The organism is Streptomyces sp. NPDC005263, assembly GCF_042872365.1.
Taxonomy (GTDB): Bacteria; Actinomycetota; Actinomycetes; order Streptomycetales; family Streptomycetaceae; genus Streptomyces.
Map to the genome: position 1 here is coordinate 1 of NZ_JBIAKJ010000002.1, position 113,361 is coordinate 113,361.

The following is a 113,361-nucleotide window of genomic DNA, read 5'->3' on the forward strand; positions in this document are numbered from 1 at the left end:
GGAATCGGTTTGTTGGGGGGTGGGCGGTGTTGACGCGACAACCGCTGCGGGCGGACACCCCCGACCCGTCCCCTTCTCGCCGTGCGCGGGTGCGGGCGCCTCCTCCGGCCCGTTCCCTTCGCGCCGTGCGCGGGTGCGGGCGCTTTCTCCGGCCCGTTCCCTTCGCGCCGTGCGCGGGTGCGGGCGCTTTCTCCGGCCCGTTCCCTTCGCGCCGTGCGCGGGTGCGGGCGCCTCCTCCGGCCCGTTCCCTTCGCGCCGTGCGCGGGTGCGGGCGCCTCCTCCGGCCCGTTCCCTTCTCGCCGTGCGCGGGGTTGCGCGTCGTGGTGTGCGCGGGGGTTGGGGGTAGCGCGTACGCCGGGGTGGGGTGGGGTGGGACGGGGTGGTGTTTGGGGGGAGGGGAGTGAGGGTGCGCCCCCTGTTTTGGGGGCTGGTGGGGGTGGGGGAGGGGTGGGGAGTGGTTTTTGGGGTGGTGGATTTTCCGGCCAAGGGTGCGGGGGTGGCCTGGGTTTTGAGTGTGGTCGTTTCTTGGTCACTCGTGTCACTGGTGTGACGTAAGGGGCTCGTGCGTCCGGGGTTTTTCGCGCTTGGGCGGGCTTTGATCGAACTGGCGGGCTAGGGGCGCTGGTATGAGCGAGGCGTTGAGGGGTGAGTTTCAGCCATTGATGTGGGCCCTGTGGGCCCTCGTTATTGACACGATGCCAACACAGGACCTCCTCGTGCGCTACATTCAACGCCTGATCACAATGTGATAAACGGGGCGCTCGAACCGGGTGGGGGCTTGGTTCGACCGGCGAGTGCTGAGGTCGAACGCGCGCCCGGAACTGTCCCGTGGGGGGATGTGCGTGCACGTGAAGAAGTGGCAGGAAGAAGCGCAACCGGAATGGCCCAAGGCCGCTCCAGGAGGTCGTGTCCAGGCCTTTCCGGAGGCCAGAGGGGCCGAGTTGCCGATGCTGGGCGAAAACGGAATCCCGAGTCAGAGTGACCGGTCCGCCTCGGTGGCGGGTGGGGCGAGAAGGCTCGGGCGGCGTGCCCGGGGTTTCCCGGGTGCGGGCCGGACCGACGGTGCCGATGTTCTCGGGTCGCCGGGAGGGTCCGTGGGCCGTACCGGGTCGGCGGGTCTGACGGCTGGTGTGCGGGACCCGTGGGGGGAGTCCGACGGGTCGGGTTCCAGCCACGAGATGCTGGGCGGGAATCGGCGCGAGGACGGGGACAACGCCCATGATCCGCACGAGGTGACGGTCCAACTCGACGGCATGGGTCGGCAGCTGGATGACCTGCTCGTGGGGCCCGGCGCCGCCGACGAACCGGGCGGTGCTCAGGACGGCTCCGACGGCCCCGTCTTCGTGGACGAGTCGGGTCGCCGCAGCCGTCTGTACCGTCGGATGGGCATCGCCGTCGGCTTCGCCTGCGCGGTGTACGCCGTCGTCATCGTCGTCACCCTGCTGTCCGGCAACTCCAACGCGCCCTGGCTGCCGGTACCGGGGCAGGACGAGGGAAAGCCCGCCGGCAAGGTCGGCAGCTCGACGCCGCCCACCGACTCGGCGACGCGCGCGAGCACCGACGGCAGCTCACCCGGCTCCACCACCCCGACGGTCGGTCAGGGCACCGCCACCGCTCCGACACCCGGCGCCACCGCGTCCGGTGCCAGCGCGAGCCCCGCCAAGCCGGGCACCTCGGCCGCCCCGAAGGCGAGCCCGACCAGCACCGCCAAGGGGCCGGGCACCGGCCCGACCGCGTCCACCCCGACGCCGACGGCGACCCCGTCGGCCACGGGTCCGGCCACCCCGACGCCGACCGGATCGGCGACCACGCCCACGCCCACACCGACCGTGACCACGGGCACCAGCGACAGTCCGGCCCCCGGCAGCGGCCCGGTGGCCGACGGTCCGAACGCCCCGACGCCCGTCGCCACGGAGTCGACCACCGCCCACCCGGCTCCGTCGTCGTCCACCGTCCCCGTCACCTGATGAACCGACCGCTCACGGCGCCCTCCACCGGACGGCGCCCGGGCTCCGCTCGCCCGCCGCACGAACGTTCGTCGTCCGGTGGCACCCCAGTCCCCGGTGTCCATCGCCCGATGGCATCCCCGTTCAGGGAGCACACCCTCTGATGCCATCCCGCACCCGACGGTCCGAACGCCCCGACGGCTCCCGGCGCCGCCGCCTGCCCATGCGTCTGCTGCTGCCGCTGCTCGTCCTCGTCGCGCTGATGGCGATGCTGATGCTGCGCGGCTACGTCCACAGCGAGATCCTCGCCGACCACCGTGTCCGTCCCGAGGCCGCCACCGACAAGGTGCCCGAGAAGATACTCGACGGGGGCCCGGTCATCGACACCCGCTCGGGCCGCACCACCAGCCTGAACGTGCCCGACCACCGCATGGTCCTCACCTTCGACGACGGCCCCGACCCGACCTGGACCCCCAAGGTCCTGGACGTGCTCGAGAAGCACCACGCGCACGCCGTCTTCTTCGTCACCGGCACCATGACCTCGCGCTATCCGGACCTGGTCAAACGCATGGTCGACGAGGGCCACGAGGTCGGCCTGCACACCTTCAACCACCCCGACCTCTCCTACCAGTCGGAGAAGCGCATCGACTGGGAGCTGTCCCAGACCCAGCTCGCGATCACCGGCGCCGCCGGTATCCGCACCTCGCTCTTCCGGCCGCCGTACTCCTCCTTCGCCGACGCCATGGACGACAGGTCCTGGCCGGTCACCGAGTACATCGGCAGCCGCGGCTACATCACCGTCGTCAACAACACCGACAGCGAGGACTGGCGCAAGCCGGGCGTCGCGCAGATCATCCGCAACGCCACGCCCAAGGGCGGCAAGGGCGCCGTCGTCCTGATGCACGACTCCGGCGGCGATCGCCACCAGACCGTGCAGGCACTCGACCGCTTCCTGCCCGACATGCAGGCCAAGGGCTACGAGTTCGACAACCTCACCGAGGCCCTCGACGCGCCCAGCGCACTCACCCCGGTCGCCGGCGTCGACCTGTGGAAGGGCAAGGCCTGGACCTTCCTCGTGCAGGCCTCGGACAACGTCACCGCCGTCCTGGTGGTCGGCCTCGCCGTCATCGGGTTCCTGGTCATCTCGCGCTTCGGCCTGATGTTCCTGCTCTCCGCCATCCACGTCCGACGGGTCCGCCGTCGCGGCTTCCGCTGGGGAGAGCCCGTCACCGAACCGGTGTCGGTGCTGGTCCCGGCGTACAACGAGGCCAAGTGCATCGAGAGCACCGTGCGTTCACTGATGCAGAGCGACCATCCGATCGAGGTCATCGTCATCGACGACGGGTCCAGCGACGGGACCGCCCGGATCGTGGAGGACCTCGCCCTGCCGGGCGTCCGCGTGGTCCGCCAGCTCAACGCGGGCAAGCCCGCCGCCCTCAACCGGGGCGTGGCGAACGCCCGGTACGACCTCGTCGTGATGATGGACGGCGACACCGTCTTCGAACCGTCCACGGTCCGCGAACTCGTGCAGCCCTTCGGGGACCGCCGGGTCGGCGCGGTCGCCGGCAACGCGAAGGTCGGCAACAAGGACACCCTCATCGGCGCCTGGCAGCACATCGAATACGTGATGGGCTTCAACCTGGACCGCCGGATGTACGACGTCCTGCGGTGCATGCCCACCATCCCGGGCGCCGTCGGAGCCTTCCGGCGCACGGCCCTGGAACGGGTCGGCGGCATGAGCGACGACACGCTCGCCGAGGACACCGACATCACCATGGCCATCCACCGCGACGGCTGGCGCGTCGTCTACGCCGAGAACGCCCGCGCCTGGACCGAGGCCCCGGAGTCCGTCCAGCAGCTGTGGTCCCAGCGCTACCGCTGGTCCTACGGCACCATGCAGGCGATCTGGAAACACCGCGGCGCCCTCTTCGACCGGGGCCCCTCGGGCCGTTTCGGCCGGGTCGGGCTGCCGCTGGTGTCCCTCTTCATGGTCCTGGCACCGCTGCTGGCCCCGCTGATCGACGTGTTCCTCATCTACGGCCTGGTCTTCGGCCCCACCGAGAAGACGATCGGGGCCTGGTTCGGCGTCCTCGCCATCCAGGCGGCCTGCGCCGTGTACTCCTTCGTCCTGGACCGCGAGCGGCTGACCCCGCTCATCTCACTGCCCCTGCAACAGATCCTCTACCGCCAGTTGATGTACGTCGTCCTGCTCCAGTCCTGGATCACCGCCCTCACCGGCGGCCGGCTGCGCTGGCAGAAGCTGCGGCGCATGGGCGGGGTGTCGGCGCCGCCGAACGCACCCGCGCAGAGCGCGAAGGTCGCGGAAAGGAGGCCGGTGGGATGAGTACCGCACCCACAGAGCCCGTCACGAAGGAACAGCCGGATCAGCCGGATCAGCCCGGTGGCGTGCCCGAGCGGCGGTCGGGTGCCGCTCCCGGGCGTGACCGCTACTTCGATCTGCTGCGGGCCATCGCTCTCGGCCGGGTCGTCTTCTACCACCTGTTCGGCTGGGCCTGGCTCCCGGTGGTGTTCCCGTCCATGGGCGTGATGTTCGCCCTGGCCGGCAACCTCATGGCCCGTTCCCTCGGCAGTCGCCCCGCGGCGCAGGTCGTCCGCGGCCGTATGCGCCGGCTGCTGCCGCCGCTGTGGCTGCTGGGCGCCATCGGGGTGTCCGGCATGCTACTCGGCGGCTGGGGGCCGGACTCCGAGGGCCATCCGGGCTGGTGGTGGATCCACCTCTCCTTCTGGATCCTGCCGCTGAGCGACCCGCCGTACGGCGAGGGACTGCCCGGCATCCACGGGCTGATCGGCAGCGAATGGGCCGAACAGCTGGCCGTACCGCTCTGGTACATCCGCGCCTACCTGTGGTTCGTCCTGCTGTCGCCGTTCCTGCTGAAGGCGCTGCGCGCGCTGCCCTCGGCGACGATCCTGTCGCCGATCGCCCTGTCCGCGGCTCTGGAGTTCGGCTGGGTCACCGTGCCCAGCTGGCGGCTCGACTCCAACCTCGTCGACTTCGGCGCGTTCGGCGCCTGCTGGCTCCTCGGCATGGCCCACCAGGAAGGCATCCTGCAACGCCTGCCCCGCTACGTCGTGCCCTCGCTCGCTCCCGTCGTCGGCTGCCTGGGCCTGTGGTACATGCTCACGCACGGCTTCCGACCGGACCACGACCTCGACGACATCCCCTTCGCCCAGTCCCTGTGGTCCTTCGCCACCGTGCTGCTGCTCCTGCACTTCAGCCCCTCCTGGTCCGAGTGGCCGCGCCCGCTGCGCCGCTGGGACCGGCTGGTCACCCTGTTCAACTCCCGGGCGGTGACCATCTACTTGTGGCACAACGTCTGCATCGTGGTCGCGGAGTCGCTGTGGGACCACCTGTGGAACGTTCCGCTGCTGGAGGAGCACACCCCCTGGCTGCTGGAGAGTTCCTGGCCCCTGCTGGTCGTCGTCTGGGCCCTCACCGCCTGCTGCGTTCTCGCCTTCGGCTGGATGGAGGACGTGGCGGCCAAGAGGCGGCCGAGGCTGTGGCCGGACGGGTCCGGGGGCGGCCCTAACGGCAGGCACCGCTGACGGGGTGACCTGTGCGAGCGGCCATGGCGGCGGACACCGCCGGCGTCGTGGCCTCCGCGGGCCGGGGCACATAACGTTCCGAGACCTCTCATCCCCACTGCACGCTCGGTGAGAGCAAAGTTCCCTTCCGGTCACCCAGTGCCACAGACCGGAAACGCGCCCTCCCTACCGTCGGGACTCAGCCACTCCCTCGAACCACCCGAGCCCCGGTAGACCGTGGAGGCGTCATGACAGCCCCTAGCACAGCCCCCGCACCCCCGAGCAGGGGCGGCCGCTGGATCCAGCAGTGGGATCCGGAGGACGAGACCTTCTGGAAGGAGACCGGAGAGAAGGTCGCCCGCCGCAACCTGCTCTTCTCCGTTCTCTCCGAGCACATCGGGTTCTCGATCTGGACCATGTGGTCCGTGCTGGTGCTCTTCATGGGCCCCGAGTACGGGCTCACCCCGGCGGACAAGTTCCTGCTGACGTCGATGGTGACGCTGGTCGGAGCCGTCGTGCGGGTGCCGTACACCTTCGCGGTCGCGATCTTCGGCGGGCGGAACTGGACGATCATCTCGGCCGCCCTCCTCCTCGTCCCGACGGTCGCCGCGTTCGCGGTGATGAAGCCGGGCACCTCCTTCAACACCTTCCTGCTGGTCGGCCTGCTGGCCGGTATCGGCGGCGGCAACTTCGCCTCCTCCATGACCAACATCAACGCCTTCTTCCCGCTCCGCAAGAAGGGCTGGGCCCTCGGCCTGAACGCGGGCGGCGGCAACATCGGCGTGCCGGTCATCCAGCTCGTCGCGCTCGCGATCATCGGTGCCAGCGGCGGTCCGCGGGTGCTGCTGGGGATCTACATCCCGCTGATCGTGGTCGCCGCGGTCCTCGCCTCGCTGTTCATGGACAACCTCGCGTCCGTGAAGAACGACACCGGCGCCGCCAAGGACGCGGCGAAGGACGGGCACACCTGGATCATGTCCTTCCTCTACGTCGGGACGTTCGGGTCGTTCATCGGATACAGCTTCGCCTTCGGCCAGGTCCTGCAGAACCAGTTCGGCCGCACCCCGCTGGAGGCCGCGTACGTCACCTTCATCGGCCCGCTGCTCGGCTCGCTGATCCGGCCCGTGGGCGGTTCGCTGGCCGACAAGTACGGCGGCGCGAAGATCACGCTGTACAACTACGTCGGGATGGGCGTGGCGACCGCGGTTCTCATCGCCGCCAGCATGCAGAAGTCGCTGACCCTGTTCACCTGCGCCTTCGTGGTGCTGTTCGTCCTCAGCGGCCTCGGCAACGGCTCGACGTACAAGATGATCCCCGGCATCTTCCAGACGAAGGCCCTGGCCAAGGGGCTGGAGGGTGAAGCGGCCGCCGCTTACGGGCGCCGTCTCTCCGGTGCCTCCATGGGTCTGATCGGCGCGGTCGGCGCGCTCGGCGGTGTGGGCATCAACCTCGCCTTCCGGCAGTCCTTCCTCTCCTACGGCTCCGGCACCGGCGCCTTCGTCGCCTTCCTCGCCTTCTACGGCGCCTGCTTCGTGGTCACCTGGGCCGTATACCTTCGCCGTCCGGTCCGTCAGGTCACGACGGCGGCGGCCACAGACACGAAGCCGCAGCTCAACTACGCGGAAGTGTGACGTAACACTGCTGACATCATGCCGAACCGAGCCTGTCACGCACCGTTGACAGGCTCGATCGGCGTGCGGTGCCGGCACTCATCCTTGGGTGCGGCACCTCATACCTGGGTGCCACCACCTCACGCAGGTGCCGACTCGAGTGCGGGACGAGAGTTAGACGAGAGTTGATGGACGACGAACAGCAGGTACCGGACCACGGCCCCCTCGCGGGCTTCACCGTGGGGGTGACCGCCGCGCGCCGGGCCGACGAGCTGGGCGCACTGCTCCAACGCCGTGGAGCGGCCGTCCTGCACGCCCCCACCCTGCGCATCGTGCCTCTTGCCGACGACAGTGAGCTGCTCACGGCGACCAAGGAGGTCATCGACCAGGCGCCGGACGTCGTGGTCGCCACCACCGCGATCGGCTTCCGCGGCTGGATCGAGGCCGCCGACGGCTGGGGCCTCGGCGAGGAGTTGCTGGCCCGGCTGCGGGGAGTGGAACTGCTGGCACGCGGTCCCAAGGTCAAGGGCGCGGTACGGGCCGCCGGTCTGACCGAGGAGTGGTCGCCGTCGTCCGAGTCCATGGCCGAGGTGCTCGACCGGCTCCTTGAGGAGGGCGTGGACGGCCGCCGGGTCGCCGTACAACTGCACGGTGAGCCGCTGCCGGGGTTCGTGGAGTCGCTGCGGGCCGCGGGAGCGGAGGTGCTCGGGGTGCCGGTCTACCGGTGGATGCCGCCGGAGGACATCGGGCCGGTGGACCGGCTGCTGGACGCCACCGTGTCCCGCGGCCTGGACGCGCTCACCTTCACCAGCGCGCCGGCCGCCGCCTCGCTGCTGTCCCGGGCCGAGGAACGCGGCCTGCTGCCCGAACTGCTCGGCGCGCTCAACCACGACGTCCTGCCGGCCTGTGTCGGCCCGGTCACCGCGCTGCCGCTGCAGGCCCGGGGCGTCGACACCGTCTCGCCGGAGCGGTTCCGGCTCGGTCCGCTCGTCCAACTGCTGTGCCAGGAACTGCCGGGGCGGGCGCGGACGTTGCCGATCGCCGGGCACCGGGTGGCGATCCGCGGCCACGCGGTGCTGGTGGACGGGGAACTGAAGCCGGTGCCGCCGGCCGGGATGTCCCTCTTGCGGGCCCTGGCCCGGCAGCCGGGATGGGTGGTGGCCCGCTCGGAACTGCTGCGGGCGTTGCCCGGTTCCGGTCGCGACGAGCATGCCGTGGAGACGGCGATGGCTCGCCTGCGGACCTCGCTGGGGGCGCCGAAGCTGATTCAGACGGTGGTGAAGCGGGGGTACCGGCTGGCGTTGGACCCGGCCGCCGACGCGAAGTACTCGGACGGGGAGTAGGCGCCTGCCGGCGAGGTGATCGTCGGCACGATGATCGTCGTCTGGGGGCTGCCGCCCCCGGGCCCCCGCTGTCGGCCTGGACGGCCTCGTCCTCAAACGCCGGACGGGCTGGAGTGGCGCGGGTCAGTGCTGGAGTAGGTAGCCGGCGAGTTCGTGACCGTCGTCAGGCGGCCGCCGCTCACCGCCGGTACGAGGGGTTCCGGCGGCGGGATCGGGCAGGCACTGTTAGAGGGCACGGGTCGGCACGCTTCCCCCAACCCCCTCGCTGGCATCTCACCCACCCCTTCCCACCGGGGGTGACCTAGGCGGTGACAGGCACATGGCACTGGGTACGGCCACGGACGCGTACGAGCTGCGGTTCGACGCCGGGCGGATCTGTCTGGACCTCCTCGCGACCACCCACCCCGTCGAACGCCTCGGCTCCGTCTCGGTGCTGCGCGCCTGGATCGCCGGATCGGGACTCGTCCCGGCGGGCACCCAGCTGGCGCACGCCGACGCCTCCTGGCTGGCCGGATTCCGTGAACTGCGGTCCCGTATCGGGCAGTTGGTGCCGGGCGGTCTGGCTCCCGAGGGGCGGCCCTACGACCTCGCGCTCGCCCACGTCAACGAGATCGCCCGTGCCGCGCCCCCGGCTCCCCGAGCCGTGCCCGGTCCGGACGGCGCGCTCGTGCGCGAGTTGGGGGGACCGCCCGCGTGCACGGCGCTGCTCGGGGCCGTCGCCCGGGACGTGGTGGAGCTGCTCACCGATCCGCTCGCGCGGGCGGGGCTCAGACAGTGCGAAGGGGACAACTGCCCCATCGTCTACCTCGACACCTCACGTGGCCGCAGGAGGCGTTGGTGCTCCAGTGAGGTCTGCGGGAACCGCGAAAGAGTCGCCAGGCATCGTCGCCGGGCGGCACTCACCCGCGCCTGAGCGGCGATGTGCCCCTTATGTGAAGCCACTGTCGAAGTGATTTCGATTACACATCGTTTACCCGAGGAACCTCACGGGCAGGCGCCGCGACCTTTTGCGTGTGGCGGAAATGTGAAGATCGAGCGGTTGGAATGTGTGGTCATGTCCGTCCTCGTCACGACACCCACAAGAAAACTGTCGCCCCACTTTGAACACCCGACTGGTCGCACCCGTACTCGTCGGTGAGCGACCGACTGGGGGAACCCCGGGACATCGGAGGTGGGCGTGCGCAAGGATTCTGTCGTGGCCAATGAACATGGATCGAGGGCCCGACATCGCATGTCCCAGCCCTCGGAACCTGATGAGGAGCTGATGCGTGCCCTCTACAGGGAGCACGCCGGACCTCTCCTTGCGTACGTCCTCCGCCTGGTTGCCGGCGACCGGCAAAGAGCCGAGGACGTCGTGCAGGAGACACTCATCCGTGCCTGGAAGAACGCCGGCCAGCTCAATCGAGCGACCGGATCGGTACGCCCCTGGCTGGTGACGGTCGCCCGGCGCATCGTCATCGACGGCCACCGCAGCCGGCAAGCCCGGCCGCAGGAGGTCGATCCGTCGCCGCTGGAGGTCATCCCCGCGGAGGACGAGATCGACAAGGCGCTGTGGCTGATGACGTTGTCCGATGCGCTCGACGACCTGACCCCGGCCCACCGGGAGGTACTCGTCGAGACGTACTTCAAGGGGCGTACGGTCAATGAAGCGGCCGAAACCCTGGGCATACCCAGTGGCACCGTTCGCTCAAGGGTTTTCTATGCCCTGCGGTCGATGAAGCTGGCACTGGAGGAGCGGGGGGTGACGGCGTGATGAGTGTGTACGGGGGATCACAGGGATTCGGTACGGGTGGTACGGGTATGTCTGGCCCCATGATGGGATCTCCGGGCCCGAACGAGCACGAAACCGTCGGTGCCTACGCCCTCGGCCTTCTCGACGACGCCGAGGCGACCGCGTTCGAGGCCCATCTCGCCTCCTGCGAATGGTGCGCCCAGCAACTCGACGAACTCGCCGGCATGGAACCGATGCTGGCCGCGCTCGCGGACCTGCCCGGCTCCGGCACACCCGGCATCGGTGACTCGTTGTCCGCCAAGCCCAGCCCACGGCTGGTGAACAACCTCGTCGACGAGGTGGCCGAGCGCCGCGCGCAGAAGCGCCGCAAGAGCTTCTACATGATCGCGGCCGCGGCCGCGCTGATCATCGGCGGCCCGCTGGTCGCGGTGGCCGCGAACGGCGGCGACGCGGGCGGCGGCACCGAGGCGACCCCCTTGGCGAGCTCGGCCAAGACCACCTTCGAGGCCATGAACGACAAGGTCACGGCCACCGACCCCTCGACGGACGTCAGTGCGACCATCGGCACGCAGAAGAAGGACTGGGGCTCCGAGGTCGTCCTCGAGCTCAAGAACGTCAAGGGCCCCATCAAGTGCTCGCTGATCGCCGTCGGCAAGAACGGCGAGCGCGAGACGATCTCCTCCTGGTCCGTCCCCGACTGGGGCTACGGCCTTCCGGACGGCAAGACCGACAAGGCCAAGAACCCGCTCTACATCGGCGGCGGAGCGGCCTTCACCCCGAACGAGACCGACCACTACGAGGTCATGACCTTCGACGGCAAGAAGCTCGTGCAGGTCGACGCGTGAATCGCTGAACCGGATACATAGCTTCCCCGGGCCCCCTTCGCGTACGGTTGACGGCTGCCCAGCACGTCAGAAGGGGGCCCGGTGGCCGCTCAGGCTCAGCAGGAAACCGCCGTTCGCGTCGCCGCACAGGACACGGTCCAGGAATCCGCACAGGACTCCGTGCGGAAGCGCGAGATCAGCGTCGAACAGGAACACCTGGACCGGGTGTACCAGCGCCTCGAGGAGAAGATCCACGAGGCCGAGTTCCTCATGAACGACGCGGCACAGCGCGGTCAGGTCGGCACCCCCGGCGCGCTCGCCGAGCGGGACGCACAGGTCTTCCGGGCCGGCATCCACCTCAACCGCCTCAACAACGAGTTCGAGGACTTCCTCTTCGGCCGTATCGACCTGCTCCGCGGCAAGGACGGCAAGAAGGGGCCCGACGGCGCCTACACCGCCGTCGAACCCGCCGACGGCGCGGTACGGGACGACAACACCGCCGACATCGCCGAGACCCTGCACATCGGCCGCATCGGTGTCCTCGACCAGGACTACGCCCCGCTGGTCATCGACTGGCGGGCGCCCGCCGCCGCCCCCTTCTACCGCTCCACCCCGGTCGACCCGGGACGGGTGGTGCGCCGCCGGGTGATCCGCTCCAAGGGCCGCAGGGTGCTCGGCGTCGAGGACGACCTGATGCGCCCCGAGCTGAGGGCCCACCTCGACGGACAAGAGCTGGCCGTCATCGGCGACGGCGCCCTGATGGCCGCCCTCGGCCAGGCCCGCACCCACTCCATGCGGGACATCGTCGCCTCCATCCAGGCCGAACAGGACCTGGTGATCCGCGCCCCGGCCGCCTCCGTGACGTACGTCGAGGGCGGCCCGGGCACCGGCAAGACGGCGGTCGCCCTGCACCGGGCCGCGTACCTGCTCTACCAGGACCGGCGCCGGTACGCGGGCGGCATCCTGATCGTCTCCCCGACCCCGCTGCTCGTGGCGTACACCGAGGGCGTCCTCCCGTCCCTCGGCGAGGAGGGCCAGGTCGCCATCCGCGCGATCGGCTCACTCGCCGACGACGCGGCCGGCGCCGAGGCCACCCTGTACGACTCCCCGGCCACCGCCCGCGCCAAGGGCTCGTACCGCATGCTGAAGGTGCTGCGGAAGGCCGCCCGGGGCGCGCTGGAACGGGAGGGCGGCGGCACGGGACCCGGCACCGGCAGAGGCAGAGGTGCCTCCGGCGCGCCCGCGTCCCAGCAGCTCACCTTCGGTGACGAGCCCGACGCGACCGACGAGAAGCCGCAGGCTCCCGCCGGTCCGCCCACCCGGCTGCGGGTGGTCGCCTTCGGGCGGCGGCTGGAGCTGGAGGCCCCGGAGCTGAACAGCATCCGGCAGAGCGCCCTCAGCGGCACCGCGCCCGTGAACCTGCTGCGCCCGCGCGCCCGCAAACTGCTCCTGGACGCCCTGTGGGCGCGGTCCGGCGCGGCCGGCCGGCACAATGACCCGGAGTTGGCCGCCGAGCTGCGCTCCTCCTTCGACGAGGACGTCAGCTCCGAGGACAGCTTCCTGGAGTTCCTGGAGTCCTGGTGGCCGGAGCTGACCCCGGCGGCCGTCCTGGACGCCATGGCCGACGAGCGCCGGCTCGGCCGCTGGGCCCGCCGGATCCTCAACCCCGGCGAGGTCCGCAGGGTCGCCCGGTCCCTGCGCCGGGACGGTCTGTCCGTGCACGACATCGCCATGCTGGACGAGCTCCAGGCCATCCTCGGCACCCCGGCCCGCCCGCGCCGCAAGCGGGAGGCGGACCCGCTCGACCAGCTCACCGGCCTCGACGAACTGATGCCGGTGCGCGAGGAGACCCAGCGCGAACGGGCCGAGCGGCTCGCCCAGGAGCGCACCGAGTACGCCCACGTCATCGTCGACGAGGCGCAGGACGTCACGCCGATGCAGTGGCGGATGATCGGCCGCCGCGGCCGGCACGCCACCTGGACGGTCGTCGGCGACCCCGCCCAGTCCTCGTGGTCCGACCCGGACGAGGCCGCCCAGGCCCGCGACGAGGCCCTCGGCACCCGCCCCCGCCGCCGCTTCGAGCTGACGGTGAACTACCGCAACCCGGCGGAGATCGCCGAACTGGCCGCCAGGGTGCTGGCGCTGGCCATGCCGGGCTCGCCGTCCCCGTCGGCGGTCCGCTCCACCGGCGTCCAGCCCCGCTTCGCGGTCGTGGGGGACTCGCTCAAGGAGACGGTCCGGGCCGAGGCCGCCCGGCTCCTCGACCTCGTCGACGGCACCGTCGGCGTCGTCGTCGCCATGAACCGCCGCGACGAGGCGCGACGCTGGCTCGCCGGACTGGGCGACCGGGTCGTGGCCCTCGGCAGCCTGGAGGCCAAGGGCCTGGAGTACGACGCGACGGTGGTCGTCTCCCCGGCGGAGATCGCGGACGAGTCACCGGCCGGCCTGCGGGTGCTGTACGTGGCCCTGACCCGGGCGACGCAGCAGCTCACGGTGGTGTCGGCGGAGCGGGACACGCCGGACGACGACGGCGTGCCGGACCTGCTGCGGGACTGATTGCTGTGAACTCCCCGGACGGGAATGGCGTTCGGGCATCCGTTTGTTAGCCTGAGTGTGGCACCGGCCCGATCCAAGCCCCCGGGCCCAACCTTCGTCGCTACGAGCGACCACTTGCCGCGAGGCGAGCATGGCGGGTCGGTGTCACTGAACGGATGAGAGGCCCACGCCACCACGTGACGTGGGCCTCTTTTCCGTGCTCCTCCACGACTTCGCTGCGACTTCCCTGCGAATTCCCTGCGGCTTCGGCGCGACTTCTCTGCGGCCCGGCGAACAAAAAGTTCGCAATCCCACCCGGCTAACGCCTACTCGGCGGTAGGTGCGACCATCGGACGGATCCAGCGTCACAGGTGAAAGCAGAGGAAGTCGGCCATGGCAACGGCGCCCAGCGTCTCCTACTCGATTACGGTCCGGCTCGAGGTGCCCGCGGGCGGCACGGCGGTCTCCCAGATCACCACGGCCGTAGAGTCCCACGGAGGCTCGGTGACCGGCCTCGACGTGACCGCCTCCGGTCACGAGAGCCTGCGGATCGACGTCACCATCGCGGCGTCCTCCACCGCGCACGCCGACGAGATCGTCGAGCAGCTGCGCGGCATCGAGGGTGTCACGCTCGGCAAGGTCTCGGACCGTACGTTCCTGATGCACCTCGGCGGCAAGATCGAGATGGCGTCCAAGCATCCGATCCGCAACCGTGACGACCTGTCGATGATCTACACGCCGGGCGTCGCCCGCGTCTGCATGGCCATCGCCGAGAACCCCGAGGACGCTCGCCGTCTGACCATCAAGCGCAACTCCGTTGCGGTCGTGACGGACGGCTCGGCCGTGCTGGGCCTCGGCAACATCGGCCCGAAGGCCGCCCTGCCGGTCATGGAGGGCAAGGCGGCCCTCTTCAAGCGGTTCGCCGGTATCGACGCCTGGCCGCTGTGCCTGGACACCCAGGACACCGACGCCATCGTCGAGATCGTCAAGGCGATCGCCCCGGGCTTCGCCGGCATCAACCTGGAGGACATCTCCGCCCCGCGCTGCTTCGAGATCGAGGCGCGGCTGCGGGAGGCCCTCGACATCCCCGTCTTCCACGACGACCAGCACGGCACCGCGATCGTCGTCCTCGCCTCGCTCACCAACGCGCTGCGGGTGACGGGCAAGGCCATCGAGAACATCCGGGTCGTCATGTCCGGGGCCGGCGCGGCCGGTACGGCCATCCTCAAACTGCTGATCGCGGCGGGCGTCAAGAACGCCGTCGTCGCCGACATCCACGGTGTCGTGCACGCCGGCCGCGAGGACCTGGTCGACGCCGCCACGGACTCGCCGCTGCGCTGGATCGCCGACAACACCAACCCCGAGAACCTCACCGGCACGCTGAAGGAGGCCGTCCGTGGCGCGGACGTCTTCATCGGCGTCTCCGCCCCGAACGTCCTCGACGGGGACGACGTGGCCGCCATGGCCGACGGTGCGATCGTGTTCGCGCTCGCGAACCCGGACCCCGAGGTCGATCCGGCGATCGCCCGCCAGACGGCGGCGGTCGTGGCCACCGGCCGCTCCGACTTCCCGAACCAGATCAACAACGTGCTGGTCTTCCCGGGCGTCTTCCGCGGTCTGCTCGACGCGCAGTCCCGCACGGTCAACACCGAGATGATGATCGCCGCCGCGAAGGCGCTGGCGGACGTGGTGACCGAGGACGAGCTGAACCCGAACTACATCATCCCCAGCGTGTTCAACGACAAGGTCGCGGGCGCGGTCGCCGGGGCGGTGCGGGACGCGGCGAAGGCCGCGGGCGCGTCAGCTCTCACGGCGTCGTAGGCGCCCGTGGGGGTGTACTCGCTGTGAGGATTGCCACGGCAAGCCTGACATCGGCGCGTCGGGGAACCCGGGGTCCATGGCCGACGTTTATCGTGTCGGCCAGGCTCAGGCCCTCTTCGGGTGACCCCCAAGGGTGTTCTCAGGACTCCTACGGGCGCCGGATTGGCTTTCCCGCCGCAGGTAGGGGCAGGATGCGTCCCTGGGCGCGAGGGTCTGACGACGGACCCGGCTCCGGGAACTCACCGAGGCACCTGGCAGCATCGGCTTTCGCTGTGCCCAACATGCGGCTCCGCCGCGTGGCACGCCTCAACGGCAAGAAGAACACGGGAGTAACAACATGAACCGCAGTGAGCTGGTGGCCGCGCTGGCCGACCGCGCCGAGGTGACTCGCAAGGACGCCGACGCCGTACTGGCCGCGTTCGCCGAGACCGTCGGCGAGATCGTCGCCAAGGGCGACGAGAAGGTCACCATCCCCGGCTTCCTGACCTTCGAGCGCACCCACCGTGCCGCTCGCACCGCGCGCAACCCGCAGACCGGTGACCCGATCCAGATCCCGGCCGGCTACAGCGTCAAGGTCTCGGCGGGCTCGAAGCTCAAGGAAGCCGCCAAGGGCAAGTAAGCCTTCCGTACGCGACGACACTGCGTACGTGGCTCGGTAACGCCAATGGGGCGGCCCCCCTCATCGGGGGCCGCCCCATCGTCGTGCTCACTCGCCGTGCGGACCGGGCCGGGCGGCTGGGGTCAGCCCAGTGCCTTGCCCGGCAGCTCGACCTTCGCGCCCAGCTCGACGAGCTTCTCCATGAAGTTCTCGTAGCCCCGGTTGATGAGGTCGATGCCGTGGACCCGGGAGGTGCCCTGGGCCGCCAGGGCGGCGATGAGGTAGGAGAAGCCGCCGCGCAGGTCGGGGATGACCAGGTCGGCGCCCTGGAGCTTGGTGGGGCCGGACACGACCGCGGAGTGCAGGAAGTTGCGCTGTCCGAAGCGGCAGTCGGAGCTGCCCAGGCACTCGCGGTAGAGCTGGATGTGAGCACCCATCTGGTTCAGCGCGGATGTGAAGCCCAGCCGGGACTCGTACACCGTCTCGTGGACGATGGACAGGCCGGTCGCCTGGGTGAGCGCCACCACCAGCGGCTGCTGCCAGTCCGTCTGGAAACCGGGGTGCACGTCCGTTTCGAGGGCGATGGACTTCAACTGGCCCCCGGGGTGCCAGAAGCGGATGCCCTCGTCGTCGATCCGGAACCTCCCGCCCACCTTCCGGTAGGTGTTGAGGAACGTCATCATCGAACGCTGCTGGGCGCCGCGGACGTAGATGTTGCCCTCGGTGGCGAGCGCGGCGGACGCCCAGGAGGCGGCCTCCAGGCGGTCCGGCAGGGCGCCGTGGTCGTAGCCGCCGAGCTGGTCCACGCCGGTGACGCGGATCGTGCGGTCGGTGTCCATCGCGATGATGGCGCCCATTTTCTGCAGGACGCAGATGAGGTCCTCGATCTCCGGCTCCACGGCCGCGTTCGAGAGCTCGGTGACACCTTCCGCGAGCACGGCCGTCAGCAGGACCTGCTCGGTCGCGCCGACGGACGGGTACGGCAGCCGGATCTTCGTGCCGCGCAGCCGCCGCGGCGCCTCCAGGAACTGACCGTCCGCCCGCTTCTCGATCGTCGCGCCGAACTGCCGCAGCACCTCGAAGTGGAAGTCGATGGGCCGCCCGCCGATGTCGCAGCCGCCGAGGCCGGGGATGAAGGCGTGGCCGAGGCGGTGCAGCAGCGGACCGCAGAGGAGGATCGGGATGCGCGACGAACCCGCGTGGGCATCGATGTCAGCGACGTTCGCGCTCTCGACACGGGTCGGGTCCATCACCAGCTCGCCCGGCTCCTCACCCGGACGGACCGTCACCCCGTGCAGTTGCAGCAGTCCGCGTACGACACGAACGTCACGGATGTCCGGTACGTTGCGCAGTCGACTCGGCTCGCTTCCCAACAGGGCGGCGACCATGGCCTTCGGTACGAGGTTCTTCGCACCGCGGACACGGATCTCGCCCTCCAGCGGGGTTCCGCCGTGGACAAGCAGGACATCGTCGTTGACGGTCATGTATCTCGCGTTCCGATGAGGGGGGCAGGGCCAGAAGGGAAAGGGTAATCGCCGCCCACCCCCCTTCTGTAAGCCCAAGGACCACTCAGGTCCGTCATAGCTCTGTCACAACACGGACCGTTCACCGCCGGGCACATGGCGTCACCGGCCTGATTCGTGCTCGGGGGGCGCACCTCCGTGCCCAGGCGTCTCCCGCCGCAACGCGCAAACGGAGCCCTACCAGGCCGCTCCTTCGGTTCGTGGCCGCCCTTCACCCCCGAACCCCGATTGGCTCCCCACCGCACCGCAAGATGCGGGATCATGTCTGGCATGACCGAGGTGTCCTCGCTCACAGGGCGGTTGCTCGTGGCGACCCCCGCCCTGGCGGACCCGAACTTCGACCGTGCGGTGGTGCTCCTTCTCGACCACGACGAGGAGGGCTCCCTCGGCGTCGTCCTCAACCGGCCCACTCCGGTGGACGTCGGGGACATCCTGGAGGGCTGGGCGGATCTCGCCGGTGAACCCGGTGTCGTCTTCCAGGGCGGTCCGGTGTCCCTGGACTCGGCGCTGGGTGTCGCCGTCATCCCCGGCGGCGGCGCCGTCGACCGGGCCCCGCTGGGCTGGCGCCGGGTGCACGGCGCGATCGGTCTGGTCGACCTGGAGGCCCCGCCGGAACTCCTCGCCTCGGCCCTGGGCAGTCTGCGGATCTTCGCCGGATACGCCGGCTGGGGCCCGGGGCAACTGGAGGACGAGTTGGCGGACGGGGCGTGGTACGTCGTCGAGTCGGAACCCGGCGACGTCTCCTCCCCGTCGCCCGAGACGCTCTGGCGCGGGGTCCTGCGCCGCCAGCGCAGCGAGCTCGCGATGGTGGCCACGTATCCGGACGACCCTTCGCTCAACTGATGGGTGTGAGCTTCAGTACCCTTGGGTTTCATGAGCACTCTTGAGCCTGAGACCCAGCCGCAGCGAGGCACTGGGACGGGGACACTCGTAGAGCCGACGCCGCAGGTGTCCCACGGCGACGGCGACCACGAGCGCTTCGCCCACTACGTCCAGAAGGACAAGATCATGGCGAGCGCCCTCGACGGCACCCCCGTCGTGGCGCTCTGCGGCAAGGTCTGGGTACCGGGCCGCGACCCGAAGAAGTACCCGGTGTGTCCCATGTGCAAGGAGATCTACGAGTCCATGGGCGCCGGCGACGACAAGGACAAGGGCGGAGACAAGTAGCCCGGTCCGGCTGAGGTTCCGAAGGCCCCGGGGGCGCCGCAGAGCGCCCCCGGGGCCTTTCGCGTGCCCGGCTCGCGGCCTTGGTGCCCCTTGAGCGAACCTTCGGGGCCCTCCTGGGTCACGAAGTGGTAGAGACCTCTTGTGGACATGTTCGTGTAGTCCCTAGCCTCCGTGGTGTTGTACAGAGCGAAACAGCCATTGCATATGTTGCAACGTCGCGCCCGGAGGATCACTCCATGAAGCTCGCCCCCCGACTGGCCGTCCTGCTCGCCGTCGCCGTCGTCACCGCCTGCGCCCCCCAGACCTCGGACAACTCCTCCTCCGACCAGGACGAGAACACCGGCACCCTGCGGGTCTGGCTCTTCCAGGAGGTCGGCAACACACCGAAGGAGAAGGTCGTCGACTCGGTCGTCGACGCCTTCCAGAAGGCCCACAAGGGCGCCAAGGTCGCCGTCGAGTACATCCCGGTCGACACCCGCGCCCAGCGCGTCAAGGCCGCCTTCAACGACCCCAAGTCCGCCCCCGACGTCATCGAGTACGGCAACACCGACACGGCCGGCTACGTGAAGGACGGCGGACTTCTCGACGTCACGAAGGAGTTCGGTGACTGGAGCGAGGCCAAGGACACCGACCCCACCGCGAAGCAGTCGGTCACCGTGGACGGCAAGATCTACGGCGCCCCCTTCTACGTCGGCGTCCGCGCCCTCTACTACCGGACCGACGTCTTCAAGCAACTCGGCCTCGCGGTCCCGAGGACGATGGCCGAACTCGCCAGCACGGCCCGCCAGATCCGCAGCGCCAGACCCGACCTGTACGGCCTGGTCGTCGGCGGCGCCTACACCTACGGCGCGATGCCGTTCATCTGGGCCAACGGCGGTGAACTCGCCGCCGGAAAGGGAGGCTCGTACGCCTCCGCGATCGACAGCGCGGCCGCCCAGAAGGGCATCAAGGCGTACACGTCCCTGTTCGGCGACGACAACTGTCCCGCCGCCAAGTGCGCGGGCATGGGAGGCAACGACACGATCACCGCGTTCGCGGCCGGCAAGGCGGGCATGGCGATCGGCGGCGACTTCAGCCACACCGCCGTCGAGGCCGGGAAGGTGAAGGGCGAGTACGCGGTCGTGCCGCTGCCGGGCGTGGCCTCCGGCTCGATAGCCCCGGCGTTCGCGGGCGGCAACAACATCGGCGTCCTGAAGAGCACCTCGCACCGCACCCTGGCGATCGACCTGATGGAACAGCTCGCCTCGAAGAAGACCCAGTCCGAACTCTTCGACGCGATGGGCTTTCTGCCGACCTTCGCGGACGTACGGCAGCAGGCGGCGGCGAAGGAGCCGTACGTGAAGCCCTTCGCGCAGACCCTCGCGGCGGGCACCAAGTTCGTCCCCGCCTCGCCCGCCTGGGCGCAGATCGACTCCTCGCTGGTCCTGCCGACCATGTTCCAGGAGGTCATCAGCGGCAAGAAGGACGTGGCCGCGGCCTCGAAGGACGCGGCGAAGAAGATGAACGACGCGTTTGGCTCCGCCGGGTGATGCCGGGGACGCCTGATGGGTCGGGGGCTGGGGAGCGTTGGCGGCTGCGGGGCGTGGGTGGCTGGTCGCGCCCACGCGGCGGCAGCCGCACATTCGGCACAGCCCCGCGCCCCTATCGGGGTGGGGGTGCCCCTTGGTTGTATCTTGCGCCTGCTCTTGTGATCCTTGGCGGGCTGCTCGTCTACCCCATCTATCAGCTCGGCCTGATCTCGTTTCTGCAGTACACGCAGGCCCAGGTCAGCGGGGGCGAACCGACCACCTTCCGGGGGTTCGGGAACTACGCCGAGTTGTTCGGTGACGACCAGTTCTGGCAGGTGCTGCTGGCGACGGTCCTGTTCGCGGCGGCCTGCGTCGTCTCGACGCTCGCTGTCGGTTGCGCGCTCGCCGTGCTGCTCACGCGGGTGCGGGCGGTTCCCCGGCTCGCGCTGATGCTGGCCGCGCTCGGCGCCTGGGCCACCCCCGCGATCACCGGCTCCACGGTGTGGCTGTTCCTCTTCGACCCCGACTTCGGCCCGGTCAACCGGGTCCTGGGTCTGGGCGACCACTCCTGGACGTACGGCCGGATCAGCGCCTTCTTCCTGGTCCTGCTCGAAGTGGTGTGGTGCTCCTTCCCGTTCGTGATGGTGACGGTCTACGCCGGTATCCGTGCCGTGCCGAGCGAGGTCCTGGAGGCCGCGGCCCTGGACGGCGCCTCCCAGTGGCGCATCTGGCGGTCCGTGCTCGCGCCGATGCTCCGGCCGATCCTCACCGTCGTCACCATCCAGTCGGTCATCTGGGACTTCAAGGTCTTCACACAGATCTACGTCATGACCAACGGCGGCGGCATCGCGGGCCAGAACCTCGTACTGAACGTGTACGCCTATCAACAGGCGTTCGCGTCCTCGCAGTACAGCCTCGGTTCGGCGATCGGTGTGGTGATGCTGCTGATCCTGCTCGCGGTCACGCTCGTGTACCTGCGGCTGCTGCGCCGGCAGGGGGAGGAACTGTGAACCTGCTACGACAGCAACTGCGGCGCCCGTGGCGGCTGGCCGCCGAGACCTCCGCGCTGCTGATCGCGGTGGTCGTCGCGTTCCCGCTGTACTGGATGGTGCTCAGCGCCTTCAAACCGGCCGGCGAAATCGAGTCGGCCGAGCCGAGACCCTGGACTCTGTCTCCCTCCCTTGACTCCTTCCGGCGCGTGTTCGAACAGCAGGAATTCGGCCGGTACTTCCTCAACAGCCTTGTCGTGGCGTGCAGTGTCGTGATCGTCTCGGGGCTGGTCGCGTTTCTCGCGGCGACCGCCGTGACCCGATTCCGGTTCCGCTTCCGCACCACGCTGCTGATCATGTTTCTGGTGGCCCAGATGGTGCCCGTCGAGGCCCTGACGATCCCCTTGTTCTTCCTCATGCGGGACGCCGGCCAGCTGAACACACTGGGGTCGCTGATCCTGCCGCACATCGCCTTCTCGCTGCCCTTCGCGATCTGGATGCTGCGCGGTTTCGTGAAAGCCGTACCCGAGGCGCTGGAGGAGGCCGCGTACATCGACGGGGCGAGCCGCCGGCGATTCCTGTGGCAGATCCTTTTCCCGCTGGTCTTCCCCGGGTTGGTGGCCACCAGCGTGTTTTCCTTCATCTCGGCCTGGAACGACTTTCTGTTCGCCAAGTCGTTCATCATCAGCGACACCTCCCAGTCGACCCTGCCGATGGCCCTGCTGGTCTTCTACAAGCCGGACGACCCGGACTGGGGCGGTGTCATGGCAGCCTCCACGGTGATGACGATCCCGGTACTGATCTTCTTCGTACTCGTACAGCGACGTCTGGTCTCCGGACTGGGCGGAGCGGTCAAGGACTGACGTGACAGCAAGGAATGGAGCGACGGAATCCATGGAAACGACGGCGACAACGGATTCGGCCGAATCGGCGGAATCGGCGGGACTGATTCCGGCGCCCCGGCGCCTGGTCCGCGACCAGCACGGCCACCGCGGGCGCCTCGACGAGGAGACCCGGCTGGAGGCCGGACCCGGCACCGAGGGCGTCGCGCGCTGGCTGCGGGCGACGGTCGGCGCGGCGACCGGCTTCCCCCTCGCGGACAGCGGCGACGGCGCGGGCCGACTCGCGCTGAGCATCGAGCCGGACCTGCCCCAGGAGGGCTACCGCGTCGTCGTCGCCGGCCCGGTGATCCGCATCCAGGGCGGTAGCGCGGCCGGTGTCTTCTGGGGCGCGCAGACCTTCCGGCAACTGCTCGGTCCCGACGCCTACCGGCGGGCTCCGGTGCGGCCGGGCCGGGAGTGGGACCTCGCGGCGGTCACCATCGAGGACAGCCCCCGCTTCCGCTGGCGCGGCCTCATGCTCGACGTGTCCCGGCACTTCATGCCCAAGGACGGTGTCCTGCGCTACCTCGATCTGATGGCCGCGCACAAACTCAACGTGCTCCACTTCCACTTGACGGACGACCAGGGCTGGCGCGTCGAGATCAAGCGATTCCCGAAGCTGACCGAGACCGGCTCCTGGCGGGCACGCACGAAATTCGGCCACGGGGACTCACCGCTGTGGGAGGAGAAGCCGCACGGTGGCTTCTACACCCAGGACGACATCCGGGAGATCGTCGCCTACGCCGCCGAGCGGCATATCACCGTCGTCCCCGAAATCGACGTACCGGGACACTCGCAGGCCGCCATCACCGCGTACCCGGAACTCGGCAACACCGACGTCATCGACACGACCTCCCTCTCCGTCTGGGACAACTGGGGCATCTCCGAGAACGTACTCGCCCCCACTGACAACACCCTGCGGTTCTACGAGGGGGTGTTCGAGGAACTCCTGGAACTGTTCCCCGCCGACACCGCCGAGTTCTCGGCGTTCGTGCACGTCGGCGGCGACGAATGCCTCAAGGACCAGTGGCGGGCCTCGCCCACAGCGCAGGCCCGTATCGAGGAACTCGGCCTCGCCGACGAGGACGAGTTGCAGTCCTGGTTCATCGGACACTTCGACACCTGGCTCTCCGCGCGCGGGCGCAGGCTCATCGGCTGGGACGAGATCCTGGAGGGCGGCCTCGCCGAAGGGGCGGCCGTGTCGTCGTGGCGCGGCTACGCGGGCGGCATCGCGGCGGCCCGCGCCGGTCACGACGTCGTCATGTGCCCCGAGCAGCAGGTGTATCTGGACTACCGCCAGGACGCGGGCCCGGACGAGCCAATTCCCATCGCGTACGTGCGCACCCTGGAGGACGTCTATCGGTTCGAACCCGTTCCACCGGAGTTGACGGCGGACGAGGCCCGGCACGTGCTCGGAACGCAGGCCAACGTGTGGACCGAGGTGATGGAGGACTCCGGGCGCGTCGACTACCAGACGTTCCCGCGGCTCGCCGCCTTCGCCGAGGTGGCCTGGCGCCCGCTGCCCGCCCCCGGAGAGCGTGACTTCGCCGACTTCGAGCGGCGGATGACCGCCCACTACCCGCGCCTTGACGCCCTGGGTGTCGGTTATCGGCCACCCAACGGGCCGCTGCCGTGGCAGCGTCGGCCCGGGGTGCTCGGCCGGCCGATCGACGGTCCGCCCCCCAACAAGTAGGGAAGAAAAGACGTCAAGAGTCACCGAAGAGTGTCAATCGGTACGCACGGGTGATGCCGCGCGAAAACGGCCTATCTCGCCGACGATGTGGGCAAATGCCTCCTAGCGGACCCCCGTCTTCGGGTCCTGCGAAGATGTGCCAGAGTTGCCACGTCCGCCCTGTCAGCACGTACGGTACGGCAACACAGGCGGGACCAGGTGGGGCAGCGGGAAGGGGCAGCCGGTTTGACCACGCACGCACCGCAGGCGGCGCAGGCCGTCACCCTGCCCACCACGCTGGACGAGGCAGTGGCGGCGCTCACCGCCATGCCCGCAGCCGTGCCCGTGGCGGGCGGCACCGACCTGATGGCCTCCGTCAACTCCGGGCAGCTCAGGCCCGCCGCGCTGGTCGGCCTCGGCAAGATCAGCGAGATCCGCGGCTGGCAGTACCAGGACGGCCACGCCCTGCTCGGCGCGGGCCTCACCCACGCGCGGATGGGCCGCCCCGACTTCGCCGCCCTGATCCCGGCGCTCGCGGCCTCCGCGCGCGCCGCCGGCCCGCCGCAGATCCGTAACGCGGGCACCCTGGGCGGCAACATCGCCTCGGCCGCCCCCACCGGGGACGCGCTGCCGGTGCTGGCCGCCCTGGAGGCGACACTGATCATCGCGGGCCAGGGCGGAGCCCGCCGGGAGATCCCGGTGTCGCACCTGCTGGCCGGCATGGAGCTGCTGCGCGCCGGTGAACTCATCGGCTTCGTGCGGGTGCCGCTCCTGCACGCGCCGCAGGTCTTCCTCAAGGCCACCGGACGCACCGGACCCGGGCGAGCCGTCGCCTCGGTGGCCCTCGTCCTCGACCCCGCCCGGCGTGCCGTCCGGTGCGCCGTCGGCGCCATAGCGCCGATGGCCCTCAGGCCTCTTCAGGCCGAGCAGTGGGTCTCCCAACTGATCGACTGGGACAACAGCCGGACCCTCGTCCCGGAGGCGCTCAGCGCCTTCGGCGAGTACGTCGCCGCGGCCTGCATCCCCGACCCGGTCCCGGCCGAGGACGGCTCCGTACAGCAGCTTCCGCCCGCCGTACTGCACCTGCGGCGCACCGTCGCCGCGCTGGCCCGACGAGCACTGGGGAGGGCGCTGTCGTGACCGACGACCAGCACGAGGAGGGCGCGCCCCAGAGCGCGGGCCGCTGGGACCCGTTGCCCCAGGGCGACTACGACGACGGCGCCACCGCCTTCGTGAAACTCCCCGAGGGGGGTGTCGAAGCCCTCCTGGCCTCCGCGGACAGCCCGCTCGCCGCGCCCGGTCACGGCTATGTGCCGCCGCAGATAACGGTCAACCCGAACACCGGCGCGGGCATCGACCCGTCGGCCACGGGCTCCTGGGGGATGCCACCCGCGCCCGCCGAGGGTGCCCGCTGGCCCGACCCGAACGCGGTGCCCCACACCACCGGCGACGACCAGTTCACGTACAACCCTGGTGCCACCGGGCAGTGGAACTACGACGAGTCGGGCGCGGCGGAAGCCGCACGGACCGCCGCGGCGCAGGGGCACGACGTCACCGGCCAGTGGTCGATCCCGGTCGCCGACGGCGACCTCCCGGACGAATCGGGCGAGTTCACCACGTCGTCCCTGGTCGAGCAGTGGGGCGGCACTCCGCCGGCCACCCTGCCGGGCGGCGCTGCCGCCCCCTGGGCGACGGAGCCGACGGGGCAGCCCTGGGGGCAGCCGCCCGCGACGCACGACCAGCCGACGGACCAGGGCCACGGCCACCGAACCGGCCACGAGGCCCACCAGCCCACCGGGTCCGGGCACGCGTACGGGCAGCCGGAAGCACCCGAGTTCGACCGGCCGGCGAGCGCCGAGTACACGCACGGCCGGCCTTCGGGACCGGGGACCGGGTCCGCGTACGACGACCCGTCGGCCGGGGCCGACCACGGGCCCGATCAGCCGACGGACGTCTGGTCCGAGCTCGACCGGTCGGCCGTCTCCGGCGGCGCGCACGAACAGCACGAACAGCACGAACAGCATGAGACATACGGCGGCGCGCCGTCCCCCGTCCCGCACACGCGAGAACCGCACCAGCCCGAGCAGCACCACGCACCTGAGCACCACACCCCCGAGCACCGTTCGCCGGAGCAGTTCCCCCCGGAGGCGCACGCGGCCGAGCCGTACGCTCCCGAGGCGCCGGACGAGGAGCTCCACGCCCAGGAGCGGCCCGCGCCCGAGGCCCACGCGCCCGAGGACCAGAGCCCGGCCGGGTACGAGCAGCCGCCCGCCCAGGGGTCCGAGCAGCCCCAGCCGCTCCCGCCCGAGCGGCACCCCGGCGAGACGTCCACCGACGAGCCCGACGAGACCGGCACAGCCGCCGCACAGCGCGCCCACGGGCGCGGTGAGGCCGTCGAGGCCGCCGAGGCGGCAGAACACGCCCAGCAAGCCGTAGCGGCCGCCGAGACGGCCGTCGAGACCGTCGTGGACGCCGCCGAGTCCGAGCCCGACCCCGCCCCGCACGCCGCATCCGCACCGGAGTTCACCGGGGCTCCCGCGGACGAGGACCCGGAGGCGGACGACGGGGCGCCCGCGCCCCCGGGCGAGGAACACCCGCTCGCCTCCTACGTCCTGCGGGTCAACGGCGTCGAACGCCCCGTCCCCGACGCCTGGATCGGCGAGTCGCTGCTCTACGTGCTGCGTGAGCGGCTCGGCCTCGCGGGCGCCAAGGACGGCTGCTCGCAGGGCGAGTGCGGCGCCTGCAACGTCCAGGTCGACGGCAGGCTCGTCGCGTCCTGCCTGGTCCCGGCCGTGACCGCGGCCGGCAGCGAGGTGCGGACCGTCGAGGGACTGGCCGTCGACGGACAGCCCTCGGACGTACAGCGGGCGCTCGCGAAGTGCGGCGCGGTGCAGTGCGGCTTCTGCGTGCCGGGCATGGCGATGACCGTGCACGACCTGCTGGAGGGCAACCCGGCGCCGACCGAGATGGAGACCCGCCAGGCGCTGTGCGGCAACCTCTGCCGGTGCTCCGGCTACCGGGGTGTCGTGGACGCCGTCAAGGAGGTCGTCGCGGAACGCGAGGCGCACTCCGAGGCGGACGCTGAGACGAACACGGACGAGGCACGTATTCCGCACCAGGCGGGACCGGGCGGCGGCGGGGTCAACCGGTCGGCGTTCGAACCGGCCTCGCACGACCGGACGTACGGAACCGGACAGGCACAGGGACAGGACGGAGGGCAGGCGTGAGCAACGAAGCCGCCACCGCGACCACCGCCGCGGAGGCAGCACCCGCTCCCGAGCCGATCCCGCACGGCCTCGGGGTGTCCCTGACGGCCGCCGAGGCCCAGGCCAAGACCGAGGGCACCTTCCCGTACGCGGCCGACCTGTGGGCCGAGGGCCTGCTGTGGGCGGCCGTGCTGCGCTCCCCGCACCCGCACGCGCGCATCCTGTCCATCGACACCTCCCACGCGCGGGAGATGCCCGGCGTACGGGCCGTCGTCACGCACGAGGACGTGCCCGGCACCGCGCTGCACGGCCGCGGCAGACCCGACCGTCCGGTGTTCGCCTCCGAGGTCGTACGCCACCACGGTGAGCCCATCGCCGCCGTCGCCGCCGACCACCCCGACACCGCGCGGATGGCCGCGGCCGCCGTCATCGTCGAGTACGAGGTGCTCGACCCGGTGACCGACCCCGAGCAGGCCTTCGAGGCCGAGGCGTTGCACCCCGACGGCAACCTGATCCGGCACATCCCGCTGCGCCACGGAGACCCGGACGCGGTCGGCGACATCGTGGTCGAGGGCCTGTACCGCATCGGCCGCCAGGACCCGGCCCCCATCGGCGCCGAGGCCGGACTCGCCGTGCCGCGGCCCGACGGCGGCGTGGAACTGTACCTGGCCTCCACCGACCCGCACACCGACCGCGACACCGCGGCCGCCTGCTACGGCCTGGAACCGGAGCGCGTGAAGGTCGTCGTCACCGGTGTGCCCGGCGCCACCGCGGACCGCGAGGACCAGGGTTTCCAGCTTCCGCTGGGTCTGCTGGCGCTCCGGACCGGTTGCCCGGTCAAGATCACCGCGACCCGGGAGGAGTCCTTCCTGGGCCACGCGCACCGGCATCCGACGCTGCTGCGGTACCGCCACCACGCCGACGCCGAGGGCAGGCTGGTGAAGGTCGAGGCCCAGATCCTGCTCGACGCCGGCGCGTACGCGGACACCTCCTCCGAGTCGCTGGCCGCCGCGGTCTCGTTCGCCTGCGGCCCGTACGTCGTCCCGAACGCCTTCATCGAGGGCTGGGCCGTGCGCACCAACAACCCGCCCTCCGGCCATGTGCGCGGCGAGGGCGCGATGCAGGTGTGCGCCGCCTACGAGGCGCAGATGGACAAGCTGGCCAAGAAGCTCGGCGTCGACCCGGCGGAGCTGCGGCTGCGCAACGTGATGGCCACCGGGGACGTGCTGCCGACCGGCCAGTCGGTGACCTGCCCGGCGCCGGTCGCCGAACTGCTGCAGGCCGTGCGGGACTTCCCGCTGCCCGCGCTCCCCAAGGACACGCCCGAGGACCAGTGGCTGCTGCCCGGCGGCCCCGAGGGCGCGGGTGAACCGGGCGCGGTACGCCGGGGCGTCGGCTACGGCCTGGGCATGGTGCACATGCTGGGCGCGGAGGGCACGGACGAGGTCTCCACGGCCACCGTCCGGGTCCAGGACGGCGTGGCGACGGTGCTGTGCGCGGCGGTGGAGACCGGCCAGGGCTTCACCACACTGGCCCGGCAGATCGTCCAGGAGACCCTCGGTATCGACGAGGTCCACGTGGCCCCCGTCGACACCGACCAGCCGCCGGCCGGCCCGAGCTGCCGCGGCCGCCACACCTGGGTGTCGGGCGGTGCGGTGGAACGCGCCGCGAAGATGGTCCGTACGCAGCTGCTGCAGCCCCTGGCGCACAAGTTCGGCATGTCCACGGAGCTGCTCCAGATCGCCGACGGCAAGATCACCTCGTACGACGGTGTGCTGTCGACCACCGTCACCGAGGAGATGGACGGCAAGGAACTGTGGGCGACGGCCCAGTGCCGCCCGCACCCGACCGAACCGCTGGACGAGACCGGCCAGGGCGACGCCTTCGTGGGGCTCGCCTTCTGCGCGATCCGCGCCGTCGTGGACGTCGACATCGAGCTGGGCTCGGTGCGGGTGGTGGAGCTGGCGCTCGCCCAGGACGTCGGCCGGGTACTGAACCCGGCCCAGCTGACGGCACGCATCGAGGCGGGCGTCACGCAGGGCGTGGGCATCGCGCTCACCGAGAACCTGCGCAGCAACCGCGGGGTGATCCGCCATCCCGACCTCACCGGGTACGCCCTGCCGACGGCCCTGGACGCCCCGGACATCCGGATCGTGAAGCTGGTCGAGGAACGTGACGTGGTCGCCCCCTTCGGCGCGAAGGCGGCCAGCGCGGTCCCGGTGGTGACGTCCCCCGCGGCGATCGCCTCCGCGGTCCGCGCCGCGACGGGCCGCCCCGTCAACCGACTCCCGATCCGCCCGCAGGCGGCGGTGGTGACCTCCCAGTGAGCGCACCCACGTCCGGCCCGGACGACCAGCCGCGCTACGAACCCCCGCCCGGCGTGGGGAAGGTGGCGCTGTGGGTCCTGCTGTTCGTGGTGGCGGCGGTCGTGGTCGTGGTGGGTGGCGTGTACTTCGCGTGATGCGGGGGCGCGGGGATGTGGGTGAGGCGGTGGCCTGCGACGCGCGGTCATGCGGGGCGTGCGGGTCGGGGCCGGACCGAGGACGAGGGCCGGGGGGCGTATGCACGGGGTCGTGGTCGTCACCGGAGTGATGGCGGCCGGGAAGTCGACGGTGGCGCAGGCCCTGGCGGAGAGGCTGCCGAGGGCCGCGCACGTCCGGGGGGACGTGTTCCGGCGGATGATCGTGTCGGGGCGCGAGGATTTCACGCCCGGGGCCGAGCCCGGTGGCTCGGCCGAGGCCCAACTCCGGCTCCGTTACCGGCTGTCGGCGGCGACGGCGGACGCGTACGCGGAGGCGGGATTCACCGCGGTCGTGCAGGACGTGCTGCTGGGGCCTGAACTGGCGGCGTACGTCGAACTGGTCCGCACCCGCCCGCTGCACGTCGTCGTGCTGGCCCCGGACACCGAGACGGTCGCCGCCCGCGAATCGGGACGGGCGAAGACCGGCTACGGGACCGGCGACCCGACCGAGGACACCTGGTCGGTCGACGGGCTGGACGAGGTGCTGCGGGCGTCGACACCGCGGATCGGTCTGTGGCTGGACACCTCCACGCTGACGGTGGCGGAGACGGTGGACGCGATCGTGGCGGGACGGGAACGGGCCAGGGTGATCTGACGTCTTCCTGGTCCGGGGGCGTTGTCAGTGGTGGCGCGTAGTGTTCTGAGCAGTGGGGGACGGCTGCCGGAGCTGGTCGGGCCGGTGCGTGCCCCGGGCGGGGGACTTTGAGCACGTACACACGGGGGAACACATGAGTACGACGACCGACGCCGGCCCGGCGACGATCAGACTGACCGAGGCAGAACTGGATCCCTACGTCACGCACGCGTCGACGCGCAGCTGGCTGACGGGGCCCGGACTGCCCGGCGACAGCTGCCTGTTCACCTTCGCCGAGCTGCGCCGGAGCGGCCTGCGGAGGGTGGCGGACTCGGACGGCGCCCCGGCCCGGGCGGCGGCGGATCTGCGGGACCAACTGGTGCTGGGCGGGCTGGCCGGCCCGGACGGGCAGGAGACGCAGCCGCTGCTGCTCGACGGCGCCACCGGCGAGGTCTCCACGACGTCCTTCTTCCGCGCCCGTCCCGACCTGATGGACCGCGCCCCGCTGGCGCCCTCGCTGCCCACCCTGGTGCGTTTCGCGACGGCGACCGACGAACTGACCTGCCGACGCGGCCGGTTCGCCTCCTACGCCGGCCGTTTCGGACCGAAGGTGGTCGAGGACGCCACACGGCAGCTGCTGGCGGTGTTCGAGGAGGACCTGGGCGCTGAGGTGCCGGCGTTCTGGAAGATCGCGGCCCTGATCCGTCCGCTGGCCCTGGTGGCGGGCCCGGGCTCGGCTGCCGGACTCGCCCTGGACCTCCCGCCCCGTCTCCTGGACCAGGAGTTCGGCCGGGGCAAGATGATGCGCTTCGAGGACATCGACTTCCCCACCACGCTCACACACGAGCCGACCCGTCGTTTCCTGCGCGAGACCGGCCTGCCCGACGACGGCACCCTGTTCTGCCTCGACACGGACATGCCGCTGCCGACCCTCGCCGAGAGCTGCGCCGACGAGCGGGCGGACAACCTCCCGGCCCGCGCCGGCCACCTCATACGCCTCGGCCACCTCGTCCAGGACAACAGCCTGGTCGTCGACGGCGAGACGGGCGCGGTCCTGCACTGGAACGAGGCCGACGCCACTCTGCACCCGCTGAACACCGACGTCTCCACCCTCGCCTTCACTCTCTGGCTGCTGCACCGGGAGCGAACGATCGACGGTGCGCTGGCCCACGAACTGACCCACCAGCACTACGCCCAGGTCGCCACGACGATGATTCAGCTCCTGTCGGCCATCGACCCGGCGGCGACCACGGCCGCCGCCGACTGGCACTACTGGACGAAGCTGTTCCAGGACGAGGACAGCGGGGTGCTCTGACCCTCCTGGCAGGTGCCGACCCCGCACGGCAGAAAGGCAGACCCCGCAGGTGAAGGTGGAGAACATCACCGTCCGTCAGGCCGAACCCGGTGAACTGGGCACGGTCGCCGGACTCCGCTGGCGCTGGATCGTGGAGAACGGCACCGCCCCCGAGACCCTCGACCGTGACGACTTCGAACGGCACTTCGTCGCCTGGGCCGCCGAGAACGCGTCCTCGCACCGCTGCATGGTCCTCGTCCGTGACACCGAGATCATCGGCATGGCCTGGCTCGCGATCGTCTCTCGCGTCCCGACCCCGCACGCCCTGAACCGCGCCTCCGGCGACCTGCAGTGCGTCTACGTCGTCCCCCAGGCCCGCGACACCGGCCTCGGCGGCCGTCTCATCGACGCCGTCCTGTCCACCGCCCGCGACCTGGGCCTCGAACGAGTCACGGTTCACTCGACGTCCCGAGCGATACCGGCGTACACCCGCCAGGGCTTCGAGAACTCACCGCGGTTGCTGCACACGCGGACCAACGCGTCGCCCTCGTAGCCGAGCGCGGCGACACACCGCACGGGGTGCCGCCCTTTCGTCCCGCACGGTCAGTCGCTGGAAGCCGTGGCGGGATTCGAACCCGCGTCGAAGTCTGCCGCGGTGATGCCGTCGGGATGTCCGGACGGCCACTCCACCAACTCGATCCGGTAACCATCCGGGTCCGTGAGCCACGACGTCTTCGGGCCGTGAGGGCCGCCCGGGTACTGGACAGGTCCCGGCCTCAGACCGGCTTCGGTGAGCGTCTCCAGGGTGGTGGCGAGCCTCTCCACCTGGATCGCGAGATGGTCGAAACCGCTGCCCACATCGACCGGTCCGTCACCGAGGCGGTGGACCAGTTCGAGCGAGGCCGCCGGTTCGTCGGGGAACTTGAGGATCACCAGGCGAGCCCCGTCGCCGCCCTCGACCCTGCCCAGCTCGGCATAGCCCAAGGCGGTGTAGAAACCGAGCGAGCGGTCCAGGTCGGTGACGCGGTAGGAGACGAAGAGCGTCTTCACGCGGTGGCCTCCTCGGGCCGACGCACCCGGAAGCGGAGATGCGTCACGTCTCGGTCCTCGAGCCGTCGGACGAGGTCGAGTTCGGTGTGCTCACCACCCAGGTGGTCGAACAGCCGTCGACCGCCCCCGAGGAGGACCGGAACCAGGTGGATCTCCATCTCGTCCACCTGCCCGGCTCGCAGAAGTGCCTGGGCCGCCCCCGCCCCATGGACCATGATCGGCCGGTCCCCCGCGGCCGCGCGAGCCTGACGGGCGCAGTCCTCGACATCGGTGACGAAACGCGCGTGGCCGGGTGGCACGTCCCCGTCATCCACCTGGTGGGTGAGCACGAAGATCGGCACGCCGTCGTGGTGGTCGCCCTGCCAGCGCCCGGCGAGTTCGAAGGTCCGACGGCCGGAGATCACCGCGCCGGTCGCCAGCGCTTCGCGGTAGACCTGGCCGCTCGGACCGTCGGACTCCCGGTCGTCGAGCCAGTTGAAGAGCCGTCCACCGTCGCGTCCGAGCTCCTGCCCCGGCCGATCGTCCGGGCCGGCGATATAGCCGTCCAGCGACATCGACATGTACAGCCGAATCGGATTCTTCATCCTGGCCTCCATCTCTCCTCATGACTACGGGATCCGGCGTTTCCCGATCCGCCGACGGGGCGGGCTCGTCACAAGAAAGACTTCAGGCATCCGGCAAACTCATCGGCCCGACGCGCCGACCTGCTGCCGGGCTGGGAGGGGGCAGGAGTCATGACCCGTGGATCACATGCGGTCGTGCAGGCGCGGCTCTCGATGCTGGGCGGACTCGGCGAGGTCGCGCTGCTGAAACGCGGCGTGGTCGTCCTGCCCCTGCTTCGTCAGCCGGGCGGCACTCCTCCGAGGGTGCCGCCCTTTCCTTCTGCCTGGTCGAGGCGCTGGAGGCCGTGGCGGGATTCGAACCCGCGTAACTCGCTTTGCAGGCGAGCCCCTGAACCGCTCGGGCACACGGCCGTGTCGGTGGGGCGTGGTGCTCCTGCCGGACCCGGTGGAACGACCGTATGGCGTGGTGGGAAGGGGCCTCAAGAGAAAGCCGGGGGCTGCAATGGGACTGCCACACCGCGTTCATGAAAGGGGGCGGGGGCCGGTGTGGTCGTACGACCAAGGTCTGAGGTCAGGGCAGGCTTCAGACAGGGGTCACCGTGGTTCTTGGCCCTTACGCTGGCGACCATGACCGCCTTGGAACGCCGTGACGCCGAGGTCGCGGACATAGCCGCCTCATCCTCCGGACCGGCGGGGGACGAGACCGTGTTGAGCCGTCCGCTTCGGGCGCTGAGCATCGGCATCGTCTCCGTCGTCCTGCTGATCGCGTTCGAGGCGACCGCGGTGGGGACGGCGATGCCGGTCGCGGCGCGCGAGCTGGACGGGGTGTCGTTGTACGCGTTCGCGTTCTCCGGGTACTTCACGACCAGCCTGTTCGGGATGGTGCTCGCCGGGCAGTGGTCGGACCGGCGGGGCCCGCTCGGGGCGCTGACCACGGGGATCGCCGCCTTCGCCGCGGGGCTGCTGTTGGCGGGGACGGCGAGCGCGATGTGGCTGTTCATCCTCGGGCGGGCCGTGCAGGGGCTCGGAGGCGGGCTGGTGATCGTCGCGTTGTACGTCGTCGTGGGGCGGGCGTACCCGGAGCGGTTGCGGCCGGCCATCATGGCGGCCTTCGCCGCGAGTTGGGTCGTGCCGTCGATCGTCGGACCGCTCGCCGCGGGTGCGGTGACCGAGCATCTCGGCTGGCGCTGGGTGTTCATCGGGATTCCGGTGCTGGTGGTGTTCCCGCTGGCGCTCGCGCTGCCGCAGATACGGCGGCGGGCGGCCGGTCCGGTCACCGCCGCGCCGCTCGCCGAGGCCGCCGAGACCTCCGAGACCGCCGCCGACGACCGCGGCGGCAGCGGTTCCGCGCGGCGTGTGCGGTCCGTGCAGGGCCGTGGCTCCTTCGACCAGCGGCGTATCCGGCTCGCGTTGGGGATCTCCCTCGGCGCGGGGCTGCTCCAGTACGCGGCGCAGGATCTGCGGTGGTTCTCGCTGCTCCCCGGTGCGGTGGGCGCCGCGCTGCTCGTGCCGGCCGCCCTGGGGCTGCTGCCGCGCGGCACGTACCGGGCTGCGCGCGGACTGCCGTCCGTGGTGCTGCTGCGGGGGGTCGCCGCGGGGTCCTTCATCGGGGCCGAGTCCTTCGTGCCGTTGATGCTGGTCACCCAGCGGGGGCTGTCCCCGACGCTGGCCGGGTTCTCGCTCGCGGCGGGCGGCGGGACGTGGGCGCTGGGGTCGTGGGTGCAGTCCCGGCCGCGCGTGGAGCCGTACCAGCAACGGCTGATGACGGCGGGGATGGTGCTCGTCGCCGCCGCGATCGCCGCCGCGCCCAGTGTGCTGATCCAGTCCGTGCCCGTCTGGATCGTCGCCGTCGCCTGGTCCTTCGGCTGCTTCGGTATGGGCCTGGTGATCTCCTCCACCAGCGTGCTCCTGCTCAAGCTCTCCGCCCCGGAGGAGGCCGGCACCAACTCCGCGGCACTCCAGATATCCGACGGCCTGTCGAACGTGATCCTGCTCTCGGCGGGCGGCGCGGCCTTCGCGGCGCTGGGCGGCGGCACCGTGAGCCACGCGGCGACAGACGCGTCCGGTTCGCATCCTGCCGCCTTCGTCGCGGTGTTCCTGCCGATGGCGGGGGTGGCGTTGGTGGGGGCGTGGGTGACGAGGCGGCTGTTGCCGTCCACCGGGGCGTGATCGCGGGGAAGGGACCCGTCAGTGCCGGCTCCCTGTGACGTGAGTCCCACCTGCGGGCCACCCGGCCTTGTTCGAACATGATCGCCGCCGGGCCGCCGGTAGGGTGGCCCGGTTGTCATACGTAGCCGAGCAGTTCCACCAGTTCGCCGAGGCGTCCGCCCGTCGTCCGCCGTCGCCGTAGTCGACGCACTTCGCGCGGTCCCTCGCACTCGACCCACCACCGGAGACCGTGACTACCACCGCCGCCTCCTCCCATCACCTTTCGCCCGCCTTCCCCGGCCGCGCGCCCTGGGGCACGGCCAGCAAGCTGCGTGCCTGGCAGCAAGGGGCGATGGACAACTACATCCAGGAGCAGCCACGTGACTTCCTCGCGGTCGCCACGCCCGGCGCAGGCAAGACGACCTTCGCGCTGACGCTGGCGTCCTGGCTGCTGCACCACCATGTCGTGCAGCAGGTCACCGTGGTCGCGCCGACCGAGCACCTGAAGAAGCAGTGGGCCGAGGCGGCCGCCCGGATAGGGATCAAGCTCGACCCGGAGTACAGCGCGGGTCCGCTCGGCAAGGACTACCACGGTGTCGCGGTGACGTACGCGGGTGTGGGCGTACGGCCCATGCTGCACCGCAACCGGGTCGAGCAGCGCAAGACGCTCGTCATCCTCGACGAGATCCACCACGCCGGTGACAGCAAGTCGTGGGGTGAGGCGTGTCTGGAGGCCTTCGAGCCGGCCACCCGGCGGCTCGCGCTCACCGGTACGCCCTTCAGGTCCGACACCAATCCCATTCCCTTCGTGACCTATGAGGAGGGCAACGACGGGATTCGGCGGTCGGCGGCCGACTACACGTACGGGTACGGGTCGGCCCTGTCCGACGGGGTCGTCCGCCCGGTGATCTTCCTGTCCTACAGCGGCAACATGCGGTGGCGCACCAAGGCCGGCGACGAGATCGCCGCCCGGCTCGGCGAGCCGATGACCAAGGACGCCGTCAGCCAGGCCTGGCGTACGGCCCTCGACCCGCGCGGCGAGTGGATGCCGAGCGTGCTGCGGGCGGCCGACCAGCGGCTGACCGAGGTCAGGAAGGCCATTCCGGACGCGGGTGCCCTGGTCATCGCCTCGGACCAGGACTCCGCCCGGGCCTACGCCAAGCTCATCCGTGAGATCACGGGCAGCAAGGCGACCCTGGTGCTGTCCGACGACGCCGGGGCGTCCAGCAGGATCGACGACTTCAGCGGCAGCGACGACCGGTGGATGGTCGCGGTGCGGATGGTGTCCGAGGGCGTCGACGTGCCGCGGCTCGCCGTCGGTGTGTACGCCACCACGATCTCGACGCCCCTCTTCTTCGCCCAGGCGGTCGGGCGTTTCGTACGGTCCCGGCGGCGCGGCGAGACCGCTTCCGTCTTCCTCCCCACCGTCCCCGACCTCCTCACCTTCGCCAACGAGATGGAGGTGGAACGGGACCACGCCCTCGACAAGCCGAAGAAGGAGGGCGAGGAGGACCCGTACGCCGAGTCCGAGAAGGAGATGGACGAGGCGAACAAGGAGCAGGACGAGGACACCGGCGAGCAGGAGCAGTTCTCCTTCGAGGCGCTGGAGTCCGAGGCGGTCTTCGACCGGGTCCTCTACGACGGTGCCGAGTTCGGCATGCAGGCCCACCCGGGCAGCGAAGAGGAGCAGGACTACCTCGGGATCCCGGGACTGCTGGAGCCGGACCAGGTGCAGCTCCTCCTCCAGAAGCGGCAGGCCCGGCAGATCGCGCACAGCCGCAAGAAGCCGGACGACGAGGCCGACCTGCTCGAACTGCCCGCCGAGCGGCGGCCGGTGGTCTCGCACAAGGAGATGATGGAGCTGCGTAAGCAGCTCAACACGATGGTCGGTGCGTACGTCCACCAGAGCGGCAAGCCGCACGGGGTCATCCACACCGAGCTGCGGCGCGTGTGCGGCGGGCCGCCGAGTGCCGAGGCCACGGCGGGACAGTTGCGGCAGCGGATTGCCAAGGTGCAGGAGTGGGCTACGCGTATGCGGTGACGTTGGGCGCTGGGCGCTGGGCGCTGTGCCTGGGGCGGTGGGGTGTCAGGGGGCGTCTGTGTGTTGTTGGGTGCGGGTCCGGTGGGGGCTTGTCGCGCAGTTCCCCGCGCCCCTTGGGTGGGTCTTCGTCCCGTAGGTCAACGGGTCCCGTGAGGCCCGTCTCTCCACCCGCGTGTCCACACGTTCCCTGGAGACCCGTCTCTCCAGCCGTAAATCCGCCCAAAACGGAGAAGGTTGTTACGGCTGTTGCCCGGATTCTGGACGGAGCCTTCCGCTCAGCGAACCGGCTTCGCTACTGTCCCGCTACGCACACGCCCCGTGGCAGCGCCGCCGCGGAGCGCAGCCGTGAAGCGACGCGGTCCGGACAGGCCGGGCCGCCGGCCGATCGGCGGCCTCTCCAGCGCGTCGCCGACGGGACTCGGTCACGCATCTGCCGCGACGGGAGCCGCCGACTCACCACTTAAGGAGTGGGCGTCGTGACCGCGGAGACCTCTCAGACGCTCGACCGGGGACTGCGTGTCCTCAAGCTGCTCGCCGACACGGATCACGGGCTGACCGTCACCGAGCTTTCCCACAAACTGGGCGTGAACCGGACCGTCGTCTACCGGTTGCTCGCCACGCTGGAGCAGCACGCTCTCGTACGGCGTGACCTGGGAGGGCGGGCACGGGTGGGCCTCGGTGTGCTGAGGCTGGGCCGGCAGGTGCACCCGCTGGTGCGGGAGGCCGCGCTGCCGGCGTTGCGATCACTGGCCGAGGACATCGGGGCGACGGCCCATCTGACCTTGGTGGACGGGGCGGACGCCCTGGCCGTGGCCGTCGTCGAACCCTCGTGGACGGACTACCACGTGGCCTACCGGGCCGGGTTCCGGCATCCCCTGGACCGGGGAGCCGCGGGGCGGGCGATACTCGCCGCGCGGCAACACGTGTCGGAGGGCCCCGGGTACACCCTGACGCACGGGGAGCTGGAGGCGGGGGCCTGCGGGGCCGCGGCGCCGCTGATCGGTGTGACGGGCGTCGAGGGCAGTGTCGGGGTCGTGATGCTGGCGGACGCGGTACCGGAGCGGGTGGGGCCGCGGGTGATGGACGCGGCCCGGGAAGTGGCCGAGGCGTTGCGCTGACGGCCGCGATGCACGGGGCCCACCTGCGCCTGGCCGGATTCCACCCCCGCGTTAGATTGATCCCGTGCTTTCTCGTCTCTCGCGCCCCCGGGCCGTCGCCGTCTGCGCCCTGCCCGTCGTGGGCCTGATCGCCACGGCGGTCTTCGCGCCGTTGCCGTTCTCGCTCACGCAGCCCGGTCTGACCGCGAACGTGCTCGGCGAGAACAAGGGCACCCCGGTGATCACGATCTCCGGCGCGCCCACCCGGAAGACCGGCGGGCAGCTGCGCATGACGACGATCGAGGCGACCAATCCGGACACCCGGGTCTCACTCGGCGACGTGATCGACAGCTGGTTCCGCACCGACCAGGCGGTCATGCCGCGTGACGCGGTCTACCCGAGCGGGCAGAGCGTCAAGGAGATCGAGAAGCACAACACCGCGGAGATGCAGCAGTCCCAGGACGCGGCGACCGAGGCCGCCCTGAACTATCTGAAGCTCGGCGACAAGAACGTCAAGGTCACCCTGAAGCTCGCCGACGTCGGCGGCCCCAGCGCCGGTCTCCTCTTCACCCTCGGCATCATCGACAAGCTGAACGGCGACGGCAGCGGCGGCGACCTCACCGGCGGCCGCACCATCGCCGGTACGGGCACGATCGACGCCGGCGGTGAGGTCGGCGCGGTCGGGGGAGTGGCCCTGAAGACGCAGGCCGCGCGCAGGGACGGGGCGACGGTGTTCCTGGTCCCCAAGGCGGAGTGCTCCGACGCGAAGGCCGAACTGCCGAAGGGGCTCCGCCTGATTCCGGTGACCACACTCAAGAGCGCGGTGAACTCACTGACGGCTCTGGAGAGCGGGAAGGGTTCCGTCCCTAGCTGCTAGGGCTGGGGGAGAGGGCCGGTTTCGGGGTCGCCAGTCGTAAGCCGACCTCCACCAGGGTCCAGCCGAGGCGGGTACGGAGGTCGTGGGCCGGCTTGGCGTGGGTTGCGGCCAGGCGGTGGGCCTCGGCCTGGGCGCGGAGTTCGGCGGCGCGGGTGTGGTGCAGGGTGAGGTGGGTTTCGGGATGCATCGGGCCGTGCCTCTCAGTCAGTGACGATCGGGAAGGCGTGCGTGTGCAGGCGTACCTGGGCCACGTCGGCGTCGTCCTCGGTGGCTGCCCGGTCGCGGTAGGTGTCGATCAGCGCATGCATTTTCTCGATGAGTTCGTGGGTGAGTTCGGGGGTCAGCCGTAGCGTCGCGCTGCTCATGTCCCAGACTCGGTTCCACTCCGCGGGCCAGGAGGCTCGGTTGCCCAGCCAGGTCGAGAGGTCCTGGGTCTGGGTGGTCGCGATCTGGTGCAGGTACATGTCGGCCGCCCCGCGTACGGCCGGATCGGCGTCCGAGAGCAGTGCCTCGTCGAACCGCAGGCCTTGGTGGACCGCCTTCCACCACCGCTCCCGGCCCTTGCCTCGGTCGGGAGCGTCTTCGACGAAGCCGTGGGTGGCGAGCTGTCGGAGGTGGTAGCTGGTGGCTCCGCTCGACTCGCCCAGTTTCTCGGCGAGTTGGGACGCGGTGGCGGGACCGCCGAAGCGCAGGGCGTCAAGGAGCTGCATCCGCAGGGGGTGCGCGAGTCCCCGGAGGGAGCGGGCATCGAGACTGCGGACCTGTGGGGCCTGGGGACCGTCCATGCATGCAAAGATAGCGTTGCAAAACTCTCTTTGCAACGAACTCTTTGCGTCAGCCTTCTGGCAAGTCCCCACCCCCCCGCCCCTACTTGACGAACCCCTCCCCCTTCAACCACTCCAACGCCACCGCGTGCGGATCCTCCCCCTCGACATCCACCTTCGCGTTCAGCGCCTGCGCCACCGAGTTGTCCAGCTTCCTGGTGATCGGGTCGAGGACGTTCGCGATCGCCGGCCACTTCTTGAAGGTGGCCGTGCGGATCATGGGCGCCGCGTTGTAGTTCGGGAAGAACTTCCGGTCGTCCTGGGTCACGACCAGGTGCATCGACCTGATCCGGCCGTCCGTGGTGTACACCTCGCCGTAGGTGCAGGCGCCCTTCGTGGTCTGGGTGTAGATGATGCCGGTGTCCATCTGGGTGATGTTCCGGGCCGGGATGTCCATGCCGTACGTCTTCTCCAGGCCCGGCAACCCGTCCGCGCGGTTGGCGAACTCGCCCTCCACGCACAGCGTCACCGCACCGGGATCGGACTTCGACAACGTCGCGACGTCCGACAGGGTCGTCGTGCGGTACTTCCTGTAGTTGGCCTGGTTCGTCGCCAGCGCGTAGGTGTTGTTCAGCGGCGCCGGCGGCAGCCACGTCAGCCCTTTCCTCGCGTCCGCGTCACGTACCGCCCGCCACTGCCGCCGTGGATCGGGGATCGGCTCGCTGTTGCCCAGGTAGGTGATCCAGGCGGTGCCGGTGTACTCGTACGCGGCGTCCGCGTCGCCGTTCTCGACGGCCGCCCTGGTGCCGACGGAGCCCTGGATGCCGGTGCGGTCGAGCACCCTGGCGCCGGCCGCCTCGAAGGCGATGCCCATGATCGCGCCGAGGATCAGCTGCTCGGTGAACTGCTTCGACACGACGGTGAGTTCGGCGCCCTTCAGCGGCCTGCCCCGCCCGATCGTGCCCGGCGAGACGTCGTCGACCATGGGCGAGCCGCTGGTGAGACCGCAGCCGGAGACGGCGACCAGCACCGCGGCCGCGAGGAGACGGGTGCGCCCTCGCGTGCTCATGTGCCCACGTCCAGACCGCGCGGACGCAGCAGCAGTTCGGCGAGCGAGGCCAGCCAGTCCACCAGCAGGGCGAGGGAGACGGTGAGGACCGAGCCGAGCACCAGCACCGGCATGCGCTGGCTGGTGATGCCGGTGGTGATCAGCACACCGAGGCCGCCGCCTCCGCCGAAGGTCGCCAGGGTCGCCGTACCGACGTTGAGGACGAGCGCGGTGCGCACCCCGGCGAGGATCAGCGGGACGGCCAGCGGGAGTTCCACCCGCCCGAGCACGCCCCACGGCGACATGCCGATGCCGCGCGCCGCCTCCAGCAGCGTCGGGTCGTTGGCCTTCAGGCCCGCGATCGTGTTCGACAGGACCGGGAGAACGGCATAGCTGATGATGCCGATCAGCGCCGCTCTCATGCCGATGCCGAGCCAGATCACCAGCAGCGCCAGCAGGCCGATCGCCGGGGTCGCCTGACCCATGTTGGCGAAGGCCATCGCCACCGGGGCCGCCTTGCGGAACGCCCGCCTGGTCAGCAGGATCCCCAGCGGGATCGCGATGATCAGCACGAAGAACGTCGAGATCGCCGTCAGTTCGATCTGCTGCCACAGCGCCTTCGTCACCTGGCCGTCCGACAGCGCGTTCACGGTGAGCGGGTCGAGGTCGGCCTCCTCGAACCACAGCCAGGTCGCCAGCAGTACCGCCACCAGCGCCGCGGGCAGGAACGTCAGCTTCTGCCAGGTGACGCGCGGCTTCAACGGACCCGGCGGTGGCGGCGGGGCCTCCGCCTCGACCTCTCCCGGGCCCTCGTCCTCCGGCGGGCGGGCGGTCACGCCGACCGGGACGCTCACGCCTTCCTCTCCCCTCCGTCGCCCTCCTGCTCGGCGTGGGTCTGGGTGGCCCGCAGCTCCGCCAGGTCGTGCCGGTGCGCGATCGCGTCCAGCCGGTCGGCCTCCAGCAGCTCGTGCACCGAGTTCATCAGCGTCTCCACGTCCACCACGCCCGTGTACTCGCCGCGCCGCCCGATGACCGCGACCCGCCCCGCGCTGTCCGTGAGCACCGCCTCCAGCGCGTCCCGCACGGTCGCGTCCCGGGCCACCGTGTCGCTCACCAGCGTCCCGGCGCGGGCGAGCGAGCCCTTGGCCCGCATGAGGTCCCCGCGCCGGAGCCACTTGTACGGCCGGCCGTGCCCGTCGAGCAGCAGGATCTCGTTCGTGCCGCTGGAGCGGAGCTTGGCGAAGATCTCCTGGAGCGGGTCGTCCACGGCCACCGTCGGATAGTCGGTGACCTCCACGTCCCGTACGCGGGTGAGGTTGAGACGCTTCAGCGCCGCCCCCGCGCCCACGAAACCGGACACGAAGTCGTCGGCCGGATTGGTGAGGATCGCCTCCGGGGTGTCGAACTGGGCGATGTGCGAGTGTTCGCGCAGTACGGCGATCCGGTCGCCCAGCTTGATCGCCTCGTCGAAGTCGTGGGTGACGAAGACGATGGTCTTGCGCAGCTCGTGCTGGAGCCGGATCAGCTCGTCCTGGAGGTGGTCCCGGGTGATCGGGTCCACGGCGCCGAACGGCTCGTCCATCAGCAGGACCGGGGGATCGGCGGCCAGCGCCCGGGCCACGCCCACCCGCTGCTGCTGACCGCCGGACAGCTGACGCGGATAGCGGCCGCGGAACTCGCCGGGATCCAGTCCGACCAGGTCGAGCATCTCCTCGACCCGGTTCTTGATCCGCCCCTTCGGCCAGCCGACCATCCTCGGGACCAGCGCGATGTTCTGGGCGACGGTCATGTGCGGGAAGAGACCCGAGGCCTGGATGGCGTAGCCGACCCTGCGGCGCAGCCTGACCGGGTCCATGTCGGTCACGTCCTCGCCGTCGATCCGGATGCGACCGCCCGACGGCTCGATCAACCTGTTGATCATCTTCAGTGTCGTCGACTTACCGCATCCCGACGGGCCGACGAAGATGACGATCTCGCCCGCCTTGATCTCCATGGAGACGTTGTCGACGGCCGGGGCCGGACTGCCCGGATACCGCTTGGTGAGGTTCTCCAGCTCGATGGAGGCACCCAGGGCCGCTGTCTCAGCCACGGATCCCCCGGGGAATGGTCAGCCGCCCGATCAGGACGTACGCGGCGTCGAACAGCAGGGCCAGGACGATGATCCCGAGGGTGCCCGCGAGGACCTGGTTGAGCGCGTTCCTGCTGCCCAGGGACGCGAGACCCCGGAAGATCACGTTGCCGAGGCCGGGCCCGGAGGCGTACGCCGCGATCGCCGCGATGCCCATCAGCATCTGGGTGGAGATCCGGATCCCGGTCAGGATCGGCGGCCAGGCCAGCGGCAGCTCGACCCGTACCAGCCGCGTCAGCCGGGACATCCCGATGCCGTTCGCGGCGTCCACCAGCGCGGGGTCGACCCCGCGCAGTCCGACGATCGCGTTGCGCACGATCGGCAGCAGCCCGTACAACGTCAACGCGATCACCGTGGGCGGCACACCCAGGCCCACCAGGGGGATGAGCAGACCGATCATGGCGAGCGACGGAACGGTCAGGATGATCGAGGTGGTCGTGGTCGCGAGGTTGCCGGCCCACTGAGTGCGGGAGGTGGCCACGCCGACGAGCACCCCGACCAGCGTCGCCACGACCATGCACTGGAAGACGACACTGGCGTGCTGGTAGGCGTCCGTCAGCAGTTGCTGGTGGCTGGTGCCGAGGTACTCCCAGAAGTTCACGCTCACCCCAGGTCGGCTAGGTTCCCTCCGTGTCCTGAGCCGCCTGCTCCACCAGGGGGATGACCCGCAGCGGAACGGGGTTCTCCATGACGATGGCGGTGGAGGCCCGGACAATGCCATCAAAACCGACAACCCGGTCGATGACCCGCTGGAGATCGGCGTTCGAGCGGGCCACCAGCCGGCACATCATGTCCCCGCTCCCGGTGGTGGTGTGCAGCTCCAGCACCTCCGGAACGGTCGCCAAGTGTGCCCGGACGTCCGCCCCTTGCCCCTGCCGGATCTGCAGCGTCGCGAACGCGGTGACCGGATAGCCGAGCGCCGCCGGATCCACCTCGGGACCGAACCCGCGGATGACTCCGTTCGACTGAAGCCGGTCGAGCCGCGCCTGCGCCGTCCCCCGGGCCACTCCCAGCCGCCGGGACATCTCCAGCACCCCGATCCGCGGCTCCCGCGCCAGCAGCACGATGATCCGCCCGTCCAGCCGGTCGATCCCCATGACAGCCCTCCGGATCCTGGTCATCCTGTACAGAAAGACCGTCGACGCGGCCGTATCGCTGGTCATGTTGTCCAGCGAAAATGCGAACCGTTGCGCACCTTGCCGTCACGGATGACGCTAGCGCTATGACGCAGACCACACAGCACACTCCCGACACCGCCCGGCAGGCCGACCCCTTCCCGGTCAAGGGAATGGACGCCGTCGTCTTCGCCGTGGGCAACGCCAAGCAGGCGGCGCACTACTACTCCACCGCCTTCGGCATGCGGCTGGTCGCCTACTCCGGACCGGAGAACGGCAGCCGCGAGACCGCCTCCTACGTCCTGGAGAACGGCTCCGCCCGCTTCGTGTTCACCTCCGTCATCAAGGCCGCCACCCCCTGGGGCCACTTCCTCGCCCAGCACGTGGCCGAGCACGGCGACGGCGTGGTCGACCTCGCCATCGAGGTACCGGACGCCCGCGCCGCGTACGCCTACGCCGTCGAGCACGGCGCCCGCTCCCTCGCCGAGCCGTACGACATCAAGGACGAGCACGGCACGGTCGTCCTCGCCGCGATCGCCACCTACGGCGAGACCCGCCACACGCTGGTCGAGCGCACCGGCTACGACGGCCCCTACCTCCCCGGATACGAGCGGGCCGAGCCCATCGTCGAGCCGCCCGCCCACCGCACCTTCCAGGCCGTCGACCACTGCGTCGGCAACGTCGAACTCGGCCGGATGAACGAGTGGGTCGGCTTCTACAACAAGGTCATGGGCTTCACGAACATGAAGGAGTTCGTGGGCGACGACATCGCCACCGAGTACAGCGCGCTGATGTCGAAGGTCGTCGCGGACGGCACCCTCAAGGTCAAGTTCCCGATCAACGAGCCCGCCATCGCCAAGAAGAAGTCCCAGATCGACGAGTACCTGGAGTTCTACGGCGGCGCGGGCGTCCAGCACATCGCGCTCAACACCAACGACATCGTCCAGACCGTACGGACGATGCGGGCGGCCGGGGTGCGGTTCCTCGACACCCCCGACTCGTACTACGACACCCTCGGCGAGTGGGCCGGCGAGACCCGCGTCCCGGTCGAGACCCTGCGCGAGCTGAAGATCCTCGCCGACCGCGACGAGGACGGCTACTTGCTGCAGATCTTCACCAAGCCGGTCCAGGACCGCCCGACGGTGTTCTTCGAGATCATCGAACGCCATGGCTCGATGGGCTTCGGCAAGGGCAACTTCAAGGCCCTGTTCGAGGCGATCGAACGGGAGCAGGACAAGAGGGGCAACCTGTAGTCACTCCTTTCCCGTCCGTCGTCGGTACGTCCATCACCGGCACGTCCCCCAGGGACGGCTCACCCAGCTCGGCCAGCGCCACCCGAGCCGCCCGCGCGTGGACCGGCGAGAAGTACGGGTTGATCCGCAGCGCCTCCCGAAGGTGCCTGCGGGCCGGCCCGTACCGCTCCAGTGCCCGCTCGATCATGCCCCGGTGAAAGGCGTACAGCGCACTCCGTAAGCCACCACCGCGCTCCCCGTCCGTCGCCAGGGTCGCGAAGCGCAACGCCTCCCGGTGCTCCCCGGCCCGGTGCAGCGCCCACCCCAGCGCGTCCGCCACCGCGACCCCCGGCTGCCGCGCCCACTCGGCGCGCAGCCGCCGCACCGCGGACCTCGCGTCACCGTGGTCCGCCTCGAACCGGCCGAGCACCAGGTCCTCGTCCACCCCGGCCGCGGCTGCCGCACGCACCCGCGCCCGCAGCAGGTCGTACCGCTCCCGGGCGGGCCGCCCGAGCCCCAGCGACTCGTACAGCTCGCCCAGTTCCAGCGCGTACTGCGGGCACGGCTGATCGGCAAGGGCCGCCCGGTAGGCGCTCAGCGCCTCCGTCGTCCGCCCCAGCGCCGCCAGCACCCGCCCCTGCCCGGCCTGCGCGGCCGACTGGTCCGGGTCGAGGCGGACCGCCGCCCGGAAGTACCGCAGCGCGACCCTTGGTTCGCCGCGCTCCCAGGCCAGCTGCCCGGCCTCCTCCAGATACGCCGCCCGCTCGGCCGGCGCCCGAGCTCCCGCCGCCGCGTCGGACAACGCGGCCGCCGCGTCCTCCCGCCGCCCCCCGTCCCGGTAGACGCCCGCCGCCCGCGCCAGCACGCCCGGCCCGGACCGCAGTTTCATCAGCCCGCCCAGCGCCCCCCGGGCCGCCTTGAGATCACCGAGCCCCGTGTAGGCGTCGATCAGCGGCGGATACGTCGTCCAACGCCCGGGTGCGGCCTGCTGCGCGGCCCGGGCCCAGGTCAGCGCCGCCCGGAAGTCCCGGCGCGCGTTCGCCAGCGCCGCCAGAGCGCCGAGCGTCCCGGCGTCGCGTTCCCCGCGCACCTCCAGCGACCTGCGCAGGGCCCGCTCGGCCTTCGGGTAGTACGCCGGGTCCGCGGTGCGCCGCCCCTGCTCCACGTAGGCCGCCCCGAGCACCGTCCACGACCCCGCGTCCCCGGGATCCGCGCGCACCCGGGTCTCGCGCTCGCCGATCAGCACCGCCAGATCGGGCAGCGCGGCCGGCGCCCCGGCCGCCACCGCAGCGCGGGCCCGCGCCGCCGGCGCCGGCGCCTGGGGCGCTTCACCCTCCCGGGGCAGCAGCGTCAGCACCCCGCCGAGGACGGCGCAGGCGGCGACGGAGACGATCAGGACCCGCCGGTCCCTGATCCGCCTGCCCTTCAGCCACCTGCCCCACGGCCCGCCCGCCGGCGAAGGAGCCTCCTCGTGGTTCTCCATGGCGCTCACTGTGCGTCAACAGGAGAACCTCCCTCCGCCATACGGCAGCTGCCCCACATGGGGTTCACACCGATGGCCCCGGGTGCCAAGCTGTGATCATGAGCCGTATCGAAGCGCCTCGCGAGGAAGACACGGCAGGCACCGGCAACCTCCTCGACCGTCTGCTGGACGGTCTGCCCGCCGACGCCGTCCTCACCGATCCGGACGTCACGGCCTCCTACGCCAACGACATGGCCAGCTTCTGTCCGGCCGGCACCCCCGCCGTGGTCGTCCTGCCGCGCACGGTCGAACACGTCCAGCACGTCATGCGCACCGCCACCGCGCTGAGCGTCCCGGTCGTCCCGCAGGGTGCCCGCACCGGCCTGTCGGGCGGGGCCAACGCCTCCGACGGCTGCGTCGTGCTGTCCCTGACGAAGATGGACCGGATCCTGGAGATCAACCCGGTCGACCGCGTCGCCGTCGTCGAACCGGGTGTCGTCAACGCCACCCTCTCCCGCGCGGTGGGCGAACACGGCCTCTACTACCCGCCCGATCCCTCCAGCTGGGAGATGTGCACGATCGGCGGCAACATCGGCACCGCCTCGGGCGGCCTGTGCTGTGTGAAGTACGGAGTGACCGCGGAGTACGTCCTCGGACTCGACGTGGTGCTGGCCGACGGGCGGCTCATGTCCACCGGCCGCCGCACCGCCAAGGGCGTCGCCGGGTACGACCTGACCCGCCTCTTCGTCGGCTCGGAGGGCTCGCTCGGCATCGTCGTCGGGGCCACCCTGGCGCTGCGGCCGAAACCCCCCGAGCAACTGGTGCTGGCGGCGGAGTTCTCGTCCGGGGCCGCCGCCTGCGACGCCGTCTGCCGGATCATGGCGGGCGGCCATGTGCCGTCCCTCCTCGAACTGATGGACCGTACGACGGTGAAGGCCGTCAACGACCTCGCGCACATGGGACTGCCGGAGAGCACCGAGGCCCTCCTCCTGGCCGCCTTCGACACCCCCGACCCCGCCGCCGACCTCGCCGCCCTCGGCGCGCTGTGCGAGGCGGCCGGCGCCACCCAGGTCGTCCCGGCCGACGACCTGGCCGAGTCCGAACTGCTCCTCCAGGCGCGGCGGTTGTCGCTCACCGCGCTCGAAGCGGTCAAGGGCACCACGATGATCGACGACGTGTGCGTGCCCCGGTCGAGGCTCGGCGAGATGCTCGAAGGGACCGAGCGGATCGCCGAGAAGTACCAGCTGACCATCGGGGTCGTCGCGCACGCCGGCGACGGCAACACCCACCCCACGGTCTGCTTCGACGCCCAGGACCCCGAGGAGTCCCGGCGCGCCCGCGAGTCCTTCGACGAGATCATGGCCCTCGGCCTGGAACTCGGCGGCACGATCACCGGCGAACACGGCGTGGGCGTCCTGAAGAAGGAGTGGCTGGCACGCGAGATCGGCCCGGTCGGCGTGGAGATGCAACGGCAGATCAAACAGGTCTTCGATCCGCTGGGCATCCTCAACCCGGGCAAGCTGTTCTGAATCTCGCGCCCCCGCCACGGTCACTGGGCGAGCAACTGGTCGAGCTCGCCGTCGATCCCCAACTGCTCGCCCTCGGTCCCCGGCGGCACCACCCGCAGTGTCCGCTCCAGCCAGGCCGACATCTGGGCGGCCGGGGCCTGGAGGAGGGCATCACCTTCAGGTGAACTCAGCGCCATCAGGACGACGGTGCGGCCGTCCACCTTCGCCGGCCACACCCGCACGTCCCCGTGCCCGCTCGGCCGGAACACCCCCTCCACCAGGAGATCGCGGGAGAACGTCCAGTTCACCGGGTGCTCGGAGGTGATGTGGAAACTGATGTGGACGGCGTACGGGTCGTCGGATCGGTACCCGAGCCGGGCCTGGACCGGGATGTCGTGCTCCCGGGAGAGAATGAGTCTGAGCTCCAACTCGCGCTCGACAACGGTGTATTGCATGGCGGGGTTTCCTCTCTCGCGTTCGCTCGCGGGGCCCGCGGTGGGCCGGCAGGAGTGGAGAGGCGCGGGAGCGGTGAGCATTACGCGGGTTCGGAGGATTTTTTTCCGGATCTGTGAAGCCGGTGCACGGCATTGCCCGAAAGGGGGTGGGTCCGGCGGGACTGGCGGTGGGGGTTGCGCCGGTCTGATAGATGTGGAGGCCCCCATTTGACCCCCGAGCAGATACGGGACGACGGACATGAGCGCCCCAACCCCGGCACCTGGTGACGACAGGCCCCGCGAAGGGTATTACCCGGACCCGTCCATTCCTGGATATGTCCGGTACTGGAACGGTGCCGCCTGGGTACCGGGCACCAGCCGTCCGGCACCGACCGACGGCGTACCGCTCGCGCCGCCGTCCGGAGCCGATCCGGATCCGTCCCCGGCCGCCCCGGTCGAGGAGACCGGGCCGCACTTCTTCGACGAGGACCCGGTGGGCCGACCCGAGTCCGGTCCGTCCGACAAGCACGGTGGCCGGCCCGAACCCGCGGCCTCCTGGGGCGCCGACCGGTCCCGGCAGTCGGGCTTCGGCGGCGACCAGGACCGCCGGGTGTCCTGGGGGTCACCGCAGGGTGCGGATCCGCGGGTGCCGCGAGAGGTGGGGCCCGCCGACGGCCCGACCCAGCCGGAGGGCCGCTCCGCCCGTGCCGACGGCGGCGCGACGATCCCGCCCGCCGAGCAGGACGAGGCCGACGCCGGCACGTTCCTCTTCCGCCGGCCGACGCCCGGACCCGGGGGAGCGGCGGGTGGCGGAACTCCCGGTGTCCCGGGCCCCGGTGGCCCCGCCGACGAGGGCACCGTGACCTTCCGCGCGCTCTCCCCGCGCGCGGCCCAGCAGAACGGGGCGGCGGGGGCGCATCAGGGGAGCACGGGCGCCCCGGGCACCTCCGCTCCTGGTGTGGTCCCGGGAGCGTTCGGCGCCCAGTTCTCGGCGGGCGCGGGGCACGCGGCCGGGCCCGGCGTCGCAGCCCAGCCGGGCATCGGCGCCCAGGCCGCGACCCCGGACGCCGCCGCATCCGCTCCGGCTCCCGGCGCTCCGGGGACGTCCGGGTTCGGGGCCGGGAAGGCCGCCGCCGCGCGTGCGGCGGGTGCGCAGGGGCAAGCGGGGCCCGCAGCCGCCGCCCAGGCCGCCGCCGCGGCCCCCAGCGCCTTCTCCGGCCCGCAGCAGGCGCCTCTCGGGGCCGCCCCGAGCGTGCCCCAGCAGCCCGGGGTGCCGCAGCAGGGCGCCGTGCCCCAGCCGGGCGGCCCCATGGCGTCCGGCGCCGGAGGCGGGCAGCCCTCCTGGGCCCAGCAGGTGCACCGGCTCGCGGGCGCGTCCGACGACGAGCAGCCCGTCGTGCCCTGGAAGCCGCCCGTCGACGACATCTTCCAGGCCGCCGCCAGGCGGCAGTCGTCGGCCCGCCCCGCCGGACTCGGCAAGCGGCTGGCCGCCCGGCTCGTGGACACCACCGTCCTCGCCGCGGTCACCGCCGTGGCCGCCGTACCCCTCGGCACCAAGGCGCTCGACCACGTCAACGAGAAGATCGACGCGGCCAAGCAGTCCGGCGAGACCGTCACGGTCTGGCTGCTCGACGGCACGACATCGATCTATCTGGCCATCGTCCTGGCCGTCCTGCTGGTCTTCGGCGTCCTGTACGAGGCGCTGCCCACCGCCAAATGGGGCCGCACCCTCGGCAAGAAGCTGTTCGGGCTGGACGTGCGGGACATCGAGGGCGGCGAGGCGCCGTCCTTCGGTGCCGCCCTGCGCCGCTGGCTCGTCTACAGCGTGCCAGGTCTGCTCGCCATCGGCGTCCTGGGTGTCCTGTGGGGTCTGTTCGACCGTCCGTGGCGCCAGTGCTGGCACGACAAGGCCGCACACACGTTCGTCGCGGGCTGAGCGGACAGGTCGAACGCACCGCGAGGTGCGCGCCGGCCGCGAGTTCCGCAGGATGCGCGAAGGCCGGGAGTTCCGCAGGCCGCGGTACTCCGGACGGCCGCTCGCCGGATGCGGAGCCGGAGGGTTCGCGGTCGACTCGGGCCATGAGCACCGAACCGCCCCCCGGCTCCGGTCAGCCGCCGGAAGACGACCCGTTCAGGAAGCAGCCGCCGCCCTCCGAGGGTTCGGGTTCGCCGTACGGCGCTCAGCCCCCGCCCCCGGAGGGCGGTGACCCCTACGGAGGCGGCGGCCCGCGCGGTGGCGGCGACCCGTACGGAGGCGGTGGCGGCGGCCCGTACGGGGGAGGCGGTGGCGACCCGTACGGCGGTGGTGGTCAGTACCCCGGCGACCCGCTGGCCGGCATGCCGCCGCTCGCCGACAGCGGCCGGCGCACGCTCGCCCGGATCATCGACATGATCATGGTCGGGATCGTCGTCTGGCTGCTCACCTGGGCCATCAACGTCCACGAGTACAACTTCGACAACGACAAGATCGAGTACAGCAAGTCCCTCGGACAGTCGATCGTGGCGGCCGTGCTCTACATGGCCTACGACACGATCCTGATGAGCAGGACGGGCCAGACGTTCGGCAAGAAGTGGCTGGGCATGCGGGTGGCCAACCTGGACAACGGGGCCACCCCCTCCGTGCAGACCAACCTGATCCGCTCGGCGGTGCTGTGGATCCCGTTCGCGTTCTGCTGCGCCTGTGTCTGGACCGCGATCGCGGGCGGCTGGAGCTTCTTCGACAAGCCCTACAAGCAGGGCCTGCACGACAAGGCGGCCAAGACGGTGGTGGTCAAGACCGACTGAGCACCCGGAGTCCGGGTCAGGAAGCGGCCCGCTCGTGCACCGGCCGCTCGGGCGTCACCGCGGCGACCGAGGCCGCCGGTACGGGCGCCTGCGGCGTCTGCGCCACCTTGGTGGGCTGTGCGGCGGGCTGGTTCACCGCGGCCACGCGGGACCTCGGCATCGGGACCGTCATGGCGACCAGCAGCCCGAGGGCGAGCGCGGCGACGGCGATGAACGCGATCCCCACGCCGGAACTCGTCTGTGACAGCAGCAGCATGGCGAACGTCGAGCAGATCACGGTGCACGAACCGTAGGCGAGCTGTGCGGCCGTCGGGCGAGGCGTGACAGTCGGACGAGGCATGGCAATCGTGTCCTCGGAAGTGGGGGTCCACGGGGGCGTCGGCCTGGCTTTCCGCCGAATTCAGGGCGTTCCGCCAATCGACTCTAATCGCCTGCATGCCCGAGCGGAACGACAGGTAAGCGTGACCTGACCAACAGGGCCGGAGCACGGGGGGCGCACGGGTTCATGCCGTCCACCAGGTGGACAGATCCGCGCGCCCGTTCGACGAGCCCCCACCGCCCTGCCGGCCGGAGGCCGACGTGCCCAGGGGCGCACCCGGGCGTTCGTAAAGCGGACGTCAACTCCGCATAGTGCAATTGACTTGTCCAAGTCAAGATCTGTCTTTTCTCGCCAACCTCTAGTCCAATGTCGTCACTTGACTACACGCGTTGAACACGCGCGCGCGGACACACCAGGCGAAGGCCCCCCTCCTTCCGCGCGCCCGGACGCGGGGGAGGAACTCAAGTGAGCAGCAGAACCTGGCAGTTCAGAACGGCGGCGACCGTGGTCGCGATGGCCGCGGCCACCGCCACCTTCTCGACCTTCGCGGTCGCCCAAGCCGACTCGACGGCCGCGGGCGCGCCCGCCGCCGTCGACGGGAACGACCCGCAGCCGGCCAAGAGCAGGGAGCACGACTTCGACGGTCCGCTGTCCAAGACGCGGGAGGCGCAGCGCGAGGAAGCGCTCGACCAGGTCATATCCGGAGCCGCCAAGGTCAAGGACCGGGACGGTTCGAAGGTCGTCAAGCTCAAGGGCGAGGACAAGTACGTCGAGCTCGGCCGGGAGAAGACCGACAAGATCTTCACGATCCTGGTCGAGTTCGGCGACCAGGTCGACAGCCGCTACGGCGGCACGCCGGGCCCGCTGCACAACCAGATAGCCCAGCCGGACCGTGCCGACGACAACAGCACGGCCTGGCAGTCCGACTACAACCAGCAGCACTTCCAGCAGCTGTACTTCGGCACCGGCAAGAACACCGAGTCGCTGAAGAAGTACTACGAGAAGCAGTCCTCGGGCCGCTACTCGGTCAAGGGCGAGGTGACCGACTGGGTCAAGGTCCCCTACAACGAGGCCCGCTACGGCTCCAACGACGCGACCACCGGCGCCTGGTACGCGGTCCGGGACGGCGTCACCGCCTGGGTCGCCCAGCGCGAGGCCGCCGGTGACACCCCCGCCAAGATCAAGGCCGAGCTCGCCGGGTTCGACCAGTGGGACCGTAACGACTTCGACGGCGACGGCGACTTCAACGAGCCCGACGGTTACATCGACCACTTCCAGATCGTGCACGCCGGCGAGGACGAGTCCGCGGGCGGCGGCGCGCAGGGCGAGGACGCGATCTGGGCCCACCGCTGGTTCGCCTTCGGCACCGACGCCGGCTCCACCGGCCCCGAGAACAACAAGCTCGGCGGCACCCAGATCGGCGACACCGGCATCTGGGTCGGCGACTACACCATCCAGCCGGAGAACGGCGGCCTGGGCGTCTTCGCCCACGAGTACGGCCATGACCTGGGCCTGCCCGACGAGTACGACACCTCCGGCGGCGGCGAGAACTCCACCGGTTTCTGGACCCTGATGTCGTCCGGCTCCTGGCTCGGCACCGGCAAGGAGTCCATCGGCGACCTGCCCGGCGACATGAACTCCTGGGACAAGCTGCAACTGGGCTGGCTCGACTACGACGTCGCCCAGGCCGGCGTGAAGTCGAAGCACACCCTGGGCCTCGCGGAGTACAACACCAAGAACCCGCAGGCCCTCGTGGTCCAGCTGCCCGACAAGACGGTCACCACCGAGATCGTCAGCCCGGCGCAGGGCAGCAGGCAGTGGTGGAGCGGCAGCGGCAACGACCTGCGCAACACGCTCTCCCGCACCGTGGACCTGACCGGCAAGTCCGCCGCGAGCCTGACCCTCGACGGCTGGTGGGACACCGAGACGGACTACGACTACGTCTACACCGAGGTCTCCACGGACGGCGGCGCCAACTGGACGCCGATCGACGGCAAGCTGGCCGACGGCAGTCCCGTCCCGCGCGACGCCAGCGGCAAGCCCGCCCTCACCGGCACGGTGGACGCCCAGCAGAAGCTGACCTACCCGCTCGACGCCTACGCGGGCCAGAAGATCGGCCTGCGCTTCCGCTACCAGACCGACGGTGGCGTGGCCCAGAAGGGCTTCACGGCCGACGAGATCACGGTGACCGCCGACGGCGCCACCCTGTTCTCCGACAACGCCGAGTCCGCCGACGCCGCTTGGGCCGCGAACGGCTTCTCCCGGGTCGGCGCGTCCATCACGGACGACTACCCGCAGTACTACATCGCCGAGAACCGTCAGTACGTGTCGTACGACAAGACCCTCAAGGTCGGCCCGTACAACTACGGTTTCTCGACGACCCGTCCGGGCTGGGTGGAGCACTACGCGTACCAGAACGGCCTGTTGATCTGGAAGTGGGACACCTCCCAGGCCGACGACAACACCAGCCAGCACCCCGGTCAGGGCCTGATCCTGCCGATCGACTCCCACCCGACGCCGCTGAAGTGGTCCGACGGCACGCTGATGCGCAACCGCATCCAGGCCTACGACTCGACCTTCAGCCGGCAGCAGACGGACGCGATCACGCTCCACAACGCGGGCGTCCCGACCAAGATCAAGTCGCGGGCCGGCGTCCCGGTCTTCGACGACGGCACGTCGACGTACTACAACGCCTCGAACCCCCTCGCGGGCGTCAAGATCACTGACACCAACACCCGGATCAAGATCTCCCAGGAGCCGCTGGACGGCTCCACGATCTCGCTCCAGGTCGGACCGTCCGCGAAGTAGACGGTATTTTCGCAGGTCAAAGACGTATCGGCGGTGACCCCCTGGCGGGTTGCCGCCGATCGTGTTTAGGTGCGTCCTGTGACGCCCTTATTGACACCGACCACGACGACGACTCGCACGGGGGTATGACCGCATGGCCGCAGGAGGTTTCTGCAAGCTGCCGACCGGCAGTGTGGTGGTGGCGCTGAACCTGCCCAGCCCCGCCGCCGAGAGCGTGGGCTCGGTCCGCGTCCTCGTCCATGCCCGCAACCGTGCGCGCGCCCTGACCAGGCTGCGCAACCTGGGCATGCGCGCGGTCTACCTGCGGGGCAACGCGGCCCCGCCGACGCCGGACGAGATCACCGCGGTCCTGCACCACCCGGACGGCTTGATATGGCGCACGGCACCTGACAACGGTGTCGGCGGACCGGAACTGGTCCAGGAGCTGTGGCGCCCCATCCGGGCGCTGCTGAGGCGCCCGACGACACCGGCGTGACCCCGCCGGCCGTGGGTGCGGTGGCGCCGGCCCCAGGGTCACCCCGTGACCGGGGACTCCGCGACGCAGCCGCCGGTGGCCACCAGGCCCTTGCCGCTCTGCTCCTCGAGCACCTTGCCCTTGTGGGTGATCTTGCACGTGACCTGGGCGCCCTCGGGGTCCGTGGCGACCGGCATGACGCCCGCGGGCATGATGCCGCGCAGGGTGACCGTCTTCGTCCACGGCAGCTTCGGCTTCGACACCGACTCGATCTTCGGCTCCATGGCCGTGCCGCCGCCACCGTGGAAGTCGATCGACTCGACGCCCTTCCCCGTGACCTCGTAGGTGACCTCGTACGTCTCGTCCACCGCCTTGTCGACCTTGTCGACCGTCTCGGAGCAGGAACTGAGGCCGAGCGCGAGGCCTGCGACGGCGGCGGAACAGACGGCGGCGCGGACGGTGCGGTTCATGGGATCCCCCCGGATCGTGAAGGTCGGAGCCCGCAGCCAATCGCAAAGGGAAAGTAAAGTCAACGGCTTATCAGGCCGCATGAACACACAGGTCAGCGGACCGCAACGGCCGGCTGTACCGCCGCTAGGCGACCACCGGCTTGCCGGACAGTTCGACGCCCGCCCCCCGCATCTCCTCCAGCGCCCGCTCGGTCGTGGCCTCGGCCACCCCGGCGGTCAGATCCAGCAGCACCTGGGTACGGAAGCCCTCCCGGGCCGCGTCCAGCGCGGTGGCGCGGACGCAGTGGTCGGTCGCGATGCCGACCACGTCCACCTCGTCGACCTCGCGGGCCCGCAGCCAGTCGGCGAGCGTCACCCCGTTCTCGTCGGCGCCCTCGAACCCGCTGTACGCCGCCGCGTACGCCCCCTTGTCGAAGACAGCGTCGATCGCGCCGGAGGCGACCACGGGGGCGAAGTTCGGGTGGAAGCCCACCCCCTCGGTGCCGGCGATGCAGTGGGCCGGCCAGGAGTGGACGTAGTCCGGGTTGTCGGCGAAGTGGCCGCCGGGCGCGATGTGGTGATCGCGGGTGGCGACGACGTGCTGGTACCCGGACCCGCCCGCCTGACCGATCAGCTCGGTGACGGCGGCGGCCACATCGGCACCACCGGCCACCGCGAGGCTGCCGCCCTCGCAGAAGTCGTTCTGCACGTCTACGACGATCAAGGCGCGGCGCATGGTCGGTGTCCTTCGACTATGGGGTCGGGGAAGAGAAGGGGTGCGGGCCCGGCCGGTGAACCTCCGAGCCTACGGACTTCCGGGGCGGGGCGGGAGGGGGCGTCGCAGGGCGCGAGCGACAGGGACGGGCGCACCCGCTCTAACTACCCGAGCGCCCCTGTACGTACTCCGTCGGAATGACCGGTTCCCCGCGGGACAGCTGGGTCGCCGACAGCGGCAGGCCCGCCCGGGCGGCCGTGTGCCGGTCGCGGGCCACGTCCAGCGGCTCCCGGGCGACGACCTCGCCGCCCCTGACCAACGGGACCAGCAGCTGACGCTCGGCCAGCTCGGCCGGCACCGGCCCGGTGCCGACGACCTCGGTCTCCGCGGCCCCGTACTGGTCCAGCCGCCGCGCGGCCCACTTGCGGCCGCCGACGGACGTCTTGCCGCCGGTGGACTTCTTCGCCACCGGCACCAGCGGGGCCTTCGGGTCCAAGGTCTCGGCGCGGGCGACCAGCTTGTAGACCATCGAGGCCGTCGGGTGCCCGGAGCCGGTCACCAGCTGGGTACCGACGCCGTACGCGTCCACGGGCGCCGCGGCCAGCGAGGCGATGGCGTACTCGTCCAGGTCCGAGGTCACGATGATCTTCGTGTCGGTGGCGCCCAGCTCGTCCAGCTGCTGCCGTACCCGGTGCGCGACCAGCAGCAGGTCCCCGGAGTCGATCCGCACGGCGCCCAGCTCGGGCCCGGCGACCGCCACGGCCGTCCGGACGGCCTCGGCGACGTCGTACGTGTCCACGAGCAGGGTGGTGCCCCGGCCGAGCGAGTCCACCTGGGCCTGGAAGGCGTCCCGTTCCTGGTCGTGCAGCAGGGTGAAGGCGTGGGCGGAGGTGCCCACGGTGGGAATGCCGTAGCGGAAACCGGCCGCCAGGTCCGAGGTGGTGGTGAAGCCGCCGACGTACGCGGCGCGCGCGGCGGCGACCGCGGCCAGCTCGTGGGTGCGGCGGGCCCCCATCTCGATCAGGGGGCGCTCACCTGCGGCGGAGGACATCCGGGAGGCGGCCGCCGCGATGGCCGAGTCGTGGTTGAGTATCGACAGGATCACGGTCTCGAGCAGCACGCACTCGGCGAACGAGCCCTCGACCCGCAGGATCGGCGAGCCCGGGAAGTAGACCTCGCCCTCGGGATAGCCCCAGACGTCACCCGAGAAGCGGTACGCGGCCAGCCAGTCCGACGTCGCCTCGTCGACGATGGAGCGCTCCCGCAGGAAGCCGAGGACGTCCGCGTCGAAACGGAAGTTCTCCACCGCGTCCAGGACGCGTCCGGTGCCGGCCACCACGCCGTAGCGGCGCCCCTCCGGCAAGCGCCGGGTGAAGACCTCGAACACGCTGCGCCGTTCGGCGGTACCCGCCTTCAAGGCGGCCTGCAGCATCGTCAGCTCGTACTGGTCCGTGAAGAGCGCCGTCGAAGGAACTTCCACCGGCAGCCCAAGGTCCGCTGTGTTCATACGAATGGATGCTACCCCCATCTCGTCAGTGTGACGATTTAAGGGGGGCGTGGCAGCATGGCCATGTGACGTCACCCGCTCCCCTAGAGATCGAACGCACCGAGTCGGCGGAGGAGGTCTTCGCCGTCCCCGAGTCGGACGTCCCCTGGATCACCATCGTCCACAACGACCCGGTCAACCTCATGAGCTATGTGACGTACGTCTTCCAGACGTACTTCGGCTACTCCAAGGACAAGGCCACCAAGCTCATGCTCGACGTCCACCACAAGGGCCGGGCGGTCGTCTCCAGTGGCACCCGCGAGGAGATGGAGCGCGACGTGCAGGCCATGCACGGCTACGGTCTGTGGGCCACGCTCCAGCAGGACCGCAAGTAGTCCGGCAGACCGCCGAGAAGCAGCCCAGCAGACCGCCAAGCAGCGAAAAGATTCCATGCCAGGACACTTCGAACCGCTCCCCGGCGGCGGCGCGGCCGTCGCCCTCGACGATGTCGAGATCTCCATCATCCGGTCGCTGGCCGTCCAGCTCCTGGAACTCATCGGCCCCGGCCCCGCCGAGGACGCCCCCGACGACCCGCTCGCCGAGCTGTTCGCCGAGGGCCCCAGCGAACCCCCGTCCGACCCGGTCCTCAAGCGGCTCTTCCCTGACGCCTACAGCGACCCGGAGGGCGCCCCCGGGCCCAAGCGCGCCGAGGAGGAACGCGAGTACTCCGCCGAGTTCCGCCGCTACACCGAGAACGACCTCAGGGCCGGCAAGCGGGAGAACGCCCTCGCGGTGATCCGCTCCCTGGACGCGCTCAGCCCGTCCGGCGAGGGCGGGGCGATCCTCAAGCTGGCGCCCGGTGAGTCCCAGCAGTGGCTGGGTTCCCTCAACGACCTGCGGCTGGCGATCGGCTCCCGTCTGGAGATCAGTGACGAGGACGACGGCGACCTCCTGTACCACCTCCCGGACGACGACCCGCGCAAGCCGATGGTGATGGCGTACCTGTGGCTGGGAGGGCTTCAGGAGACGCTCGTGACCACTCTGATGCCGTGAGCGCGGGGGAGTGCGGCGGAGTGTGAGGGGGCGCGGGGGAGCGTGGGTGACACAGGGCGAGCGCGGGTGAGCGCTGGGCTTATGCCCCATCTTGTGTAGATTCCGTGTTCGCTCAACGGACGCTCAAATCCGGATAACGATCACATCACCGCGGCGGGCACCTATGACCCTCCGCGGTGTTCTTTGTCCGGTTCTTCTTGTGCCCTGCGTCACATGTCACGCCAGTGATCAGTGTTGCGGCCGTGATAAATCTTCACGACCGCCCGGAGGACACCACCCATGTCCGTCCGGGTGCGCCACCGAGCCGGCGACCGCCGGCCAGGCACGAGCGGACTCCGCTCAGCTCCAGGAATGCGGGGGGATCGGGATCCGGTCCGTGGCCGACGAGAGGCCCGGGTCGGCATGGAGAAAGGCGCACCACACATGACCTCAGCGCAGGTCGACAAGGAAAAGGCCCCTAGAGAGTCGGAAGAGGGGTACGAGCGCGGACTCGGCAGCCGCCAGGTCCAGATGATCGCGATCGGCGGCGCCATCGGCGTCGGCCTCTTCCTGGGAGCCGGGGCGAACATCGCCAAGGCCGGACCCAGCCTGATCTTCATGTACGCCCTCGCGGGCGTCATCATCTTCTTCATCATGCGGGCGCTCGGCGAGCTCCTGCTCTACCGCCCGGTCTCCGGCTCGTTCGCGGAGTACTCGCGCGAGTTCCTCGGCCCGTTCTTCGGCTACTTCACCGGCTGGACGTACTGGCTGATGTGGGTGGTCACCGGTATGGCCGAACTGACGGCCGCCGCGATCTACGTGAACTACTGGTTCCCGTCCATCCCGCAGTGGGTGACGGCCCTGGTCTTCCTGGTGATCCTGTTCGGGGTCAACCTGATCTCCGTGAAGCTCTTCGGCGAGCTGGAGTTCTGGTTCTCGATGGTCAAGGTCACCGCCCTGATCGGCATGATCGTGATCGGCCTCGGCGTCCTCACCTTCGGCTTCAGCTCCGCCGGCGACACCGCCGCCGTCTCCAACCTGTGGGTCTTCGACGGCTTCTTCCCCAAGGGCATCGGCTCGTCCCTGATGACCCTCCAGGGCGTCATGTTCGCCTACCTGGCCGTCGAGCTGGTCGGCGTCACCGCCGGCGAGTCCGAGGACCCGGAGAAGACCCTCCCCAAGGCGATCAACACCCTGCCCTGGCGGATCGCGCTGTTCTACGTCGGCGCCCTCACCGTCATCCTGTGCGTGGTGAAGTGGACCGAGTTCGCCGACGGGGTGAGCCCCTTCGTTGAGGCCTTCGCCAAGATCGGCATCCCGGCGGGCGCCGGCATCGTCAACTTCGTCGTGCTGACCGCCGCGTTGTCCTCCTGCAACTCCGGCATGTACTCCACGGGCCGCATGCTGCGGAACCTGGCCGACAGCGGCGAGGCCCCCAGGGTCTTCAGCAAGCTGTCCGCGTCCCGGACCCCGGCCTTCGGCATCACCGTCTCGGTGCTCTTCATGGGCATCGGCGTGGTCCTCAACTACGTCGTCCCGGAGAAGGCCTTCGGCTACGTCACCTCGGTGGCCACCGCGGCCGGCATCTGGACCTGGCTGATGATCCTGATCAGCCACGTCCTCTACCGCCGCGCGGTCGAAGCGGGCCGCCTGCCCGCCTCCTCCTTCCCCGCGCCGGGCGGCTCGAAGTGCAGTTACGTCGCCATCGCCTTCCTGCTCTTCGTCACCGGCCTGATCGCGTACGACGCCGACGCCCGCGTCTGCCTCTACGTGATGGCGCTCTGGTTCGTGTGCCTGGGAATCGGCTGGCTGATCCTCAAGAGCCGCAACGCGGGCGGCACCGGCCGCCGCGACGCGCAGTTCGAGAAGGTCGCCAGCTAGCAGAGACCGGACGTCCGGCCACCGGGAACTCTCGTGGAGCCCCCGGCGGCCGCCGCTCAGGACGTCCGCCATGTGGGCCGCCCCGTACCACTCCTCGGTACGGGGTGGCCCCTTTGCTTATCCTGGCCAGCATGCTGACCATCACCCAGGCCCTGTTCGACCAGATCGTCGCCCACGCACGCGAGGACCACCCCGACGAGGCGTGCGGCGTGGTCGCGGGCCCGGCGGGCTCGGGCCGCCCCGAGCGTTTCGTGCCGATGCTGAACGCGGCCCGCTCGCCCACGTTCTACGAGTTCGACTCCGGCGACCTGCTCAAGCTCTACCGCGAGCTGGACGACCGGGACGAGGAACCCGTGATCATCTACCACTCCCACACGGCCACCGAGGCGTACCCGTCCCGCACCGACATCTCCTACGCCAACGAGCCCGGCGCGCACTACGTCCTCGTCTCCACCGCCGACACCGACGAGGCCGGCCCCTTCCAGTTCCGCTCGTTCCGGATCCTGGAGGGCGAGGTGACCGAGGAGGAGGTACAGGTCGTCGAGGCATACTGATCGTCGTACGCCCTGACAACTCGCCCTATCGGAGATGGTGTTGACGCGACGGACGACCGGTCACCGCCCCACGCTCGAGGACGTCGCACGGCGCTCGGGGGTGTCCAGGTCCACGGTGTCGCGGGTGATCAACGCGGAGCCCAGGGTGAGTGCCGAGGTCGTCGACCGCGTCCGGAAGGTGATCGTCGAACTGGGCTACGTGCCCAACCAGGCCGCCCGCCAACTGGTCACCCATCGCACCGGCGCAGTCGCGGTGGTGGCCGCCCAGCCGGAGAACCGCCTCTTCCTCGACCCGTTCTTCGACCTCCTCCTGCGCGGCATCCGCCGGGAACTCGCACGCCACGGCGCCCAGGCCGTCCTGCTGTTCCTGGACGACCCCGACGACTACGCACGGGTGGCCGACTACCTCGGCGGCGGCCATGTCGACGGCGCCCTCCTGTTCTCCCTGCGGCCCGGCGACCGACTGCACGAGATGGTCGACCGGATCGGCCTGCCCGCCGTCTTCGGCGGCCGTCCGCTGCTGCGCGACAGGGACCCCGAGCGAGGCGGCCAGGCCTACGTCGACGGCGACAACCGCGGGGGCGCCCGGCAGGCCGTCCAGCACCTGGTCTCGCTCGGCCGCTCCCGCATCGCCACCGTCACCGGTCCCTACGACCAGGAGAACTCCGCCGCCGACCGGCTCGCCGGGTACCGGGACGTGCTGCCCGCCGCCTCCCCGGACCTGATCGAGAGGGCCGACTACACCCTGCGGGGCGGCGCCGACGCGATGGCCGCACTGCTGCGGAGGCAGCCCGACCTGGACGCCGTCTTCGTCGCCTCGGACCTCATGGCGTCCGGCGCGCTGCAGACGCTGCGGGAGAGCGGACGCCGGGTCCCGCAGGACGTGGCCGTGGTCGGGTTCGACGACCTGGCGGAGATCGCCGAGTCGACCGAACCGCCGCTGACCACCGTCCACCAGGACGTCGAGGAGATGGGCCGCCTGATGGCCAGGCTGCTGTTCGACATCACACAAAACCCGGGCGCGCCGACCGGGTCCTCGGTGGTCGTGCCCACCCGACTGGTGCTCCGGGAGTCCGCGTGAGCTGGACAGTCTCACTCTCCGGATGCTGACCGACCACGATGTGAGACCGTACTCCGGGATCCGGACCGGGAATCGATACGATGAGCCCATGGTTCTTGACGACGTGAGCGAGAAGACGCCGGGCACGCTGCTCGTGGCGCGGCTGCACGTCGACCTGTGCAGGCTCGCCAGCGCCATCTGTTGACGCTGCCCCGTGCCGCCGTACGGCCGTGAGCCGGTGGGGGCACCTCCCGCGTGAGCGAGGCCGAGCGTGGGGGAACCTCACCCGTACAACCCAGCTGTACCGCGCTGACGTGCGCCCACCGACCTGACCACTTCCGACAGGAGCCCGCAACCATGGCCATCGAGGTCCGCATCCCGACCATCCTCCGCACCTACACCGACGGCCAGAAGGCGGTGGAAGGCAACGGGGACACCCTCGTCGAGCTCTTCGCCGACCTCGAGAGCCGTCATGCCGGAATCCAGGCCCGCATCGTGGACGGCGACCAGCTGCGCCGCTTCGTCAACGTCTACCTCAACGACGAGGACGTCCGGTTCCTGGACGGCATCAACACCAAGCTCGCCGACGGCGACAACGTGACGATCCTGCCGGCCGTGGCCGGCGGCATGGCCTAAGGCCCGCTGACCACCCATGCGTTACGACTCCCCGCTGGCCGCGGTGGGCAACACCCCTCTGGTGCTCCTGCCGCGGCTCTCGCCGTCCGCCGACGTCCGCGTCTGGGCCAAGCTGGAGGACCGCAACCCCACCGGCTCGGTCAAGGACCGGCCTGCCCTGTACATGATCGAACAGGCGGAGAAGGACGGCCGCCTGACGCCCGGCTGCACCATCCTCGAGCCGACCTCCGGCAACACCGGCATCTCCCTCGCCATGGCGGCCAAGCTCAAGGGCTACCGCATGGTGTGCGTGATGCCGGAGAACACCTCGCAGGAGCGCCGGGACCTGCTCGGCATGTGGGGCGCCGAGATCGTCCCCAGCCCCGCCGCGGGCGGCTCCAACACCGCCGTACGGGTCGCCAAGGAACTCGCCGCCGAGCACCCCGACTGGGTGATGCTCTACCAGTACGGCAACCCGGACAACGCGGGCGCCCACTACGCGACGACCGGCCCGGAGATCCTCGCCGACCTCCCGTCGATCACCCACTTCGTCGCGGGCCTCGGCACCACCGGCACCCTGATGGGCGTCGGCCGCTACCTGCGCGAGCACAAGCCGGACGTGCAGATCGTCGCCGCCGAACCGCGCTACGACGACCTGGTGTACGGCCTGCGCAACCTCGACGAGGGCTTCGTCCCCGAGCTGTACGACGCCTCCGTCCTCACCAGCCGCTTCTCCGTCGGCTCCGCCGACGCGGTCACCCGCACCCGCGAACTCCTCCAGCAGGAGGGCATCTTCGCGGGCGTCTCCACCGGCGCCGCCCTGCACGCGGCGATCGGCGTCGGCAGGAAGGCGCTGAAGGCGGGCGAGAGCGCGGACATCGCGTTCGTCGTCGCCGACGGCGGCTGGAAGTACCTCTCCACCGGCGTCTACACGGCGGCCACCACCGAGGAGGCCATCGAGGCGCTCCAGGGGCAGCTCTGGGCGTAGAGCCTGTCGTTCGGATCAGGCCCGGGGGTTCGGATCAGGCCCGGGGGCGCCGGAGGCGACCGTGCCTTCCCCGCCCCCGGGGCCTGAGCCCTACCTACCGAGCGAGGTGACGGACCCGGTCCCAGAGGACCGGGTCCACCGCCCCGGCCCGCCGCCGGAAATCCCCCAACGGCACCTCGCGCAGCTCCTGCGTCTCCAGGAAGCTCGCCCGCCCCTGCGCGTCACCGACCGAACCCGGCGGCAGGGGGATCACCCCGGCCCGCTCGACGTGGTACTTGCTGGTGATCTTCGCGACGGTTGCCCGGTCGCCACGCACCCCCAGCACCAGACAGGGCCGGTCCTTGGCCCGCCCCTCGCCCACGGCCGCCTCACCCGAGGTTCCCCCGGCGCCGAAACCCTCAGCAGACCCCCGTCTCGAGGCCCCCTCCGGTTCCGGCTCGTCCTCGTAGGGCACGATCGCCCACCAGATCTCCGCCGGCCGGGGCGGGGCACCGGAGCGCCCCGGACGCCCCGGGGGGCGGGTCCTGCGACCCGCGGGCCGGTGTCCCCGGCCCCAACCGTCGATGAGCGTGGCGACCAGTGCGAGCAGCACCACCGCCGCGAGCGCCAACCACCAGGACGTGTGCATGCCGACGACGGTACCGGCGCGCGACCCTCGACGCGCCCCCTCGTCAGCCTCACGCGCCTCCGGTCCAGCCGAACCGGTGACAGCACAGGTGAGTTCGCCCACAACAGCCCTTGCCGGAGGAGCGACCGGGTGTTTTGCGCCTTACGCTCGACGGACCGCACGACCCCCCGACGTCCTGTTCCCCGATCTTCTGAATTCCCGCCAGCGGAGGTTTCTGCTTTATGAAGCTCACCGTCGTCGGCTGCTCGGGGTCGTTCCCGTCCGCGGAATCGGCCTGTTCGAGCTACCTCATCGAGGCCGACGGCTTCCGGCTGCTTCTCGACATGGGCAACGGTGCCCTGGGTGAGCTGCAGCGCCACTGCGGTCTCTACGACCTCGACGCGATCTTCCTCAGCCATCTGCACGCCGACCACTGCATCGACATGTGCGCGTACTTCGTCGCGCGCTACTACCGCCACGACGGCGGCCGCTGCGCCCCGATCCCCGTCTACGGACCCGAGGGCACGGAACACCGCCTCACCACGGCCTACGCGGACACCCCCACCGCCTCCTCGATGAGCGAGGTCTTCGACTTCCACACGGTCAAGCCGTCGACCTTCGACATCGGCCCGTTCACCGTCCACACGGAACGCGTGGCCCACCCGGTCGAGGCGTACGGCATCCGCATCGAGCACGACGGGAAGGTCCTGACGTACTCCGGCGACACGGGCGTCACCCCGACGCTGGACGAACTCGCCCGGGACGCCGACCTGTTCCTGTGCGAGGCGGCCTTCACGCACGGCAAGGAGAACATCCCCGACCTGCACCTCAACGGTCGCGAGGCGGGCGAGACGGCCACCCGGGCAGGCGCCCGGAGGCTGATACTGACCCACATCCCCCCGTGGACCGACCCCCAGGCCAACCTCGCCGACGCGCGCACGACGTTCGACGGCCCGGTGGAACTGGCGAGGCCGAGGGCGTCGTACGAGATCTAGGTCCCGCGCCGGCAAGTACTACGACGTGACAGAGGCCCCGGAGCACACGGCTCCGGGGCCTCTTCGTCGCTGTCAGCGCCGGCTCACGCCTTCGTGAGGTCCTCGACCTCCTCCTCGGGCTCACGGCCCGGGGTCGGGAGGTTCCACTTGGTGATGGCGAAGCGGAAGACGGCGTAGTAGATGGCACCGAAGACCAGGCCGACGGGGAGCAACAGCCAGGGCTTGGTGGAGATGCCCCAGTTGATGAGGACGTCGGTCAGACCGGCCGAGAAGCTGAAGCCCATGTGCATGCCCAGCGCCCACGTCACGGCCATCGACACGGCGGTGAGCACCGCGTGGATCGCGTACAGCACCGGGGCGATGAACATGAACGAGAACTCGATCGGCTCGGTGACACCCGTGACGAACGAGGTCAGCGCCAGCGACACCATCATGCCCAGCACGGCCTTGCGGCGCTCCGGACGAGCGCTGTGCGCGATGGCGAGAGCGGCGGCCGGCAGACCGAACATCATGATCGGGAAGAAGCCGGTCATGAACAGACCGGCGGACGGGTCACCGGCGAAGAAGCGGGGCAGGTCGCCGTGGAAGACGGTGCCGGCGGAGTTGGTGTAGTCGCCGATCTGGAACCACGCCACGGAGTTGACGAACTGGTGCATGCCGATCGGGATCAGCGCCCGGTTGATCAGACCGAAGAGAGCCGCACCGAAGGAGCCGAGGCCGGTCATCCACTCACCGAAGTTGGTGATGACATCACCGATGGGCTGCCAGCCCAGCACCACCAGAACACCGAGGAGGGTACCGACGGCGGCCATGATGATCGGCACGAGCCGTCGGCCGTTGAAGAAGCCGAGCCAGTCGACGAGCCGCTTGCGGTGGTAGCGCTGCCACAGCACGGCCGTCAGCAGGCCGAGGACGATGCCGCCGAGTACACCCGGGTTCTGGAAGGTCGCGGCCTGCGCGGCCTCGTTGCCCTTCTGCCAGAAGCCTCCGAAGGGGGCGATGGGCGTGTAGGTCGCGCCCGCGTGCCCGTCCTTGATCGGGAACTGGTGGATCACCGCGTAGTAGGTCAGGAAGCTGACCACCGCGGCGAGCGCCGTCGAACCGTCGGCCTTCTTCGCGAAGCCGATGGCCACGCCTATGCAGAACAACAGCGGCAGCCCGAGGGAGCTGTCCAGAATGGCGCCGCCCGCTCCGGCGAACACCTTCGCCACGTCGGCCGGCAGATGCAGTTTCGCCTGGACGTCTGCCTGCCCAAGCCGCAGCAGCAGACCCGCCGCCGGCAGCACGGCAATCGGGAGCTGCAGGCTGCGGCCGACCTTCTGCAGTCCCTGGAACAGACCGGAACCCCGCTTTTTCGCGGGGGCCGCCGTTGCGGTGGCGGAGCTCATGATTCCTCCATCGATGGTGGTCTACACCATTCACTGGTGTAGACCACGTTGTAGCATGATGAAGGAGAGATAAGGAACCCGCGATTCCTCCGTAATTCCGCGTAATTGCGGGGTTACGACGTGCTACGTCCCCGCGGTGCCCACCTGCGGACGATTTCTGCGACCATCTGCGACCAAGCGGTTCGGATCAGGGAGAAGGAACATGGCCAGCAAGGCTGAGAAGATCGTTGCCGGTCTCGGCGGCATCGACAACATCGAAGAGGTCGAAGGCTGCATTACCCGCCTGCGGACCGAGGTCATCGACGCAGGCAAGGTCGACGAGGCCGCCCTGAAGGCCGCCGGCGCACACGGCGTCGTCAAGATGGGCACCGCGATCCAGGTCGTCATCGGCACCGACGCCGACCCCATCGCCGCGGAGATCGAAGACATGATGTGAAGCGCGGGAGTCATCCCCGGCTTCACCCCCGACTCCCAGCCGGGCCTCACTCCTGACGCCGCATCAGACCTCACCCCCTGAGGGGGCCCGTCCCACCGCGGGACGGGCCCTCGCGTCGGTACCACTAGGCTCATCGCCATGTCTCGAATCGACGGCCGCACCCCCGAACAACTCCGCCCGGTCACCATCGAACGCGGCTGGAGCAAGCACGCCGAGGGCTCCGTCCTCGTCTCCTTCGGCGACACCAAGGTCTTCTGCACCGCCTCCGTCACCGAAGGCGTCCCGCGCTGGCGCAAGGGCAGCGGCGAAGGCTGGGTCACCGCCGAGTACTCCATGCTGCCCCGCGCCACCAACACCCGAGGCGACCGCGAATCTGTCCGCGGCAAGATCGGCGGCCGCACCCACGAGATCAGCCGGCTCATCGGCCGCTCCCTGCGCGCCGTCATCGACTACAAGGCACTCGGCGAGAACACCATCGTCCTGGACTGCGACGTCCTCCAGGCCGACGGCGGCACCCGCACCGCCGCCATCACCGGCGCCTACGTCGCCCTCGCCGACGCCGTCTCCTGGGCCCAGGGCAAGAAGCTGGTCAAGGCCGGCCGCCAGCCCCTCACCGGAACGGTCAGCGCGGTCTCCGTCGGCATCGTCGGCTCCGTCCCGCTCCTCGACCTCTGCTACGAGGAGGACGTGCGCGCCGAGACCGACATGAACGTCGTCTGCACCGGCGACGGCCGCTTCGTCGAGGTCCAGGGCACCGCCGAGGCCGAACCCTTCGCCCGCGACGAACTCAACTCCCTCCTCGACCTGGCGGTCGCCGGCTGCGCCGACTTGGCGGCCCTGCAGCGCGCGGCACTTGATACCGTCCTCGAAAAGTAAAGGGCGCACCAAGAAGGACGGTCGGCACGGGCAACCGTGCCGACCGTCCCCGCGTCACTACCGGTACGGGCGCACGGCACACCACCGTGCGCCCGGCCAACACCAAGGGCCCGCCGGGGGCCTGACCAACGGGAGGAACAGATCCATGGCCGCGAGCCGACGCCGCCGTAGTCGCCGTACCGCCATCGCCGCCGCCGTCGCGGCCGTCGGGCTGACGGTCGGCCTCACCACCGGCTGCGACGCCGTGACCAAGGCCCTCGACTGTGTCCAGACCGCCGACGCCATCGCCGACAGCGTCACCGATCTCCAACAGGCCGTGGAGAGCGCGTCGAACGACCCGACGCAGCTGCAGGAGTCCCTCGACTCCATCGACAAGAACCTCGACGAGATCGGCGACAAGACCGACAACACCGACGTCAACAAGGCGGTCGACGACCTCGACGCCGCGGTCGGCAACGTCCGTACGGCGGTCAAGAACGGCGACCAGACGCCCGACCTCAGCCCGGTCACGGACGCGGCGGGCGAACTGACCAAGGTCTGCACGCCGTAGCCCCGCCCGGTGCGCCCGGGACACGCCGGGATACTGGTGGGCATGACCCGCCTGATCCTCGCCACCCGCAATGCCGGAAAGATCACCGAACTCCGCGCGATCCTCGCCGACGCAGCCCTGCCCCACGACCTCGTCGGCGCGGACGCCTACCCCGACATCCCCGACGTCAGGGAAACGGGCGTCACCTTCGCCGAGAACGCCCTGCTCAAAGCCCACGCCCTGGCCCAGGCGACGGGCCTGCCCGCCGTCGCCGACGACTCCGGCCTCTGCGTCGACGTCCTCAATGGCGCCCCCGGCATCTTCTCCGCCCGCTGGGCCGGCAAGCACGGAGACGACCGCGCCAACCTGGACCTGCTGCTGGCCCAACTCTCCGACATCGCCGACGAACACCGCGGCGCCCACTTCGCCTGCGCGGCGGCGCTCGCCCTGCCGGACGGCACGGAGCGAGTGGTCGAGGGCCGACTCCGGGGCACCCTGCGCCACACCCCCACCGGCACGAACGGCTTCGGCTACGACCCGATCCTCCAACCGGACGGCGAGACCCGCACGTGCGCCGAACTGAGCGCGGAAGAGAAGAACGCGATCAGCCACCGGGGGGAGGCGTTCCGGGGGCTGGTGCCGGTGGTTCGGGAGTTGTTGGGCTGAGGACAACGAAGGCTCGACTCGCGGAGTGCGTGAGCCGAGCCTTCGATTGCAAGGTCAGTGCGGCCGGTGGGACTCGAACCCACACGGGTGTGAACCCACTTGGACCTAAACCAAGCATGACTGCCAAATTCCATCACGGCCGCTCAAAAACGGTCATCAAGCTTGACCGGCAGCGTTCAGTGTACGGGCAGAGCCCGTTATGCGGCGAGTGGAACCCTCTTCTTCTGGCGACACCACGTCTCCGTCAGCGCATGACAGTTGGGGCACAGGTATCGCAGATTCTCCCGGCGGTTGTCGCGCCAGTCTCCGTTGACATGGTCGATCTGTAGTGTGATCGATCGGCCCAACCACTCGCCCGTGTTGCCGCAGGTCTCGCATGCATACGGCACTCCGATCTCGGTCAAGGCCCTGTGAAGCTGCGATCGGTTTGCGCGTCCTGCGTCGCTGGGCAGGACGACAAGCACGCGCTGGGAGATGGGTGCGGGGGCGGGGCGTTCTGGTTGCGCCCATGTCCGGCGCTTGAAGTGGCTCGTGTCCAGCCCGAGCCGGGTAGCCGCGCGCCGGACGCGGCGGTGATTGGTGTCGTTGACGTCCAGACCCAGGCTGCGCATGACATCCGCGTAGCTCTCGGATTGCTGCACGATGTCCCGAAGCCTGTCCTCGGGAATCGATACGCGCATGTGCGAAAAGTGCCCCGTTTCGATGGACTCGGCGTGCAGCATGCGGCTCAGGGTTGCCCGTGAGCGACTGTCGTCCGGTACACCCAGTGTGCGAGCCACGCCGCGCACACTGGTAGCTGTTGCTGCGGCTGCCCTGAGTTCTTCTGCGGTGAAGGGCAGGTCCACGTCGGGCTGGTCGATACCGGGAAAGTGGCGGATGTCGATACCTGCCACCTGGATGCGGCGCCGAATGTGCGACAGGGTGCCGGTGGCTGGGGTGGCACCCAGCTTCAGGGCCACTTCGCGCAGGGAGGACGACGAAGCGGCAGCTTCGGCGATGGCCGAGTCCGGATACTTGCGCCACGGGCTGCGCTTGACGAAGTGGCTTGTGTCGAGTCCATGCCCCGTTACTTTCTCCTGAAGTACACGCCTTTGCCCGCCGCTGGGCGTGAGCCCGAGTCGCCGCATCAGGTCAGTCCAGTTGTGGGCCTCGGCGACGACTGGTGCGAGCTGCTCCTTGCTGTACGGGGCTGCTCGTAGTGCGCGGCGTTCGGGGGTGGCGCTCATCGCCGGTCCCGGTGTGTCCTGCACGTCCATGTCGCCTCCGATCTCGGCCACACGTTCGTGACCTGCACGGAGTAACGAACCGTTTATCGCACGGTCACGCTCGGTCTGTTGATATGCTCCGGATCACAGTGAAGCCTTCCGGGCGCGGACTCTTGTCTGCTCGGGAGGTTTTTTTCATGACCTCAGCAGAGTTGGACATCCGCCCAGCCACCCCAGCCGATCGCCCCACCGTCGAACGCCTCTGGCTGCTCTTCCGGCATGACCTGTCCGAGTTCGGGGGGCAACTGCCCAATCGGGACGGGACGTTTCGCAGTGAGCGGTTGGAGGAGGCTTTCTCCGGTGGCCCGGACTGGGCGCCGTATCTGTTCAGGGTCGGCGGGAGTCCCGTCGGGTTCGCGTTCGTGCGGGCGCTCGGTGGGCCTGCCCGGGTGCTCAACAGCTTCTTTGTCGTGCGTGCGGTACGGAGGAGCGGGGTGGGGCTCCGGGCCATACGCGAGGTGGTCGCCGGGCATCCGGGGGACTGGGAGATTCCCTTTCAGTACGAGAACACCGGTGCCGTCCGCTTCTGGCGGCGGGTCGCGACCGAGCTCGTCGGGGAGGCGTGGACCGAGGAAGTCAGGCCGGATCCGGAGCGGCCCGACCTGACTCCCGACGTCTGGATCTCGTTCAGATACCCAGGTCCTTGATGATCTTCGCTACGTGACCGGTCGCCCGGACGTTGTACAGGGCCCGTTCGACCTTGCCCTCCTCGTCCACGACGATCGTGGAGCGGATGACGCCCAGGTACGTCTTGCCGTAGTTCTTCTTCTCGCCGTAGGCGGCGTAGACCTCGGTGACGGTCTTCTCGGGGTCTGCCAGGAGGGTGACCTTCAGGGACTCCTTCTCGCGGAACTTCGCCAGTTTCTCGGGCTTGTCCGGGGAGATGCCGACGACGTCGTAGCCGGCGGCGGCCAGGACGTCGAGGTTGTCCGTGAAGTCGCAGGCCTGCTTGGTGCAGCCTGGGGTCAGGGCAGCGGGGTAGAAGTAGACGATGACCTTGCGGCCCCGGTACTGCGACAGGGAGACCTCGTTGCCGTCGGCGTCGGGGAGGGTGAAGGCGGGGGCTACGTCCCCGGGCTGGAGTCGCTCGCTCATCGGGCAAGCGTAACCGGGGGTCCTGGCCGTGCGACCGCGCACGGAGCTGACAGACTGTCCAGGACAAGCAACTTTTCAGAACAATCAGCAGGCAGCAGCAACAGGCAGCAGCAACCGGTATCAGCTGACTTCGGAGGCCCTACGGTGGCGGACACGTCGGACACCAGAACCCCGGCGCAGATCGAGGCGGACATCAAACGCCGCCGCGAGAATCTGGCGGAGACGCTCGACGAGATCGGGGTGCGGGTGCACCCGAAGACGATCGTGGGCGACGCCAAGGCCAAGGTCGTGTCGAACATTGATCACTCGCTGGGGCGGGCCTATGTCGGGGTCAACCGGGTCGTGAGTGACGTCAAGTCCCAGTTCGTGGACGAGGAGGGTGCTCCTCGGCTGGAGCGGGTCGTTCCCGTCGCGCTGGTCGTCGTCGGGCTCGCGGGGCTGCTGGTCCTGGGCAGCCGGCGGCGGCAGAGCTGAACGAGGCCGACCCACCGGCTTACGGGCCGGGAGAAGCCAGGTAGGTTCAGTGCTGTGAGCGCCAAGAGAAAAGAGCACAGCACCCTGAACGACAAGCTGCCCATCCGGATGCTGCACGACCGAGTACTCGTGCGGCAGGACACCAGCGAGGGCGAGCGGCGTTCCGGTGGCGGGATCCTGATTCCGGCCACCGCGGCCGTCGGTCGTCGGCTGGCGTGGGCCGAGGTCGTGGCTGTGGGGCAGAACGTACGGACCGTGGAGCCTGGCGACCGGGTTCTGTTCGATCCGGAGGACCGCGCCGAGGTGGAGGTGCGGGGTGTCGCCTATGTGCTGATGCGTGAGCGTGACCTGCACGCGGTGGCCGCCGACCGGTTCGAGGGGTCCGAGGACTCGACGGGGCTGTATCTGTAATGCGCCTGTGAAGCAGCGATTCGAACGCAGCGATTCGAAAGCAGCGGTTCGAAAGAAGAGGGGCTGGTGACCATGGTCACCAGCCCCTTTCAGCTCACGGGGGGCGCCTAGCCCGCGCCGACCGTCGTGCCCTCGGTCGTGCCGCCGGCGTCCCCGCCGCTGCCGTCCGTGGTGCCTTCCGTGGTGCCGGCGTCGGTCTCCCCGCCGTTGCTGCCGTCCGTTGCGCCGCCGTCGGTGGCGCCGCCGTCCGTGGTGGGGTCGCCGCCGGTCGGGTCCCCGGTGGTGCCGGGTGTCCCCGTGCTCGGGTCGCCGGTGGTGCCGTCGGTGCCGCCGTCCGTGGTGGGGTCGGTGCCGGTCGGGTCCCCGCTGGGTGTTCCGGTGCTCGGGTCGCTGGTGGTGCCGTCCGTGGTGCCGCCGGTGTCCTGGCCGCCCGTGGTCGGGTCTACCGGGACCTCGGTGCTCGGGGCCTGGGACTCGTCGGAGCCCGGCTGGGTCTGCAGGTCGAAGTCGGTGACCGGCTTGCCCTTGAGGGCCTGCTCGGTGAACTGCGCCCAGATCTCCCCGGGCGGTCCGCCGCCGTTGACGCGATCCAGGCCCATCGCGCCGTACAGCGACTTGTGCGCGGCGGTCACCGGGTCCTGGCCCATGACGGAGACGACGGTGGCGAGGTCGGGGGTGTAGCCGGCGAACCAGGCCGCGGTGTCCTCCTCGGCGGTGCCGGTCTTGGCCGCGGCGGGGCGGCCGGCGGCCTGGGCGGCGGAGGCGGTGCCGTTGTCGACGACGCTCTGCAGGACGGCCGTCGTGGTGTCGGCGGCCTCGCGGCTGACTGCCTGGCTGGTCTGCTTCTCCGGCAGCGTGACCTCGCTCTTGCTGTCCTTGGTGATCTTGTCGACCAGGGTGTACGTGCCGTGCCGGCCGTGGTTGGCGAGGGTGGCGTAGGCCTCCGCCATGTCGAGGACGCTCGCCCGGGCCACGCCGAGCGCGACGGAGGGGCTGGCGACCAGCTCGGGGGTGGTGGCGGGGATGCCCAGGTCGATCGCGGTCTGCTTGACCTTGTCGGAGCCGACGTCCACGGCCATCTGGGCGTACACCGCGTTGATGGACCTGTCGGTGGCCTCGCGCACGGTGACGTCGCCGTAGGAGCCCTGGTCCTCGTTCTCCGGGGCGTACGTGCCACCGCTCCAGCCCTGGACGGGGCGTTTGTTGGTGCCGTCGTAGATCGTGTTCGGGTTGATGACGCGGCCGTCCTGCGTCTCGGAGTGGTTCTGGACGGCGGAGGTGAACACGAACGGCTTGAAGGTGGAGCCGACCTGGAAGTCGCGTCGGGTCACGCCGTTGGTGAACTGCTTGACGAAGTCGATGCCGCCGTACATGGCGACGACCTTGCCGGTCTTGGGGTCGACGGAGGCGCCGGCGGCGCGGACGTAGTTGTCGACCTTGCGGTTCTTCTTGTCGAGCTTGGAGATCACCTGGTCGTCGACGGCCTTGACGAAGGCGTCCTGCTTGCTCTTCTGCAGGGTGGTGGTGATGCGGTAGCCGCCCGCCTCCAGGTCGTCCGCGCTGATGATCTTGTTCGTGGTGAGGTACTGGTTGACCGCTTCGATGGCGTAGCCGCGCTGCCCGGACTTGCCGATGGCGACGGTCTTCTTCTTCGGCGCGGGGAAGGTGAGGTGGGCCCGCTCCGACTCGGCCAGCCAGCCCTTCTTGACCATGCCGTTCAGGACGTAGTTCCAGCGGGCCTGGGCGGCCGGCTTGTTCTCCGGGTGGGCGACGACGTCGTACTCGCTGGGCGCGTTGACCAGTGCGGCGAGGTAGGCGGCCTTGGCGGGGTCCAGCTGGGAGGCGTCGATGCCGTAGTACGCCTGGGCGGCGGCCTGGATGCCGTAGGCGTTGCGGCCGAAGTAGCTGGTGTTGAGGTAGCCCTCGAGGATCTGGTCCTTGGACTCCGTGCGGTCCAGCTTGATCGCGATGAAGAACTCCTTCACCTTGCGGGTGACGGTCTGCTCCTGGGCCAGGTAGTAGTTCTTCACGTACTGCTGGGTGATCGTGGACCCGGACTGCTTGCCCTTGCCGGTGGCGGTGTTCCAGCCGGCGCGGAGCATCGCCTTGGGGTCGATCGCGGACTCGGTGTAGAAGTCGCGGTCCTCGGCGGCCAGCACGGCGTGCTGGGCCTCCTTGGACACCTGGGAGAGGGGGATGATCTCCCGGTTGACCTCGCCGTCGCGGGCCAGCTGGCTGCCGTCCGAGTAGAGGTAGACGTTGCTCTGCTTGATGGCGAACGCGTTGGCCGACGGGATCTGGACCATCGAGTAGCCGAGGAAGAACAGGCCGGTCAGCAGCAGGACGCCCAGGATGAACGTGCCGAGCACGGTGCGCCAGGTCGGGATGATCCGCCGCCAGCCGGTGCGCGCCGGCCGCTTGGACTTCTTCCCGGCCGACGCCTCGGCCGTGGGCGCCTCTACCGCGGACGCCCCGGCGGCGGGCGACTCGGCGGCGGGCCCTTCGGCCGCGCGCGCCTCCGCGGTGGACGCTTCGGCGGCGGGTACCACGGTCACCGGCATCACGGCGGTCCCCTCGGCCGCGGGCACTCCGGCCGTTTCCGGCTCTCTCGGCGCCCAGCCCTTTTTCGGCTGCTGCGGCTGCGGCTCGTCGCTCATGTCGTGCACGGACTCCTGTTTCGCGTCTTACGTTCCCGTACGCCTCGTGCGCCTTCTGCGCCCCCTGCTGAAGACTCTCGCACCCGGCGTTCCGTTCCCGGATATGGCGCGCGTCTCGCCCGGAAAATGGCCCGCCCGCCCGGCCGTCCCTCCGTGCACCGGGCTGCCGTGCTTCGGTGTCCGGCGTGGGTGAGGAGAACCGTGGGCGGGGGTTCGGGGAGAGCGGTGCGCGGCCGTCGGGACGCGGCTCCAGACGATACGCGACGTATCGGACGGTGACGGTCGCGGGGGTGTCCGGCCCGCGGGTGCCGGAGTCGGCCCGCGCTGGAGTGGCCCAACAGGCGGGATCCGCGGCGGAGTTGACCCGGGTCGGGCGCGCCGGTCGCGTGCTCGGGCCAGGTCACCGGCCCGAAAAGGGCTCGCCCGCCCGGTCGTCCGCCTACTAGGCTCCTGCGCTTCGGTGTCCGGCGGGTGAGGAGGGCCGTGGGTGTGGGTTCGGCACGGCTGTACGGGGCCGTCGCGGCGGGGGCATTCCGGCGGTACGCGACCTATCGGGCGGCCACGGCGGCGGGGGTTTTCACCAACACCGTCTTCGGGCTGATCATGGTGTTCACGTACACGGCTCTGTGGGACGAGCGGCCGGGGCTGGGCGGGTACGACCTGGCGGAGGCGCTCACCTATGTGTGGGTCGGCCAGTCGCTGTTCAAGACGGTGGCGTCCGGTGGCGGGGGTGTCGAGAACGAGCTGATGGAGCGTATCCGCACGGGGGATGTGGCGATCGACCTGTACCGGCCGGTGGACCTCCAACTGTGGTGGCTGTCGGCGGACTTGGGGCGGGCGGGCTTCGAGCTGCTGGGGCGCGGGGTGGCGCCCTTCGTGGTCGGGGCGCTGTGTTTCCGGCTGGCGCTGCCCTCGGATCCGCTGCTCTGGGCCGCGTTCCTGGGCACGGTGGCGCTCGCGGTGGTGGTCAGCTTCGCGATCCGGTACCTGGTCGCGCTGACCGCGTTCTGGCTGATGGACGGCACCGGCGTCGTGCAGATGGCGTGGCTCCTCGGGTGGTTCTGCTCCGGGATGATGCTGCCCCTGAACGTGTTCCCGGGGGTCTTGGGAGAGGTCGTACGGGTGCTGCCGTGGTCGTCGCTGCTCCAGGCGCCGGCGGATGTGCTGCTGGGGCACGCCGACCCGTGGAGCACCTTCGCCTTCCAGGGGACGTGGGCGCTGGTGCTGCTGGCGGCCGGGCGGTTGGTGCAGTCGGTGGCGACGCGGCGGGTGGTGGTCCAGGGTGGTTGAGCTCGGCCGGTTCACCGAGGGGGTGCGCGCGTACCGCCTGATCTCGGCGATGTGGATCCGCTCCACGATGGCGTACCGCGCCTCCTTCGTCATGACCACGTTCGGGAGCTTCGCGACGACCGCGCTGGAGTTCGTGGCGCTGGTGCTGATGTTCTCGCAGGTGGACGCGCTGGGTGGTTACTCGCTGCCGGAGATCGCCTTCCTGTACGGTCTGGCCTCCACCACGTTCGGGGCCGCCGACATGGCGGTCGGTTCGATCGAGCGGCTGGGGCAGCGGGTGCGTGACGGCACGCTGGACACGCTGCTGGTGCGGCCCGCGCCCGCGCTCGCGCAGATGGCCGCCGACCGTTTCGCGCTGCGCCGCGTGGGCCGGGTCCTGCAAGGGGCGCTGGTCCTGGGGTACGCGCTGACCAGCGCGGACATCGACTGGACGGTGCTGAAGGTACTGCTGATGCCGGTGATGCTGGTCAGCGGGTTCGCGATCTTCTGCGCGGTGTTCGTGGCGGGCGCGGCCTTCCAGTTCGTGGCGCAGGACGCGGCGGAGGTGCAGAACGCGTTCACGTACGGCGGTACGACGATGCTGCAGTATCCGCCGACCCTGTTCGCGACGGAGCTGGTGCGTGGGGTGACGTTCGTGTTGCCGCTCGCCTTCGTCAACTGGGTGCCCGGCACCTATGTGCTGGGGCGGCCGTATCCGCTGGGGCTGCCGCAGTGGGTGGCGTTCACGCCGCCGCTGGTGGCGGTGGCGTGCTGCGCGCTCGCCGGGCTGGCCTGGCGGGCGGGGCTGCGGTCGTATCGGAGCACGGGAAGCTGAGGACTGATGGACACGGATGCGGATACGGATGTGGACGCGGGCACCGGTACGGGCGTGGGGGACACCGCCTTCATCGAGGTGGACGGGCTGGAGAAGGTCTTCGACGTGCGTCGTAAGACCGGCTTCATGCGGCGGGAGCGGCGTCAGGTGCGGGCGGTGGACTCGCTGTCGTTCTCCGTGGCGCGCGGCGAGATGGTCGGTTACATCGGCCCGAACGGTGCCGGGAAGTCGACGACCATCAAGATGCTGACCGGCATCCTGACGCCGAGCGGCGGACGGCTGCGGGTCGCCGGCATCGACCCGTCGCGGGAGCGGACCCGGCTGGCGCACCGGATCGGGGTGGTGTTCGGGCAGCGTACGACGCTGTGGTGGGACCTTCCGCTGATCGACTCGTACCGGCTGATGCACCGCATGTACCGCATCCCCGACGGCCGTTACCGGGAGAACCTGGACCGGCTCGTCGAACTCCTCGGTCTGGCCGACCTGTTGGACGTGCCGGTGCGTCAGCTCTCGCTGGGGCAGCGGATGCGCGGCGACATCGCGGCGGCCCTGCTGCACGATCCGGAGGTGCTGTACCTGGACGAGCCGACGATCGGTCTGGACGTCGTATCCAAGGCCAGGGTGCGGGAGTTCCTGCGGGAGGTGAACACCGAGCGCGGTACGACGGTGCTGTTGACCACGCACGACCTCCAGGACATCGAGCAGTTGTGCTCGCGGGTGATGGTCATCGACCACGGGCGGCTGATGTACGACGGCGCGCTGGCCGGGCTGCACGAGGCGGGGGAGAGCGAGCGGATGCTGGTGGTGGACCTGGAGCGGGAGCTGCCGCCGATCGACGCGCCGCCGCCCGCGCGGGTGGTGAAGGTGGAGGGGCCCCGGCAGTGGCTGGCCTTCCCGGCGTCGGAGTCGGCGGCCGAGCTCGTCGCGGGGATCGCGGCTCAGTACCCGCTGGTGGACCTGTCGGTGCGGGAGCCGGACATCGAGGCCGTGATCGCGAAGATGCTGCGTTCGTCCGGGGACGTCCCGGGGCCCCCGCCCGAACCGGCGGCCCTCTAGGGGGTGTCCGCAAAGTCCCGCGTCGCCCGCCCTTCGGGCGGACGACGCGACTTTGCGGACACCCCCTAGCGCCCCGCGCGATCGCATAGTGCCCGGCGCCGACACCTCGTAGGCTGCTGGCCATGACCGAGGAAGCTCCGGAGCTGCGCGCCTCCGATGCCGATCGTGAACGAGTCGCCGAGGTTCTGCGGGACGCCCTCGCGGAGGGGCGTCTCGACATGGAGGAGTTCGAGGAGCGTCTGGACGCGACGTACCGGGCCCGCACCTACGGCGAACTCGCGCCGATCACCCGGGACCTGCCGTCCGCCGCGCCCGCCGGGCCCGCACCTCAGGTGTCGATGACCAAGGGCCCTGCGGCGAGCGGGAGTTGGGCGGGCCGGATCACCGGTCGCGAGGGGTCGTCGACGTGGGCGGTCGCCGTCATGTCGGGCTTCCAGCGCAAGGGCCGCTGGACGGTGCCGAGGCGGTTCACGGCCTTCGCGTTCTGGGGCGGCGGCGAGATCGATCTGCGGGAGGCGGACTTCGCGGCCGGTGAGGTCGAGATCAACTGCGTCGCGATCATGGGCGGGATGCAGGTGATCGTGCCGCCCGGCGTCGAGGTCGTGGTGCGCGGGATCGGCGTCATGGGCGGCTTCGACCACCGTGAGGAGGGTGTGCCGGGCGATCCGGGTGCCCCGCGGGTGATCGTGACGGGCTTCGCCTTCTGGGGCGGAGTCGGTGTGGAGCGCAAGGTCACCCGGGCGGAGCGGCAGCGCCTGAAGGAGGAGCGCCGTCAGGAGAAGGTGGAGCGCAGGCAGTCCCGGCGGGAACTCAGGGAGTCGCACCGCGAGGACATCCACGAGGCCCACCGCAGGATGCTGGACGGCCATCACGACCTGAGGCGCGAGCGGCAGCGGGAGCGCCGGCAGGAACGGGACCGGCGCCGCGACCGCGAGTACTGACCGCGGGCGGGCGCCGCTTACGGGCGAGTACCGGTCACCGGCCGGTACTCGCGTCTGAACTGCTCGGCTGACCTAGGGCCTGTCGTTTGGATCAGGCCGCAGACGCGGGGTCTGGCACGCACTCCCCCACTCTCGGCTTCGCTCGAGCGGGAGGGGCCCCCACCCGCGTTGTCGTCGGTTGCCGACTCCCCCACGCTCGGCTGCGCTCGCGCGGGGGGACCCCCATCGCGTCGACGCCCTCCTCCGCCTTGCAGCTGCACGCACCAGACCCCGCTCACCGGCATCGACCAGCACCGTCAGTTTCCTGCGACCTGATCCAAACGACAGGCCCTAGAGCCGCGCCGGTGCCGACCCCTTCAGGGAGTCCAGGTCGAACGCTGCCGCCATCCGCTCGTACCCCTTGTCGCTGGGGTGGAGGTGGTCGCCCGAGTCGTACTCGGGGCGGAACCTGCGCGGGTCGTAGGGGTCCTGCACGACCTTGTCGAAGTCGACGACGGTGTCGTAGACGTGGCCCGCGCGGATCTGGGCGTTGATCGCCTGGCGGACGTTCTCGCGGGCGGTGGAGTAGCCGCGGTGGCCGCCGAACGGCATCAGGGTGGCGCCGACGACCTTGATGCCGCGGGCGTGGGCCTGGCGGACCAGGGTGCGCAGACCGTTGAGGACGGCGTTCGGGTCGGCCAGGTGGGGGTTGCGCAGTATGTCGTTGATGCCGAGGTCCACGACGACGACCTTGACGTTCGTCCGGCCGAGCACGTCCCGGGCGAAGCGGCTCACGCCGGCCTGGTTCTCGGCGGGGCGGCCGAGGCCGTCGGCGAGGACCTGGTTGCCGCCGATGCCCTGGTTGACGACGCTGTAGCGGGGCGCGTCCCCGTCTGTCTCGCTCGCCGCGCGCAGCCGGTCGGACAGCAGGTTGGGCCAGCGGTGGTTGCTGTTCTCGGTGGAGCCGACGCCGTCGGTGAGCGAGTCCCCGAAGGCCACGACGGTGCCCTGGGCCTCGTCGCTGAGCACGTCCAGCGCGGTCAGGTAGCGCCAGTACTCGGTCCGCGCGGTGTACGCGGTGCCGGTCACGTCCTCGGTGCGGTCGCCCACCGCGGCGTAGGAGGTCTGGCGGGCGCGCGGGTGGTAGGTGACCGGGCCGGACGCCGTGGGGGAGTAGGTGGTGACCAGGATGTCGCTGTACGCCGGGACGCGGATCGCGACGGTGTCGCTCAGCACCTGCTGTCCGGCCGGTACCACGACGACGGTGTTGCCGCCGAAGGTCAGGCGCCGCATGGTCTCCGCGGCCGCCTCGGCGGTGCCGTTGCCCGCCGCGACGGCGATGGTGGCGTGTGTGATGGTCAGCGGTGCCTGGCCGTAGAGATTGGACAGCGTGATACGGGCACTCGTACCGCCGACGGTCGTGTGGACGACGTTGCGTACCGAGCGGCCGGCCATGCCGGTGATCTCGGTGCCGGGCTCCCCGCCGACGGGCGAGGCGGACCAGGTGCCGACCCAGACGCCGGTGGACGCCGGGGCGGCGGAGTTGTGCGGGGCGCGAGCGCCGGAAAGGGTGTTGTTGCTGCTCTCGCCGCTGCCGTGATCGGAGGCGAACCCGACGTATATGGCCGCGGACAGGACGACGATCAGAGCGGTGATCGTGCTGAGCAGCGCATAACCGTGACGCTTGGTCATGCGGTTGTGTGTCTCCTTGAGATGGGAGCCCCAGGCTCCGGTGTGATCACCTCATGATGCGTCATGAGGTCAGGGGTAGATGAACGGGACCCCCCTTTGGGCCGCGGAGTTCTCCGTGAGATCCCCCGTCCGACAGACGCTGGGAACTCTTGTTTCGTTCCGGGAGTCGGTCAGGAAGGGACAATGTGTGCAGGAGATCACGAACGGGTGGAGTAGATGGAACGGACAAAATCTATCGAAAACGGGTCATTCGAGGTGGGGCGAGACACCCGGACGACGATGACCGGGAACGGTGCCGCCCCCGCTTCGGACGTTCGCGGGGTGCCCGCCGCGGCCGCCCGCGCCATGAACACGTTCAGTGAGGCCGACGCGGAGAAGCAGCGCGGCGTGCGCCGCATGAAACTCACCGCGACCGGACTGCTGCTGTTCGTGGCGGTGGTGTACGTCCTCGCCAAGTGGGCCTCGAACGAGGGCGCCGGCACCTGGGCGTCCTATGTCACCGCGGCCGCCGAGGCCGGCATGGTCGGCGCGCTCGCCGACTGGTTCGCGGTCACCGCCCTCTTCCGCCACCCGCTCGGCGTGCCCATCCCGCACACCGCGATCATCCCCAAGAAGAAGGACCAGCTGGGCGTCACGCTCGGCGAGTTCGTCGGCGAGAACTTCCTCTCCGAGGACGTCGTACGGCAGCGCCTGCGGGCCGTCGGCATCGGCAGCCGGCTCGGCACCTGGCTGGCCCAGCCCGAGCACGCGGACCGGGTCACGGCGGAGCTGTCCGCGGCGATGCGGGGCGCCCTGACCGTCCTGCGCGACACGGACGTCCAGGCCGTGGTCAGCGAGGCGATCACCCGCCGGGCCGACGCGCAGGAGATCGCGCCCGGCATCGGCAAGATGCTGGAGCGGGTCGTCGCCGACGGGGCCCACCGCCGGGCCGTCGACCTGGTCGTCGCCCGGGCACACGACTGGCTGGTGCTGCACAGCGACTCCGTGATGGACGCCGTACAGGGCGGGGCGCCCGGCTGGACCCCCAGGTTCGTCGACAAGAGGGTCGGCGAGCGGGTCTACAAGGAGCTGCTGCGCTTCTGCGCGGAGATGCGGGACATGCCCACCCACCCGGCCCGCGGCGCCCTGGACCGCTTCCTCAGCGACTTCGCCTCCGACCTCCAGTCCGACACGGACACCCGCGCGCGGGTGGAGCGGCTCAAGGGCGAGGTGCTGGACCGCGGTGAGGTCCAGGACCTGATCGCCTCCGCGTGGACCGCCGTCCGTTCCATGATCGTCTCGGCCGCCGAGGACGAACGCAGCGAGCTGCGGCTGCGGGTGCGGGCCTCCCTGCTGTCCCTGGGGTCCCGCATGGCCGCCGACCCGAAGGTCCAGGGCAAGGTCGACGGCTGGGTCGAGGGCGCGGCTGTCTACGTCGTCACCACCTACCGCAAGGAGATCACCTCCCTGATCACCGACACGGTGGCCGGCTGGGACCCCGAGCACACCACCCGCAAGATCGAGGCGAACATCGGCCGTGACCTCCAGTTCATCCGGATCAACGGCACCGTGGTCGGCTCGCTCGCGGGCCTGTTGATCTTCACGGTGTCGCGGGCGCTGGGAGCGTAGGCGCGCTGGTTGCGGGCACTCGACGGGACGCTCTCGCCCGATGAGGGCGGACGTTCTCGCTCGATGAGGAGGGGGCCCATGACCACCGCGCAGGCCGCGACCGGCCGAACGATCACCAGCAACATCCCCGCCCGCCTCGACCGCCTCCCGTGGTCGCGCTGGCACTGGACCATCGTCATCGGCCTGGGGACCGTGTGGATCCTCGACGGTCTCGAAGTCACGGTCGTCGGCAACATCGCCGGCCGCCTCTCCGAGCCCGGCAGCGGCCTGCCGATCAGCTCCGGCCAGGTCACCGGTATCGCCGCCGCGCTCTATGTGGCGGGGGCCTGCCTGGGCGCCCTCTTCTGGGGCCGCCTCACCGACAAGTGGGGCCGCAAGAAGCTGTTCATGATCACCCTCGCGGTGTACCTGGCGGCCACCGCGCTCACCTCGGTGTCCTTCGACACCTGGTGGTTCCTCACCTTCCGCTTCCTGACCGGCTTCGGCATCGGCGGCGAGTACGCGGCCATCAACTCCGCGATCGACGAGCTGATCCCGGCGAAGTACCGCGGCCGGGTCGACCTGATGATCAACGGCAGCTTCTGGCTGGGCGCGGTCGGCGGTTCGCTGCTGTCGATCCTCGCGCTGAACACGGACTTCTTCGCGGCGAACGTCGGCTGGCGGCTGACCTTCGCGCTGGGCTCCGTCCTCGCCCTGGTGATCCTCGTCGTCCGCCGCCACGTGCCGGAGAGCCCGCGCTGGCTGCTGATCCACGGCCGTGACGAGGAGGCCGAACGGATCGTGTCCTCGATCGAGCGTCGGATCGAGGCCGAGCAGGGCGAACCCCTCACGCGGCCCGAGGGTGAGATCACCATTCACCAGCGCCGCAGCGTCAGCTTCGTGGAGATCGGCCGCACCGTCTTCTCCGACTACCGCAGGCGGGCCGTCCTCGGCTTCGCCCTCTTCATCGGCCAGGCGTTCCTGTACAACGCGATCACCTTCGGCTTCGGCGCCATCCTCACCACGTTCTACGACGTTCCGACCGGCGACACCGGCTACTACTTCGCCGTCATCGCCGTCGGCAACTTCTTCGGCCCGCTGCTGCTCGGGAAGCTGTTCGACACGGTCGGCCGCAAGGTGATGATCTCCTCCACGTACCTCCTGTCCGGCCTGCTCCTGTTCGGCACGGCCTGGCTGTTCGACCGCGGCTCGCTGAGCGCGACCACCCTGACGGCCTGCTGGTGCGCGGTGCTGTTCTTCGCCTCCGCGGGCGCCTCCAGCGCCTACCTCACGGTCTCCGAGGTCTTCCCGATGGAGACCCGCGCGATGTCCATCGCCTTCTTCTACGCCATCGGCACCGCCGCAGGCGGCATCAGCGGCCCCCTGCTGTTCGCCGAGCTCACCGGCACCGGCAAGGTCGGCGACACGGTCCTCGCCTTCCAGGTCGGCGCGGCCCTGATGTGCCTGGCCGGCCTGGTCGCGGCGGTCCTCGCGGTGAGCGCGGAACGCCGCTCCCTGGAGGACATCGCCACACCGCTGACGGCGGAGGAGTCCTCGGGGACCTCGGCGGCACCGTCCAAGTCGGGGGCGTCGGCGGCGTCGAGCGAAGGGGCTTCAGGGTCGGGGCCGCGGTCGGCCACCGCGTAGAGGGGGGTACGGGGGCTGTCGCCGCCGCTCAGCCGTTGCGGTCGGCGACCGCCCACGACGCCAGGGCCACCGCGCCCGCCATCCCGAACACGGCAGGCCAGGCGCCCACCTTCTTGGCCAGGGGGTGGGACCCGGCGAAGGCGGCGACGTACGCCGCCGTCAGCGCGCCCGCGGCCTTCCCGCCGGCCCGCTCCCGCCACTGCTGCGCGGCCGTGGCCCCGGCGACGACCAGCACGGCACCGCCCAGCTGCCGCTTCCTGGTCCACCGGGCAACGCCGTACCCGCCGACGATCCCGCTCGCCGCGACCACCGCGCTGGGAACCTTCGCCATGCCTGCCTCCTGCTCACCTGCGGAACTGGCCCATTACCGAACCCCGAGACTAACTCTCGGCCCACCGGGCGCATCGAACGGGCTGCCGCCACCGAGTCCGGGCGGCAGTCCAGGGCCGGGAGCCCGGCTCCGGGAGCCAGAAGTCAGAGCCAGAAGTCAGGGCCAGAAGTCAGGACCTGGCGGACTCCGTGGACGGCGCGGAGGTGAGCGGCGTGGCGGTCTCCCAGGCGAATCCGTCCGGGTCGGTGAAGGGGGCGCCGGTGCTGCCGAGGACGACGCGGTGCGAGCCGGTGCCGTCCGCCGGGACGCCGAGGTCCTTGGCGAGGCCGCTGCGCTTGTACAGCGCCAGCTTGACGGGGCTGGACCCGCCCGCGGCGAACTCGGCGTACTTGCCGCCGAAGCTCCTGGCCACGGTCAGGCCCCGGTCGACGTAGAACCGCTTGACGGCCTTCACGTCCTCGACGCCGAGCAGGAGGACGACCTCGTCGATCTCGCGGGTGGCCGGGCCGGTGTCCTTCTTCGCGGAGGTCGCGACCTTCCAGATCGTCCCGTCCGGTGCCTGGACGACGCCGCCGTAGCCCCACAGCGACTTCGCCGCGGGCTTGACCGTCGTGGCGCCGGCGTCGACGGCGGCGCCGAGGAAGGCGTCGACCGTGGACGGCTGGGACACCGTGAGCGCCAGGGTGAAGCCACGGAATCCGGTGGAGTGCGCCTCGGACGCCCGCAGGCTGATGTGCGTCCGCACTCCGAAAGCGGTGTAGAAGCGGTGGGCGGCGTCGAGGTCGGCCACCTCGAGGGTGACGGACGCGACGGCCGTGGTGGATGCGGTGGATGCGGTGGTTGTCATGGAAATCACGCTAGGGGCCCCTCGGCGGCCGGCGCTTCTCGATTCCTGACCGGTCTTGTCACCTGCTTCGCCACGCACGCCGGCATCCCCTCCACCATGACCGCGGGCCCCGCGCCACCGGCCGTACGCCCGGCATCGGCACCGTCGGCCGCCGCCTGAGCCGCACGGCTCCGGAAGACCCCGGGCGGCATGCCGACCAGCTCGGTGAAGCGGGTGGTGAACGTGCCGAGCGACGCGCAGCCGACCGCGAAGCAGACCTCGGTGACGCTGAGGTCGCCACGCCGCAGCAGCGCGGTCGCCCGTTCGATGCGACGCGTCATCAGGTACGCGTACGGCGACTCGCCGTACGCGGCCCGGAACTGCCGGCTGAGGTGCCCGGCGGACATGTTCACACCGCGGGCGAGCGCCTCCACGTTCAGTGGCTGCGCGTACTCCCTGTCGATCCGGTCGCGGACGCGGCGCAGCCGCGCGAGGTCACTCAGGCGCTGCGCCTCCACGCGTGCGCGCCGCCACTCGGGCTGACACATGGGCGAACTCCCCCTTCCCTGCCGCCCCTACGGCTCAGCGAAGCTCCTGGATGCGGACCAGGTTGCCCGCGGGGTCGCGCAGGGCGCAGTCCCGGATGCCGTACGGCTGCTCGGTCGGCTCCTGGACGACCTCGGTGTCACCGGCCTGCACCCTCTCGAACGTGGCGTCGAGGTCCGGCGTGGCCAGCAGGATCCAGCCGTAGGTGCCCTTGGCCATCATCTCGGTGATGGTGCGGCGCTCGTCCTCGGTGACTCCCGGGTCGGCGGCCGGCGGCGCCAGCAGGAGGGACGTGTCGGGCTGACCGGCCGGACCGACCGTGATCCAGCGCATTCGGCCCTGCCCGACGTCGCTGCGGACCTCGAAGCCGAGGACGTCGCGGTAGAAGGCGAGCGACGCGTCCGCGTCGTCGTGCGGCAGGACGCTCGTATGAATGGTGATGTCCATGACGATCAGGCTAGACACACTCCGTGACGCGCGCTTCTCGAATCCTGATTGATCCAGCCCTGCTCCCACGCACCAGGCCCATACGGTGGCGAACTCACCCGATCCGACCAGGAGTGGCGCCGCGAATGATCGGAAGTGATCGCAGATGATGGGAGTGATCACGCCATACCTGAACGAATTCGCCTGAATTTGTTCTCCTCGGGACAACCCTTGCCGGTACCTGAACGTCCGTAGAACCGCAGGAGAACGACAGACGACTTGGTCTCTTGAGGGGGAGCGTTGACGCTCAAAGTCAGCATCGTGGTGCCCGTGTACAACGCCGGCCAGTACATCGACCTCTGCTCACCGTCGCTCATCAACCAGAGCCTGGGCAGGGACGCCTACGAGATCATCTACGTCGACGACGGCTCGACCGACGACTCCGCTCACCGCCTCGACCAGCTGGCCTCCCGCCACCCCCACGTGCGGGTGATCCGCCAGGAAAACTCCGGCTGGCCCGGCAAGCCCCGCAACGTCGGAGTCCGGCTGGCCCGCGGCGACTACGTCCAGTTCGTCGACCAGGACGACGAACTCACCCCCGAGGCCCTCGAACACCTCCACCGCCTCGCCCACCGCAACGGCTCCGACATCGTCCTCGGCAAGGTCGTCGGCACCATGGCGGGCCCCAGCAACGTCTTCAAACGCACCGTCGACCACTGCACCGTCGAGACCGCGCCCCTGATGGAGAGCCTCACCCCGCACAAGATGTTCCGCCGCGAGTTCCTCCTCGCCCACGACCTCGCCTTCCCCGAGGGCCCGGTGCGCCTGGAGGACCAGCTCTTCATGGCCCGCGCCTACCTGCGCGCCGAGAAGGTCTCGATCCTCGCCCACCACCCCTGCTACGTATGGAAACGCCGGGACGACGGCGGCAACACCAGCAGCCGCAGGACCACTCCCGAGGACTACTACGGGTACCTGCGCACGGTCGTCGAGGCCATCAAGCAGGACACCCCGCCGGGCCCGCTCCAGGACCACCTGTTACGCCGTTCCTACCGCGTCGAACTCCTGCGCCCGGTCGGCGAGTCCCGCGTCCTCCAACGCACCGGCGAGAACCTCGAACGCTACTTCTCCGTCGTACGCCGCATGGCCCTCGACGCCTACCCGCCCGGCGTACGCGAGGGCCTCCCGGCCCTCACCCGGCTCAGGGCGCACCTGCTGGAGGAGGGCCACCTGGACTCCCTCGTGGAACTCGGCCGCCGCACCCGGGGGATCAGACCCGAGCTGACCGTCGACGACATCCGCTGGCGCGCCGGCAGGCTCCACGTCACGACCACGATCGGCATGCGCCGCCCCGACGGCGGGCCCCTCACCCTCGTCGAACGCTACGGCCGCATGCTCCTCGACCCCGACCTGCTGGCCGGCATCAAGGGCGCCGAGGACTGGGAGGCCCCGCACCCCCTCGGCCACGCCCACGGAGAACTCCTCGTCCACGACACCGCCCGCGACCTGTGGTGGTTCCCGGACGCCGACCTCACCCCGCGCACCGAACCCCTCGGTGACCACCGCCACCGCGTGGTCGTCACCGGCGAGACGGTCATCGACCCGCTCACCCTGGCCGGCGGCCGCGCGATGGAACCCGGCACGCACGAGGTGTGGGGAAGCGCCCAGCTCCTCGGCGTGGGCCGCAGGGCCCGCGTCGTCCCGGGCGGTCAGGGCGTCGGCCTCGCCCCCGTCAGCGTCGGCACCCCGCCCCGGCTGGTCGTTCCCACCTGGCTCGCCCAGGACGGTCAACTCCGGCTGTCCGTGGGCCGACCGGGCGACGCCTCGGTCCGCGACCGCATCCTGCTCGGCACGACAGCGTCCCCCCGAGTCCGCCGAGCGGCCGGCACGGTCCTGCGCCACCTGCCTCCGGACGTACGCCGCCGGGCCCGAACCCTCGCGCGGAAAGCGGATCCCTGGGGACCACACCGCAAAGCCTGACGCCGGGGAAGGGGAAACAACAAAGGCAAGGAGGTCACCAACCACTCCTTGCCACTCTCAACGTATAGCGCACCGGGGGGCTTGCGGCAAGCCCCCCGTCGTGCCGCAGAATCTCCGGCCGAGGCCAGAATCTGCGGAAAAACGGAGCGAATGACGTGAATCCCCTGACCACCACCGCGTTCGACCTTCCCGACCGCCTGGCCGCCAAGGCCGACCCCGCCCTGATCGCCGACGACGAGCGGCACTTCGCGGCCATCGCACAGTGCCTCGAGGAGTCCATCGCCGAGCTGACCGCCCGCCTCGACGCCGAACGCCGGGCGCCCGGCGGCATGGGACGACAGGCGATGGACCGGGACACGGAGATCCACCGGCTGACCAGCCGCCTGCGCACCCTGCGCCGCTTCGGCCTGGACCTGTGCCTCGGCCACATGGTCGCCGCGGACAGTTCCGAACCCGTGTACGTCGGACGGCTCGGCCTCACCGACAGCACGGGCCGGAGGCTGCTGGTCGACTGGCGTTCCCCCGCCGCCGAGCCGTTCTTCGGGGCCACCCACGCCAACCCGATGGGCCTGGCGAGCCGCCGCCGGTATCGCTGGACCCGCGGCCGGATCAGCGACTACTGGGACGAGGTGTTCACCCCGGACGGGTTCGCCGGGCACGCCGCGCTCGACGACCAGTCCGCCTTCATCGCCAGCCTCGGCAGCAACCGCTCACCCCGGATGCGCGACGTGCTCGGCACCATCCAGGCCGACCAGGACGCCATCATCCGCGCGGGATCCCGCGGCGCCCTCGTCGTCGACGGCGGCCCCGGCACGGGCAAGACCGTCGTCGCCCTGCACCGTTCCGCCTACCTGCTCTACTCCGACCCGCGCCTCGGCCACCGCCGGGGCGGCGTCCTGTTCGTCGGCCCGCACCAGCCCTACCTCGGCTACGTCGCCGACGTCCTGCCCAGCCTCGGCGAGGAGGGCGTGCAGACCTGCACCCTGCGGGACCTCGTCACCGAGGGAGCCGCGGCGGCGCCCGAGGCCGACCCGGAGGTGGCCCGCCTGAAGTCGTCCGCGGACCTGGTGAACGCGATGGAGAAAGCCGTCCGCTTCTACGAGGAGCCGCCCACCGACGCGCTCACGGTCACGACCCACTGGTCCGACATCCAACTGAGCGCCGACGACTGGGCCGTGGCGTTCGACGCGGCGGAACCCGGCACCCCGCACAACGAGGCACGCGAACAGGTCTGGGAGGAACTCCTCACGATCCTGCTGGACAAGCACGACGGCGAAGACGTCTCACCCGCCCTGCTCCGCAAATCGCTGCTCCAGAACAGGGAGTTGCTCACGGCCTTCAACCGCGCCTGGCCGCTGCTCGAAGCGGCCGACCTGGTCGGAGACCTGTGGTCGGTCCCCGCGTACCTGCGGATGTGCGCTCCCTGGCTCAGCCGCGACGACGTCCAGAAGCTGCAGCGCGCCCAGCCCCAGGCCTGGACGGTGTCCGACCTGCCGTTCCTGGACGCGGCAAGACAGCGGCTCGGCGACCCGGAGGAGGCGCGGCGCAGGCGCCGGCACAAGGCAGTCCTCGCCGGTCAGCGCGAGCGTATGACGCAGGTCGTCGACAACCTCATCGAGGCCGTGGCCAACTCCGGTGCCGACGGTGACGACGGCGAAGGCCTGGTGAGGATGCTGCGCGGCGAGGACGCCCAGGTCAGCCTGGTCGACGAGTCCGAACTGAGCACCGTCGACCCGGACTTGCTGGCCGGCCCGTTCGCGCACGTCGTCGTCGACGAGGCCCAGGAACTGACCGACGCGCAATGGCAGATGCTGCTGCTGCGCTGCCCCTCCCGCAGCTTCACCATCGTCGGAGACCGCGCCCAGGCCAGGCACGGCTTCACGGAGTCCTGGCAGGAACGCCTCGAACGGCTCGGCTTCGACCGCGTCAACCTGGCCTCCCTGAGCATCAACTACCGGACCCCGGAAGAGATCATGACGGAAGCGGAGCCGGTCATCCGGGCCGTGCTCCCCGACGCCAACGTCCCCACCTCCATCCGCAGCAACGGCGTCCCCGTCCTCCACGGCCCCGCTTCGGACCTGCCCTCGATCCTCGACACCTGGCTCGCCACCCACACCGACGGAATCGCCTGCGTCATCGGCGACCCCACCTTCCGTACGACATCCCGCGTCCGCTCCCTCACCCCGGAACTGTCCAAGGGCCTCGAATTCGACCTGGTCGTCCTCATCGACCCGCACACCTTCGGCGAGGGCGTCGAGGGAGCCGTCGACCGCTACGTCGCGATGACCCGAGCCACCCAGCAACTCGCCATCCTGACCAGCTCGTGAGGGCCGAAGGCCGCCTGCGTCCGCTCGGCTCGGCACGGGCCGCTCCTCAGGCGTCCGCCGTGATCTCGACGCTGCCTCCGCGCACCTGTACCCGGCGGGCGCTCAGCGGTCTGGTGGCGGGGCCGTTGCGCACCGAGCCGTCCGTGATGTCGAAGGCGCTGCCGTGGCAGGGGCAGCCGATCGCCCCGTCACTGATCGTGCTCACCGTGCAGCCCTGGTGCGTGCAGAGGGCGGTGAACGCGTGGAACACGCCTCGTCGGGGCTGGGTGACCACGACCTTCTCCTGATCGACGACCAGACCGCCGCCGACCGGGACGTCCGCCGTCTTGGCGATCACTCTCCAGGCGAAGTCGTCTTCCTGCGTCGTCAGGGCGCTCTTGGAGGGACCGCCCGCATCCGGGGTGATCACGTCCGCGGAGGGACCACCAGCGGCGGTGGGGTCGTCGCCGTTCTTCGCGTGGGCGGTGGCGTTGGCGGTGGCGGTCGCGCCGGGGCTGGTGGTGACCGTCGTGGTCGCGCGGCTCCCGCCGACGGACGACGCACCGCTGGAGGCCGGGCCACCGGCTCGGCCGCCGTCGCCACCCCCCACCCGGTCCAGAACCTTCCACGCCGTGAGGCCGATACCGACCCCACCACCGGCCACGGCGACCGAGGCCATGGACGCCAGAGTCCGGCGCCGCGAGAGCCCGGTGAGCGCAGCGCCGGGTGATGTGGTGCGCGGGCTGCCGGCCGACGATACGTCCACCACTGTCCCGGACGCCCCGGGCTCCACCGACAGAACGGCCTCCGGATCTCCCGGGCTTGGCGGGCCCTCCGGCGTGCGGGGGACCGTCAAAACCCTCGGGCCCAAGGCGGCGTTTCCTGCCAGCGCCAGCAGATCCGCCGTTCCGGTGCCGCTGCACTCCGGCCGGGGAAGCCCCCGCAGCACGGCCGCCCGCAGCAGCCTGCGGTAGATCTCGCCCAGGCCCAGCAGCTCCGGCCCACCGGGCACACCGTCGCGCAGGAGCGTGATCAGCTCCCCGGTGAAAGCGGTGTGCGCAGCCCCGTCGGGCGCGAGGGCGACCCCGTTCGGCGGGGCCGAGGCGAGCACGTACGTCCCTTCGATCGCGGTCTGACTGAGCACCGTCCCCAGAGCGGGCACGGCCCGCCCGCTGAAGCAGCAGTCGAGCACCACGACCCGGTTGTCCGCACCGCACTCCGAGACGACCTCGCGCAGTACGTCGTACTCCAGCGCGCTCACCCGCAGTGCCGCGGGATCCGTGTCCGCCATCGCCAGGAACAGTTCGCCCCGCGCGCCGAGCAGACCGTGACCGGCGAAGTACACGAGGAGGGTGTCCTCGGCCGCGTTCGCCGCGTCCTGCAACGCGCGGCACGCCGTCCGCGCGTCCGCCGGATCCGGCACCACCGCGCACCGCCCGACCGGGAACGACCCGCACACCGGGTCGCTGAGAACGGCCGCGAGGTCGGTGAGGTTGCCCCGGACCGCGGGCACGTCCCGGAGGTCGGGCGACCGGAAGGTGCCCGTGCCGATCAGCACGGCCTTCGATCGCGCGGGGTCGGGCAGCCGCACGGTCAGAGGCCCCCGTCGCCGTCCACCGGCGCGGCGGGCGCGGTCGCGGCGTCCGGTACGGGCACGGTCCCGCCCAACGCGGCCCGCAGGAACCGCTCGACCTCCGCCGGGTCCACCGAGGAACGAGCGTCCAGCGTCAGGCTGCGTCCGTCCTGCGCGGTGAGCGTCAGGACCGCGCCCGGCGATCCCGCGCCACGGGTCCGCCGGGACCTCAGCCAGCCGGTCAGCGACTGGGACAGCGCCGTCGCGAGCGCCCCCGCGACACCCGAGACAGCACTGCCGATCACCAACTCGGGAAGGCCCCCCAAGGTCCCCGGCGCCGGCGACTGCTCCCGACGCACACGCCCACGCAGTCCTGGCTCCCGCCGCAGCCAGTCATCCAGCTGACCCAGCTCACCCGCCAGGCCCTCGCCCCCGGACGTGATCCGTACGGTTCCCACCGCCGCCCCCCTCGTGTCGAGCGACCAGTGTGGCCCCCGGGACCGGACAGGCGGGGCAGTTGTCGCGAAGGTCTCCATATCCGGTCGTTCCTGATCGCATCCCGGGAGCGGTTCCAAATTGCAGACCGTCCACCGCGGTGTCACGCTTATGGCGTAGGCATATGGAGCCTCGCGCCCGACAGTTGCGAATTTTCGACATTCCCGGTTGCGCTGTTCCCCTCGCGGAACTTCTCGGATCCACCTCCGCCCCGGACCGTCTCCCGACATGGGCCAGTTCGGCTTGTTCCCCAGAACGACGACGACAACTGTCTGACGCTGGTCCCGAGCCGACCGCGGGCGCAGTCGTCAACATTCGACCGGGATCACTTCCTCGGTGACGAGGAGCGCAGAGAGACAGGGAGGCATCGTGTCCGAATACGTGCAGAACGTGAACGGCAATGGAGCCGGGGACAGGATTCTCAATTGCATTCCGTCCAAGGAAACCGAACGCGACTGGCGATCGCGGCATGCCCAGGCGGCCGGACTCGCCGCGGGGCCCGAGGTGACCCTGCCCGAGAAGATCGATCTTCGGGAGCCCTGGTGGCACATCAGCGACCAGGGCCACACGGGCTCATGCGTGGGATGGGCGACGGCGGACTCCGTGTTGCGCTGGCACTTCACCAAGGTCAACCGCCTGCGCAAGGACGACTCGCTGTCGGTCCGCTACATGTGGATGGCATCGAAGGAGACGGACGAATTCACCACGGAGCCGACGACGTTCATCGAGGGTGACGGCACCAGCATCAAGGCGGCTCTTGCCATAGCCCGCAAGTTCGGCGTCGTGCGGGAGGAGGATCTCCCCTTCAAGCCTCCACCGCTCAACTACCCCGGCGACACAGAGACGTTCTACGCCCTGGCGGCCCAGATGCGCATCGCCGCCTACTTCAATCTCGGCCGCACACTCGACGATTGGCGGCAGTGGCTCGGATCCGGCGGCGGACCCATCCTGGTCCGCCTCAGCGTGGACCGCACCTGGGACGAGGCCAAGGCCACGCACGGCGAACTGAACCACTACAAGCAGGAGACCGCCCGCGGCGGCCACGCCGTCGCCCTCGTCGGCTACACCCCCGAGCGGCGCTTCATCGTGCGCAACAGCTGGGGCACGAACTGGGGCGACGACGGCTACGGCTACGCCTCAGAGGAGTACGCCCAGCAGGCGTTCACCGAGGCCTACGGGGTCACGGTCGCCTGAGCGCAACGTCGTCCGACGGGCTACGAGCACAGAGCACAGGCAGTTCTAAGTCCCCTGCCGCGCACACCCAGACATCGGGTGTGCGCGGCAGGGGGGGCTATCACGCGGAAGGGGAGAGCTGTTCGCGTACCCATTCCGGATCTGGGTTGGTGAACGGCTGGCCCCTCACGACGACGGTTGGCACGGTCTCATATCCGTCGTTGGCTGACCTCACCGCTGCCGCTCCAGCCGGGTCACGCCAGATGTTGACCCAATGCGACTGGCGGGCGCCGCGGCCCAGCCGGATGCGCAGGCGCATGCAGTACTTGCAGCCCGGCCGCCAGTAGACGACAGGCCGGCCGTCGACCGCGCTGCGGCGTTGCGCCTCCAGCGCACCGATCGACCTCGGGAAGATCAGCGGCGAGTTCACGCCCGCGAGCAGCACGAACAGCAGCAGGAGTGCTGCTGCCTCGCCAGGGCTCCCGCTGAAGACCAGCCCGGTAGCAATGGCTGAGCCGCAGAGCACAAACAGTGTCGGCAGGATCCAGGTACGGGTCATGATGACGCAGGCTATCGATGAGTCCTCCCTTCACCGGCGGGCCGCGGCACCGCCTCCGACCCGATCGCGCACCCGACGCACCCGACGCACCAGCTCATCCGCGGCCTGCGGCCACTGGGCGTACTCAAACTCGAAGCCCGTCCGGGTCAGCCGGCCCGGGACGACACGGCGGCTCTTCAGCAGCAGTTCGGTGTCGGAACGCAGGGCGAACGCGCCGACCTCGGCCATCCACTTGGTCGCGGGGAGACCCACGGGCACACCCCACGCGGAGCGCAGGGCGCGCATGAACGCGCGCTGCGGCAGAGGATGGGGAGCCGCCAGGTTCACCGGCCCGGCGATGTCCTCCCGGTCGATCAAGAACTCCACCGCGCGCACGAAGTCGTGTTCGTGGATCCACGACACGTACTGCGCTCCACCGGCGACCGGGCCGCCGAGACCCAGGCGGGCCATTCCCAGCAGGACGGCGAAGACCCCGCCGGGGTCCGGGCTCATCACCATGGCCGAGCGCAGCGCGACCTTGCGCGTGGCCGGCGTTTCGGCCTGCTGCTGAGCCCGCTCCCAGGCCTTGGCGATCTCGACGCTGTATGCCCAGTAGTCCGGCACGCCCGGCTCGGTACCGCCGATCACACCGCTGATTTCGTCGTTGGGGGCGTCAAAGCGGTGCGCGTACACCGTGGCGGTGCTCATCTGCAGCCAGACCCGGGGCGGTCGGGCGGCGCCCGCGATCGCGGCGCCCACGACCCGGGTGGAGTCGACCCGGGAGTCCATCATTTCGTTCAGATTGGCGGCCGTGTATCGGCAACTCACCGTGCGTCCGGCCAGATTGATCACGACATCGCTGCCGTCCACGGCCGCCGTCCATGGCCCCAGGGTCCGACCGTCCCATGGGACCTCGCCCGCGCGGCTGGGGCGCCTGGTGAGAACCACGACCTCGTGGCCGGCGGCCTCGAGTGCGCGCTTCAGGACCGCGCCGACCTGTCCGGTCCCACCGGGAATCACGATCTTCATCGGATGCCCCTCCTCTGTCTCAGGGCGAGCCTAGACCAAGAGTTGAACACGTTCAAAACCAGGGGCTGTGCATCCGCGGTGCCAGTCAGCCGTTGGGAGTTGAGACGCGCGGGCGCTGATCTAGCTACTGGCCCGGTAGCGCCCAGGGGTCGTTCCGATGATGTCGGTGAACGCCGCGATGAAGCTGCTGGGATTGGACCATCCGCAGGCGTGGGCGGTCTGCGTGGTGTCTCGGCCATCGGCGAGGAGAACGAGCGCGTGGTGTACGCGCAGCTGCGTGCGCCACTCGTAGAAGGTCATGCCGAGTTCGTTGCGGAACAGTCGGCTGAGCGTGCGGCTGCTGGCTCCGACAGTCCTCGCGTGTTCGGCCAGTGAGGAGTTGTCGGCGGGGTTCTCGTACAGCCGCCGGGCCAATTCCCGCAGTCGGTCGTCCTGTGGCTCCGGCAGGTGCAGCGGCTGTTCGCGTGCTTCGTGAAGTTCATCGACGAGGACGCGGAGGAGGCGAGAGCGCGCGGATCGGCTGTAGTCGGGCACCGCGTCGTCGTAGCTGCGGGGACCGGTCAGGGCGAGGAGGACTTCGCGGGCGAGGCCGGAGGTCACGAACACCGCGGGATGGTCCGGCAGTAGCCGAGCGAGGGACGGCGTGAGAAAGGCGATGCGCATGTCGGTGTCACCGTGGGCTCGGTGGTAGTGCGTGAACCCAGCGGGGGTCCAGGCGACTCGGTTGGCCGGCACGATCGACGCACCACGCTCGGTGTGAACCGCCAGGACGCCACGTGCCGCGTACACCAGATGTCCCTGGTCATGGGACTGTGTCGCGCTCGATTCGCCGGACGGCCAGAGATGCCGCCCGCCGGATGCCCACATGTGTGATGTCACCCCGCTCTGGCGAGGTTGGCGGCGAACGGGCATCAGTTGGCATCGTATCGGTCGCCAGCCACCCCTGCCCCGGGTGACATTTGACGTCGTTTCGCAGTGGTCTTCGATCACGCGGAGCTCGAAGTCCCGGCTGAGGGAAGGGAAAGCGCATGGCGACGTTCGTGCTCGTGCCCGGCGGTTGGCACGGCTCCTGGTCGTACGAGGCGGTAGTGCCGCTTCTGGAGCGTGCCGGTCACAGCGTTCACGCGCTGACCTTGACCGGTCTGCGCCCGGACGACGACTACGCGAGTGTCGCGACCGCGAACCTCGACACCCACGCCGACGACGTGTTGCGACACCTGGACCGCGCCCACATCACCGGCGCGACGCTGGTCGGCCACAGCTACGGCGGGATGGTGATCGCCGCAGCAGCCGATCGCGCCCCTGACCGGGTCACACGCCTGGTCCACCTCGACGCGTACGTCCCACGGAACGGGGATTCGTGCTGGTCCTCAACCACCGAGCGCTACCGGCAGGCGTTCATGACCGGTGCCGCGGAAAACGGCTACGCCGTCCGCCCACCCGCCGGCGGCGACCCCCGCCGCCGTCCCCATCCCCTCGCGTCGTTCCTCCAAGCGATCCGTCTCACCGGCGCCGCGGCCAAGGTCCCTCGCCGCGAGTTCATCTTCTGCTCGGGCTGGGACGGCACACCGTTCGCCGACCAGCGCACCCGACTTGAATCTGATCCTGGGTGGCGGGTGCACGACCTTCCGACGGGTCATGACGCCATGCATGAGGCTTCCGAGGCGGTTGCTGCCCTGCTGCTCGGTGAATGAGTGCGGGCGGCGAACAGCAACCACAGGGCCATCGGTGCTGGGGCGTTGAACCTCAGACTGACCGGGGACCTACTGCGCCTGCAACGCCTACCCTGTCGCGGTGACGACCTCGCGAGTACTGTCGATTGCCCTCCAGGACACCGGTCGGCCCTCGCTGCGTCCACTGCCCATCGACGCAGCCGAGCTGCTTCACGATGTTGACGCTCCGCCGCGGCTGGTCGCCCATCTGCGAGCAGTCCACGACGTCGCAGGGCAACTCCTCGAATGGATCGCCACACGCAATCTCGATCTGGGCATCAACCCGGAGGCGGTTCTCTTCGGAGCCGCCACCCACGACATCGGCAAGACTCTGCACCCCGCCGAGTTGTCCGCTCCCGGTGCTGAGCACGAAGAAGCAGGCCGCGAACTGCTGATGACCCGAGGAGTCGACTCCGCCATGGCACGCTTCGCCGGAACACACGCCGCCTGGACCACTGAGGAGGCCGGGATGGAAGACCTCCTGGTCAGCCTGGCCGACAAGATCTGGAAGAACAAGCGGATCCCCGAGCTCGAAGACCTTGTCGTCGCCAGACTCGCATCGGCGAGCGGAAGACCGGTCTGGGAGGAGTTCCTCGACCTGGACAGTGTGCTCGCTCGCATCGGGGATCAGGCCGATGAGCGCCTCGCCTACCAAATGTCCTACCCGACAGTCGGGAGCGGCCATTGACGTCCGAATCTCCCAGACGCGCTCACGACACCGCACTCACGGAAGTGCCTTTACTCAGGCTGGAGTTGAGTACGCGTGCTCATACCGGGCGCCCACTGCGCGGCCAGTATGGGTGCACGGCGCCGACGAGAGCGTCGGTGTGATCCAGATTCAGCTGACTGTTGGGGGAATTTTCCATGTCGCGTCGTATCGTTCTGTCCGGGGTTGCCGCTGTCGTCGTCCTCGGAGGCGCCGGTGCCTTCGCCCTCGCCTACGCCGGGGACCAGCCTCCGGCGCTGGCGCACAGCACGGCCCGCTACACCGCTCCCGACGGCAACCGCGACGGCTCGTTTACCTTCACCACTGACGTCACCGCGTCCTCCGATGTCAAGAGCGTGAAGGTGCTGGCCTGGCCGGCGAGCTCGTCCTTCGCGAAGAAGGGTCTGACCGCCAAGGAGATGACCACCGCGGAGTCGGCCGTCTGCAAGCCCTCGGGTGGGGACACCCAGCGGTGCACCTACAAGGTCACCGTCACCCGCGCCGATGCCGCCGAGTCCCCGCGGGGCCTGTGGCACGTGGCCGTCCTGGCCACCGACAAGGACGGCGACACGACGCTGGACACCAAGGCGGCCGACTTCACGGTGTGATCCAGAAGTGCGTGTGATCGTGGCACGCGGTGCGGCTGGGCAACCTGTTGTGCGGACCCCGTGTCCTCTTCTGGAGGTCAGGGACGAGCCAACCTGCCGTGGCCCAATGCCTGCACGAAGGACGACCAAGCACCACCGCGAACCATGACCACCGGGCCCCCCGCGCTCTTGGAGTCGCGTACCAGCGCACGTGCGTCGATCCACGCGCACTCGACGCACTCGCCTCCCGCGCCGTTGCTGTACGTCGACGTGAACCACATCGGGCGACCGTCGTCCTCAGACTCTGCATTGCTCACGTTGTGTGGTCCTTCAAGACGGAGTTGATCAGCTGAACGGAACGCTGAGGACTGAGGGCCGCGGCTCGCAAGCCGTCGAATGCCCTCGTGTACTCACGGACATGATGCTCGCCTTCGAGGTATACGGCATCGGTGATGCCGTCCCGATACACCAGATCCGGGTCTTCCTGGTCGGGGAAGCCCAGCATGGTGAAGGAGCCCGTGACGGGATAGGTGCCTGAGTCGAACGGCAGCACCTGCAAAGTCACGCTCGGCAACTCGGCCGAGTCCAGCACGCGTTCCAGTTGCTCGCGCATCAACGCCTGATCTCCGATGACATGACGCAGAGCGGCCTCGTTCACGACGAACCAGGCATCGGGGGCCTGAGGTCGCGTGAGCAGGGTCTGGCGCTCCATGCGTACACGTACCGCCCTGTCGATGTCCTCGGCCGACATGTGCGCTCCCGTCTTGTGGAGCTCGCCGGCGTATGACTCGGTCTGCATGAGGCCAGGGATCAACTCGCATTGGTACTGGCGGAACGTGGAGGCTTCCTGCTCCAGACCGATGTAGATGTTGAACCATTCGGGCACGCCCGAGCCGTGCACCTGCCACCAACCACGCGTCTTGGCCTCCCGGGCCAAGGACTTGAGGAACTCACGTAGCTCGTCGGTGGTGCCGTAGAACCTGCACAGTGCGTCGATGTCTGATGGCTGAACCCGGCCGCTCCCCGTCTCCATCCGGTTGACCTTGGATCCGCTCCAGTCCAGGGCCTCACCGACCTGTGCGCAGGTCCGGGTGCTGTTCTCTCGGAGCTTCTTCAGCTCGATCGAGAGACGACGGCGGCGTGCCGTCGGGGAACCAGCCATCTCAACCCTCCGTGGAATAGCGGACGTTCAGTCTCGCGCCAAGGTGCGTACCTGCCAATCACTCGGAAGTGGGAATCCCGCCGTGCACATTGCACGACGGGATACGCCCGCGCCATTCTGATGGCGGCGCCACTCACCGTGAGGAGGCGTAACGCTCTGCTGATCAAGCGGAGGGTGGCATGCGACGAGAGGCGGGTCTCCGTGATCCAGGAAGCGTGTATGTCGAGGAAGGCGTGGGACCTGGACTTCACCGCGGAACCCGAGGAAGTGGCGGCTCTACGCCGGATCATGCGGGTGCACCTGGCGATGTGGGGCCTGCACGACGTGACAGACGTGGCCCAGCTGTGTGTGAGCGAGCTGGTGTCCAATGTCATCAACCATGTGGGCATCGGCACCCCTACCACGCTCGTCGTCGCCATGAGCGGAACACGTCTACGGATCGAGGTCCACGACCCCGACACGCGGGCTCTGCCCACCCTCCTCGAATCTGGGCTGGAGGCGGAGTCCGGCAGAGGGATGGCACTGCTCGATGCCGTAACCGACCGTTGGGGCGTCCAGCTTCTGGCTGACCGAAAGGTGACATGGTGCGAGTTGGGGACGGGGCTGCCTTCGGCTGATGGGCACTTGGGAGGGGATCGTGTTAACCGGGTCGAAGCACTGCTGAGCGCCTATGGCTGCGAGCAGGCACGACTACGTCTTGCAGGCTCGGGCGTCCTGAGCGTGGCAGAGGATGCGTTGATCGACCTCGTCACCGACGTCCTTCACTGGCTGCGAGCTCACGGACGCGACGTGGACGAGGCCCTTGAGCGAGCACATGCCTACTTCAGGGTTGAAGTCTCGGAAGGCGAAGCTCTGCGCCTTTGAGTGACTTGGCGGCGCGCTGTAGCGCTTTGCGAATCCCACAAGCAGCTTCGTCAGAAGCAGCGCTCGCCGTCGTGGAGGTAAGGCACCCGCCCGATGTTTAGAGCGTTCACCGCTGGCGGGGGACCTTTCGGCTCGCACCGCCTACGCGGACCACCGAACGCCCAGTCAAGGTTCCACCGACCCTGCTGGAGGAGTGGATGCCGGCGTTCCTAACCCAACTCGCCATCCCGGGAGCACAGTTCGTTCGTGACACAGACAGCAGTGGCGTACCGCTGCTGTACCTGTTCGACGCCGAGCGGGAGTCCTTCGCGGCATTCAGGGAGGGCACTTCCGGATGGACGGTTCGGCAGGGTGGGCCCGTGGCGTTGTGGGACAAGGCCGAGCAGACCCTTACGGCTTGGCGGGACGCGGGGCAGCCCGCCATCGATGTGGTAAGCCTCCATGTCTCAAGCCTCAAGCTGTGCCCACACCTTCCGGATCGGCAGGATGCCGCTGATGGAGTGGGAGCTCCGGATTGGTTGAGCCGACGTGTTGGCTTCTGGAGACAGCGGGCTCGTGACGCATGAGGGCCCTCAGCCGTTCCAAGGGGGCATCAATCGGGTTGGACCATGAGGACCAGGTCGGGGAACAACCTGAAGCTTCCCCCTTCGCGACCACAGGGCGCTTTCATCGAGTCAAGATCTGGCGGCCGTACCTGCGGGCGAACTAGTCTAGGGAACTGGGTTAGTTGGAGGCTCAAGAGGCCTTGAACCACGAGAGGTGCGGAGCAGCGTGGCGAATGTTGACCTGTCCGACTGGGATGACGCAGACGGTGAAGAAGAGGACACCGCCGCATCAGTGACCTCTGAAGAGGTCACACGAGCTGTCGTAACGGATACCGACTGGACCGCTGAAACGATTCTTAGTCAGCTCCGTCGAGGAAACATCCAGCTCAATCCACGCTTTCAGCGTCGCGATGCTTGGAACAAGCCAAGGAAGAGTCGCTTCATCGAATCTCTTATCCTCGGCCTGCCGATTCCGCAGATCGTCCTCGCCGAGGATAAGAATCGACGCGGAAAGTTCATTGTGCTCGATGGGAAGCAGCGTCTGCTAGCTCTCCGACAGTTTGCGGCAGGCTCATCATTTGCGGCGTCCGCAGAGGAAGAGGACTTTAAGGGATTCTCACTCACCGCACTTGAGGTCCGTGAGGATCTGCGGCTTGCGACGCTTCGAAAGATGGAGGAAGACGACAGTTATGTGGACGATCTGAATTCACTCCTTAACGAGACCATTCGGACTGTTGTTGTACGCCGTTGGCCTAATGAAGATTTCCTCAATCTCGTCTTTCTCCGGCTAAATACAGGCAGTGTTAAGTTGTCCCCTCAGGAGCTTCGACAGGCACTCCATCCCGGTCCGTTTACCGACTTCCTGGACGATTGCGCCTCTGACAGTGACTGGCTCCGAGCCGCTCTGCGTATCGACAAGCCGGACTTTCGCATGCGTGACGTGGAAGTGCTACTGCGATATTTCGGGTTCCAGTTCACCTTGGATGAATATACGGGAAACCTCAAGAAGTTTTTGGATGAGACCGTCAATCTCCTCAATGCGCAATGGACGAAGGAAGACGTTCGCATCAAGGATGTGGGAGAAAACTGCAACAAGGCCATCGAGGCGACTTTCAAGATTTTCGGGGATAATGCGTTTTATCGCTGGGCTAACGGAAAGTATGAAGGGCGCTTCAATCGGGCCGTTTTCGATGTGATGACGTACTATTTCTCCGAGGAAGCCGTTCGGGCTAAGTCCTTCTCTCGCGCGTCGGCTGTCGAGTCTGCCTTCCGCGATCTCTGTGACACCAATCAACGTTTCGTTGAGTCAATTCAGACAACCACAAAGACTCCGCTTGCTACCCATCGTCGTCTATCCCTCTGGGGTGAGGCGCTCGGTGAAGCCATCGAGATGCCGCTGCGCGTGCCTGAATTCCGCGACAACCGCCTCGTTCCGTAGGAGTTCGGATGGCCTCGTTGCGATTCGATGAGTTGGAGAGGCGGATCGAAGAACTGCGGCATAATTTCTTGCCACAGAAGTTCGATCCTACGGGCGACTATGAAGACCTCGTCTACGAGCAGACGCGCGCCTTCAGGGTTTTAGCGCATGCAGAATTTGAGTCATTCATCGAGGACCGGGTTATTGAGGTTATAGACGATGCAGTTTCCGGCTGGAAGGTGAGTGGCTCAATTACCGTCAGTCTACTAGCGGTAATGGCTTATAGGGAAACTGCTCCACCTATTCCGGAATCTCTAAGTGAGGCCGCTGCCAAGCCGGCAAAATATCCTGCGCTAGGGGCGCGCATAGAGGCTGCCCGGGCCGATATGCATCGATATGCTCGAAAGCAGAATCATGGCATAAAGGAAAAGAACCTTCTGAAATTGCTTCTGCCCATCGGTCTACAGGAGGCAGATATCGATTCTGGCTGGCTCAGTGCGACCGAGACTTGGGCGACGGCCCGCGGTGACGCCGCTCATAAGGGAGCGAAGATGCAGGTCAAGCCTGATCCACAAAACGAGCTAAAGACGGTAAATGTAGTGCTAGACGGATTTCGTGATCTCGACGTCCAGATGGAAAGTAAGTAGTACGACGCGAAAGAGCAACGCGCGCGACATCCGACTTAACTGCGGGGACGTCGGATGTTGCGACAGCTTAAATGGAGTGTCGCCTCGGAGGTTCAACATTTCTCGTCTCGTACGGCCTGAGTAAATGCTTGCCATGCCTCATTCCGAACAGCAACGAACGGGCCACCGGTGCTCTTCGAGTCACGTGCGAGGGCTCCGTCCCTCGTGCGTGCACACTCGACACACTCTGTCCCGCTGCCCCCGCTGTAGGAGGACTTGAACCACCGGTGTACCGAGGGCGTCGTCATCAAAACTCGTTGCTTATACGGTCGACGATCTCCGTTGATGTCTCGAGGCCGAGTTCCTGCGCGCTGAGGTATTCAAACGCCAACTTATAACGCTCCAGTTCTTGGTTCTTCTCCATGAAGAGCCCGCCGCTGAGTAGGTCGACGTACACCGCGTCTAGATCCGAAGCTGGCCCCCGGAGGATGACGAAGCTACCAACTGCCGCTGCGTGTGCCCCTGACGAAAACGGAAGCACTTGTACGGTGACGCGGGGGCGCTGAGTGAGGGTAAGCAAGTGGTCGAGCTGCTCTCGCATGACCTCGCTCCCTCCGGCTCTGCACCGGAGAGCCGCTTCGTCGATGACACACCAGATGTGCGGTGGATCATCTCGATCGAGGAGTTCTTGTCGCTTCATGCGGATGTCGACCACGTGTTGCACTACCCGCTCTGGGCACTGCACCTCTGAGGCTCGGTGAACGGCTTCGGCGTAGGCTCGGGTCTGGAGTAACCCTGGGATGTACATGCAGGCGTAGTGGTCTTCGCATACGACTTCATCCTCCAGCGTGAGCATGAGGTTCATAGACTCGGGGATGGGGTCGGCGAGTGAGCGCCACCATCCCTGGATTTTGGCGTCCTTCGCCAGCTCTACGAGGGCGAGTCGTTCCTCGTCCGACGCGCCTACTCGCGACAAAGGGCATCTACTGCAGGCCACTTGACCGTGTCTTCCTTGGTCTCGTACCGACTGAGCGTCGCCTTCGAGACGGTGTGCCGACCTCTTCGAGTGTCAACCTCTTGCGCTCACGGAGACGGCGAAGGTCAGCGCCTAGTTGGCGCCTTCGAGTTGTGGGTCCAACTGGCGTCCCTGAGGCCCTTCGTAAGTCTCGTGCTTCAGCCGCCATGTGATCGCCATCGGCTTACAAGGGCTAACACAATGAGCCGAGTTGTCGGTGAGTGGTGAGACAGCAGGCGAGTTTGAGGAACGCTTCATGGATGTCGGCCCTGCGTTCCCATCGGATGCGCAGAGGGCGGAAGCCGTGCAGCCACGCGAAACTCCTCTCCACGACCCAGCGGTAGGTGCCTAGTCCCGTGCCGTGCAGGGTGCCGCGTCTGGCGATCGCGGGCACGATGCCCCGGGCGCGGACCTGGTCACGGTAGATGTCATGGTCGTAGTCCCGGTCAGCGAACAGCGAGTCCGGCTTGCGTCGGGGACGGCCGATGCGGCCGCGGACCGGTGGGATCGCGTCGAGCAGTGGCAGCAGTTGCGTGACGTCGTTGCGGTTGCCGGCGGTCAGCAGGACCGCGAGCGGGGTGCCGTGGCCGTCGGTGATCAGATGGTGCTTCGAGCCGGCGCGGCCCCGGTCGACCGGCGAGGGGCCCGTGTGGATCCCCCTTTTAGCGCCCTGACGTGGGAGGAATCGACCACGCACCTTGACCAGTCCAGCCGGGAGGCCGCATTCAACTCGGCCAGCGGGACTTCGTGCAGCCGCTGCCACACGCCGGCCTCGTTCCAGTCCCGCAGCCGTCGCCAGCACGTCATGCCCGACCCGAAGCCGAGGTTCTGCGGCAGGTACTCCCACTGGATCCCCGTATGCAGCACGTACAAGATCCCGCACAGCACATCCCGGTCCGGCAACGGCCTGCGGCCGGGATACCGGAACCTGCGCTCACGCTGCGGCAGCAGCGGTTCCACACGGTCCCACAACTCATCCGACACGATCCACGGCGACGTCCCCACACCAGACCGAACGCGCAACTCCCGCACCAGTCATGGCGGCCAGGAACGACCCAACGCTTTGTGTTAGCCGTTGTTACTGCCTGTTTGCCCCTCGTACGTGGCAGGACCGAGCAGCGTCCACGGCTGAGACTTGCCGATGTCGGTGTTCTTGTAGTGGCGCGTGATTCGGGCCAACGTGAATCAGTTCTGACAGCAGCCGCTGACAATTGACTGATCATCGCCGAAAGATGATCGTTTTTGGATCGTCGCCTTTCGACGGAGGCGACTTGGGCAGCGCCGTGGGCGAGCACTCGTGTCGTCATGGTTGCCGTGGGGCTGCCCGCCTCCGTCTGCCCGATGGGGCGTGACGGCCGAACGTTCAGATTGCTCCGGAGATTGAAAGCGGCGGCGCAGGTCACTTTCGTTCGACCGATTACTTCGCCGGTTGCCTCCGGTCATACAAGCAAAACGCATCAGCACCCCGAGATCGTTGTGCGCCAAGGGATGGGACACCGTCGACATGACTGAAGCCGTGAAGGGCCCCGCCAGCTACTTCCCTTCGATCGAGAAGAAGTACGGCCGCCCGATAGCAGAGTGGCAGGGGATCATCCGTTCCTCGCCCTTGACCAGGCATATGGAACTCGTCTCCTGGCTCAAAACCGAACATGGGCTGGGGCACGGGCACGCGAACGCCCTCGTCGCGCACACCCTTGCAGAGGACAGCAGGAAGTAGGCCAGAGGCCGCGCGGACAGGTGAGGTCGGGGGCCCGGCAGCACCTGTCCGCGCGGCCTCTCAGCCGGGGCCGCTGGATGAGGGCCGCCCGTTACTGGGCCCCGTGGCACCCCTGGTACGCCTGCCCCGACCCACACCAACAAGCCGCCCCCCGCTGCGGAGGCCAGGCCACCGCCCGCCCCCGTGCCGCCAGCGTCGTCGCGTACTGCGGGAGCAGGGAGATGTCCTCCGGTGACGAGGCCTCCGACGCGGCGAACGCCTCGTAGGAGGGGACCGTGCCCGTGACGATGCCCAGGTTCGGGGTGCCGGAGGCGGAGAGTTCGCGCAGTGACGTTTCTATGGTCGCCAGGTGCTCCTCGTGGGAGGGGTACTCCGTGGCCAGCGACGGATACGCGTCCAGCAGCTCCGTCAGTTCCTCAGCCGTCCAGTGCAGGACCGCCACGGGGAACGGGCGGGACAGGGCCTCCCGGTAGGTGCCGAGCTCGGCTCGCAGGCGGGAGATCTCCGCGGCCAGTTCCGCCGGGTTGTCCGAGCCCAGGGACCAGACGCGCTTGGGGTCGTGGAGCTCGTCCAGGGAGACCGGGGAGGTGTGCAGGGTGTCGGCCAGGACGTCCCAGTCGTCGTGGCCCATGCCCAGCATGCGGCGCACCCGGTGGCGGCCGAACAGCAGCGGATGCGTGGCGTACGGAGGCGGCTCCGGGACGTCCGCCAGCAACAGTTCCACACCCTCCGTGAACGTCTCCTGCGCCGCTTCCAGCTCGTCGTGGGCTTCCAGGGACTCCGCCACGATCACCCAGGGGGCCGGGTCGCGGGGGGACGCCGCGCGGACGCCCTCGATGATCGCTCTGGCCTCCGCCTCATGGCCGTACTCCCAGAGGTTCGAGGCCTTGAGGGCCCGTACCAGAAGCGGGTTCTCCAGGCTGTCCGGGGACGACAGCAGGCGGTCGTAGAGAGTGGTCGCGGCGGGGCGGTCGCCGGACAGTTCCAGGTGGGCGGAGGCCCGCAGCAGCAGGGCCTCGGCGTCCTCGGGATGCAGGCCGGCGGTCCGCTCCAGGCGTGCCGCTTCGGCGGTGTGGTCGACGTTCTCGGCAGGCGTGTCGGGGCGCATGGGGGACACCGTACTGCCGAGCGGTGACAAAGAAGAGAAGAAGGTGGAGAGAGACGCAGGCCAGCGCCGGTGGGAGGGCCCTGACGGGAGCTCCCGCCGACGCTGGAAGGAGGCCCTGGATGACTGCGTCAGTCCCACTGCTCGTCCGCGAGGGAGCTGACGGGCTGCGGCTTGCCGATGACGGCCAGGGCGATGAAGAAGTTGATCTGGCCGATCGCGATGGTCAGGGTGGCCAGCGCCTTCTCGTCGTAGTGCTTCGCCACCTCGGCGTACAGCTCGTCACAGACGCGCTCCCTGCCGTGCGGGGCGGGCTGGAGGGTGGCCTCCACCAAGGCCAGGGCGGCGCGCTCGGCGTCGGTGAAGTACGGGGCGTCCTGCCAGGAGGAGACGGCGGTGATGCGCTCCTCGGACTCCCCGGCCTTGCGCAGGAAACCGGTGTTCAGGATCGTCAGGTAGGTGTTGCCGACGATCTGCCCGGCGCGCAGGTGGACGAGGTTCATCGTGGTGCGCGGCACCGAGCGGTTGCCCGTGGCCCGGAAGAGGGCGGCGCTGATGTCGTTCAGCTCGGGCACGAACTCGGCCGGGTTCGGCATCCGGGAGATGGAGGTGTTCGTCATGGCTGCTCTCCTTCGCTTCGGCCTGGTTGGCCTCTTCACAGCACTGACGGACCGGCGCACACAGGTGTGACAGGAATCCGGGAAGTTCTCTGGGGTGTCCGGACCTACGGGGCACCGGCCTTCGGAAGGGATCGGAAGTCTGTCGGCGGTGGCCGTGATCTGTCGGTGGAATGTCGGCGGAGGTTGCGATCTTGGGCGGGTTGGTGCTCCCCGGGAGCACGCCGCACCAGAGCGCAAGGAGCCTGTCATCGTGTCTTCCGCAGTCCAGAGCAGAGCGTGGGACGTTCACCGGCTGCCGTCTGCCGAGCGAAAGACCTTCCTGGTCACCGGGGGTAACGCCGGGATCGGCTACTTCGCCGCGGAGCAGCTCGCCGCCACCGGCGCCGTTGTCGTACTCGGCAGCCGGGACGCCGCGAAAGCCGACGCCGCCATCGCCTCGATCCGCTCGCGGGTGTCCGGCGCGCGGGTGCGGCACCTTCAACTGGACCTCGCGGACCTGTCGTCCTTGAAGTCCGCCGTGGACAGGCTGGACCTCGATCATCTCGACGCGGTGGTCCACAACGCGGGGGTCGCGCTCGACGACCCGCCGCGTCGAGAGACCAGGGACGGCCACGAGCTGATGTTCGGCACCAATCACCTCGGTCACTTCGCGCTCACCCAGTGGCTGGCCCCCCTGCTGTCCTCGGCGCCGGCGGGTCGCATCGTGACGGTGGGAAGCTTCGCGGCGCGGTCCGAGCGACTGGACCTGGGCGATCTTCAGTCGACCCAGGACTACCGGCCCAAGCGCACCTACGGCCGGTCGAAGCTGGCGCAGATGTACTTCGGCTTCGAACTCGACCGCCGCCTGCGTGCCGCCGGCAGCACGGTGCTCAGTGTGGTGGCCCACCCCGGCGGCGCACTGGACCCCCTCACCCCGTCCCGCCCGCAGGTACACGTGACGACCGCCGGCGAGCGGCTGCGGGCCCTGCCCGCCGGGCTCCTGGTGCAGGGCAAGGACGCTGGAGCATGGCCCGTCGTCCGGGCCGTCCTCGACCCGGAGGTGCGGGGAGGGCAGCTGTGGGGGCCGAGGGTGTTCGGCCTGCGCGGCACCCCACGGCGTGAACCCGTCCCCTCTCATATGGCCGACCCGGCCGTCGCCGCTCGCCTGTGGGCCGCCAGCGCCGAGCTGGTCGGCGCCGATCCGCACCTCGGCTTTCGGTAGGCGCGGAGCCGCGCCCTTACTTTCGAACTGTGGCTGGCTGGTCGCTCCCCCACTCTCGGCTTCGCTCGAGCGGGGGGACCCCCATCGCGGCGGTAGCCGCAGATCGAAACAGCCCCGCGTCCCTTCCGGGGCGGCGCGCCGTCCGCCGACTACTCCCCAGGGAGTAATCCGCACCCGCCGTCGCCCCCGGCAGTACGCGTCACCTCGCCCTCCCGTCCGACGAAAGCCGTGGTTCTCACCGGGAGTCTGGAGACCGAAGAAGACGTCACCCGGAGGGAGATCGGTCAATGAGGGCCGGAGAGACAACCGCTACGACGAGGCCTGGGCCGCGGCGCGGGCGAGCCGTTCCATGGGCGGTGCTCGGGCTGTGGATTGCCGTGATCGCGCTCGTCGGGCCGTTCGCGGCGAAGCTCGGCAGCGTGCAGCACGACAAGGTCACCGACTACCTGCCGGCGAGCGCGGACTCGACGCAAGTGGCGAAGATCGAGGAGAAGTTGCCCGGTGGCGAGACCACGGAGATGGTGCTCGTCTACCACCGGGACGGCGGGCTCAGCGCCGCCGACCGGGAGACCGCGGCCGGGCAGGTCTCGGAGATCACCCGGCAGCACGAGCTGATCGGCGGTGCTCCCCAGGGGATTCCGTCCAAGGACGGCACGACCCTGATGTACCCGGTCGCCAGCAACGAGCCCGGGGCGGACGAGGAGAAGCAGGACCAGCTCGTAACCGACGTTCGCAAAGTCGCCCAGGGCGAAGGCGGGTTGAGCGTCGATGTGGGCGGCACCGGCGCGCTGGCCACCGACTCCGGCGCGGTCTACGACTCGCTCGGCGGACCGCTGCTCTACACCACCGTCGCCGTCGTGGCCGTACTGCTGATCCTGATCTACCGCAGCCCCGTGCTGTGGCTCGTGCCCCTCGTCGTCGCCGGGATCGCCGACTACATGTCGATGGGCGTCGCCTACGGCCTCAACCAGGCCTTCGGCACGACCGTCTCGGGGCAGAGTTCGGGTGTGATGACGATCCTCGTGTTCGGGGCGGGCACGGACTACGCGCTGCTGCTCGTCGCGCGCTACCGGGAGGAGCTGCGGCGCATCGAGCGCCCCTACGAGGCCATGGTCGCCGCCCTGCGCGGATGCGGGCCCGCCGTGCTCGCCTCCTCCGGCACCGTCGCCGCCGGACTGCTGTGCCTGCTCGCCGCCGACCTCAACAGCAGCAAGGGCATGGGCCCGCTCGGCACCGTCGGTGTGCTGTGCGCGCTGATCGCGATGCTGACCCTGCTCCCCGCCATCCTCGTACTGGTCGGACGGCGGGTGTTCTGGCCGCTCGTGCCCGCCTTCGGGAGCACGCCCAAGCAGCGGCGGAGCCTGTTCGCGGCGATGGGCAGCTCTGCCGGACGCAGGCCGCTGACCGTACTCGCGAGCGGTGCCGTACTGCTCGGCGCCCTCGCCCTCGGCTCACTCAACCTGCCGGGATCGCTCAAGCAGGAGGACTCCTTCGTCAAGAAGCCGGAGTCCGTCGTGGCGATGGAGACCCTCGCCAAGTCCTTTCCCGAGAGCGGCAGCCAGCCCATCGACGTGATCACCCCGCAGGGGCGCGCTGACGAGACCCTCGCGACCGTCCGCGGCACACCGGGCGTCGGCAGCGCGGAGAAGGGGCGTACGGGAGACGGCTGGACCGAGATCTCCGTCTTCGCGAAGAGCGCACCCCAGTCGGCGGGGGAGACCGCCACCATCAAGTCCCTGCGGGACGAACTGAAGGGCTCCTACGTCGGCGGGGACAGCGCCCAGCAGATCGACCTGGAGGTCACCAACGCACGGGACACGAAGATCGTCGTACCGCTCGTCCTCGTCTCCGTGATGCTCATCCTGATCGGGCTGCTGCGGAGTCTGGTCGCACCGCTGCTCCTGGTGGTGGCGGTCGTCGCGGTGTGGGGCGCCTCCCTCGGGATCGGCGGACTGGTCTTCGAACCGCTCCTCGGCCTCAAGGGCACCGATCCGGGGCTCGGACTGCTGTCCTTCGTGTTCCTGGTCGCCCTCGGCGTCGACTACGGCATCTTCCTCATGCACCGGATGAGGGAGGAGTCCCTGGCGGGAGCGGAACCGGCCACGGCGGCACTCACCGCACTGCGCACCACCGGCGGCGTCATCGCCTCCGCCGGACTCGTCCTCGCCGCGACTTTCGCCGTGCTGACGAACATGGGACTGGTGCAGCTGGTCCAGCTCGGCTTCGTGATCGCCGTCGGCGTCCTGCTCGACACCTTCCTCGTGCGGACGTATCTGGTGACCAGTGCCAGCGTCGCCCTGGGCCGGAAGGTGTGGTGGCCGGGCGTGCTCTCACGGAAGCCCGGGCCGGCCGAACCGGCCGGGTCACGCGGACCGGGCGGACCGACCGGGCCGCCCCGGCAGCCGGAAACCGTCAGAGCACCCTGAGCACGCTGATCGAAGACCTCGATCGAACGCTCTGATCGAGCACGCTGATCGAGCACCTTGATCCGGCGGGTCCGCCCGGGTGCCTCTCCTTTCGGAGGGGCGCCCGGATTCCCGCACGAGCACCGGAAGATGGAGCCGTGGAAGAACGGGGAACGACCACAGGGGTACGCGAACGGTCGACGGCGGAGACGGCGGCCGGTGGCGGCGGGCGGTCCCGTCGCGTCGAGCGCATCATGTCCGCCATCAACCGCGAACCGCTGACCGCACCGCACCGCACCCGCAACGACGCGGTCCTCGCGCTGGGCCTCGCCGTGCTCGCCGTAGCCATCACCCCCCTGATGGGCGGCGGCGAAGGGACCCGGCCCGGCCATCTCAGCTGGATGCTGCTGCTCGCCGGGTACGTGCCTCTCGCATGGCGCCGCCGCCGTCCGGTGGCGGCCCTGCTCGGGGTGGTGGCCTGCATGGCTCCGTACTACGCCTTCGACTACAACCCCGCCCTGCCCGCCCCCGCGATCGTCCTGGCGCTCTACACCGTCGCGGCGACCGGCGCCGTACGCCGCACGCTGCTCACCGGTGTCGCCGTCCTCGGCTCGACAGTGATCAGCAACGGCATCACCGACCAGGACGAGGCGCTGGACTCCCTGGAGATCTCCGGCTGGATCATCGCGGTCCTGGTCGTCGGTGTCGCCGTCCGCTACTACCGCTTGTACGTCGCCTCCATCGTCGAGCGGGCCGAGCGGGCCGAACGCACCCGGGAGGAGGAGGCCAGGCGCCGCGTCGCCGAGGAACGGCTGCGGATCGCCCGTGACCTGCACGACCTGCTCGCCCACAGCATCACGCTCATCGGCGTGCAGACGTCCGTGGCGGCCCATGTCCTCACTGCCGACCCCGAGCGCCTCGACCGCAAGGCCGTCGCCCAGGCACTGGACGACATCGCGGGGACCTGCCGGACCGCCCGGGGGGAACTGCGTACGACGCTGGAGGTGCTGCGGGCGCAGGACACGGCCGAGGGAGCGGGAGCGGGCGCGGATCTGGGAGCGGGGGCCGGTTCCGTGTCGGGGGCCGAGGGCATGCGGGGGCCGCTGCCCGGGATCGACGGGCTGGCCGGTCTCGCGGAGACCGGCCGGGTGGCCGGGGCCAAGGTCGAACTGTCCGTCCGCGCGGACGGCGTCCCGCCCTCCGTGGGCGCCGCCGCGTACCGGATCGTGCAGGAGGCGCTCACCAACGCCGTACGTCACGGTGGCCGCGAGGACCTCACCGTGCGGGTGGGTCTGTGGACCGCGGACGGCGCACTGCGAGTGAGTGTCAGGGACGACGGGACGGGCGGGGACGCCGGCTCGGGCGGCGGGGTGGGCCCGTCCGACGGCACGCCCGGGTTCGGGCTCGTCGGAATGCGGGAGCGGGCCCGTAGCGTGGGCGGCACACTGGACGCCGGTCCGGGGCCCGCCGAGGGCTTCGAGGTGACCGCCACACTGCCGCTGTCCCGGGAGGACGAGGTTCGATGACCATCCGCGTACTGCTGGCCGACGACCAGAACCTCGTACGGGCCTCCTTCGCGATGCTCGTCTCGTCGGCCGGGGACATGGAGGTCGTCGCCGAGGCGGGCACCGGGCGGGAGGCCGTGGCGCTGGCCCGGTCGGCGCGGGCCGATCTCATCGTGATGGACATCCGCATGCCCGACCTCGACGGGATCGAGGCGACCCGGCTCATCGCCGCCGACGAGGATCTCGCGGGGGTGAAGGTGCTCGTCCTGACGACGTACGAGACCGACGAGCACATCGTCGAGGCACTGCGGGCCGGGGCGTCCGGCTTCCTCGTGAAGGACATCAGGCCGGCCGAACTCCTCGACGCCATCCGGACGGTGGCCGCGGGGGAGTCCCTCCTTTCGCCCGGTCCCACCTCGCGGCTGATCGCCCGCTTTCTGCGCGCGCCGAACACCGCGACGGCACCCGCGGTGGGCGGGCCGAGCGGGCTGTCCGAACGGGAACGGCAGGTGCTCGCGCTGGTCGCGCGCGGTCTCAACAACTCCGAGATCGCCGACGCGTTGGGACTCAGCCCGCTGACCGCGAAGACCCATGTCAGCCGGATCATGGGCAAGTTGGGGGCGCGCGACCGGACACAGCTGGTGATC

The 113,361-nt window shown here is 69.8% G+C and carries 107 protein-coding genes, 2 tRNA genes and 1 pseudogene (1 of these 110 only partly in view); 70 read left to right on the forward strand and 40 right to left on the reverse strand.

The genetic code is table 11. The features are described 5' to 3' along the window. Window positions 1-1,094: 1,094 nt before the first annotated feature. From ACFYRY_RS07345 to ACFYRY_RS07395, 11 genes are all read left to right on the forward strand, one after another. Entirely contained in the window at window positions 1,095-1,967 is an 873-nt protein-coding gene (locus ACFYRY_RS07345) for a hypothetical protein (protein ID WP_389141150.1), read from the forward strand. A gap of 142 nt (window positions 1,968-2,109) precedes the next feature. Next, window positions 2,110-4,290, forward strand: a complete 2,181-nt coding sequence (locus ACFYRY_RS07350) for a polysaccharide deacetylase family protein (protein ID WP_389141152.1) — start codon at window positions 2,110-2,112, stop codon at window positions 4,288-4,290. Beyond that, window positions 4,287-5,510: an acyltransferase gene (locus tag ACFYRY_RS07355; protein ID WP_389141154.1), complete on the forward strand. Its 1,224-nt coding sequence runs from the start codon at window positions 4,287-4,289 to the stop codon at window positions 5,508-5,510. The genes ACFYRY_RS07350 and ACFYRY_RS07355 overlap by 4 nt, the downstream gene beginning before the upstream one ends. Window positions 5,511-5,737: 227 nt before the next feature. After that, window positions 5,738-7,120 carry a nitrate/nitrite transporter gene (locus ACFYRY_RS07360; protein ID WP_389141156.1) on the forward strand — a complete coding sequence of 461 codons (1,383 nt, stop codon included), beginning with the start codon at window positions 5,738-5,740 and terminating at the stop codon, window positions 7,118-7,120. Between the two features lie 167 nt (window positions 7,121-7,287). Beyond that, window positions 7,288-8,442, forward strand: a complete 1,155-nt coding sequence (locus tag ACFYRY_RS07365; RefSeq protein WP_389141158.1) for a uroporphyrinogen-III synthase — start codon at window positions 7,288-7,290, stop codon at window positions 8,440-8,442. A 319-nt stretch (window positions 8,443-8,761) separates the two neighbouring features. After that, the gene (locus tag ACFYRY_RS07370) at window positions 8,762-9,355 is read left to right on the forward strand and encodes a CGNR zinc finger domain-containing protein (RefSeq protein ID WP_389141160.1); all 594 of its coding nucleotides are present in this window, start codon (window positions 8,762-8,764) and stop codon (window positions 9,353-9,355) included. A gap of 318 nt (window positions 9,356-9,673) precedes the next feature. Further along, complete coding sequence (locus tag ACFYRY_RS07375; protein ID WP_010039908.1) at window positions 9,674-10,195, forward strand: sigma-70 family RNA polymerase sigma factor; 522 nt, start codon at window positions 9,674-9,676, stop codon at window positions 10,193-10,195. Continuing rightward, window positions 10,195-11,019, forward strand: a complete 825-nt coding sequence (locus tag ACFYRY_RS07380; protein WP_389141162.1) for a zf-HC2 domain-containing protein — start codon at window positions 10,195-10,197, stop codon at window positions 11,017-11,019. Before ACFYRY_RS07375 ends, ACFYRY_RS07380 begins: the two co-directional genes overlap by 1 nt. Window positions 11,020-11,100: 81 nt before the next feature. Next, the gene (locus ACFYRY_RS07385; RefSeq protein ID WP_389141164.1) at window positions 11,101-13,554 is read left to right on the forward strand and encodes a HelD family protein; all 2,454 of its coding nucleotides are present in this window, start codon (window positions 11,101-11,103) and stop codon (window positions 13,552-13,554) included. Between the two features lie 372 nt (window positions 13,555-13,926). Beyond that, window positions 13,927-15,354, forward strand: a complete 1,428-nt coding sequence (locus ACFYRY_RS07390) for an NAD-dependent malic enzyme (protein ID WP_389141166.1) — start codon at window positions 13,927-13,929, stop codon at window positions 15,352-15,354. 337 nt (window positions 15,355-15,691) lie between these two features. After that, window positions 15,692-15,973: an HU family DNA-binding protein gene (locus ACFYRY_RS07395; protein WP_007382399.1), complete on the forward strand. Its 282-nt coding sequence runs from the start codon at window positions 15,692-15,694 to the stop codon at window positions 15,971-15,973. Between the two features lie 122 nt (window positions 15,974-16,095). Here ACFYRY_RS07395 and murA read toward each other — a convergent pair whose 3' ends face one another. Beyond that, the gene (gene murA / locus ACFYRY_RS07400) at window positions 16,096-17,436 is read right to left on the reverse strand and encodes a UDP-N-acetylglucosamine 1-carboxyvinyltransferase (protein WP_389141168.1); all 1,341 of its coding nucleotides are present in this window, start codon (window positions 17,434-17,436) and stop codon (window positions 16,096-16,098) included. A gap of 309 nt (window positions 17,437-17,745) precedes the next feature. Between murA and ACFYRY_RS07405 the strand changes: the two genes are divergently transcribed. The 13 genes from ACFYRY_RS07405 (at window position 17,746) to ACFYRY_RS07465 (ending at window position 31,840) form a co-directional block, all read left to right on the forward strand. After that, the gene (locus tag ACFYRY_RS07405; protein ID WP_389141170.1) at window positions 17,746-18,318 is read left to right on the forward strand and encodes a YqgE/AlgH family protein; all 573 of its coding nucleotides are present in this window, start codon (window positions 17,746-17,748) and stop codon (window positions 18,316-18,318) included. A gap of 30 nt (window positions 18,319-18,348) precedes the next feature. Next, a complete protein-coding gene (locus ACFYRY_RS07410; RefSeq protein WP_356769183.1) occupies window positions 18,349-18,642 on the forward strand; it encodes a DUF3039 domain-containing protein in 294 nt (97 codons plus the stop codon). Between the two features lie 236 nt (window positions 18,643-18,878). Continuing rightward, the gene (locus ACFYRY_RS07415) at window positions 18,879-20,171 is read left to right on the forward strand and encodes an extracellular solute-binding protein (RefSeq protein ID WP_389141172.1); all 1,293 of its coding nucleotides are present in this window, start codon (window positions 18,879-18,881) and stop codon (window positions 20,169-20,171) included. Further along, complete coding sequence (locus ACFYRY_RS07420) at window positions 20,171-21,160, forward strand: carbohydrate ABC transporter permease (protein ID WP_389141174.1); 990 nt, start codon at window positions 20,171-20,173, stop codon at window positions 21,158-21,160. Before ACFYRY_RS07415 ends, ACFYRY_RS07420 begins: the two co-directional genes overlap by 1 nt. Further along, window positions 21,157-22,002 (forward strand): carbohydrate ABC transporter permease, encoded by an 846-nt coding sequence (locus ACFYRY_RS07425; protein ID WP_389141176.1) that lies wholly within the window; start codon window positions 21,157-21,159, stop codon window positions 22,000-22,002. Before ACFYRY_RS07420 ends, ACFYRY_RS07425 begins: the two co-directional genes overlap by 4 nt. A 31-nt stretch (window positions 22,003-22,033) precedes the next feature. Continuing rightward, a complete protein-coding gene (locus tag ACFYRY_RS07430) occupies window positions 22,034-23,713 on the forward strand; it encodes a beta-N-acetylhexosaminidase (protein ID WP_389141178.1) in 1,680 nt (559 codons plus the stop codon). Between the two features lie 225 nt (window positions 23,714-23,938). Beyond that, window positions 23,939-24,832, forward strand: a complete 894-nt coding sequence (locus tag ACFYRY_RS07435; protein WP_389141180.1) for an FAD binding domain-containing protein — start codon at window positions 23,939-23,941, stop codon at window positions 24,830-24,832. After that, window positions 24,829-26,919, forward strand: coding sequence for a 2Fe-2S iron-sulfur cluster-binding protein (locus ACFYRY_RS07440; RefSeq protein ID WP_389141182.1), 2,091 nt, complete (start codon window positions 24,829-24,831; stop codon window positions 26,917-26,919). Before ACFYRY_RS07435 ends, ACFYRY_RS07440 begins: the two co-directional genes overlap by 4 nt. Next, entirely contained in the window at window positions 26,916-29,225 is a 2,310-nt protein-coding gene (locus tag ACFYRY_RS07445) for a xanthine dehydrogenase family protein molybdopterin-binding subunit (RefSeq protein WP_389141184.1), read from the forward strand. Before ACFYRY_RS07440 ends, ACFYRY_RS07445 begins: the two co-directional genes overlap by 4 nt. Beyond that, window positions 29,222-29,359 carry a hypothetical protein gene (locus ACFYRY_RS07450; protein ID WP_389141186.1) on the forward strand — a complete coding sequence of 46 codons (138 nt, stop codon included), beginning with the start codon at window positions 29,222-29,224 and terminating at the stop codon, window positions 29,357-29,359. Before ACFYRY_RS07445 ends, ACFYRY_RS07450 begins: the two co-directional genes overlap by 4 nt. A gap of 100 nt (window positions 29,360-29,459) precedes the next feature. Then, on the forward strand, window positions 29,460-30,014 hold the full coding sequence (locus ACFYRY_RS07455) for an AAA family ATPase (RefSeq protein WP_389141188.1): 555 nt from the start codon (window positions 29,460-29,462) through the stop codon (window positions 30,012-30,014). 133 nt (window positions 30,015-30,147) lie between these two features. Beyond that, window positions 30,148-31,308, forward strand: coding sequence for an SUKH-4 family immunity protein (locus ACFYRY_RS07460; RefSeq protein ID WP_389141189.1), 1,161 nt, complete (start codon window positions 30,148-30,150; stop codon window positions 31,306-31,308). A 49-nt stretch (window positions 31,309-31,357) separates the two neighbouring features. Beyond that, entirely contained in the window at window positions 31,358-31,840 is a 483-nt protein-coding gene (locus ACFYRY_RS07465) for a GNAT family N-acetyltransferase (RefSeq protein ID WP_389141191.1), read from the forward strand. A 50-nt stretch (window positions 31,841-31,890) separates the two neighbouring features. Here the strand turns inward: ACFYRY_RS07465 and ACFYRY_RS07470 are convergent, their stop codons facing one another. From ACFYRY_RS07470 to ACFYRY_RS07480, 3 genes are all read right to left on the reverse strand, one after another. Next, window positions 31,891-32,337, reverse strand: coding sequence for a VOC family protein (locus tag ACFYRY_RS07470; RefSeq protein WP_389141193.1), 447 nt, complete (start codon window positions 32,335-32,337; stop codon window positions 31,891-31,893). Then, window positions 32,334-32,921, reverse strand: coding sequence for a dihydrofolate reductase family protein (locus tag ACFYRY_RS07475; RefSeq protein WP_389141195.1), 588 nt, complete (start codon window positions 32,919-32,921; stop codon window positions 32,334-32,336). Before ACFYRY_RS07475 ends, ACFYRY_RS07470 begins: the two co-directional genes overlap by 4 nt. A 315-nt stretch (window positions 32,922-33,236) precedes the next feature. Beyond that, a tRNA-Cys gene (locus ACFYRY_RS07480) sits at window positions 33,237-33,311 on the reverse strand. A gap of 216 nt (window positions 33,312-33,527) precedes the next feature. On the opposite strand from ACFYRY_RS07480, the gene ACFYRY_RS07485 reads away from it, so the two are divergent. The 4 genes from ACFYRY_RS07485 to ACFYRY_RS07500 all read left to right on the forward strand — a co-directional run bounded on the left by ACFYRY_RS07485 (window position 33,528) and on the right by ACFYRY_RS07500 (window position 39,063). Beyond that, a complete protein-coding gene (locus ACFYRY_RS07485; protein WP_389141197.1) occupies window positions 33,528-35,069 on the forward strand; it encodes an MFS transporter in 1,542 nt (513 codons plus the stop codon). A gap of 229 nt (window positions 35,070-35,298) precedes the next feature. Further along, on the forward strand, window positions 35,299-37,089 hold the full coding sequence (locus ACFYRY_RS07490; protein ID WP_389141199.1) for a DEAD/DEAH box helicase: 1,791 nt from the start codon (window positions 35,299-35,301) through the stop codon (window positions 37,087-37,089). A 476-nt stretch (window positions 37,090-37,565) separates the two neighbouring features. Beyond that, window positions 37,566-38,207 (forward strand): IclR family transcriptional regulator, encoded by a 642-nt coding sequence (locus tag ACFYRY_RS07495; RefSeq protein WP_389141201.1) that lies wholly within the window; start codon window positions 37,566-37,568, stop codon window positions 38,205-38,207. Window positions 38,208-38,271: 64 nt separating this feature from the next. Further along, entirely contained in the window at window positions 38,272-39,063 is a 792-nt protein-coding gene (locus ACFYRY_RS07500) for a S16 family serine protease (protein WP_389141203.1), read from the forward strand. Here the strand turns inward: ACFYRY_RS07500 and ACFYRY_RS07505 are convergent. The 7 genes from ACFYRY_RS07505 to ACFYRY_RS07535 all read right to left on the reverse strand — a co-directional run bounded on the left by ACFYRY_RS07505 (window position 39,053) and on the right by ACFYRY_RS07535 (window position 44,100). Next, complete coding sequence (locus tag ACFYRY_RS07505) at window positions 39,053-39,250, reverse strand: hypothetical protein (RefSeq protein WP_389141205.1); 198 nt, start codon at window positions 39,248-39,250, stop codon at window positions 39,053-39,055. The genes ACFYRY_RS07500 and ACFYRY_RS07505 overlap by 11 nt on opposite strands. A gap of 13 nt (window positions 39,251-39,263) precedes the next feature. After that, window positions 39,264-39,848, reverse strand: a complete 585-nt coding sequence (locus ACFYRY_RS07510; RefSeq protein ID WP_389141207.1) for an ArsR/SmtB family transcription factor — start codon at window positions 39,846-39,848, stop codon at window positions 39,264-39,266. Between the two features lie 82 nt (window positions 39,849-39,930). Continuing rightward, a complete protein-coding gene (locus ACFYRY_RS07515; protein ID WP_389141209.1) occupies window positions 39,931-40,896 on the reverse strand; it encodes a glycine betaine ABC transporter substrate-binding protein in 966 nt (321 codons plus the stop codon). After that, complete coding sequence (locus tag ACFYRY_RS07520; protein WP_389143624.1) at window positions 40,893-41,711, reverse strand: ABC transporter permease; 819 nt, start codon at window positions 41,709-41,711, stop codon at window positions 40,893-40,895. Before ACFYRY_RS07520 ends, ACFYRY_RS07515 begins: the two co-directional genes overlap by 4 nt. Before the next feature lie 14 nt (window positions 41,712-41,725). After that, window positions 41,726-42,964: a betaine/proline/choline family ABC transporter ATP-binding protein gene (locus ACFYRY_RS07525; protein WP_389141211.1), complete on the reverse strand. Its 1,239-nt coding sequence runs from the start codon at window positions 42,962-42,964 to the stop codon at window positions 41,726-41,728. Beyond that, window positions 42,957-43,604, reverse strand: a complete 648-nt coding sequence (locus tag ACFYRY_RS07530; RefSeq protein ID WP_389143627.1) for an ABC transporter permease — start codon at window positions 43,602-43,604, stop codon at window positions 42,957-42,959. The genes ACFYRY_RS07525 and ACFYRY_RS07530 overlap by 8 nt, the downstream gene beginning before the upstream one ends. Before the next feature lie 16 nt (window positions 43,605-43,620). Further along, window positions 43,621-44,100, reverse strand: coding sequence for an Lrp/AsnC family transcriptional regulator (locus ACFYRY_RS07535; protein WP_389141213.1), 480 nt, complete (start codon window positions 44,098-44,100; stop codon window positions 43,621-43,623). 125 nt (window positions 44,101-44,225) lie between these two features. Here ACFYRY_RS07535 and hppD point away from each other — a divergent pair, with 125 nt between their 5' ends. Then, window positions 44,226-45,371, forward strand: a complete 1,146-nt coding sequence (gene hppD / locus ACFYRY_RS07540) for a 4-hydroxyphenylpyruvate dioxygenase (protein WP_389141215.1) — start codon at window positions 44,226-44,228, stop codon at window positions 45,369-45,371. Here hppD and ACFYRY_RS07545 read toward each other — a convergent pair. Then, window positions 45,316-46,833: a tetratricopeptide repeat protein gene (locus ACFYRY_RS07545; protein ID WP_389141217.1), complete on the reverse strand. Its 1,518-nt coding sequence runs from the start codon at window positions 46,831-46,833 to the stop codon at window positions 45,316-45,318. The two genes, hppD and ACFYRY_RS07545, sit on opposite strands and share 56 nt — an antisense overlap. A 92-nt stretch (window positions 46,834-46,925) precedes the next feature. Here ACFYRY_RS07545 and ACFYRY_RS07550 point away from each other — a divergent pair, with 92 nt between their 5' ends. Continuing rightward, entirely contained in the window at window positions 46,926-48,341 is a 1,416-nt protein-coding gene (locus tag ACFYRY_RS07550) for an FAD-binding oxidoreductase (RefSeq protein WP_389141219.1), read from the forward strand. Between the two features lie 20 nt (window positions 48,342-48,361). Here ACFYRY_RS07550 and ACFYRY_RS07555 read toward each other — a convergent pair whose 3' ends face one another. Then, a complete protein-coding gene (locus ACFYRY_RS07555) occupies window positions 48,362-48,775 on the reverse strand; it encodes an SsgA family sporulation/cell division regulator (protein WP_389141221.1) in 414 nt (137 codons plus the stop codon). A gap of 238 nt (window positions 48,776-49,013) precedes the next feature. On the opposite strand from ACFYRY_RS07555, the gene ACFYRY_RS07560 reads away from it, so the two are divergent. Together ACFYRY_RS07560 and ACFYRY_RS07565 are read left to right on the forward strand one after the other, a co-directional pair. Continuing rightward, a complete protein-coding gene (locus ACFYRY_RS07560) occupies window positions 49,014-50,690 on the forward strand; it encodes an RDD family protein (RefSeq protein WP_389141223.1) in 1,677 nt (558 codons plus the stop codon). A gap of 143 nt (window positions 50,691-50,833) precedes the next feature. Next, window positions 50,834-51,538, forward strand: a complete 705-nt coding sequence (locus tag ACFYRY_RS07565; RefSeq protein WP_389141225.1) for an RDD family protein — start codon at window positions 50,834-50,836, stop codon at window positions 51,536-51,538. 16 nt (window positions 51,539-51,554) lie between these two features. Here ACFYRY_RS07565 and ACFYRY_RS07570 read toward each other — a convergent pair whose 3' ends face one another. Continuing rightward, window positions 51,555-51,878 (reverse strand): hypothetical protein, encoded by a 324-nt coding sequence (locus ACFYRY_RS07570; protein ID WP_389141227.1) that lies wholly within the window; start codon window positions 51,876-51,878, stop codon window positions 51,555-51,557. Between the two features lie 444 nt (window positions 51,879-52,322). On the opposite strand from ACFYRY_RS07570, the gene ACFYRY_RS07575 reads away from it, so the two are divergent. Beyond that, the gene (locus tag ACFYRY_RS07575) at window positions 52,323-54,665 is read left to right on the forward strand and encodes an immune inhibitor A domain-containing protein (protein WP_389141229.1); all 2,343 of its coding nucleotides are present in this window, start codon (window positions 52,323-52,325) and stop codon (window positions 54,663-54,665) included. 133 nt (window positions 54,666-54,798) lie between these two features. Continuing rightward, window positions 54,799-55,140, forward strand: coding sequence for a hypothetical protein (locus ACFYRY_RS07580; protein ID WP_389141231.1), 342 nt, complete (start codon window positions 54,799-54,801; stop codon window positions 55,138-55,140). 38 nt (window positions 55,141-55,178) lie between these two features. Here the strand turns inward: ACFYRY_RS07580 and ACFYRY_RS07585 are convergent, their stop codons facing one another. The 3 genes from ACFYRY_RS07585 to ACFYRY_RS07595 form a co-directional block, all read right to left on the reverse strand. Continuing rightward, window positions 55,179-55,589, reverse strand: a complete 411-nt coding sequence (locus tag ACFYRY_RS07585) for an MmpS family transport accessory protein (protein WP_389141233.1) — start codon at window positions 55,587-55,589, stop codon at window positions 55,179-55,181. Between the two features lie 124 nt (window positions 55,590-55,713). Then, the gene (locus ACFYRY_RS07590; RefSeq protein ID WP_389141235.1) at window positions 55,714-56,304 is read right to left on the reverse strand and encodes an isochorismatase family protein; all 591 of its coding nucleotides are present in this window, start codon (window positions 56,302-56,304) and stop codon (window positions 55,714-55,716) included. Between the two features lie 139 nt (window positions 56,305-56,443). After that, a complete protein-coding gene (locus ACFYRY_RS07595; RefSeq protein WP_389141237.1) occupies window positions 56,444-57,790 on the reverse strand; it encodes a nicotinate phosphoribosyltransferase in 1,347 nt (448 codons plus the stop codon). An 8-nt stretch (window positions 57,791-57,798) separates the two neighbouring features. Here ACFYRY_RS07595 and clpS point away from each other — a divergent pair, with 8 nt between their 5' ends. The 8 genes from clpS (at window position 57,799) to ACFYRY_RS07635 (ending at window position 63,899) form a co-directional block, all read left to right on the forward strand. Continuing rightward, window positions 57,799-58,164: an ATP-dependent Clp protease adapter ClpS gene (clpS, locus tag ACFYRY_RS07600; RefSeq protein WP_389141239.1), complete on the forward strand. Its 366-nt coding sequence runs from the start codon at window positions 57,799-57,801 to the stop codon at window positions 58,162-58,164. A 55-nt stretch (window positions 58,165-58,219) separates the two neighbouring features. After that, window positions 58,220-58,822, forward strand: a complete 603-nt coding sequence (locus tag ACFYRY_RS07605) for a DUF2017 domain-containing protein (RefSeq protein ID WP_389141241.1) — start codon at window positions 58,220-58,222, stop codon at window positions 58,820-58,822. Window positions 58,823-59,245: 423 nt separating this feature from the next. After that, the gene (locus ACFYRY_RS07610) at window positions 59,246-60,682 is read left to right on the forward strand and encodes an amino acid permease (RefSeq protein ID WP_389141243.1); all 1,437 of its coding nucleotides are present in this window, start codon (window positions 59,246-59,248) and stop codon (window positions 60,680-60,682) included. A gap of 131 nt (window positions 60,683-60,813) precedes the next feature. Next, window positions 60,814-61,236 carry a Mov34/MPN/PAD-1 family protein gene (locus tag ACFYRY_RS07615; RefSeq protein ID WP_389141245.1) on the forward strand — a complete coding sequence of 141 codons (423 nt, stop codon included), beginning with the start codon at window positions 60,814-60,816 and terminating at the stop codon, window positions 61,234-61,236. A gap of 34 nt (window positions 61,237-61,270) precedes the next feature. After that, window positions 61,271-62,317: a LacI family DNA-binding transcriptional regulator gene (locus ACFYRY_RS07620; protein ID WP_389141247.1), complete on the forward strand. Its 1,047-nt coding sequence runs from the start codon at window positions 61,271-61,273 to the stop codon at window positions 62,315-62,317. A gap of 88 nt (window positions 62,318-62,405) precedes the next feature. Continuing rightward, window positions 62,406-62,501, forward strand: coding sequence for a putative leader peptide (locus ACFYRY_RS07625; RefSeq protein ID WP_324606347.1), 96 nt, complete (start codon window positions 62,406-62,408; stop codon window positions 62,499-62,501). 152 nt (window positions 62,502-62,653) lie between these two features. After that, on the forward strand, window positions 62,654-62,932 hold the full coding sequence (locus ACFYRY_RS07630; protein ID WP_389141250.1) for a MoaD/ThiS family protein: 279 nt from the start codon (window positions 62,654-62,656) through the stop codon (window positions 62,930-62,932). A gap of 16 nt (window positions 62,933-62,948) precedes the next feature. After that, a complete protein-coding gene (locus tag ACFYRY_RS07635) occupies window positions 62,949-63,899 on the forward strand; it encodes a PLP-dependent cysteine synthase family protein (RefSeq protein WP_389141252.1) in 951 nt (316 codons plus the stop codon). Between the two features lie 94 nt (window positions 63,900-63,993). Here ACFYRY_RS07635 and ACFYRY_RS07640 read toward each other — a convergent pair whose 3' ends face one another. Continuing rightward, on the reverse strand, window positions 63,994-64,527 hold the full coding sequence (locus ACFYRY_RS07640) for a type II toxin-antitoxin system PemK/MazF family toxin (protein ID WP_389141254.1): 534 nt from the start codon (window positions 64,525-64,527) through the stop codon (window positions 63,994-63,996). 221 nt (window positions 64,528-64,748) lie between these two features. Between ACFYRY_RS07640 and ACFYRY_RS07645 the strand changes: the two genes are divergently transcribed. Continuing rightward, window positions 64,749-65,501, forward strand: a complete 753-nt coding sequence (locus ACFYRY_RS07645; RefSeq protein WP_389141256.1) for an MBL fold metallo-hydrolase — start codon at window positions 64,749-64,751, stop codon at window positions 65,499-65,501. An 83-nt stretch (window positions 65,502-65,584) separates the two neighbouring features. On the opposite strand, the gene ACFYRY_RS07650 is transcribed toward ACFYRY_RS07645, so the two are convergent. Continuing rightward, complete coding sequence (locus tag ACFYRY_RS07650; protein WP_389141258.1) at window positions 65,585-66,889, reverse strand: PTS transporter subunit EIIC; 1,305 nt, start codon at window positions 66,887-66,889, stop codon at window positions 65,585-65,587. A gap of 202 nt (window positions 66,890-67,091) precedes the next feature. Between ACFYRY_RS07650 and ACFYRY_RS07655 the strand changes: the two genes are divergently transcribed. From ACFYRY_RS07655 to rdgB, 4 genes are all read left to right on the forward strand, one after another. Then, window positions 67,092-67,325 carry a glucose PTS transporter subunit EIIB gene (locus tag ACFYRY_RS07655; protein WP_107439586.1) on the forward strand — a complete coding sequence of 78 codons (234 nt, stop codon included), beginning with the start codon at window positions 67,092-67,094 and terminating at the stop codon, window positions 67,323-67,325. A 138-nt stretch (window positions 67,326-67,463) separates the two neighbouring features. Next, the gene (gene rph / locus ACFYRY_RS07660) at window positions 67,464-68,201 is read left to right on the forward strand and encodes a ribonuclease PH (RefSeq protein ID WP_356769276.1); all 738 of its coding nucleotides are present in this window, start codon (window positions 67,464-67,466) and stop codon (window positions 68,199-68,201) included. Between the two features lie 145 nt (window positions 68,202-68,346). After that, entirely contained in the window at window positions 68,347-68,751 is a 405-nt protein-coding gene (locus ACFYRY_RS07665; RefSeq protein WP_389141261.1) for a hypothetical protein, read from the forward strand. A gap of 42 nt (window positions 68,752-68,793) precedes the next feature. Beyond that, the gene (rdgB, locus tag ACFYRY_RS07670; protein WP_389141263.1) at window positions 68,794-69,396 is read left to right on the forward strand and encodes an RdgB/HAM1 family non-canonical purine NTP pyrophosphatase; all 603 of its coding nucleotides are present in this window, start codon (window positions 68,794-68,796) and stop codon (window positions 69,394-69,396) included. Between the two features lie 58 nt (window positions 69,397-69,454). On the opposite strand, the gene ACFYRY_RS07675 is transcribed toward rdgB, so the two are convergent. Next, window positions 69,455-69,539 (reverse strand) — tRNA-Leu (locus ACFYRY_RS07675). Between the two features lie 54 nt (window positions 69,540-69,593). Beyond that, the gene (locus ACFYRY_RS07680) at window positions 69,594-70,673 is read right to left on the reverse strand and encodes an HNH endonuclease (protein ID WP_389141265.1); all 1,080 of its coding nucleotides are present in this window, start codon (window positions 70,671-70,673) and stop codon (window positions 69,594-69,596) included. A 125-nt stretch (window positions 70,674-70,798) separates the two neighbouring features. Here ACFYRY_RS07680 and ACFYRY_RS07685 point away from each other — a divergent pair, with 125 nt between their 5' ends. Then, window positions 70,799-71,308 (forward strand): GNAT family N-acetyltransferase, encoded by a 510-nt coding sequence (locus tag ACFYRY_RS07685; protein ID WP_389143630.1) that lies wholly within the window; start codon window positions 70,799-70,801, stop codon window positions 71,306-71,308. On the opposite strand, the gene bcp is transcribed toward ACFYRY_RS07685, so the two are convergent. Further along, the gene (bcp, locus tag ACFYRY_RS07690; protein WP_389141267.1) at window positions 71,289-71,756 is read right to left on the reverse strand and encodes a thioredoxin-dependent thiol peroxidase; all 468 of its coding nucleotides are present in this window, start codon (window positions 71,754-71,756) and stop codon (window positions 71,289-71,291) included. The genes ACFYRY_RS07685 and bcp overlap by 20 nt on opposite strands. Before the next feature lie 144 nt (window positions 71,757-71,900). On the opposite strand from bcp, the gene ACFYRY_RS07695 reads away from it, so the two are divergent. Continuing rightward, window positions 71,901-72,230: a DUF3618 domain-containing protein gene (locus ACFYRY_RS07695; protein WP_389141269.1), complete on the forward strand. Its 330-nt coding sequence runs from the start codon at window positions 71,901-71,903 to the stop codon at window positions 72,228-72,230. A gap of 54 nt (window positions 72,231-72,284) precedes the next feature. Further along, the gene (locus tag ACFYRY_RS07700; protein ID WP_356769291.1) at window positions 72,285-72,641 is read left to right on the forward strand and encodes a co-chaperone GroES; all 357 of its coding nucleotides are present in this window, start codon (window positions 72,285-72,287) and stop codon (window positions 72,639-72,641) included. Between the two features lie 107 nt (window positions 72,642-72,748). Here the strand turns inward: ACFYRY_RS07700 and ACFYRY_RS07705 are convergent, their stop codons facing one another. Then, window positions 72,749-75,298 (reverse strand): transglycosylase domain-containing protein, encoded by a 2,550-nt coding sequence (locus ACFYRY_RS07705; protein WP_389141271.1) that lies wholly within the window; start codon window positions 75,296-75,298, stop codon window positions 72,749-72,751. Window positions 75,299-75,781: 483 nt separating this feature from the next. Here ACFYRY_RS07705 and ACFYRY_RS07710 point away from each other — a divergent pair, with 483 nt between their 5' ends. The 4 genes from ACFYRY_RS07710 (at window position 75,782) to ACFYRY_RS07725 (ending at window position 79,399) form a co-directional block, all read left to right on the forward strand. After that, window positions 75,782-76,588 (forward strand): ABC transporter permease, encoded by an 807-nt coding sequence (locus tag ACFYRY_RS07710; RefSeq protein ID WP_389141273.1) that lies wholly within the window; start codon window positions 75,782-75,784, stop codon window positions 76,586-76,588. A 49-nt stretch (window positions 76,589-76,637) separates the two neighbouring features. After that, window positions 76,638-77,402, forward strand: a complete 765-nt coding sequence (locus ACFYRY_RS07715) for an ABC transporter permease (RefSeq protein WP_389143633.1) — start codon at window positions 76,638-76,640, stop codon at window positions 77,400-77,402. 6 nt (window positions 77,403-77,408) lie between these two features. Then, window positions 77,409-78,458: an ATP-binding cassette domain-containing protein gene (locus ACFYRY_RS07720; protein WP_389141275.1), complete on the forward strand. Its 1,050-nt coding sequence runs from the start codon at window positions 77,409-77,411 to the stop codon at window positions 78,456-78,458. A gap of 122 nt (window positions 78,459-78,580) precedes the next feature. Beyond that, complete coding sequence (locus tag ACFYRY_RS07725; protein ID WP_389141277.1) at window positions 78,581-79,399, forward strand: DUF1707 domain-containing protein; 819 nt, start codon at window positions 78,581-78,583, stop codon at window positions 79,397-79,399. 330 nt (window positions 79,400-79,729) lie between these two features. On the opposite strand, the gene ACFYRY_RS07730 is transcribed toward ACFYRY_RS07725, so the two are convergent. Continuing rightward, window positions 79,730-81,070: an SGNH/GDSL hydrolase family protein gene (locus ACFYRY_RS07730; protein ID WP_389141279.1), complete on the reverse strand. Its 1,341-nt coding sequence runs from the start codon at window positions 81,068-81,070 to the stop codon at window positions 79,730-79,732. Window positions 81,071-81,349: 279 nt separating this feature from the next. Between ACFYRY_RS07730 and ACFYRY_RS07735 the strand changes: the two genes are divergently transcribed. Together ACFYRY_RS07735 and ACFYRY_RS07740 are read left to right on the forward strand one after the other, a co-directional pair. Then, window positions 81,350-82,678, forward strand: a complete 1,329-nt coding sequence (locus tag ACFYRY_RS07735; RefSeq protein ID WP_389141281.1) for a DUF445 domain-containing protein — start codon at window positions 81,350-81,352, stop codon at window positions 82,676-82,678. Window positions 82,679-82,756: 78 nt separating this feature from the next. Next, window positions 82,757-84,304: an MFS transporter gene (locus tag ACFYRY_RS07740; RefSeq protein ID WP_389141283.1), complete on the forward strand. Its 1,548-nt coding sequence runs from the start codon at window positions 82,757-82,759 to the stop codon at window positions 84,302-84,304. A 28-nt stretch (window positions 84,305-84,332) separates the two neighbouring features. Here ACFYRY_RS07740 and ACFYRY_RS07745 read toward each other — a convergent pair whose 3' ends face one another. From ACFYRY_RS07745 to ACFYRY_RS07760, 4 genes are all read right to left on the reverse strand, one after another. Further along, window positions 84,333-84,635 (reverse strand): hypothetical protein, encoded by a 303-nt coding sequence (locus ACFYRY_RS07745; protein WP_389141285.1) that lies wholly within the window; start codon window positions 84,633-84,635, stop codon window positions 84,333-84,335. A 169-nt stretch (window positions 84,636-84,804) separates the two neighbouring features. Continuing rightward, window positions 84,805-85,482, reverse strand: coding sequence for a glyoxalase (locus ACFYRY_RS07750; RefSeq protein ID WP_389141287.1), 678 nt, complete (start codon window positions 85,480-85,482; stop codon window positions 84,805-84,807). 5 nt (window positions 85,483-85,487) lie between these two features. Next, window positions 85,488-86,009, reverse strand: coding sequence for a helix-turn-helix transcriptional regulator (locus tag ACFYRY_RS07755; RefSeq protein ID WP_389141289.1), 522 nt, complete (start codon window positions 86,007-86,009; stop codon window positions 85,488-85,490). Between the two features lie 34 nt (window positions 86,010-86,043). Continuing rightward, complete coding sequence (locus ACFYRY_RS07760; protein ID WP_389141291.1) at window positions 86,044-86,454, reverse strand: VOC family protein; 411 nt, start codon at window positions 86,452-86,454, stop codon at window positions 86,044-86,046. Between the two features lie 279 nt (window positions 86,455-86,733). On the opposite strand from ACFYRY_RS07760, the gene ACFYRY_RS07765 reads away from it, so the two are divergent. Both ACFYRY_RS07765 and helR read left to right on the forward strand, forming a co-directional pair. Continuing rightward, entirely contained in the window at window positions 86,734-88,413 is a 1,680-nt protein-coding gene (locus ACFYRY_RS07765; protein WP_389141293.1) for a glycosyltransferase, read from the forward strand. A gap of 155 nt (window positions 88,414-88,568) precedes the next feature. Continuing rightward, a complete protein-coding gene (gene helR, locus ACFYRY_RS07770) occupies window positions 88,569-90,740 on the forward strand; it encodes an RNA polymerase recycling motor ATPase HelR (protein ID WP_389141295.1) in 2,172 nt (723 codons plus the stop codon). A 46-nt stretch (window positions 90,741-90,786) separates the two neighbouring features. Here helR and ACFYRY_RS07775 read toward each other — a convergent pair whose 3' ends face one another. Together ACFYRY_RS07775 and ACFYRY_RS07780 are read right to left on the reverse strand one after the other, a co-directional pair. Further along, complete coding sequence (locus ACFYRY_RS07775) at window positions 90,787-92,310, reverse strand: Rieske 2Fe-2S domain-containing protein (protein WP_389141297.1); 1,524 nt, start codon at window positions 92,308-92,310, stop codon at window positions 90,787-90,789. A 2-nt stretch (window positions 92,311-92,312) separates the two neighbouring features. After that, window positions 92,313-92,750: a hypothetical protein gene (locus tag ACFYRY_RS07780; protein WP_389141299.1), complete on the reverse strand. Its 438-nt coding sequence runs from the start codon at window positions 92,748-92,750 to the stop codon at window positions 92,313-92,315. A 406-nt stretch (window positions 92,751-93,156) separates the two neighbouring features. Here ACFYRY_RS07780 and ACFYRY_RS07785 point away from each other — a divergent pair, with 406 nt between their 5' ends. Further along, on the forward strand, window positions 93,157-93,981 hold the full coding sequence (locus ACFYRY_RS07785; RefSeq protein WP_389141301.1) for a C1 family peptidase: 825 nt from the start codon (window positions 93,157-93,159) through the stop codon (window positions 93,979-93,981). Window positions 93,982-94,081: 100 nt separating this feature from the next. Here ACFYRY_RS07785 and ACFYRY_RS07790 read toward each other — a convergent pair whose 3' ends face one another. The 3 genes from ACFYRY_RS07790 to ACFYRY_RS07800 all read right to left on the reverse strand — a co-directional run bounded on the left by ACFYRY_RS07790 (window position 94,082) and on the right by ACFYRY_RS07800 (window position 96,262). Continuing rightward, window positions 94,082-94,519 carry a glutaredoxin domain-containing protein gene (locus ACFYRY_RS07790; protein ID WP_389141303.1) on the reverse strand — a complete coding sequence of 146 codons (438 nt, stop codon included), beginning with the start codon at window positions 94,517-94,519 and terminating at the stop codon, window positions 94,082-94,084. Between the two features lie 30 nt (window positions 94,520-94,549). Further along, on the reverse strand, window positions 94,550-95,527 hold the full coding sequence (locus ACFYRY_RS07795) for a TIGR01777 family oxidoreductase (RefSeq protein ID WP_389141305.1): 978 nt from the start codon (window positions 95,525-95,527) through the stop codon (window positions 94,550-94,552). Between the two features lie 120 nt (window positions 95,528-95,647). Continuing rightward, entirely contained in the window at window positions 95,648-96,262 is a 615-nt protein-coding gene (locus ACFYRY_RS07800; RefSeq protein WP_389141307.1) for an AraC family transcriptional regulator, read from the reverse strand. A gap of 293 nt (window positions 96,263-96,555) precedes the next feature. On the opposite strand from ACFYRY_RS07800, the gene ACFYRY_RS07805 reads away from it, so the two are divergent. The 3 genes from ACFYRY_RS07805 (at window position 96,556) to ACFYRY_RS07815 (ending at window position 98,553) form a co-directional block, all read left to right on the forward strand. Then, window positions 96,556-97,221 (forward strand): alpha/beta fold hydrolase, encoded by a 666-nt coding sequence (locus ACFYRY_RS07805; protein WP_389141309.1) that lies wholly within the window; start codon window positions 96,556-96,558, stop codon window positions 97,219-97,221. Window positions 97,222-97,321: 100 nt separating this feature from the next. Continuing rightward, the gene (locus tag ACFYRY_RS07810) at window positions 97,322-97,927 is read left to right on the forward strand and encodes an HD domain-containing protein (protein ID WP_389141311.1); all 606 of its coding nucleotides are present in this window, start codon (window positions 97,322-97,324) and stop codon (window positions 97,925-97,927) included. 176 nt (window positions 97,928-98,103) lie between these two features. Then, window positions 98,104-98,553 (forward strand): DUF5707 domain-containing protein, encoded by a 450-nt coding sequence (locus ACFYRY_RS07815; protein ID WP_389141313.1) that lies wholly within the window; start codon window positions 98,104-98,106, stop codon window positions 98,551-98,553. A gap of 77 nt (window positions 98,554-98,630) precedes the next feature. Here the strand turns inward: ACFYRY_RS07815 and ACFYRY_RS07820 are convergent, their stop codons facing one another. Together ACFYRY_RS07820 and ACFYRY_RS07825 are read right to left on the reverse strand one after the other, a co-directional pair. Further along, complete coding sequence (locus ACFYRY_RS07820) at window positions 98,631-98,813, reverse strand: DUF397 domain-containing protein (RefSeq protein WP_389143636.1); 183 nt, start codon at window positions 98,811-98,813, stop codon at window positions 98,631-98,633. Window positions 98,814-98,845: 32 nt separating this feature from the next. Continuing rightward, complete coding sequence (locus tag ACFYRY_RS07825) at window positions 98,846-99,694, reverse strand: helix-turn-helix domain-containing protein (protein ID WP_389141315.1); 849 nt, start codon at window positions 99,692-99,694, stop codon at window positions 98,846-98,848. A gap of 219 nt (window positions 99,695-99,913) precedes the next feature. Here ACFYRY_RS07825 and ACFYRY_RS07830 point away from each other — a divergent pair, with 219 nt between their 5' ends. The 3 genes from ACFYRY_RS07830 to ACFYRY_RS07840 all read left to right on the forward strand — a co-directional run bounded on the left by ACFYRY_RS07830 (window position 99,914) and on the right by ACFYRY_RS07840 (window position 103,167). Beyond that, complete coding sequence (locus ACFYRY_RS07830; RefSeq protein ID WP_389141317.1) at window positions 99,914-100,558, forward strand: ATP-binding protein; 645 nt, start codon at window positions 99,914-99,916, stop codon at window positions 100,556-100,558. Between the two features lie 771 nt (window positions 100,559-101,329). Beyond that, the gene (locus ACFYRY_RS07835; RefSeq protein WP_389141319.1) at window positions 101,330-102,541 is read left to right on the forward strand and encodes a DUF262 domain-containing protein; all 1,212 of its coding nucleotides are present in this window, start codon (window positions 101,330-101,332) and stop codon (window positions 102,539-102,541) included. Window positions 102,542-102,549: 8 nt separating this feature from the next. Continuing rightward, a complete protein-coding gene (locus ACFYRY_RS07840) occupies window positions 102,550-103,167 on the forward strand; it encodes a HEPN domain-containing protein (RefSeq protein WP_389141321.1) in 618 nt (205 codons plus the stop codon). A 92-nt stretch (window positions 103,168-103,259) separates the two neighbouring features. On the opposite strand, the gene ACFYRY_RS07845 is transcribed toward ACFYRY_RS07840, so the two are convergent. From ACFYRY_RS07845 to ACFYRY_RS07855, 3 genes and pseudogenes are all read right to left on the reverse strand, one after another. Next, entirely contained in the window at window positions 103,260-103,454 is a 195-nt protein-coding gene (locus tag ACFYRY_RS07845; protein ID WP_389141323.1) for a DUF397 domain-containing protein, read from the reverse strand. Then, window positions 103,454-104,330: pseudogene (locus ACFYRY_RS07850) on the reverse strand (DUF5753 domain-containing protein). The gene ACFYRY_RS07845 and the pseudogene ACFYRY_RS07850 overlap by 1 nt, the downstream one beginning before the upstream one ends. Window positions 104,331-104,354: 24 nt before the next feature. Then, window positions 104,355-105,148, reverse strand: a protein-coding gene (locus ACFYRY_RS07855) for an IS5 family transposase (protein ID WP_389143639.1) whose coding sequence is annotated in 2 segments (ribosomal slippage) — window positions 104,355-104,827 and window positions 104,827-105,148 — 795 coding nt in all. Because the reading frame shifts where the segments join, the coding sequence is not laid out codon by codon here. A 517-nt stretch (window positions 105,149-105,665) separates the two neighbouring features. Between ACFYRY_RS07855 and ACFYRY_RS07860 the strand changes: the two genes are divergently transcribed. Next, window positions 105,666-105,878 carry a DUF4287 domain-containing protein gene (locus ACFYRY_RS07860; RefSeq protein WP_389141325.1) on the forward strand — a complete coding sequence of 71 codons (213 nt, stop codon included), beginning with the start codon at window positions 105,666-105,668 and terminating at the stop codon, window positions 105,876-105,878. Window positions 105,879-105,969: 91 nt separating this feature from the next. Here the strand turns inward: ACFYRY_RS07860 and ACFYRY_RS07865 are convergent, their stop codons facing one another. Continuing rightward, the gene (locus tag ACFYRY_RS07865; RefSeq protein WP_389141327.1) at window positions 105,970-106,986 is read right to left on the reverse strand and encodes a hypothetical protein; all 1,017 of its coding nucleotides are present in this window, start codon (window positions 106,984-106,986) and stop codon (window positions 105,970-105,972) included. 128 nt (window positions 106,987-107,114) lie between these two features. Then, the gene (locus tag ACFYRY_RS07870) at window positions 107,115-107,603 is read right to left on the reverse strand and encodes a carboxymuconolactone decarboxylase family protein (protein WP_389141329.1); all 489 of its coding nucleotides are present in this window, start codon (window positions 107,601-107,603) and stop codon (window positions 107,115-107,117) included. Window positions 107,604-107,853: 250 nt separating this feature from the next. On the opposite strand from ACFYRY_RS07870, the gene ACFYRY_RS07875 reads away from it, so the two are divergent. From ACFYRY_RS07875 to ACFYRY_RS07890, 4 genes are all read left to right on the forward strand, one after another. Further along, complete coding sequence (locus ACFYRY_RS07875) at window positions 107,854-108,804, forward strand: SDR family NAD(P)-dependent oxidoreductase (protein WP_389141331.1); 951 nt, start codon at window positions 107,854-107,856, stop codon at window positions 108,802-108,804. 287 nt (window positions 108,805-109,091) lie between these two features. Then, window positions 109,092-111,230 carry an MMPL family transporter gene (locus ACFYRY_RS07880; RefSeq protein WP_389141333.1) on the forward strand — a complete coding sequence of 713 codons (2,139 nt, stop codon included), beginning with the start codon at window positions 109,092-109,094 and terminating at the stop codon, window positions 111,228-111,230. Window positions 111,231-111,367: 137 nt separating this feature from the next. After that, entirely contained in the window at window positions 111,368-112,735 is a 1,368-nt protein-coding gene (locus tag ACFYRY_RS07885; RefSeq protein ID WP_389141335.1) for a sensor histidine kinase, read from the forward strand. Beyond that, a protein-coding gene (locus ACFYRY_RS07890) for a response regulator (RefSeq protein WP_389141337.1) crosses the window boundary here: on the forward strand, window positions 112,732-113,361 show its 5' portion. Its footprint extends 42 nt past the window's final position; the window shows 630 of its 672 coding nt (coding positions 1-630); its start codon is at window positions 112,732-112,734; the stop codon falls past the right edge of the window. Before ACFYRY_RS07885 ends, ACFYRY_RS07890 begins: the two co-directional genes overlap by 4 nt.

Coding starts and splice junctions, on each gene's coding strand:
- ACFYRY_RS07350 (WP_389141152.1), top strand. CDS start 2,110: ATGCCATCCCGCACCCGACGGTCCGAACGCCCCGACGGCTCCCGGCGC.
- ACFYRY_RS07355 (WP_389141154.1), top strand. CDS start 4,287: ATGAGTACCGCACCCACAGAGCCCGTCACGAAGGAACAGCCGGATCAG.
- ACFYRY_RS07360 (WP_389141156.1), top strand. CDS start 5,738: ATGACAGCCCCTAGCACAGCCCCCGCACCCCCGAGCAGGGGCGGCCGC.
- ACFYRY_RS07365 (WP_389141158.1), top strand. CDS start 7,288: ATGGACGACGAACAGCAGGTACCGGACCACGGCCCCCTCGCGGGCTTC.
- ACFYRY_RS07370 (WP_389141160.1), top strand. CDS start 8,762: ATGGCACTGGGTACGGCCACGGACGCGTACGAGCTGCGGTTCGACGCC.
- ACFYRY_RS07375 (WP_010039908.1), top strand. CDS start 9,674: ATGTCCCAGCCCTCGGAACCTGATGAGGAGCTGATGCGTGCCCTCTAC.
- ACFYRY_RS07380 (WP_389141162.1), top strand. CDS start 10,195: ATGAGTGTGTACGGGGGATCACAGGGATTCGGTACGGGTGGTACGGGT.
- ACFYRY_RS07390 (WP_389141166.1), top strand. CDS start 13,927: ATGGCAACGGCGCCCAGCGTCTCCTACTCGATTACGGTCCGGCTCGAG.
- ACFYRY_RS07395 (WP_007382399.1), top strand. CDS start 15,692: ATGAACCGCAGTGAGCTGGTGGCCGCGCTGGCCGACCGCGCCGAGGTG.
- murA (WP_389141168.1), bottom strand. CDS start 17,436: ATGACCGTCAACGACGATGTCCTGCTTGTCCACGGCGGAACCCCGCTG.
- ACFYRY_RS07405 (WP_389141170.1), top strand. CDS start 17,746: ATGACCGAGGTGTCCTCGCTCACAGGGCGGTTGCTCGTGGCGACCCCC.
- ACFYRY_RS07410 (WP_356769183.1), top strand. CDS start 18,349: ATGAGCACTCTTGAGCCTGAGACCCAGCCGCAGCGAGGCACTGGGACG.
- ACFYRY_RS07415 (WP_389141172.1), top strand. CDS start 18,879: ATGAAGCTCGCCCCCCGACTGGCCGTCCTGCTCGCCGTCGCCGTCGTC.
- ACFYRY_RS07420 (WP_389141174.1), top strand. CDS start 20,171: ATGCCGGGGACGCCTGATGGGTCGGGGGCTGGGGAGCGTTGGCGGCTG.
- ACFYRY_RS07430 (WP_389141178.1), top strand. CDS start 22,034: ATGGAAACGACGGCGACAACGGATTCGGCCGAATCGGCGGAATCGGCG.
- ACFYRY_RS07455 (WP_389141188.1), top strand. CDS start 29,460: ATGCACGGGGTCGTGGTCGTCACCGGAGTGATGGCGGCCGGGAAGTCG.
- ACFYRY_RS07460 (WP_389141189.1), top strand. CDS start 30,148: ATGAGTACGACGACCGACGCCGGCCCGGCGACGATCAGACTGACCGAG.
- ACFYRY_RS07475 (WP_389141195.1), bottom strand. CDS start 32,921: ATGAAGAATCCGATTCGGCTGTACATGTCGATGTCGCTGGACGGCTAT.
- ACFYRY_RS07485 (WP_389141197.1), top strand. CDS start 33,528: ATGACCGCCTTGGAACGCCGTGACGCCGAGGTCGCGGACATAGCCGCC.
- ACFYRY_RS07505 (WP_389141205.1), bottom strand. CDS start 39,250: ATGCATCCCGAAACCCACCTCACCCTGCACCACACCCGCGCCGCCGAA.
- ACFYRY_RS07510 (WP_389141207.1), bottom strand. CDS start 39,848: ATGGACGGTCCCCAGGCCCCACAGGTCCGCAGTCTCGATGCCCGCTCC.
- ACFYRY_RS07515 (WP_389141209.1), bottom strand. CDS start 40,896: ATGAGCACGCGAGGGCGCACCCGTCTCCTCGCGGCCGCGGTGCTGGTC.
- ACFYRY_RS07535 (WP_389141213.1), bottom strand. CDS start 44,100: ATGGGGATCGACCGGCTGGACGGGCGGATCATCGTGCTGCTGGCGCGG.
- hppD (WP_389141215.1), top strand. CDS start 44,226: ATGACGCAGACCACACAGCACACTCCCGACACCGCCCGGCAGGCCGAC.
- ACFYRY_RS07545 (WP_389141217.1), bottom strand. CDS start 46,833: ATGGAGAACCACGAGGAGGCTCCTTCGCCGGCGGGCGGGCCGTGGGGC.
- ACFYRY_RS07555 (WP_389141221.1), bottom strand. CDS start 48,775: ATGCAATACACCGTTGTCGAGCGCGAGTTGGAGCTCAGACTCATTCTC.
- ACFYRY_RS07560 (WP_389141223.1), top strand. CDS start 49,014: ATGAGCGCCCCAACCCCGGCACCTGGTGACGACAGGCCCCGCGAAGGG.
- ACFYRY_RS07565 (WP_389141225.1), top strand. CDS start 50,834: ATGAGCACCGAACCGCCCCCCGGCTCCGGTCAGCCGCCGGAAGACGAC.
- ACFYRY_RS07570 (WP_389141227.1), bottom strand. CDS start 51,878: ATGCCTCGTCCGACTGTCACGCCTCGCCCGACGGCCGCACAGCTCGCC.
- ACFYRY_RS07580 (WP_389141231.1), top strand. CDS start 54,799: ATGGCCGCAGGAGGTTTCTGCAAGCTGCCGACCGGCAGTGTGGTGGTG.
- ACFYRY_RS07585 (WP_389141233.1), bottom strand. CDS start 55,589: ATGAACCGCACCGTCCGCGCCGCCGTCTGTTCCGCCGCCGTCGCAGGC.
- ACFYRY_RS07590 (WP_389141235.1), bottom strand. CDS start 56,304: ATGCGCCGCGCCTTGATCGTCGTAGACGTGCAGAACGACTTCTGCGAG.
- ACFYRY_RS07595 (WP_389141237.1), bottom strand. CDS start 57,790: ATGAACACAGCGGACCTTGGGCTGCCGGTGGAAGTTCCTTCGACGGCG.
- clpS (WP_389141239.1), top strand. CDS start 57,799: ATGCTACCCCCATCTCGTCAGTGTGACGATTTAAGGGGGGCGTGGCAG.
- ACFYRY_RS07605 (WP_389141241.1), top strand. CDS start 58,220: ATGCCAGGACACTTCGAACCGCTCCCCGGCGGCGGCGCGGCCGTCGCC.
- ACFYRY_RS07610 (WP_389141243.1), top strand. CDS start 59,246: ATGACCTCAGCGCAGGTCGACAAGGAAAAGGCCCCTAGAGAGTCGGAA.
- ACFYRY_RS07615 (WP_389141245.1), top strand. CDS start 60,814: ATGCTGACCATCACCCAGGCCCTGTTCGACCAGATCGTCGCCCACGCA.
- ACFYRY_RS07620 (WP_389141247.1), top strand. CDS start 61,271: ATGGTGTTGACGCGACGGACGACCGGTCACCGCCCCACGCTCGAGGAC.
- ACFYRY_RS07625 (WP_324606347.1), top strand. CDS start 62,406: ATGGTTCTTGACGACGTGAGCGAGAAGACGCCGGGCACGCTGCTCGTG.
- ACFYRY_RS07630 (WP_389141250.1), top strand. CDS start 62,654: ATGGCCATCGAGGTCCGCATCCCGACCATCCTCCGCACCTACACCGAC.
- ACFYRY_RS07635 (WP_389141252.1), top strand. CDS start 62,949: ATGCGTTACGACTCCCCGCTGGCCGCGGTGGGCAACACCCCTCTGGTG.
- ACFYRY_RS07640 (WP_389141254.1), bottom strand. CDS start 64,527: ATGCACACGTCCTGGTGGTTGGCGCTCGCGGCGGTGGTGCTGCTCGCA.
- ACFYRY_RS07645 (WP_389141256.1), top strand. CDS start 64,749: ATGAAGCTCACCGTCGTCGGCTGCTCGGGGTCGTTCCCGTCCGCGGAA.
- ACFYRY_RS07650 (WP_389141258.1), bottom strand. CDS start 66,889: ATGAGCTCCGCCACCGCAACGGCGGCCCCCGCGAAAAAGCGGGGTTCC.
- ACFYRY_RS07655 (WP_107439586.1), top strand. CDS start 67,092: ATGGCCAGCAAGGCTGAGAAGATCGTTGCCGGTCTCGGCGGCATCGAC.
- rph (WP_356769276.1), top strand. CDS start 67,464: ATGTCTCGAATCGACGGCCGCACCCCCGAACAACTCCGCCCGGTCACC.
- ACFYRY_RS07665 (WP_389141261.1), top strand. CDS start 68,347: ATGGCCGCGAGCCGACGCCGCCGTAGTCGCCGTACCGCCATCGCCGCC.
- rdgB (WP_389141263.1), top strand. CDS start 68,794: ATGACCCGCCTGATCCTCGCCACCCGCAATGCCGGAAAGATCACCGAA.
- ACFYRY_RS07685 (WP_389143630.1), top strand. CDS start 70,799: ATGACCTCAGCAGAGTTGGACATCCGCCCAGCCACCCCAGCCGATCGC.
- bcp (WP_389141267.1), bottom strand. CDS start 71,756: ATGAGCGAGCGACTCCAGCCCGGGGACGTAGCCCCCGCCTTCACCCTC.
- ACFYRY_RS07705 (WP_389141271.1), bottom strand. CDS start 75,298: ATGAGCGACGAGCCGCAGCCGCAGCAGCCGAAAAAGGGCTGGGCGCCG.
- ACFYRY_RS07715 (WP_389143633.1), top strand. CDS start 76,638: ATGTGGATCCGCTCCACGATGGCGTACCGCGCCTCCTTCGTCATGACC.
- ACFYRY_RS07720 (WP_389141275.1), top strand. CDS start 77,409: ATGGACACGGATGCGGATACGGATGTGGACGCGGGCACCGGTACGGGC.
- ACFYRY_RS07725 (WP_389141277.1), top strand. CDS start 78,581: ATGACCGAGGAAGCTCCGGAGCTGCGCGCCTCCGATGCCGATCGTGAA.
- ACFYRY_RS07730 (WP_389141279.1), bottom strand. CDS start 81,070: ATGACCAAGCGTCACGGTTATGCGCTGCTCAGCACGATCACCGCTCTG.
- ACFYRY_RS07735 (WP_389141281.1), top strand. CDS start 81,350: ATGACCGGGAACGGTGCCGCCCCCGCTTCGGACGTTCGCGGGGTGCCC.
- ACFYRY_RS07740 (WP_389141283.1), top strand. CDS start 82,757: ATGACCACCGCGCAGGCCGCGACCGGCCGAACGATCACCAGCAACATC.
- ACFYRY_RS07745 (WP_389141285.1), bottom strand. CDS start 84,635: ATGGCGAAGGTTCCCAGCGCGGTGGTCGCGGCGAGCGGGATCGTCGGC.
- ACFYRY_RS07750 (WP_389141287.1), bottom strand. CDS start 85,482: ATGACAACCACCGCATCCACCGCATCCACCACGGCCGTCGCGTCCGTC.
- ACFYRY_RS07755 (WP_389141289.1), bottom strand. CDS start 86,009: ATGTGTCAGCCCGAGTGGCGGCGCGCACGCGTGGAGGCGCAGCGCCTG.
- ACFYRY_RS07760 (WP_389141291.1), bottom strand. CDS start 86,454: ATGGACATCACCATTCATACGAGCGTCCTGCCGCACGACGACGCGGAC.
- ACFYRY_RS07790 (WP_389141303.1), bottom strand. CDS start 94,519: ATGACCCGTACCTGGATCCTGCCGACACTGTTTGTGCTCTGCGGCTCA.
- ACFYRY_RS07795 (WP_389141305.1), bottom strand. CDS start 95,527: ATGAAGATCGTGATTCCCGGTGGGACCGGACAGGTCGGCGCGGTCCTG.
- ACFYRY_RS07805 (WP_389141309.1), top strand. CDS start 96,556: ATGGCGACGTTCGTGCTCGTGCCCGGCGGTTGGCACGGCTCCTGGTCG.
- ACFYRY_RS07815 (WP_389141313.1), top strand. CDS start 98,104: ATGTCGCGTCGTATCGTTCTGTCCGGGGTTGCCGCTGTCGTCGTCCTC.
- ACFYRY_RS07820 (WP_389143636.1), bottom strand. CDS start 98,813: ATGTGGTTCACGTCGACGTACAGCAACGGCGCGGGAGGCGAGTGCGTC.
- ACFYRY_RS07825 (WP_389141315.1), bottom strand. CDS start 99,694: ATGGCTGGTTCCCCGACGGCACGCCGCCGTCGTCTCTCGATCGAGCTG.
- ACFYRY_RS07830 (WP_389141317.1), top strand. CDS start 99,914: ATGTCGAGGAAGGCGTGGGACCTGGACTTCACCGCGGAACCCGAGGAA.
- ACFYRY_RS07840 (WP_389141321.1), top strand. CDS start 102,550: ATGGCCTCGTTGCGATTCGATGAGTTGGAGAGGCGGATCGAAGAACTG.
- ACFYRY_RS07845 (WP_389141323.1), bottom strand. CDS start 103,454: ATGACGACGCCCTCGGTACACCGGTGGTTCAAGTCCTCCTACAGCGGG.
- ACFYRY_RS07860 (WP_389141325.1), top strand. CDS start 105,666: ATGACTGAAGCCGTGAAGGGCCCCGCCAGCTACTTCCCTTCGATCGAG.
- ACFYRY_RS07865 (WP_389141327.1), bottom strand. CDS start 106,986: ATGCGCCCCGACACGCCTGCCGAGAACGTCGACCACACCGCCGAAGCG.
- ACFYRY_RS07870 (WP_389141329.1), bottom strand. CDS start 107,603: ATGACGAACACCTCCATCTCCCGGATGCCGAACCCGGCCGAGTTCGTG.
- ACFYRY_RS07880 (WP_389141333.1), top strand. CDS start 109,092: ATGAGGGCCGGAGAGACAACCGCTACGACGAGGCCTGGGCCGCGGCGC.